The organism is Mycobacterium sp. BK086 (genome assembly GCA_004362315.1).
In the GTDB taxonomy this organism is placed as follows: Bacteria; Actinomycetota; Actinomycetes; order Mycobacteriales; family Mycobacteriaceae; genus Mycobacterium.
Window position 1 is genome coordinate 173,015 of record SNWL01000006.1, and the last position, 115,343, is coordinate 288,357.

Below are 115,343 nucleotides of genomic sequence, written 5' to 3' on the forward strand. Positions count from 1 at the left end.
TCAGTCGCTAGTACTCAATCAATGCTAATTCTCTTCGACGGCGCGCGCCTGCTGACGCTTCTCCTTCTCGACATCGGCGAGTTCAGCCACCCGGTCGGCATCTTTACGAATCGACGCTGCCTCGGTGCGCTTCTCGTGCGCATCCTTGAGTTGTGCGTCGGCCCTCTTGGCCGCCGTCTTCGCCATCGCATCGATCTGCGCATTCTCGGTCCGCTTGGCGTTCTCCACTGCCGCAGTGCGTTGCGTTGCCGTCTTGTCGGCACGCTTCCCAAGGGAAGCCGCCCTTTCCTCAGCGTTCTGCGCAGCCTCACGCTTACGCGCCTCCGCTTGTTGGCGCGACTCCTTGACGGTCTTTTCCTTTGCGGCTTGGGCGTTTTGCCGCTGCTGGCTTGCGGATTGACGCCGGGCTTTGAAGTTCTGACCCGCTTCCCGCACCTCTGCATCAGCTTGTGCGTCGAGTTCGGCAGCCAGAAGTCGCGCTTCACTGCGGTCGGCGATTGCCGCCCCGCGTTCGGCAATCTTCTGGTCGCCCAGTACGTTGCCGACTGTGATGTCGAGAGCGCCCAGCGACCGCTCATAGATCAGCCGCGGCGACGACTCGGCGTCCAGGCGGGCCACCAGCTGTTCTTCGATGATTTGCAGCGGCAACCGGGCGGCGCGATACTGCAAGCGCAGAATGGCGAAGGGCACGTCGGAGATTTTCACTGTATTCCTTATCCGATAGTCGTTGCCACTCAGGGCAATTCAGCGTCTTTTGACAGATCTTCGGCTTCCTCACGCAGACGCTCGGCCTCCGCTCTCGCATGGGCAGCCTCACGGATGGCGTCCTGGTGCTCGTCGGCAGCGGCCTCAGCTTGCTCGTGAGCCTGTTCAGACTCCATCTTCGCTCGGGCCTCGGCACCGGCGGCCTGGCGTTGGGCGTCTCGCTCGGCCGCCGCCGCCGCGGCCGCTGCCAGCTGGCCCGCATCTTGTTCGGCCGCATGCCTCTGGGCGGCCGCCTCGTTACTGATCGCCTGTTCAGCCGTTGCGGCACTGGCATTGACTTCGGCTCGCGCCCGCGCGGCTTCCACGGTGGCCTCGAACTTCTCGTCGCGGGCGTCGGCAGCCTCGGCATCAGCTAGCGCCTGTTCGGCGGCAGCCTCCTTGCGGTGCTTCGCCGCGACCTGATCCAGCTGCCCTTCCGCGGCCAACGAATCGTTGCCGGTGACAGCGCCGAAGACCTCCTTGGCCTTGCCTTTGATCGAGTCGATCAAACCCTCACGGGCTTGCTCAGCTTTGTTGTCCATCTGATCCCCTCGTTGTCATGCGTGCGCACACTGCATTCCACGAGAGAGCCGGATGAAACCCGAATCAAGCGACCTATGGCTCGACGGTGACCTTGATGGCTTCGCCGCTCTTGACGATGCCGAACGCGTCCATCACATTGTCGAGCGAAATGTGGCTGGTGATCAGGTCTTTGACGGGAACCTGCCCGGTCGAGATGTACTCCAGCGCGCGCTTGTTGTGCTCGGGCGCTGAGCCATTGGCCCCGTGGATGTGCAGCTGCCGGTAATGCACGACGTTCGAATCGCAAGTGATCGTCGGGTTGGTCTTGGGCAGCCCGCCAAAGAACGAGATCCGCCCGTTGCGGGCGGCCATTGCGATCGCCTGCTCCTGGGTGATGTTGGCCGCCGTCGCGGTGATGATGACGTCGGCACCACGCCCGCCGGTCAGCTCCATCACCTTGGCGACGACGTCGACATCGGCGGCGTTGATGACCTCATCAGGGCTCACGGCGTCCGCTGACATCTTGAGCCGGCTGTCGTTGACGTCGACGAGATAGACCGGACCGCAGTTGTGAACGCCGCGAGCGATCCGGATGTGCATACAACCGATCGGGCCGGCGCCGAACACGACGACGGTGTCCCCCTCTTCGATGCCGAGCAGTTCCTGGGCGTTGATGGCACAGGCGAACGGCTCGGCGGCCGACGCCTCGTCGAAGCCGACGTTGTCGGGGATGCGGTTCAGACCGTCGACGGCCAGCACCTGCTTGGGCACGATCATGTACTCGGCGAATCCGCCGTCGTACTGATAGCCCACCGAGGTCTGGTTCTGGCAGACCGCCATCCAGCCCTTGCGGCACTCATGGCATTTCCCACACGGCACCGCGGCGATGACCTGAACCCGGTCGCCGACCTTCCATTGGCTGCCGTAGGTCTGGTTGACGTCCGCGCCGACCTCGACGATCTCGCCGGCGATCTCGTGCCCGATCGTCCGCGGCGGGGTGAGGTTCTGGTGACCGTTGTAGAAGATCTTGACGTCGGTGCCGCACGTCGAGCAGTTGCGCACCCGGAGTTTCACCTCGTCAGGGCCACACGTGGGCTCGGGAACATCCTCCAGCCGGACATCCTCGGGGGCGTAGAAGCGCAGGGCTTTCATGGCGATCGTCCTTCCGACGGGCTCCGGCAAAGCCGGCGATGTAGCGAGCGGCTGGTCAACACTCTAACGGCCAACCGGGCAGAAAACCACAATTATCTTTGCCCGTTTATGACCGATTGCTTGCATTAGTGCCCGATTGTGGGGTTTACTGGGAATTCGATGTGATCGGCATCACCCCTAGAGCTCACTTGATCGGAGGCCTCAAGTTGTCCACCACCGAGACGAAACCGCGGACCGGCGCACGGGTTCACGTTCAGAAGCTGGGCACGTCGCTGTCGAACATGGTTATGCCCAATATCGGCGCGTTCATCGCCTGGGGCTTGATCACCGCACTGTTCATCAAGGCCGGCTGGCTCACCGGCATCTTCCCGGGGCTGCGCGACCCGAGCGGCTGGGTGGCCAAGATCGGCGGCTGGGGCGACTTCGCCGACGGCGGCGTCGTCGCGCCGATGATCACCTACCTGCTGCCGATCCTGATCGGGGCCACCGGCGGCCGGATGGTCTACGGGATCCGCGGCGGTGTCGTCGGCGCGATCGCAACCATGGGCGTCATCGCGGGCACCGACATCCCGATGTTCCTCGGCGCGATGATCATGGGCCCGCTCGGCGGCTGGGTGATGAAGAAGGTCGACGCCATCTGGGACGGCAAGGTCCGCCCGGGCTTCGAGATGCTCATCGACAACTTCTCGGCAGGCATCGTCGGGCTCATCCTGGCCACGTTCGGCTTCTTCGGAATCGGCCCGATCGTGTCGAGCTTCAGTCACGGCGCAGGCAAGGTCGTGGATTTCCTGGTCGCGCACGATCTGCTGCCACTCACCTCGATCTTCATCGAACCGGCCAAGGTGCTGTTCCTCAACAACGCGATCAACCACGGGGTGCTGACGCCACTGGGAACCACGCAGGCGCTGGAGACCGGCAAATCCGTGCTGTTCCTGCTGGAGGCCAATCCCGGGCCCGGGCTGGGAATCCTGCTGGCGTTCATGGCATTCGGTCGGGGGGCGGCAAAGGCATCGGCTCCCGGCGCGGCGATCATCCAGTTCTTCGGCGGCATCCACGAGATCTACTTCCCGTACGTGCTGATGAAGCCGAAGCTGATCCTGGCCACGATCCTGGGCGGTATGACCGGCATCTTCATCAACGTGCTGTTCGGCTCCGGCTTGCGTGCACCCGCCGCGCCCGGCTCGATCATCGCCGTCTACGCACAGACCGCGACCGGCAGCTTCCTCGGTGTCACCCTGTCCGTATTCGGCGCGGCCGCAGTCTCATTCGTGGTCGCCGCTCTGCTGCTCAAGACCGACAAGTCCGACGACGAGGGCGACTTGGCCGCCGCGACCGCGGACATGGAAGCCCTCAAGGGCAAGAAGTCGAGTGTGTCGGCCGCACTGGTCGGGACCTCCGCCAGCGGTCCGATCACCAACATCGTCTTCGCCTGCGACGCCGGGATGGGATCTTCGGCGATGGGCGCATCGGTGCTGCGAAAGAAGGTGCAGGGAGCCGGATTCAGTGACGTCAAAGTCACCAATCAGTCGATCGCGAACCTCACCGACACCTACGGCCTGGTGGTGACGCACCAGGACCTCACCGCTCGCGCGAAGCAGCGGACACCGTCGGCCGTTCACGTCTCGGTCGAGAACTTCATGAACGCCCCGCAGTATGACGAGATCGTCGAACTACTCGGCCATGCCAACGGCACCGCCAGCGCACCCGCCGTCGAGGAGCCGGCCGAAGAGGCGCCGGCCACCGACGTGCTCACCGTCGATTCCATCGTGCTGGCCGGCACGGCCACCACGCGGGACGGGGCGATCAGCGAAGCGGGCCGACTCCTTGTGTCCGCCGGTGCCGTCGAAGCGTCGTATGTGCACGCCATGCACGAACGGGAGAGCTCGGTGTCCACCTACATGGGCAATGGCCTGGCCATCCCCCACGGCACGAACGAAGCCAAAGACTCGATCCGGCACACCGGGATCTCGTTCGTCCGGTACGCCGAACCGATCGACTGGAACGGCAAGCCTGCCGAGTTCGTGGTCGGCATCGCCGGAGCCGGGAAAGACCACATGGCGCTGCTGACGAAGATCGCCGGGGTATTTCTCAACAAGGACGAGGTGGCCCGGCTCCGGCAGGCCACAACCCGCGAGGAGATCCAGTCGGTGCTCGGCGGCGCCGGCGGGTGAGAATAGCGACGTGGATTCGGACACCCGTCAAGGCCGCATCGTCGAGTTCGCCCGCACCAGGGGGCGGGTCGAGGTAGCCGCGCTCGCCGAGGAGCTGGACGTCGCGGCCGAGACCATCCGCCGCGACTTGAAGGTCCTCGCCGGTCGCAGGATGCTCAAGCGGGTCCACGGCGGCGCCGTCCCGCTGGAGACCGCGGCATTCGAATCGACGGTCGAGTACCGCAGTCAGGTCGACCTCGCCGAGAAGCACCGGATCGCGGGCGGAGCCACCGAGCTACTACACGGGGCCGAAACGGTCTATCTGGACGAGGGTTTCACCCCGCGGCTGATCGCCGAACGGCTCGCCGACGAGGAATTGACGGTGGTCACCTCATCGCTGTTGGCGGCCGAAGCGCTGGCCCACAGCGATTCGGTAACGGTCTTGTTGCTCGGCGGGCGGATGCGGGGCCGCACCCTTGCCACGGTTGATCATTGGGCGACCGACATGCTGGGCAGCCTGGTGATCGACATCGCTTACCTTGGCACGAACGGGATTTCGCCCGAGCATGGCCTCACCACCCCCGACCCGGCAGTGGCCGCGGTGAAACAGACCGCGGTCAAGACCGCACGGCGCCGAGTTCTGGTGGCTGCGCACACCAAGTTCGGCGTCAGTAGCTTCTGCCGGTTCGCCGAAGTATCGGACTTCGACTCGATCGTGACCGGCACGGAATTGTCTCTCGCCGAAGCCCGGCGCTATGAGGCGATGGGGCCGACAGTGGTGCGGACCTAAGGTCCCCGGCGGGTCAGCCGGTGATAGAGCGCCGCGGCCTCAGTTCGGTTGGCAGCGCCCAGCTTCCGCAGGATGCGCTTGACATGCACCTTCACCGTGTTCTCGGTGAGGAACAGGCCGGTGGCGATCTGGGCATTGGTCTTTCCCAATGCGATGCTGCGCAACACATCCCACTCGCGCGGCGACAACCGCTCCGTGGCGTGTTCGGCGCTGGGCAACGGCGACACCGCCGCAAGCCGCACCGGCGCAACCTGGTTCGCGTCGTTGTCGGCCACCCGCTCACCCGGGGCCACCGACGCCTGATTGATCACCTTCAACCGGTCGGCCAGCTGAGCCCGCTCGATAGCCAGACCCAGACCACCCGCGTACAGGCCGAGTAGCCGGCGGTCGATCTCCTCGACACTGCGATCGGGATACCGATCGGCATGCACCATGGCTACCGGAAGGCCCCACGCCTGGACGGGTGCGGCCACGTAATCGGTTGTCCGAGCGAATCTCACGAGCTTGCGGAAGACCCTGGGGTGTGACTGCGCATCGGACACCAGGATCGGAGTTCCGCCGAGCAACATCTCAGACTCCAGGAGCTGTCCGGCCAACCGCCGGGAATGGGCGCTTCCGAAAGCAACGAGCTGCTCGGCGAAATCGGGATCGTCTACGGTGAAGGCACTTTGGGTCAGCCAGATCCCATGGTCGACGCGGGAGAACAACACCCGGGTGAAGCCGATCTGGGCGGCCGCCTCGGCCGCCAGCGCCAGGAGTTCGTCCATCGACGATGCCGCGACGAGCCGGTCGACCGCCTTCTGCACCCCGGCGATCAGGTGGCCGGTATCCGGCTCGCGCACGTCCTCTTGCGCCCGGGCGGGACCGCCCACCACAGCGGGCAGACGACTCAGCGAAGTCCCGCCAGATGTCTTCGCCGTCGCATCCAGACGACCGATCACCCCCGCGAGAGTACGCGGACTAGACAATTATGTCTATATCTGTTAACCGTGAATATCTAGCAGTGTCAGTCCAATTTCCCATGCAGACATGCCTTTTATACGCACGATGTATTTTTTTAGTACGTTCTCAATCCGGAGGCAATGCGATCTGCGAAGATGTTGCGAATCGGCGATCCCGGAAGGAGCACTCCAGCGATGCAGCCAACCGTGCCGGCCGTGCGGCGCAGGCCCAAGGACCGCAAGAAGCAGATCCTCGACCAGGCCGCCCGGCTGTTCATCGACCGCGGATTTCATTCGGTCAAGCTGGAGGAGATCGCCGAAGCGGCCGGCGTCACTGCCCGCGCGCTGTATCGCCATTACGACAACAAGCAGGCCCTACTCACCGCGGCAATCCTGAACGCTCAGGACGAGTATCAGAGCGTGCGCAATCCGCAGGGCCGCGCACCGGAAACGGCAGCGCGTCCCCTGCATGCCGAATTGCCCGAGCTGATCGCAGCGGCGGTCGAGACGCGCGCGCTGACCGTGCTCTGGCAGCGGGAAGCCCGCTACATCACCGACGACGATCGTGCCGAGGTCCGCGGTCGTATCAACGCGATCGTCGCGGGCATGCAGGCCGGGGTGCACCTGGAGATGCCGGAGCTGGACCCCCCACATGTCGAGCTACGGGCATGGGCGGTATCGAGCACACTGACCAGCCTTGGGCGGCACAGCCTGAGCCTGCCGGGCGGCGAGCTCAAGGACCTTCTGTACAGGGCCTGCATGGCGGCCGCTCGCACCCCGCCGACCGGAGCTCTCGAGCCGATGGAGACGGCCGCAGACCGGGAGCCGGCATCGTTCTCGCGCTACGAAACCCTGCTGGCGGCAGGCGCACAACTGTTCCGCGCCCATGGATTTCCCGCCGTCAGCACAGCCGACATCGGTAAACGGGTTGGTATCGCGGGCCCGGGTCTGTACCGCTCGTTTTCGTCCAAGCAGGCCATCCTCGACACACTGGTCCGGCGCCTCGACGAGTGGTCCGCACTGGAGTGCATCCGCGCACTTCGCGCGAATACCACTGCGGCACAACGCCTCAGCCAACTCGTCGCTGGACGCGTACGGATCAGCCTGGACGATCCCGACCTGGTGTCGGTGTCGATCACCGAGCTGTCCTCGACGTCCGACGAAGTTCGTGACAGCTTCGCCAAGAACCAGGCCGACCGCGATGGCGTGTGGATCGACCTGATTCGCACCCTTGTCCCGCAGACTTCCGTCGCGCAGGCCCGGCTACTGGTCGCCGCTGCCGTCAGCTTCATCGAAGACGTTTCGCGCACCTGGCATCTCACCCGTCGGACCGATGTCGCGCTGGAGATGACCACCATCGCGTTGTCGATCCTTACCAGCCAGGACAAATCTGAGTAGACCGCCGAAAACGCCGAACATCACCACAATGCTGCGAGCGTTCCGCCATCGGCGACCTGTGCCGTCCCGTTGACCATCGACGCGTCGTCGGACAGCAGAAATGCGACCACGCTGGCCATCTCGTCGGGACCGGCCATCCGGCCCTGCAGGCGCCCGATCATCGTGTCAGCGCCGCCCTCCCCCAAGGCTTCATCGAACATCGTCATCGCGGTCTGCTGCATCGGGGTATCGACGAAGGCGGGCAGCAACGCATTCGAGCGCACATTCGCCGAACGCAGTTCCGCCGCGGTGATCCGGCTGAGGTGGATGATGCCGGCCTTGGACATGCCGTAGGCCGAGGTGCCTGCGGCGGCGACCTGCCCGCCCAGCGAGGACATGTTGACGATGGCGCCCCCGCCGCGCTCGATCATCCGGGGCGCAACGTGTTTGGTGCACAGCCACGCACCACGCAGGTTGATACGCATGATCCGGTCGAAATCGTCGACGCTGGTCTCCAACAGCGGCGCGAAGTGGACCACACCGGCGTTGGCGACGAGCTTGTCGACGCCACCGAATGCCGCGACACAGGCGTCGACCATGGCGATCACCTGTGCCTCATCGCTGACGTCCACGCGGTGGCCGACCGCGCCGCCGCCGATCTCGGCCGCCGCGACATCGGCGGACTCGGGGTTGATGTCGGCGCACAGCACCCGGCACCCTTCGGCGGCCAGCCGTCGTGCGATCGCCAGGCCGATACCGGCGCCCGCGCCTGTCACGATCGCGGCTTTGCCGGCCAGGTCCGGATGCGTCATCGCACCATCACTCCCATCATGTTGTGTCCCAACACTTCTCAGCCGACTGCCGACAGTGTCGACGCAGCCGACTCGACGTGCAGCCCGTGCTCGCGGATTGCCCCGAACATCAGCAGACCCAGTTCGGGTGCGTCATCGGACAGTCTGACGGTATATACCCCGAGGTCGCGCAGAATCCAGGCGACTGTCTCCGACAACAGATCCGGCGCCGTTGCGCTGGTGAGCACACCGCAGGCACGTGCGGTCGGCGGACGCAGGTAGATGACCATGCCGGTGCCCTGCTCGCGCATCGCGGCAACCGCACCATCGAGCTCGGCCCCGCAGCGGCAGGCCAGGGATCCGAAGACATCGCCGCTGAGACACTCGATATGCACGTACACCGGCATCGGGGTATCCGCATCGGCGTTGCCCGCGATCATCGCCAGGTGTTCGCAACCGTCAGCGGCGTCGCGGAATCCGACCACTCGGAACGTGCCCGCAGCGGTGGGTAACGTCGTCTCCGCCGAGCGGACGACCTGCGGCTCGGTACGACGCCGGTACGTGGCGATCTCGGCGATCGAGACGAACGGCAGCCGGTGCTGCTCGGCGAACGAAGCCAGTTCGTCCCGGCCCGCCATCTCGGCCGGATTCCGCTGGGAAACAAGCTCACACAGCACGCCAGCCGGTCTACGCGTACCCAGCACGGCCAAATCCACCGCAGCCTCTGCCGCACCGGGCAGCGGTCCCAACACGCCACGCCGTCCCGACCGAACCGGGATCACGTGTCCGGGCCTGCGGAAGTCGGCTGGTGTCGATTCGGCCGCAGCCAGGGCAGCGATGGTCCGGGCACGGTCGATCGCCGAGATCCCCGTGCCCGTCTCGCGGAAGTCGACCGCGACCCGGTGGCCGGCCGTGCCGGTGAGTTCGCCATCCTTGTGACACACCGGAGGCAGATTCAGCCGTTCGCATTCCGCACCCGGCAGCGCGACCCGGACGTATCCCGATCCGTGCCGGACGGTGAACGTGAGCAGCTCCGGTGTCGCGGCATCCGCGGCGAACACCAGATAGCCTTGCGCTTCACCGTCATCCATCACCACCACCGGACGGCCGGTGGCGACAGCCGAGACGGCGCGCCGAACGCGTCCGTGTGAGGTTCTCATCGCCGACGCACCTACGACAGCCCGGTGAGGAAGTCGAGGAGCAGCCGATTGGTCTCCTTGGGCTCCTCCTGCTGGATCCAGTGCCCCACGCCATCCACCATGTGAGTGCCGCGGTAGTTCGGCATCACCTCGTGTGCGCGTTCGGCGGCCTCGGCGCCCCAGGTGGTGCCCACGTCGTACTGGCCACCGATGAACAGCGCAGGCGGGGTCAGCGGGGTGCCATCGTACTCGGCGAGGTCGTGCCAGTCGTTGTCGATGTTGTGGTAGAAGCTCAGCGGACCACCCAGCCCGGATCGCTCGAATTCCCCTGTGTAGAAATCGAGATCGTCCTCGGTGAACCAGTCGGGCATGGTCTCCGGGTAGACGAAAGCGTCCTTGAGCCGGGCGCCGTGCGGCATGCACAGCGGGCCCGAACGGATCACCTCGATCGGGTCCATCGCGGCGAGATCGACACCGGCTGCCACCGCAGCCTCGGTGGCGACCCGCATGGCGTCCCCGGACACCGTGTAGGTGAGACCGAGCAACCAGCCGCGCAGATCCTCTTCGATCTCGGTGATGATGGCGTCCTGTTCGGAGAAGTAGTCCTGGTACCAGACCTTCCCGGGACCGGCCAGTTCGAGGTGATAGTCATTGGGCCGCTGCTCACCGAAGGGACTGCCCGGCAGGCCGATCACCCCGCGGCCGGCGAACGGCACGCTGATCCCGACCACGCCGCGGCAGCGTTCGGGATGCAGCCAGGCGAAGGTCCATGCCACCGGGGCACCCCAGTCGTGGCCAACCACCACCGCCTGCTTCTCGCCGTAGGCGTCGATGACTCCCACGATGTCGCCCGCCAATTCCTTGATGCGGTAGGCGGTTTGCACCCGGTACTTCGAGGATTGGCCGTAACCGCGCTGATCGATCGCCACCACCCGGTAGCCCGCGGCAGCCAGCGCCGGGATCTGATGACGCCAGGAATACCACGACTCGGGGAAGCCGTGCACCAACACAACCAGCGGCCCCTCACCGTCTTCGACGGCGTGGATCCGGGTGCCGCGGCAGTTCAGCATCCGATGAATCATCTGGGCCTCTTCTCTAATGGGAGGGGGTTGTCGCCAAATCGGCCGGGACAGGCTCGATGTGGCCGAAGCGGTCAGGCGACGGGATGGTGCGATTCTCGTAGTTGCGGGCGATGAGAGTCTTCTGCCCGGACAGCCGGGTGCGCGCCCACTTACCCACCACGCGGGCTGCCACCTTCGGCGTCATCAGCGCCGCAGCGGGTTTCACCAGATGCACCACAGCGAGGAACTCGTTGTAGACGTCCGGGTCGTCGTGCACCAACTCCATGACCCGGTCCATGTACCAGGTGAGCACGCCGAAGTAGAAGGGACGCTTCTTCTCGACATCCTTGAGCCAGTTGAACCGCAGGTTCTGCTCGCGGATGACGAACCAGGCGGTGTCGGCCAGCTTGGAGATGATGCGGAAATAGCGGCGGGGCAGATCCGGATGCGTGGGCTCGTACTTCGCGAGCAGCAGCTGCATTTCGCGAACTTCCTTGAGTGCCAGCGTCATCCCCAGGCCCGATATCGGATCGGCACTGGTGAACGCATCACCGACCACCAGCAGTGCGCGCGGCAGGTTGCGCTTCTTCTCGTAATGCAGCCGCAGCATGTTGGGATAGCGGAAGTTATAGATCGGTGAGGCAGGTTCCAGTCCGTCGATGTGTTCTCCGACGACGGGAGATGGCATGAAGTTCGCGAACTCCCGGAACTCCTGTGCCGTACGCGGAGGCGAATAACAGTTGTACGCGGCAAGTGTGGTGGAAAGGATGGTGCGCGAACTGTCGGTGTAGTACTGCGCGGAGTAGGTGTCCTCATACGGGCGGTACGCGTAGCCGATGACCATCACCTTGTCGTCCCATTGCCGCTCCGGAGGCACTTTGTGGAACATGGTGGAGTAGAAGCAGTTGATGAGGTCCTGCTCGACCTCGGGTGCCCCGACGCCGATGCGGTCCAGAAATTCCGGGATGCGGGTGTTCTTCCCCGACGCATCCACCACGAATTCGGCTGGCACCACCTCGAGTTCGTCACCATCGCCATCGACCGCAACGCCTATGACGGCATCGTTGGCGCGGTCGTAGACCAGGTCGGCCACCTCGGCCTCGTAGCGGAAGCTGATCCTCGGTTCGGAGTCCAGTCGGCGTCGCACACACCACTCCAGCAGTGGCCGACCGGCGCACACGATCTGAATGGGACCGGTTCCGGGCTTCTTCCACGTGCCCCCGAGGCGAATGCGGTACTGGGCCGCCATATCGACGTCGAAGGCGCCCTCGCGGACCATGTCGTCGATGATCCCGGGGAAGAAGCGCTCCAGTTCGATACGGCCAGCGGTGAGCAGATGGTGCAGGTGCCAGCCCTGTGCGGCTCCGGGCCTGCCCTCGCGGCGGGCGTGCGGCGCGTCCTTCTCCAGGACGATGACCTTGTCGAACGTCTCGCTGAGCACCTTGGCCGCGGCGATACCCGCGATGCTGCCGCCGACGACGACCGCGGTGCCGCGGCCGCGGCGGCGGATGTCGGCCAGGTCGATCGTGGCATTGTCCAGTCGCGCCGGTGTGCGCCGTCGCGCAGCACCGCTGGCCACGAACTTCTCGTAATACAAGCCGGTGCCATGGATGCCGTTGTCGTCGAGCCACTTCCGGGTGGATTCGACCATTCCGGCCGGTCCGCATACATAGACGTCCGCGTTACCGCCGTCGAACATCGTCGGATCGAGCACATCGGTGATTCGGCCAACCGCCCCGTCCCACTCCGCATTCGGACGAGAGACGACGGTGTGGACGTCCAGTCCCGGAAGTCGCCGCTTCAGCGCGTCGAGTTCGTCGAGCTTGCACAGGTCTTCGACTTCGGACACGGCGTACAACAGGTGGACGGGGCCGCGGTGACCATCGTCCAGGCTCTGCGCCATGGCGAGGATCGGCGACAGTCCGGTGCCGCCGGCCACCAGAACCACCGGCCGCACGGCCGGCCGGAGGAAGAAGCCGCCCTTGCTGCACCGCATGGCGATTCGATCGCCTACCTTGGCGTCATTACGCAGGTAGTCCGACATCACGCCCTGCGGCAGAAGTCGCACGATGAATTCCACTTCGGTGCGGCCGTCGGCGGGATGCGCATACGAATAGTTGCGCCAGATGTTCGTCCCCGGTACCTGCAGCTGAGCGAACTGCCCGGGTAGATAGACCAGCGGGTCCATCCCCGAGACGTCGACACGGAGCAGCGCCGTGGTCGGCGACACCTGCTCCACCGCGCTCACCACACCGAACCCGGTAACCAGCCGCGCGGCATTGTCGTCTGCCGGGTACTGCAGGTCGATCACGCAGTCGGACTTGGCGAAGGTCTGACACGTCAGCACCTTGCGGGCAACCCGTTCGTCGCCGGAAAGCCCCTCGGTACGGCCCATCTCGTAATCACCTGCGGTGCAGGTCGCTACGCAGGTCCCGCAGATCCCGCTCTGGCATTCGTTGACGATCGCGATGCCGTGTTCCTCGGCAGCCTCCAGGATCGACTGGTCCGGCTGGGCCGGCATCGTCTTCTGTGTCCCATCCGAATACCGCACGGTGATCGTTGGAACGTCCGTAGCCACCTGCATGTCTCCCGTCCTCTCGCGTCGGTCTCGATCAGACGATCAACGACGCCGGTTTCTTGGCGATGCGCGCATTCAGCCGCGGCATGACCTCTTCGGCCAGCAGCCGCATGGACTCTTTCCACGGACCCGGATTGTCGAGATAGTCGAAACCGAGGATGAGCAGGTGCCCGAATCCGCCGACCTGGTCGTAGGTGGCTTCGAGCTTGTCGACCACGGTTTCGACCGAGCCGACCACAAATGTGTTCTCGGCCAAGTACTCCGGTGTCACATCCTCGTCGGGCACCGACGGGTTGTGTTTGTAGAACTTGGTCATGCCGAACATCCGGAACGTCGGAAGGACGTATTCGCGCATGTTGCGGCCCATCATGCCGTCGACGGCATAGCGGAATGCCTGTTCGTCGGTTTCGGCGACGACGACCTCGCGCACCAGCCGCCAGTCCCGCCGATCCGGTGTCCGCCCGGACCGCTCGGCCCCTTCCAGCACCGCATCCCAGTGAGTGGCAACGTATTCGGCGTTGAGGTCGAGGCTCATCGGCAGGTACCCACGCTCGCCGGCCAATTTCAGAGTCTCGGAGCCCGCACTGAATCCGGTGACGCCGATCGGCGGGTGGGGCGCCTGGAACGGCTTGATATGCCGCTTCATCAAACCCTCGAACATCGGCGCAATTCCGTTGGCATTCCAGTACTTTCCGCGGAACTCCCACGGCTGATCCTCGGTCCAGACCTTCAGCATGATCTCGAGCGCCTCACGAGTCATCTCGCGGTGCTCACCGTTCTGGCCGTCGACGTCGAACAGCGCCCAGTCCCCGGGAATGCCGCTGGCGCCGACACCAAGCATGAACCGACCCTGCGCGAGGTGATCGAGGTACGCCACCCGATGGGCCAGCTCGACCGGATGGTGATAGGGCAGCAGATGCGCGCCGGGAGCGAGCTTGATGTTCTTGGTCCGCAGCAGCGCCTGAGCCAGTAACAGGTCCGGCGCACAGATCGGCTCCCACGGCACCGTGAAGTGCTCGCCGACCCACGCCTCCACGTAGCCCAGCTCGTCGGCCAGCGTGATGAGGTCAAGGTCCCACTGGGTCGCGTCGTACAGGCTGCGCTCCGGTGGATGCGCCGGCATCAGGAAAAGTCCGATCTCCATCTTGAACCCTCTCGGTAGTGGTCGAGCAAGCGCATGCGATCCGTCGGCTGCGACTTACAACACAGTACTAGCAAGATACTTGATTCGGCGCAAGATCCATTTTTCTTGCTTGTTTACTGAGCTGGTAGTTTCCCCATGAGCGTATTGGCTATGGACATTTTCGTCGTTGTCCGCGTAGCGTGCTGCATCAGCGGCAGCCATACGCAGCAACGGAAAGGAGCATTCGTGCAGCATTTCGACTACATCGGGTACGAGGTCATCGATGACGGCCGGATCGCCGTGATCACGCTCGATCGCCCGAAACAGCGCAACGCGCAGAACCGGGGAATGCTCGTCGAGCTCGGGACGGCGTTCGAAATGGCCGAAGAGGACGACGACGTACGGGTCGTCATCCTGCGCGGCGCGGGCCCCTGCTTCTCCGCGGGCCACGACCTCGGATCCTCCGATGACGTCCGGGAACGCTCCGCAGGCCCCGGCCAGCACCCGACTTACCAATGCAACGGCGGAACGCTGACCGGCGCCGAAGCCCGGCACCGGCAGGAGTGGCACTACTTCTTCCAGAACACCAAGCGGTGGCGCAACCTGCGAAAGATCACCATCGCTGAGGTACACGGACTCGTTGTGTCGGCCGGCCTGATGCTGACCTGGTGCTGCGATCTCATCGTCGCCGCACAGGACACGACCTTCGCCGACGTCGTCGGGACCCGGCTGGGTATGTGCGGGGTCGAGTATTTCGGTCACCCGTGGGAGTTCGGGCCGCGCAAGGCCAAAGAACTGCTGCTCACCGGCGACTCACTGAGCGCCGATGACGCGCACGCACTCGGAATGGTCAGCAAGGTCTTCCCGGCCGATGAGCTCTCGGCGCGCACCATCGAGTTCGCCCGCCGGATCGCCAAGGTGCCGACCGTCGCTTCGCTGCTGATCAAGGAATCGGTGAACCAGACCGTGGACGCCATGGGATTCTCCACCGCCCTGGATGCCTGCTTCTCCCTGCATCAGCTCAATCACTCGCACTGGGCCGAGATCAACGGCAACCCGCTGGGCATCGGAACCGTCGAGGACGGACTCGAGGATTGGCGGCTGGCTCCGGAAATCCTGCCCGCCGCCAAGAACCGGCCCTGAGTCGGGAGCGAAGCACAGGTGGACATCGACTATCCCGCCGAAGCAGAGGCATTTCGCGGCGAGATCCGGGCGTTCCTGGCTGACCATCTGCCCTCTGACTGGGCCGGACCCGGTGCGCAGCCGGCCGAGGAACGTGAAGAGCTCCGGCACCGCTGGCGCAAAGTCCTTGCCGACCGTGGCCTGGTGGCGGTCTCCTGGCCCAAGGAGTACGGCGGCGGCGGGCTGTCCGTGATCGAACAGGCGGTACTGGCCGAGGAGTTCTCCTGCGGTGGCGCCCCTGAACGCGACGAGAACGACATGTTCGGCATCGATCTGCTGGGCAATACGCTGATTGCGCTGGGCACCGAGGAGCAGAAGAAGCAGTTCCTGCCGCGGATCTTGTCCGGCGAGGACCGCTGGTGCCAGGGATTCTCCGAACCCGAGGCGGGTTCGGATCTCGCGTCCGTCCGTACAAAAGCCGTCCTCGACAATGACGAGTGGGTGGTCAACGGGCAGAAGATCTGGACGTCGGCTGGCCCGACGGCCAACTGGATCTTCGTTCTGGCCCGAACCGACCCCGACGTGCCGAAGCACAAAGGCCTGTCGATGTTGTTGGTGCCGGTGGATCAACCCGGGGTCGAGGTGCGGCCGATCGTCAACGCGGCCGGCCACGCGTCGTTTTCTGAGGTCTTCTTCACCGACGCCCGCGCCAGGGCCTGCGACGTGCTGGGCGGCGTCGGCGGTGGCTGGGCAACCGCGATGACGGTCCTCGGCTTCGAGCGTGGCTCTCAGATCACCACGGCGGCAATCGAGTTCGGCCGCGGGCTGGACTGGCTGCGGCAGCTCGCCAGGGAGCGGGGCCGCAACACCGATCCCCTGATCCGCGACGAGCTGGCATGGTGCTACTCGCGCGTGCAGATCCTGCGCTACCAGGGCTACCGGGGCCTGACCACCCTGCTGAACGGACAGCGACCGGGCGCCGAGGCTGCGATCAACAAGGTGGTCTGGAGTGAATATTTCCAGCGCTACACCGAGCTGGCCGTCGAGATCCTCGGTGTCGATGCTCTGGTTGCCGACGGCCCGGGAAACGGTGAGGCACTGATCATTCCGGTCACCGGCACACCGAATTCGGCGGCCTGCTGGCTCGACGAGTTCCTCTACGCACGTGCTTCCACCATCTACGCAGGCAGCTCGCAGATCCAGCGCAATGTGATCGGCGAGCAGCTGCTCGGACTTCCCAAGGAGCCACGCTGACATGGATTTTCGGTACAACACCGAACAATTGGACTTCCGCGATTCGATGCGCGCCTTCCTGCAGGAGGCCACCCCGCTGTCGTGGGTACGCGATATCGCCGGCGCACACGGCCACGACGAGCGGCTGTGGCAGCGACTGTGCCGCGAGCTGGAATTGCCGGGGCTGGCGGTCCCGACGGAGTACGGCGGAGTCGGCGGCACCCTGGTGGAATCGGCGATCGTCTTCGAGGAGTTCGGCCGCGCCCTGACCCCGGTTCCACTGGCATCGCATGCTTTTGCCGTCCACGCCGTGCTGAGCATGGGCAGCGAGGAACAGCGTCAGCGCCTTCTTCCCGGTCTGCTCAGCGGGCAGCGCATCGCGGCCTTTGCGCCCACCGGTCCCGACGCCGCGAACCCCACCTGCGCGACCGTGTCGGCCTCCGATGACGGTGGACGCACCGTGCTGGACGGTGCGTGCGCGCCGGTTCTGCACGGCCACGTCGCTGGGCTGCTCGTCATCGCCGCACGCGCCGAGGAGTCGGTCGGACTGTACCTGGTCAACACCGATACTCCGGGAGTCCACGTCGAACGGCTGCCGTCGTTCGACATCACCCGGCCGGTCGCTCGCGTGACGCTGCGCCAGGCCGTTGCGGAGCCCCTCGACGCGGCGCCCGATCAGTTCGAGCAGGTGCTGGACACCGCCCGAGTGCTGCTGGCCGCCGAGATGCTGGGCGGGGCAGAGGCGTGTCTGACACTGAGCGTCGACTATTCTTGCAGCAGAAGGCAATTCGACCGAGCAATCGGCATGTTCCAAGCGGTCAAGCACATGTGTGCCGAGATGGCGATCGAGATCGACGCGACGAGGGTGGCGGTGATGTTCGCAGCGATGAGCGCCGAAGATCCCGCTGAGCTGTCCATCGCAGCGCCGTTGGTCAAGGCGCAGGCCGCCGACACGTTCACCCAGTGCGCGGGTACCGCCACCCAGGTACACGGCGGGATCGCGTTCACCTGGGAACACGACTTGCACCTGTACCTGCGCCGCGCCAAGACCACCGCAGCCTTGTTCGGCAGTAGCGCCCAGCACCGGGCGCTACTGGCCGACCGGGTCGGCTTATGACCACATCCGCCTCGACGGGCATCACCCTCAGCGACGTCCTCGCCCGGCACGCCCGGGTGCGCCCCAACGCCGTCGCATTCACCGACCCCCGTCGCCGTGCGACCTTCGGTGAGACCGACATCCGAGTGACCCGCCTGGCCAACGCACTGGCTGCGCGCGGCATCGGGCGTGGCGATCGGGTGGCGGTGCTGGGCCTGAACAGTCTCGAAGTCGTCGAAACCTGGTTTGCCGCATCGCGTCTGGGCGCCATCGTGGTTCCGCTGAACTTCCGCTTGGTTGCCGACGAGATCGCCTACCTGCTGACTGACAGTGGTGCGTGCGCGGTCGTCGTCGATCACGCACTGGCACCGGTTCTCGAGTCGGCTCAGCCGAGATCGGTTCGCACAGTGCTGACCATCGGGGACGACCTGGAGACGGCCATCGCGGATGCCGGCGACCAACCACTCGACGTCGTGGTCGGTGACGAGGAGCCCGCGTTCATCATGTATACCTCCGGAACCACCGGATTCCCCAAAGGTGCTGTGCTGACTCAACGCAACCTGTACCTGCACGCGTTCAGCTCGATCGGGACTCTGGGTCACCGCGCCGACGACGACTGTTGGCTTGGAGTCGCGCCGCTGTTCCACACCGCCGGTGTGTCCGGACTGCTGCCGGCATTCCTCACCGGCGGCAAGGTCGTCATTCCCTCCTCGGGCGGATTCGACGCCGAGGCGACAGTGCGAACGATCGTCGCGGAACGGGTGACCTCGTGCTGGATGACCCCGGCGCAGTGGCAGATCGTCTGTGCGCTGGACGGACTCTGCGAGTGGGATCTGTCCGGTCTGCGGCGCATCTGGTGGGGCGCTGCGCCCGCCTCTACCACCTTGCTGCAGAACATGATCGAGTCTTTCCCCGGCGCGGAGATCGTCGCCGCCTTCGGGCAAACCGAGTGCAGCCCCATCACCTGCCTGTTGAGCGGTGATGACGCGATCGCGAAAATCGGTTCGGTGGGCACGCCGATGCTCAACGTCGAGGCCCGCATCGTCGACGACGACATGAACGAGGTCGAGCAGGGCATGGTCGGCGAGATCGTCTATCAAGGCCCACTGGTGATGACCGGATATTGGAACAAGCCGGCCGAGACCGCGGAGGCTTTTCGCGGCGGATGGTTCCATTCCGGTGACCTGGTCAGGCAGGATGAGGACGGCTACATCTACGTGGTCGATCGGAAGAAAGACATGATCATTTCCGGCGGAGAGAACATCTACAGCGCCGAGGTGGAGAACGTCTTGGCGGCGCACCCCAAAGTCGCCGAGGTGGCCGTCATCGGTGTGCCCGATCCGAAATGGGGCGAGACTCCCCTGGCGGTGATCGTGCCCCGAGATCCCGCTGATCCGCCCACCGATGACGAGATCGAATCGCACTGCCGCGAACATCTGGCGGCCTACAAGCGCCCGCGTCGCGTCGCCATCGTCGACACGTTGCCGCGCAATGCGAGTGGGAAGGTACTCAAGACCGTCCTGCGCGAGCGTCACGGCACACCGATGTCGTATTCGGCAGGACCGGATAACGTTGCGCTGCTGGACGAGACCATCGGCGGGAACTTCGAACGCACCGCTGCGGCCTATCCCGACATCGACGCATTGGTGGACGTCGCGACCGGTCGGCGCTGGACCTACGCCGAGTTGAATCGTGAAATCGATTCACTGGCAAGAGCATTGATGTCATCGGGCATCGACAAGGGCGATCGGGTGGGCATTTGGGCACCCAACTGCGCGGAATGGACGATGCTCCAGTACGCCACCGCCAAGATCGGCGCGATCCTGGTCACCATCAATCCCGCCTACCGCACCCACGAACTGGCCTACGTCCTGCGGCATGCCGGCGTCCGGATGCTGGTGTCGGCGACCGACTTCAAGACTTCCGACTACCGCAGCATGGTCGCCGAGGTGCGCCCCGAGGTGCCGGGAGTGTCCGAGGTGGTGTTCCTCAACTCCCCGGACTGGGAGGCGCTGCGGCAGCGCGCCGGCCAGACCTCGGTCGACGAGCTGCGCTCCCGGATTGACTCCCTGACGCCAGAGGATCCCATCAACATCCAATACACGTCCGGCACAACGGGATCCCCCAAGGGCGCGGTGCTCTCCCACCGCAACATTCTCAACAACGGATACTTCGTCACCGACCTGATCAACTTCGGCCCGGGTGACCGGTTGTGCATCCCGGTGCCGTTCTATCACTGCTTCGGCATGGTGATGGGCAATCTCGGGTGCACCACCCACGGCGCCACGATGGTCATCCCGGCCGCCGGCTTCGATCCCGGCGCGACCCTGGCCGCGGTCGAACAGGAACGGTGCACAGCGCTGTACGGAGTGCCGACCATGTTCATCGCGATGCTCGGTCACCCCGACCTGGCTCACCGTGATGTGTCGTCGCTGCGGACCGGCATCATGGCCGGTGCCCCGTGCCCGGTCGAGATCATGAAGCGCTGTCTCGAACAGTTGCACATGTCAGAAGTGTCGATCGCCTACGGCATGACCGAAACCTCGCCGGTGTCATGCCAGACATTGATCGACGACGACCTCGAACGCCGGACCGCGACTGTCGGACGCGCGCATCCCCACGTCGAGATCAAGATCATCGACCCTGACAGCGGTGCGCTCGTCGAGCGGGGTGCGACCGGCGAATTCTGCACCCGCGGTTACTCGGTGATGCTCGGCTACTGGAACGACGCCGAGAAGACCGCCGACGCCATCGACGGTGAGGGCTGGATGCACACCGGCGATCTGGCGGTGATGCGCGAGGACGGCTACTGCCAGATCGTCGGACGGATCAAGGACATGGTGATTCGCGGCGGTGAGAACGTCTACCCCAGGGAGGTCGAGGAATTCCTCTACACCCACCCCGATATCGACGATGTCCAGGTGATCGGCGTTCCCGACCCGCGCTATGGGGAAGAGATCTGCGCATGGATCAAGATGCGCGCAGGCGCTGCGCCGTTGGACGCCGCCGCTGTGCAGTCGTTTGCAGCGGGAAAGCTGGCGCACTTCAAGGTTCCGCGGTACGTGCGGGTTGTCGATGACTTCCCGATGACCGTCACCGGAAAGGTGCGCAAGGTCGAGATGCGAGCCGAGATGATCCGGCTGCTCGACTCGACCGTCAGTGCACCCCCTCCATCAGCCGGCTGACCCGGGGCGCGAACGCCCACACGACCACGCCGACGGCGATGGCGACAGCACCCAGAATGCCGAAGTACGCGAACTCGTCGTCCGGACTGTAGTAGCCGGACAGCACGCCAGACATCGCCGTGCCAAGACCGACGGAGAAGAAGTACAGCGCCATCATCTGAGCACGAAAAGCATTGGGCGCCAATTGAGTCGTGACGGACAGCCCGATCGGCGACAGCATGAGTTCGGATATCGCGAAGACGCCCATGACCGCCACGATGAATAGGGCGGGCACGCTTCGGCCTGTCGTCCCGGCCATCGGCAGGAACAACAGGAACGCCGCTCCCATACCGATCACGCCGTAGGCGAACTTGCGCGGAGTGGTGGGCGCGCGCCGGCCTAGCTTGGTCCACATCGCGGCAAAAAGCGGTGACAGCAAGATGATCCACACCGGTTCGATGGAACCGATCCAGTTCGACGGTGCTCGCCAGCCGAAGATCGACCAGTTCATTCGCTCATCCGAGTAGACCGCGAGCACCGTGAAGATCTGCTGAAACAGCGACCAGAACACGGCATTGGCGATGAACAACGGGATGAATGCGCGCACCCGGGTGCGCTCCAGCGGCTCGACGCTGGGGCTGCCCAGCATCACCGCGAAGTACCCGACCGACGCGACGATGAGGATCCCGGTGGTCACCTGGGACAAGTTGGCCAGCGTGATCAGACCGAACACGAATGCCAGCACGGCAGCGGCAATCACCACCAGTGCGATCCCGGCGGTGCGCCAGAACTCCTTGTGCGACAAGGGGTGCGGAACGGTGCGACCATGGCTGCCGAGGTTGCGGCGGAACACCACGTACTGGGTCAGTCCCAGCGCCATGCCGATTGCTGCCGCACCGAACCCGTAGTGGAATCCGACCTTGGTCTGCAGAAGACCGGTGATCAGGGGGCCGACGAACGACCCGAGATTTATGCCGAGGTAGAACAGCGTGAATCCGCCGTCGCGACGTGGGTCGCCCTCCTCATAGAGTGTGCCCAACAGGGAGGACGCATTGGCTTTCAGCGCACCCGATCCCAGCGCGATGAGCACCAGACCGACCGCGACACCGGTCAGCCCGGGCAGCACCGCCAGCGCGATGTGGCCGCACATGACCACCACTCCGCCGTACAACACGGTGCGTTCCATGCCCAGTAACCGGTCGGCCACCCAGCCGCCGAGGACCGTGGACAGATAGACCAGACCGCCGTATGCGCCGACGATGCCGGTCGCGGTGGCCTTCGGTAATGCCAGACCACCGTCGGTGAGCGAGTAGTACAGGTAGTAGCCGAGGATCGTGAGCATCCCGTAATACGAGAACCGCTCCCACAGCTCCACACCGAAAAGGTTGGCCAGGCCGACCGGATGCCCGAAAAAGGTTCTTTGCGTGGGCAAGATCTCGGCATCGGACATGGGTGTCACGATGCCACATCGTCAACCGCAGTTCAGCGGTTCACCGCCGAGACCATTTCCCGGGTCGCTGCGCTCCTGCCCGCCGAAACCGTCAAGCCCACTGCTCCCACGGCACGCTCCAGTCACCGTTCTGCCACAGCTGCAGGGGTTTGCCACCGGTGTTGCGCACCTCGACGACGTCCCCGGGAACCGAGAAGTTGTAGAACCAGATGGCGTTGTCGCGGTTGAGATTCAGACAGCCATGGCTGGTGTCGGTGTTGCCCTGGGCCCACACCGTCGCGTCCAGCTCGTGCAAATAGACACCGTCACTACTGATCCGCACCGCATAGTTGATCGACTCCTTGTAGCCGAGATGGGAGTTGATCGGCAGACCGTACGTGGAGGAGTCCATGATCACCGGATTGCTCTTGTCCAGAACGGTGTAGATGCCCGGCTGAGTCCAGAAGCTCAGGGTCGTGTTGCCGACCTTCTCGGTACCGCCACGCCCCATCGACGTTGGCATGGTGCGCACCAGCTTTCCGCCGTCGAAGACGGTCACCTGTTTGGTGGCGTCATCGGCAATCGACACGTGCGAGGCGCCGATGGTGAACGACAGTGGCGGCCCCGGCCCCGGGGTGACGGTCACGACCGTGCCCGGGTCGTAGTACTGCGGAGGGCGCCAATGGGCAGTCCGATCATCGACCCAGTGCCAGGCGCCTGCGACTTCCGGCGCTGTGTCGACAGCCAAAGCCTGATCGGCCAGACCCTTGTCGGCGACCGGACCGTCGAAATGCGCGACGATCACCGTGCCGATGCCGTAGGTCGCGCCGTTTTGCAACGGGGCGCCAGATGTCGTGGTGAAGCGAACATTGGGCAGCACGTCGTCGGCGTGCGCAAGCGTGGCCGGGCCTGCCTGGAGTCCGATCAGCGCTACCAACAACGCCAACGCAACCCGGGCCGTGCGCCTGACATCACCCATTCACCACTCCGATCGACGGATCAACGGCGTCGATCGTAGACGGCGAACCTGTTTATCCCGGCGTTGCCGACGTCGGCGTAGTGGTGATCTGCGGTGTCGCGACCGACGGAGTCACCGAGCCTTGGCCGGGTGAGGTACTCGTGGTCACCCCGGTTGTCATCGTGACCGTCGACGGTGCGGTGACCGAACCGGGATCGGATAGCACTGTCCCCGAACCACGCTCGACGTGTATCGCGGCAAACAGTGCGCCACCAGCCAGTACTGCACCCGCGCCGATGGTCGCAGCCGCCAACGTCATACGGGCAGGACGGTTTTCTTTCATCTCATACACCCCAGTCGTCGATAGCTCGTCTGGGACCGGTTAACCGAATCGACGATGCGGAAACCTTGTGGTGTGGCTGTGACTTTCCTGTGTGCGGACTAACGCCGGGTTCTCAGCGCCGCTGCCGCGGCCAGAACCGTGCCGGTCACGGTGTCCATCAGCGGACTGTCGAGTTTCCAGCACTGCCAGAACAACGGAACATCCAGGTGGACATCGCAGACCTGGACGAAAGACCCGTCGGCGATCGCCGTCGCCGCCGACTGTTCGGGATACATCCCCCACCCCAATCCGGCGCGTACGGCGGCGCCGAACCCCTCCGCAGTCGGCACATAGTGGACGGGCCGATCGATGTCGCGTCGAAAGGTTTTGCGCACCAACATGTCCTGCAACGCATCGTCGCGGTTCCACGCCAGCGACGGCGACTGCGCCACCGCATCTGCGGTGAAACCGCTTGGCAGATAGCGCTTTACGTAGCCGCTGCTGGCCACCGGCAGATATCGCATCACGCCGAGCGGCCGCACCCGGCAGCCTGGCACCGGGGTGCGTTCGGTGGTGACGGCACCCATCACCACGCCTTCGCGTAGCAGCCGCGCGGAATGATCCTGATCCTCGATCCGGATGTCGAACAACACATCAGGCAGATCCGAGAGCACGCCGGCGAACCACGTCACCATCGAATCCGCGTTGACCGCCATCGCAATACGCGGCCGTGGCGACGACTCGCCGCCACCGGCCATCTCGGCGATGGCCTCTGCTTCCAGAATCGCGGTCTGAGCGGCCAGCCTCAGCAACGGCTTACCGGCCGCCGTTGGTACACAGGGCTTTCCGCGGACCAGAAGTACCTGGCCCACGTATTTTTCGAGCGCCTTGATGCGCTGGCTCACCGCCGACGGCGTGACGTGCAATCGATCAGCCGCCGCCTCGAAACTGCCGAGTTCGACAATCGCCGCGAAGGCCGCTAACTGGCCCGCGTCGAGCCGGGCCTCACCGGAGCCGCTCAGTAGCAGGGATCCGAGCCGGGCGTGTAATACGGCACCCCTTGCGGCGTGTAGCACGGTGGCTGACCGGACGCCGCCTGTGCGGCGGCATCGTCATCGGTCGCCACCGCACCGGCCACCGCGACATCACCGGCGACGTTGGTGCAGCCACCCACATTGACGTGCCGCCCGCCGGCGTCACCACACACATCGGCTTGCGCGGCCGGTGCGATCATCACCGGTGCCGCGGCCATTGCCATGGCGCTCAACAGCGCCGCTGCCAGCTTCTTCATGGTCCCTACTTCCGCTGTCAGAAACCGACTCAACGGCATTATCGCCGTTGCCGGTCGTTGTCGCGGTGTATTCGCCCGAGAGTGTTCGTCGGCGCTACTTCAGTGAGTAGCGGATCGGCAGGTGCTTGACCCCGCCGACGAATGTGGTGGCCGAGAGTTCCGGCTCGCCAGCCAGTTCGATGGTCTTGATGCGCGGGACGAGTTCGGAGAAGAAGCTGTTCATCTCCATGCGGGCCAGTGCCGCGCCCAGGCAGAAATGCACTCCGTAGCCGAAGGACAGGTGCTTGTTGGGATCGCGGCCGACGTCGAAGCGCATCGGGTCGTCGAAGACCTCTTCGTCGCGGTTGGCCGAAACATAGGACAGCAGAACCGATTCGCCCTTGGCGATGCGGACACCGCGGACTTCGGTGTCCGCCTGCGCAGTGCGCATGAATTCCTTGACCGGGGTGACGCAACGGATCATCTCTTCGACCGCGGTGCCCATCAGGCCCGGATCATTTTGCAGGCGTTGCAGTTCGGCGGGATTGCGTACCAGTTCCAGCAGCCCGCCGGCGATGCCTGCGCTGGTGGTGTCGTGGCCGGCGCTCGCGACGATCACGTAGTAGGACGCGGTATCCATGTCGGACAACGGCTCGCCGTTGATCGTCGCGTTCGCGATCGCCGACGTTAGATCCTCGGTCGGGTGCTCACGACGGGATGCGGTCAACGCCGAGAAGTACGTGAAGAAGTCGAGCAGCACCGCGAGCATCGCGTCGCTGGATCCGTCGCGCTGAAACTCGGTGTCATCGCCACCGAACAGTTCCTGGGTCAGCTTGAGCATGCGAGGAAAGTCGGATTCGGGCAGGCCCAGCAAGGTCAGGATGACGTAGAGCGGGTAGTTGACCGCGATCTCCTGGGAGAAGTCGAGTTCCGGGCCACGCTCGGCCATCTGGTCGACGTACATCTTGGCCAGCTCGTCGCAGCGAGCCTTCAAGTCCCGCATGGCTTTCGGGCGAAACCAGTCCGCACCGATCTTGCGCATGTCGCGGTGGTGCGGGTCGTCCATGTGGATCAGCGTGCTCAGCCCGATCCCGGCTTCCCGGTCGGCCATCAGCTTGTCGTCGAGTTCGCTGGCCACCAGGATCGGCCGCGGGTCGTTGGTGAAGAGGTCGTTCTGCCGCTCGATGTCCATGACGTCGGCATGTTTGGTGATCGCCCAGAACGGCCGGTAGCCCTCGACGTCGACCCAGGACACCGGCGCGTGCTTGCGCAGATGCGCCAGCGCCGCGTGCAGTTGGGCTTCGTCGGTGTAGGACTGCGGGACAGCCAGAGCGCGGCCCGCGTCGTCCATGATCCGTGCGGTCATCGACAACTCCTTGGAATCTGGAACGAATTCGTTCTAGATTATGACGCACACCACAGATGGGTCAAGATGTCGTCATGACTGTCGAGGGACGCACCTACGGCGGGCTGAGCTCCGAACAACGCTCACAGGAGCGCCGCGAGCGCCTGCTCGACGCGGCACGCGACCTGATTGCCGAGGTCGGCGTCGCGCCACTGACCGTCGACCTGGTGTGTCAGCGAGCCAAACTGAGCAAGCGCTACTTCTACGCCGAATTCACCACCAAGGACGATCTTCTGGACGCGTGCGCCGAGGCGCTCTACGACCGGCTCAAGGCGGCGATGGAATTGGTGCTCGTCACCGCTCCCCTACCCGAGCGCGCCCACGGGGTGCTGAACACGGTGGTGCGCACGTTGGTCGCCAGTGCGGCCGATGCGCGCCTGTACATGGAGTCACCGGGATTTCCGCGGCTGCGCCAGCTCCAGCAGCGGGAGATCGCCGAGTTCACCGAACGTATCGCCGCCGAGGCAATGCCGTTCGAAGGACAACCCAAGCCGTCGGTGGACCGTCTGCTCGCGACCAGGGCGATGGTCACCGCCGCGACGGAGCTCATCAGCGCATGGCTACACGGCGATATCGATACCGACGAGGACACTCTCGTCGCCACGTTGACCGCCATCACCCTCGGCGCGGCCCGGGCTTCCTGATGAGCTTCTCGCCCGCGACCGTCCTCGAGACGCTCCAGCTGAGCCCGCGGCTGCGCCGGATCGGCCTGCGTGTCGAAGACCCCGGTTCGCTGGCCATCCCGGCGGGCGGCGACTGCGCCGTCGGCGTCTACTTCGACCCCACGACTCCCGAGGAAGGCCGCACCTACTCCGTGCACAGGCACGACGGCGACCGCATCGACCTCGACATCGTTCTGCACACCGGTGGCCGCGGCAGCACGTGGGCACAAACGGCGGCGGCCGGGGATCGCGTCGGGCTCGATCACGCCCGCGCCTGGTATCACCCGCCGCCGGGCACCGCACGGCAGCTGCTCGTCACCGACCTCTCCGGCCTGCCGGCCGCCGCCCGCATCATCGAAGAAGCACCGCCCGCGGTTGCGATCACGGTCCTCGTCGAGGCCGCCGACCATCACGACCTGGACTACCTGCCTGTCCGGCCCGGTGTCGCGATCGTTCCGAGCCTCGGCACCGGCAACGGGTTGGCGCCGAGCCGGCTGGCGGACCTCGTTCGCCAGGTCGACCTCGCGGCCCACGGCTACTGCTGGTCAGGCTGCGAAGCAGCGGTGTCGCGCGAGGTCCGCAAATACCTGCGCGGTCACGGCTGGGCCATCGACGAGTACGACGTCACCGGGTACTGGCGATTGGACTCCGAGGCCTGGGATGCCAGGTTCGCCCTCACCAGTGAGGAGGCCGTGAGGGTGTACCGGCGGGCAATCGCCGACGGCAAGGGCGACAAGCTGGCGTCCGAAGAGTTCGACGACGCACTGGAACGGCTCGGTCTCTAAAGCAGCCTGGTCGCGCCCGTTTTGTGATCTCCGTCACCTATACTCCGAATGATGAGCCACGTCACACGCGGAGGTGTTCGATGAACGGCATGCACCCTTCTAGAAGGCCCCTGCCGTCCAGTGCGATCAATCCGCACCGGGGCGTGATGGCTTTCCTGATGATCGTCGTCTTCATCGCCGGCGTGGTCGGCGTTGTGGTGGCGCTGTCGATGGGCCACTCAGCCGCCGTGCTGAGCATCGTGCTCATCGCCTTCGGACTGATCGCAGCAGCCGCGATCTGCTAACGGCGGCTGCCGTCACCGGCAGTCATCGCACCCGATTGAACCGGTCGGGTATGTCGCGGTACTCATCGCGCACAGTCGGCTTATCCAACTTGCCGTTCGGCAGTCGCGGCAGTGGGTCCGAGCGGAGCACGATGTACCGCGGCACCTTGTAGTCCGACAGCACCGCTTCGCAATGCGCGACCACCGCGGATTCGTCGAGACTCGCGCCCGCGGCGACCGTGATGATGGCCGCCGGCGTCTCCCCGAAGCGCGGATCGGGCGCCGCGATGACGGCAACCTCGTCGACCCCGTCGATCGCTGCGATGGCGGACTCGAGCTCCACCGGTGAGATGTTGATCCCACCCGAGATGATGAGCTCCTTGATGCGATCAAGGAACGTGATCCGGCCCTGTTCATCGCGCATGCCGACGTCGCCGCTGTGCAACCAGCCGTCGCGAATCGCGGCTGCGGTGGTCTGGGGGTCGTTCCAATAACCCGGCGTGACACCAGGACCCCGGACCACCAGTTCGCCCGGTTCTCCGGGGCCCGCCAGCGACCCGTCGTCGAGCATCACGTCGACTTCGGTGAAGATCGATCCGCTACCGCAGGAGTCCGGGTGCTCGAGCGCCTCGGCTTTCAGGGTTGCTGTCGCCACCCCGCCGGCTTCCGTCATCCCGTAGATCTGGCGCAGCAGTACACCCTTGTCGGCCCAGCGCCGCAACAGGTCGGCAGGCACGGCCGCACCACCGACGATCGCGGTCTGTAGCGAACTCAGATCGGCATCGGCGAACTCGTCGACCCGAGAGAGCGCCTCGAAGACCAACGGGACACCGAAAAGGGCACGGACCGAATGCTTCTCGATCAGAGTCACTGCCCGCGCCGGGTTGAGCTCCGGTTCGACGACCAGGGTGCCGCCGAGCACCGAGGTGATCAAAAGGCCGTAGACCAGTCCGGGGGTGAAGGCCAGCGGCAGGACCAACAGAGTGACGGTGCCGGGCCGGAAGCCCTCCTCGGTGAGGGTGTTCTCCAGCACCATCCCCATCAATGTTCGACTGGTCAGGATCACGCCCTTGGACAACCCGGTCGACCCGCTGGTGAAGATCACCGCGATCGGATCCTCGGGTCCGGGCTCGATGACGAAGTCGTCCGGATCACCGTTCCGTTGTGCCTCAACGATATCGAGCGCCCAGATGATGAAATCCCGTCCCGCACCGCGGGCCTCGTCCAGGCCGTCGATGTGGGCAGGGGCCGCGATCACGGCGCTGATCTCGGCATCGTCGGCGATCTTGCGGATCTCGGCGGGCTTCAAGCGCGAGTTCAGTGGGACCAACGTCGCCCCGCACTTCATCACCGCCAGCGCGGCGATCGGCCACTGCGGAACATTCGGCGCCAACAGCCCCACCCGGACTCCGGGTTTGACTCCGTCGTCGGCCAGCTTCCTGGCCAGCCGGCTCGTCCACTCGTGCAATTGGCGATAGCTGATCTGGTCGTCGCCGACGATCACGGCGCGCTCGTCACCTTTGGTCCTGGCCCACCAGCGCAATGCCGATGCCACGGTCGCGGCCATCGTCCTCCTCGATCCTCTGAACTCGGTCAGATCGTTGCTGCTGAGCCGAATACGGTGGAACTCACCAATGGTGCCATGGGGCCGCCGATCAGAAGTGAGATGTCGGCGTTGTCCACCGGATTTGGTGAGCCACCGCGGATCTGACGCACCGCCTCGGCCACCAGCCCGATACCGTGCACGAATCCTTCGGCGATGTTGCCGCCTGCGGTGTTGATCGGCAGACCGTCGCCGCCGACGGTCAGGTTGCCGACAGTCAGGTAGTCACCTGCCGCCGGACCATTGGGGCACAACCCGTGGTCGATCATTGCGGCGACCGCCGGGCCCGTGAAGTTCTCGTAGACCTGCGCCACGTCGACCTCCCCGGGGCTGATCTGCGCGTCGGTCCACAGCCGCTGCACCATCGCGGGATGGAAACCTGCGCTGGTGTAGTCGTGTTCGTTCTCGACGGACTCGTTCCACCCTGCCGCCGCACCCTGCACTCCGGACAGGATGTAGGCAGGCCGGCCGGCATAGTCATCGACGCGGTCGGACCGGACCACAAGAACGGCTGTGGCCCCATCATTTTCGCGTGAGCAGTCGAACAGCCTCAGCGGTTCGGAGATCAGCCGGCTGCCGTGGTAGCCGTCGTGATCCAGCGGCCGGCCGTACGCCACCGCCCTCGGATTGGTTTGGGCGTGGTGGTACCCGGCCAGTGCGACCGCCTCGAGCGCCGCAACGGGAACCCGGTCGACCTCCAGGAGCCGCTGAGTCCGCAGCGCACACACCTGGGCGGGCGCCAGCATGCCGTGCGCCGTGTAGAGGTGGCCCATATGTCCCTTGTTGTAGGCGCCACGCCCGTCGGTGCCCTCACTGAGACCGCGATAGACCACGACGCAGTCCGCCTGGCCGCTATAGACCGCTGCGGCAGCGCAATTCACGGCCGCGGCAACGCCGCCTCCCCCGCCACCCCAGACCTGGGTCGACCACCGGACTTCGCGAACGCCCAGTGCGGCGCCCAGCACGAGCCCTTCGCTCGAATCACTGGCGTACGAGACGAATCCGTCGATCGACCGCGGGTCGGCACCGGCGTCCTCGCATGCTCGCAAGATCGCCTGCAGCACCAGCTGTGCAGACGAGAGCGGGCTCGTTCCGCGCTTGTAGTACTCGGTCGCCCCGACCCCGACGACGGCGGTGGCACCGCGGAATCGACTCATCGAGGCGTCCCGTCCAGCTGCCAGCGGATCAGCGGCCAGTGCACGTCGTCGGGCGGTGGATCGATATGGCCGCGCACCGTCGCCCCGATCGTCGGGGTCACACCGTCCGCGTGCGCCAGAACCCCGATCACGCGGCGATCGCCCGCACCGGGCAGCTCGACGAGCACCACCACGTACGGCAGATGTCCGGTCGCTTCCCTGCCGAACGGCTGCCAGGTTCTGGTCCACGAATAAATGGTGCCCACCGGTTCGACCTGCTGCCAACGCAATTCAAATGAGTGGCACTGCGGGCAGATCGGTCGGGGTGCCCAGATCCAGCTCGCACAACCGGCGCACTGCTGCAGCAGGAGTCTGCCGTCGCGCAGTCCGTCCCAGTGCGGTGCGTCGAGCCCGTCCTCGGACGGCCCGGCCATGTCCATCCACGGGGGTGTGTCGGGGATATTGCGGACACTGAACACCCGCCACGTACCGTCCTCGAAAGGCACCCAACGACTGCGCAGTTCGAACCAGTCGTCGTCGGGCTTGGTGTACCGGATCACCGCGTCGTAGCGGCCCTCGTCGACAGCGGTGATGCTGCGCACCTCGCTTCCCGCCAACCGGGTCGGCACATCGGCCGATGCGATGAGCTGGCCGATGCGGTCCGGGAGGAAGTCGGACAGCACGGTGTTGTTGTCGGCAGCCGCGACAGCCTTGCCGTGCGCTTCAACAGTCGCGGCAAGTTGTTCTGGCACAACGGTGTTCACCTGTTGCCTCCGAGTTGGTAGCGCACGTCGGTGCGGTCGTGATGGAAACCGGCCAGTCGGGCGGCGTTGACCAGCCTGGTGTCGCCGGAATCGACATGGATGACCGCGCCGAACAGACCCGCCTCGGCGGCGACCGCCACGGCACCGTCGAGCAGACGCCGCAGTGCGCCCGGCGGAGCCGCCGGTGCGGCGTCGACGACGTCCACGACCGCGCAGTCGCCGAATTCCTCGGACCACACCGGCTGGCGATTGAGCGCCACCGAACCCATGATCCGGCTTCCCTCCCGCAGCGCGTAGCGGGCTCCGCTCGCAGTGGACCCGCAGGGTTCGAGCACGGGCGCGGCGGTGAGGTCCGATTCGGATTCGGCACCGCGGATCAATTGCCACACCCGCCGGGTGCGCGGAATCAGGAATCGGTCGCTGAGCCGGCCGCTGGCCGGATGATTGCCGCGGGCCCAGGAGGTGATGGTGTGCGCCCCGGTCCCCAACCAGCCGTCCGGACCTGACGTGGCCAGCCCGACCTGCTCGAGCAGGAGGGTCATGATGCCGATCGAGCGCAGTCCCGGATCGATCACCGCCGTGGCCTCGGCGCACCCGTCCGGCCCGCCGGTGAGGCGGAGCAGACCGGCGATGCATTCTTCAGCGTTGGGCTCGTCCATCGCGGTGGCGTGCGGCAGCATCCAGATCAACAGGTGCCGATCGGGCGAATCGTCGATGGCCATCGACTGCGCCACATCGGCGAAGTCGATGGTGTTGTAGCCGGGCTCGGCATCGTAGGCCGCCGCTCTGGTCAGCAGACCCGACAGTTCGTCGGCCTCGGGCCTGCTCAGCTCGGTGCGCCATTCGTATTTGATCATCGCGAATCTACGACGGCGGAGCGCCCTCGGCGAGCAGCCTCTTGGTCTCCCGCCGGAACACCTGATTGGCCGTCTCGTTGCGGCCCAGCAACATCTCTCCGGCGTCGGCACTCCCCATGCCCTGCTGGGAGTTTCGCAGCAACGGGAAGTCCTCGCTGTGCAACACGGTCAGCAGGATCTCCCAGTTCTTCTCCCAACGATGATTCCAGTGGTCCTCGGCCATACCGGAGACCTCCAATCTGGGAACCATCAGCCGCTGTTCCATCCGCGATCTCGTCGGATCGGTCGGATGGGGACGGAATGTCAGCAGCTGGAAGTGATCCGGCTGCCGGAGCAGCGTGCTGTTGGGCAGCAGGAAATGCGTTTCGGTGACATACGGATCCAGCGAGCGATCGCCCGGATCTTCCTCCAGCCACCGGTCGATCGATTTCCGCGGAGCGATGAAGCGGCAATGCTTGCCGAAGTCCTCGAACGCCATCACATTGGTGTGAATGATCTTTCCGGCGGAGTTCGGGTGCGCGTACTGAATGTGGTAGCCGTCCAGGAACGCATCCTGCATGATCTTCCAGTTGGTGGGCTCGTCGAAGCCAGCCGCCCGGAAGCACACCAGATCCGCGAGGTCGTAGCCACCCAGAATGGCATCCATTTCCGGACCGAGCCATGCCGCGACGTCGATTGTGGCCGAGGCATTGTCGACGATCCAGATGAATCCGTGGCGTTCCTCGCACGGCAGCTCCACCAGGCCCTGCTTGCTGCGGTCGATATCGCCGAACGTGTTGTCCCGGGTGATCATTCGTAACGAACCATCCGGGTCATAGGACCACCGGTGATACGCGCACGAGAAGACTCGGCAGCGGCCCTTCTCGTTGTCCTCGAGCAGCGCCCCGCGATGACGGCAGAGATTGACGAATGCCTTGACCCCACCATCCTTCTGGCGCACCAGCAGCACGTTGTTCCGCGGCATCTGCACCGTCATGAAGTCGTAGGCCTTGGCGATCTCCGACGAGTGGGCGACGATCGACGGAACCCTCCCGAAGATCAGGTCACGCTCGCGCTGGGCGAGTTCGGGATCGGTGAACTCGTGTGCGGAGAACGCCACCACATCGTCGAACTTGTCGGTGGTCTCGTTGCGCAGGAGCTCGATCGCTCGTCGGATTCGATCAGGGCGTGGCAGTGATGTGGTCATGACGGCCTCACTTCTCTGGTGTGAAAGTGATCGGCATACGGTGGCAACCCCGGACCTGTGTGGAGTGGAAGATCGGCGGATCGGACTCGACGAGTTGGTAGTCGGGAATGCGCCGATGAAGCTCCTCCAGCGCGATCGTCAGCTCGAGGCGGCCCAGGTGCGAACCCAGGCACCGATGCGGCCCGGACCCGAAGGTCAGGTGTCGGTTGGGATGACGGGTCACGTCAAAGGTCGTTGGTGAGTCGAAGTAGTCGGCGTCGCGGTTGGCGGTGCACAACAGGACGATGAGCTGATCATCCTTGGCCAGGTTCACCCCGCCCAGCGTGGTGTCGCAGGTGGCGCGGCGCCCGGCGGCCACCTGAGCCTCGATGCGCAGCACCTCTTCGACGGCCCTGGGGATGAGAGCCGGATCGGCGATGATCGCCGCGCGCTGGTCGGGGTTGTTGACGAGGTGCACCACCGACCACGCCAGCGAGCCCTGCACGGTGTGCAGTCCGCCCATCAAGAGCAGGAAGAACATCCGGAACAGTTCTTCGTCGGCGAGCAGCCTTGTGCCGTCCGGTAATTCCACTTCGGTGTTGATCAGTGCCGAGGTGGCGTCCGCACCGGACTTACCCCTGCGCTCGGTGATGACGTCATTGAAGTAGCCGGCGATCGTCATCGCGGCCATCATCATCACCTGGTCGGATTCCTCTTTGGTTCCGCCGGGCTTGCCGAACAACACGGCGTCGGTGGCCTCGACGAACATCGGCGCATCTTCCAACGGCCAATCCATCAGTGCCAGAAAGACCTTCGCCGGCATCTCCCTGGCGAATTCGGAGATGAACTCCGCCTGGCCCCTGGCGGCGAAACGATCGATGAGGTCGTTGACCACACCACGGATATCGTCGGAGAGCCGCTTCATCCGCTGCGGGCTGAAGAGGGGCTGCAGCGCATGGCGGTAGGCGGTGTGCTCCGGCGGATCGAGTTCCAGCGGGATGAATTTGCCGAAGTCGGCAGGGGTGACCAGATTGTTGGGATAGCTGGAGAACGTGGTGGTGTCGGTGAGGACCTGGTGAATCTCCTTGTACCGCGTCACGATCCAGTGCCCACCGTGCGCGGTCGAGTACACCACAGGCCCCAGCGCGGCCAGCTCGGCCATCTTGTCCTGCATGACGTCCACCGGCTCTGCCAGGCTCGGGTCATAGACGTCGAAGTCCGTCACCAGATGGGCGGGAACTTTCTCAATGGTGGTCATCGCAAGGTCTCCTCGGCGGTCGTCGGGTCCGTGGTGTGCGGTCAGGCGACCGGTTGGGGGTTGAGGTCGTCGGGGAACCACATCCCGACGCGGGCCAGCGTCCCGCCGTCGGTCGAACCGAGCACCGCCCCGGAGATGTATCCCGAGTCGTCGGAAACCAGGAACAGCGCCACCTTCGCGTTGTCCGACAGTGACGGGGGTCGGGGCAGTTTCAGCGGAATGGGCGACACGGTCGGGTTCCACGGACCTGCCGACTCCTCGTAGGACATCCCCACCACCGGTGATCCGGGGGGCATGAGGAAGTTGGGTGACATGCCGTGGGTCGGCGCGATGGCGTTGACGCGGATGCCGTACCGGCCGAGATCCAGGCTGAGTGCCTGCACCAGGCCGTTGACGCCGGCCTTGGTGGCGCAATAGAACGGGATGCTCGGGTAGGCAACGAGGGATGCCGCCGACGAGGTCGCCAGGATGGTGCCTCCGCCGTTGGCCTTCAGGTGCGGAACGGCGGCCTGAGCGGTATAGATGACGCCGGTGAGGTTGACATCGAGGACGTTCTGCCAGTCGGCCTCGGTCATGTCCTCGAAGGCAACCGGATCCTCGAGCCCGAGTGCGGCCGCGCCGCCACGGGAAACGATCCCGGCGTTGGCCCAGGCGATGTCGAGCTTGCCGTAGTGCTCGACGGTCTGATCGATCGCGGCCGTGATCTGGGCCTTGTCGGAGACGTCGGCCGTGATCGCGATCGCGTCGCCGCCGTCTTCGGTCACCAGCTTGAGGGTCTGCTCCGCGCGATCGGAGTCGATGTCGACGATCGCGACCTTCGCCCCTTCGGCGGTGAACAGTTGTGAACAGTGCCGGCCCAGGCCCGAACCAGCCCCGGTGATGACGGCGACTTTGCCCTCGAGCCTCATGCCTTCTCCTCTGTCGTCGGTGCGTCGTGTGACGCAGCACACCTGGGTCAAAACCTTACGCGTGTAGGTTTATCGCGTCAATCAGAGCCTTCGTCGATGACCAGAGCGAGCTCCGGACAGGACGCCACCCCGGCTCGTGCGGCTTCCACTTCGTCGGCCTCGACGACGCGTTCGTCGAGAATGCAGAAACCTTCGTCGTCGATCGGAAAGATCTCGGGCGCAACGGCATAGCACTGCGCGTGGCCCGCGCATTTCGAACGAATCAACCGGACCTTCATCGGTCGCCAACCCCTTCTGTCACCATCAGCTGTAAAACTATAGTCTTTAGATATTAGCGACGTAAAAGGAGTGTCCCGTGCCGATGCCCGATGCACCGCTGACAGGCCTGCGGATTGTCGACCTCACCGCGGGCCCGGCGGCACAGACAGCACGCATCCTGGCCGATCTCGGCGCGGACGTGCTCCTGGTCGAACCGCCGGCCGGCTCCCCGTCACGGCGAGAAGCGCCGCGCGTCGGCACCGAGAGCCTGGCCTTCGCGTTACGCAACGCCAACAAGCGCAGCGTCGTTCTCGACGGCGACGACGAACGCGACCGACTGCGATTCCTCGATCTGGTCGCGGGCGCCGACATCGTGATCGACAGTGGAAATCCCGGGCAGTCAGCGCTTTTCGGAACCTCGTGCGAGGAGCTCGCCGACACTCACGATCGGTTGGTCGTCATGTCGATCACGGATTTCGGTACCACCGGCCCCCGGTCGTCGTGGACGGCGTCCGACCCGGTGCTGTACGCGCTGTCGTCGGTCCTGTCACGGTCAGGCCCGCCCGGGGGCACGCCGGTGCTTCCGCCGGACGGCATCGCATCCGCCACCGCCGCCGCACAAGCCGCGTGGGCCGTGCTGGTCGCCCACTACCAACGCTTACGCACCGGACGCGGCGACTATGTCGACTTCTCCCGCTACGAGGGCGTCTTGCAGGCATTGGACCCGCCGTTCGGCTCGCACGGTCAGGCCGCGGCGGCGCGGGGTATCAACAACGCCCGCCGCGACCGGCCGAGGGCGCAGGATTCCTATCCGATTTTCGCCTGCCGAGACGGCTGGGTACGGATCTGCATCCTCGCTCCCCGGCAGTGGCGCGCCATGCGGGCCTGGCTGGGTGAGCCCGAGCAGTTCCAGGATGAGCGCTACGACAGCATCGCCGCGCGGGCAGCCGAATTCGACCAGATCGGTGCCGCGATCACCGCACTGTTCGCTCAACACAGCATGGCGGAGTTGGTGGCGTCCGGCGCCGAACGCGGCGTGCCGATCGCGGCGGTCCTCACGCCACGGGACGTACTGTCCCAAGCCCACTTTCAGGTGGCAGACGCGTGGACGGCCCTCGAACTCACGGACGCGGGCACCCTGACCGTTCCCGACGGCTGCGTTGTGCTGGACGGTGCTCGCGCAGGCATTCGATGGACGGCCCCCGCAGCCGGCAGCAGTGCCCCCGCCTGGCTCGCCGACCGTGTGGCGGTCGCCGCCGAACCGGGCGGCGACAGGCCGTTGAGCGGGATCACGATTCTCGACCTGGGGGTCATCGTCGCAGGCGGCGAGCTCGGTCGATTGTTCGGCGATCTGGGCGCTGAGGTGATCAAGGTCGAGAGTCCCAGCTACCCCGACGGTCTGCGCCAGACCAAGCCCGGTCAGTCGATCAGCGAATCGTTCGCCTGGACCCATCGCAATCAGAGCGCCCTGGGCATCGATCTCCGAAATAGCCGAGGCACTGCACTTTTCGGAGAACTCGTCGCCAAGGCCGATGCCGTGTTCGCCAACTTCAAGCCGGGGACATTGACCTCCCTTGGCCTGTCCTACGATGCGCTGGCCGGGTTCAACCCCGAGATCGTGCTGACCGAGAGCAGTGCCTACGGCGACACCGGCCCGTGGAGCGCACGGTTGGGTTACGGACCCCTGGTGCGATCGTCCACCGGAATCACCCAGCTGTGGCAAGCGGACGGCGCGCATCACCAGTTTTACGACGCAGTCACGGTGTTTCCCGATCATCTGGTGGCCAGACTGGCGGCGGTCGCCACCCTCGGCGCGCTGATCCGGCGGGACCGCACCGGTCAGGGTGCACATATCCACCTGTCCCAGGCCGAGAGCGCGACGAGCCAACTCGACGTCACCTACGCCTCGACGTGGGCGCGCGAGTCGGGCACACCGGTCGTCGACGATCCCGCCGTGCACGGCGTGTACCCATGCCAAGGCGACGACGAGTGGTGTGCGATCACCATCGGCGCGGAGGCTGACTGGGCCGTGATCGCATCGGCGTTCGGGCGCGAAGACCTGGCGGACGATCCACGGTTCGTCACCGCGCCCGGTCGCTGGGAATCCCGTCAGGCGCTTCGCGACATCGTCGCCGAATACACCAGTGGCCGTTCACCTCTGGAGATCGCGACAGCTCTGCAGCAACTCGGCGTACCAGCGGGACCCATGAACCGGGGAGCGGATGTGCTCGGCGACCCACAGGTGCGCCACCGCCAGCTGTACACCGAGATGGTCCACCCATTGTTGGATTGGGCGCTGCCGAGCGAGACACGCCCGGCGCTCTACCGCCACATCGCGGCGGCGGACCTGCGACCGGCACCGCGCCTGGGCGAGCATACCCGCGAGGTGTGTCTGCGCATGCTCGGACTGAGCGACGACGAGATCGACCAACTGATCACCGACAGGGTGCTGCACGCCGCACCGGCCACGACCGCCACGCTCGAAGGGCAACTCCCATGACCGCCAACCACACTGACGGCCTGCTGTTCATCGGCGGCGAATTCCGCGCCGCAACCACGACCGTCCCGGTGATCGAGGCCGCGACCGAAGAGGTGCTCGGATACGCCGGGTGCGCGAGCGAGTCAGACATCGACGACGCCGTCGCCGCTGCCCATGGCCCAGACGCGAGAGCCTGGGCGGCCGCCGAACCTGCCGAGCGCGCTCAGGTGCTCAAGCGGTATGCCGCTGCGCTGCACTCCCGCGCGTCGGACACCGCGACGTTGGTCAGTCGTGAGAACGGAATGCCGATCGCCCTGTCCCGTGGTGTCAACGGAGTTTTTCCCGCCGCACTGATCGGCTACTACGCCAAGCTGGTCACGAACTCCGACGTGGAACAGACCCGCCCCGCGTTGATCGGGCACACCATCGTGCGACGGGAGCCGGTCGGGGTGGTCGGTGCGATCACCCCGTGGAATTACCCGCAGGCCCTTGCGGTGATGAAACTGGCCCCGGCACTGGCCGCCGGATGTCCGGTGGTGCTCAAGCCCGCCCTCGAAACCGCTTTGGATTCACTCGTTTTCGCCGAGGCCGCCATCGAGGCGGGGCTGCCTGCCGGGGTGCTCAGCATTGCGCCGGGCGATGCCGCGGCCGGCGCGCACCTGGTGAGCCACGGAGGCGTCGACAAGGTGGCGTTCACCGGGTCCACCGCCGCCGGACGCATCATCGGGGCGGCCTGCGGACAGCTCATCCGCCCGGTCACCCTGGAATTGGGCGGCAAGTCAGCGGCGATCGTTCTCGACGACGCGGACACCGAAGCCACCATCTCCGGCCTGCGTTCGGCGTCCTTCGCCAACAACGGGCAGACCTGCCATCTCAGCTCGCGGATCCTCGTCCCCCGCTCTCGCTACGACGAATTCGTCGACGCCATCGCGGCGCTGGCACGCGGCCTGGTCGTCGGCGACCCGCTCGATGAGCGGACCGAGATCGGACCACTGGTCAGCGCACGACAGCGTGAGCAGGTGCTCGGACATATCGCGGCAGGAAAGGCCAGCGGAGCGCGACTCGTGGCGGGCGGATCGGCTCCCGCTGATCAAGATCGCGGATGGTTCGTCGCTCCAACGGTATTCGCCGATGTGGACAATGCCAGCCCGCTGGCACAGGAGGAGATCTTCGGCCCGGTCCTGGTCGTCATCGCCTACCGCGACGACGCCGAGGCGATCCGAATCGCCAACGACTCACAATTCGGCCTGGCCGGCACGGTGTGGTCTCCGGACGTCGAACGCGCCACCGACGTCGCCCGCGCGATCCGTACCGGCTCGATCGGCGTCAACGACTATCAGCTGGACATCCGATCGCCCTTCGGCGGCGTCAAAGCCAGTGGACTCGGCCGCGAGCTGGGACCCGAAGGGCTTGAGGCATACCAGGTGAGCAAGTCCATCTACCGGGTGGGCGAACCCATTGCGCCGATTCAGCATTAAACCTTACGATTTTAGATAAATCAGCTGTTGACGAGAGCGACGGAGCAACGATGCCTGGCCCGATGATCACTGTCCGGCGACCCCATGACGGCGAAAGGGTCGGAGAGGTCGCCGATCTCGACGCCGCTCAGGTCGCCGCCCTGTGCGCCGATCTGCGCAAGGCACAGCCGGCATGGGAAGCGCTGGGACCACGGGGCCGCAGCGCCCACCTCCTGCGCTGGCTCGACTGGTTGCTGGACAACGAACAGCGCCTTCTGAAACTTGTGCAGCAGGAGACCGGCAAGTCGTGGGCCGATGCCGCCATGGAGATGTCGGTCGTCGTCGACGTCATCAACTACTTCGCCAAGAATGCCGCAGCGTTCCTCGCGGATCGCGAAGTCAAGCCTGCCGGCCCGGCTAATGCGTTGCGGCGGTTGCGTGTCCAGGTTCGGCCATACCAGCTGGTCGGTCTCATCACTCCGTGGAACGGTCCGCTGGCCGGCCCGATGATGGACGTGGTGGGGGCGTTGGTCGCGGGCGCGGCGGTGGTGTCGAAACCCTCGGAAGTCACGCCGTTGACGTGGGCCGAGGCCGTCCGTGGCTGGCGCGAGGAGATCGGGGCTCCCCCGGTCCTGGCGGCAGCCACCGGATCGGGCGCCACCGGCACGGCGGTCGTCGACCAGGCCGACATGGTGATGTTCACCGGATCGGTGCGGACCGGACGCGCCATCGCGGTGCGCTGTGCCGAACGACTGATCCCGTGCAGCCTCGAACTCGGCGGCAAGGACGCGTTCATCGTTCTCGCCGATGCCGACCTGGACCGCGCCGCCGGCGGCGCCGTGTGGGGCGGGATGACCAACTCCGGTCAGGCGTGTATCGGTGTCGAACGCGTCTACGTCGAGGCTCCCGTGTACGACGAATTCGTCGCCCTGGTCACCCAGAAGGTGAGCGCACTTCGCCAGGGGGTCGACGCTCCCGGCAGTTTCTCGTGTGACATCGGTGCGATGGTGACCGCGTCCCAGGTCGACATCGTCGCCGCGCACGTCGACGATGCCGTCGCCAAAGGCGCCCGGGTCCTGGTGGGAGGCAAACGGGGGCAGGGCAATTGCTTCGAGCCGACGGTCCTGGTCGACGTCGACCACAGCATGCGATGCATGCGCGAAGAGACGTTCGGCCCGACCCTGGCGATCATGCGGGTTGCCGATGCCGACGAGGCGATCGACCTGGCCAACGACTCGGACTACGGATTGAGTTCCAGCCTGTGGACCAGCGACCGGGACAAGGCCGATCGCTTGTCCCGCCGGATCGAAGCCGGCTCGGTGTCGATCAACAACGCACTCGTCGCCACCTTTCAGCTGCCGATCCCGATGGGCGGCTGGAAGAACTCCGGACTCGGAACTCGGTTCGGCGGAGCGCAGGGAGTGCTCAAGTACTGCCGCCAGCAGTCGATCGTCGAAGAGCGCGTCACACTGAAATCCGAACCGCTGTGGTATCCGATCGTTCCCGCGCGGTCGCGCCTGATCGCCCGCGCGGTCCGCCTGCTCGGTGCCCACGATTGGCGGCGGCGCCTGGGACTGGCCGGGAGAGCACCCCGTTGAACCCCCTGCTCCTCGGTATAGTGACGCCCATGCGACGAGCGGCTGGGCGGTCTCCCCGCAGGCTCAGGGCCACCTGAAATGGCCCGGCCTTCCAAACCGTTGATCAGCCGGACCGCCGCCGTCGAGGCGTCGATCGACATCATCGATTCCGAGGGGCTGGCCGCCTTCAGCCTCCCGCGTCTGGCGGCGCATCTCGGGGTGCGCGCGCCCTCGCTCTACCACCATTTCGCGGACAAGAACGAGATCTTGACTGCCGTCGCCCGCCACATCGGCGGCAAGTCAGTGATCAAGCCGCGGCGCCCGCCCGGCCCCGACTGGCCGGAGTACTTCGTCAGTCTGGCCTTGAACTTTCGGCAGTCGGTCCTTCGTCACCGCAACGCGGCGTCGGTCCTGATCGAACATCTGCCGCGCGAGACGCTGATCGGCAGCTTCGAGGACGCGGCCGCGTTCCTCAGCGACTCCGGGGTTCCGGTACACCTGCACGCGCAGATCCTGGACGGCATGGAAACCCTGTGTGTGGGAGCGGTTCTCACCGAGGCGGTTCGAATGCCCCGTGGCCGTACCGCGCTGTTCCCGCCCTTCGACCCCGAGAAATACCCCAATCTGGCCGACGCGATTCAGGCCAATGATCTCACGGTGAAAGAGCTTTTCGCCGACCGGATCCGGAGCTTTCTCTACGGTGTGACCTTGAGCGATTCCTACCGGACCGGCGCCGAGGAAACATCAGCCTGACCGCAGCTATACAGCGGCAAGACGGCGCGGTAGGCGCAGCAGACCCGCCAAATCGGCAGCGGCCTTCTCGCCGGACACCGTCGCGGTGCACATGTTCGACGACGAGCGGAAAACCCCCGCCAGCCGGATGCGCGACTTGACCGCGGCCTGCCTGGCCTGGAACTGGCCGAGGTCCTTGTACAGGCCCGGCCTGCTGTAGACGATCACCTCGTTCCAGCGCGCGATGCGGGTGTAGTCCACGGTGTCGGTCAGCCCGGGGATCACCTTCTCCATCCGGCTCAGGATCTTGTGGCGGACGGTGTCGTCGTCATCGTCGATGATCTTCTCGGCGAACTCCGTCATGGTCAGGATGTCAAGCAGCCCATGACCTTCCGGTGCACGCCCCGGCGCCTTGTTGTGCTCGCAGGTGAACCCCATGATGTCGGGATCGACCGGCTCGGGGATGTTGATCACAGACGCGACGATGCCCTTGGGCTTGCGTGTGACTCCGGTGTTCATGACCACACACTTCGTGTAGCGCAGGCCGCGCAGGAACTGTTCGGAGTACGCGTCGAACCGTCCGGGTGCCATGGCGGGAATCGTGTCACCGCGCGCGGTCAGAACCGCACCCGAACCGCTGTCGGTGTGGGACACACCGTCGGCGTCGGTCCATATCACCGTGACACCGTCGCGACTCTCCGTGATCTCATGCACGGTTGCGGACAGCCGAATGTCCAATCCTGTTGACAGGCGGTCGATATACGTCGAGTAGCCATCCCGGAAGGCGTACAGCTTGCTACCCAGGATGTTGTAGAGCATGAAGAACAGCTCGAGATTGGAGATGGCATCGCCGCGCACACCGAGAACACCGCGGACCGTCGAGTTGATCACATAGTCGTACACCTCGCCGGACAATCCGAGATGCAGCGAGCAGTACTCCCGCGGGGTCATGGTGTCGAATGCCGAAGCGCGCGAAAGGTCTTCGTAGTTCAGCAGCTTGCTCGCCCGGGTCGCGTCGACGCCGAACCGGGCCATCAGCGCCTTCGACTTCAGCGATACCAGCGGGGTCCTGAGGATGTCGGAGAACAGGTGATCCGACCGCAGGTTGTGAATCACGTTGTCACGGGCGAATCCGATGATCGAGCCCGCCGGGATCAGGTCGGGTCCACTGCCGATTTCATGGGCGAGCTTCACCACCGGCTCGTAGGCGCTCGGCAGGATCGTCGCGCCTTCCTCCATGAGGTAGCCCTGCTCGCGGTGGGTGTGGATCATGCCGCCGGTCCGATCGCGCTTCTCCAGGACGACACTCGGAATGCCTTGTTCGCGAAGGCGATACGCCGCCGTCAGTCCCGATGGGCCGGCTCCGACGATGAAGACCGGCCCGGCATCGACCTGGGCATCGGTGGTGGTCATCCTGAGGTTCCCTTCTTGTGGACGACGAGAGATGAGAGAACGAAGTCGGCCACCATGGCGCGTTCGGCCTCGGCGTCGAGGTCTTCCCGCAACATCAGCATCAGGTAGACACCGCGCAGCCATTCGACGACCCGCTCGTCGCTGACGTCCGGCCGGAGCTCACCCTGCTCACGGCCGCGGCGCAGCATCGGCCCGAGGACGTCGGCGACGATGGCCTGCATCGCCGAGTCGTGCCCGGTGATCAACCGGTGCAGGGACACCGTCGTCGTGGTGTCGAGCAGGTGATGCAGTTCGGGATCCGAACGCGCGGCATCGACGGTGGCGATCGATGTTTCGACGAGCAGCTCTGCGAACGACGCGTCCTGCGCGGCGATGGGTCGGATGCCCTCACCCAGCTCCTGCAGCCGCCCGACGATTGCGGCCTCGGTGATCTCGGGGCGGGTGAGGCCGAGCCGGTAGACACCGGTGCGGCCGATACCAGCCTCCTTGGCGATGTCGTGCATGGTGGTCCGGTCGACCCCGAAGCGAGCGAAGCAGCGACGGGCCGCGGCCACGACGCGACTGAGCAGAACGGGGTCGTGGTTCTCGGCAAGCATGGCAGCCATTTAACCGGCGCCCCCGTACGTGTGTTGCAGTTGATCGAGGTACTGGTTGGGGCAGAGCGGTTTTCCGGGCTGGCCGCAATAGATGCTGCCCTGTTGGTAGGACGGCAATACCGGGATGCTGTCCACGTCGCCAGTCATCGACATCCAGTCGTTGGGAATCTGGTAGGCGGCCACAGTGGTGAAGCCGGCCCATCCGATGACCGCGAGGGTCGACAAACCTGTCTTGGCCTTCGACCCGAGCGCGAGTGCGTCGACATCGCGATCGACCGCACACCGGCCGTTCGCATCCCGGGAGTCGCGCAGCCAGGTGAACATCAGGCAGTAGGCGGAGATGAAGAGCAGCTCCGTGACGGGCAGCCGGTGCGTCGTATCTGCCCACAGGGTCAACGCATTCGGCGACGAGATGTAGGTGTAGACGCCGGTGCGATTCCACGTGGTGGCCAGGCACCCGAACACCGCCATGAACGTCACGAGCACGATCGCGTACAGGGCGACGGTGCTGACCCGCGGCAGCCGTCTGCGTAGGAGATCGAGATAGGCGCAGCCGACGATGGCGGCGCCGACACCGAGCCAGATGTAGGCGGGCATACACCACCCAAGACTCCAGGCCCAGCGTTCCCCTTGGGGCGCCGCGAATCCGGGAAATTGGGCGGCCCAGGTGCCCAGGTTGAGCGAGTGCGCATTCATCGCCCAGGTGGGGTTGAACATTTGACACATCACGTCCAGTACCGACGCGAAAAGCCCACCGAGGAAGAGCTTTCCGTCCAATGTCACCGTGCGTGACCGGTATGCGGGCCGCAGCAACGAGCACCAGAGCAGGAGCACGAACACCGAGAGGCTGAGCCCCTCGGTCAGCCGGATCACCCATTCGAAGGCGTACGGATCGGGGCCCGGATCGACGGGCCGAGCCTGTGGCGATGTCAGCCAGCCGGCCCAGCACGTGATGGCCAGGCCCACCAGCGCCGCGCCACCGCACGCCCAGACGAACACGGTGCCTGCCGGCCGCGCACGTCGGGCACCGGTGGCGTCCTGCTCGGCCACCGCGTCCGTCGCATCCGTCACCGCCACCCGGGCAAGGTAGCACGTGGAACAAATATCGTTCCGCGTTCCAACGAAACTGACGAGGCTGTATATATGGGGCCGTCACACTCGCCTGACGAGCGATTTCGGCGCGCTAACCGCCGCTGAGCGAACGAAAGCGCGCCGAATCCGCCAGTCGGCCGCCGCGGAACGGCCAACGCTGCGGGTTTGCGGGGCGCCGGCAGCGCCCATATCGCGAGGCCCGGCCGTTATGCATCGGTTGCCCGCCCGAGCAGCTCGGTCTGCTATTTTAGTCAAAAATAGATTAAAATTTATCCGGCACGACCCGCCTTCCGGCCGACGGACGGGCGGGATTAGAAGCTGCTTTGCACCGGATGCAAGTTGAGGTATCTTTATGAGACGCTACAGCTCTAAATAGCTACGTGCCTGCTCGAGGCCATTTTGAGTGTTGAGTGTGTGCCGCAGCCGAGGACCATTGCGTAATGGACAAAATATAATGTACGTTCTTTGTTGCATGTAATAGAGACCTGCGTCACACTGTTCCGAAGCCGCAGACCACACCACGATCGGAGGTCAAGATGGGGCAAGTTGCTCCGGCAACGCCTCAGCGAAGCCTGGCCCGTGGCGCTGTGTCGGCGGTGTCAAAACCAGCAATCGCGGTGGGGGGCTTCGTCGCGATGTGTCTGGACACCTTCGTGCTGATGTTCAAGCCGCCGTTCGCCTGGCGTGAGTTCCTATTGCAGAGCTGGTTCGTGGCACGCGTGTCGATCGTGCCGACCATCATGCTGTCGATACCGTTCACCGTTCTCACGGTGTTCGTGCTGAACATCCTGCTCATCGAGTTCGGTGCCGCCGACTACTCCGGCACCGGCACCGCGCTCGGGGCCATCACGCAGATCGGTCCCGTCGTCACCGTGCTCGTGGTGGCCGGCGCCGGCGCCACCGCCATGTGCGCGGATCTCGGCGCGCGGACCATCCGCGAGGAGCTCGACGCGCTGCGGGTTCTCGGTATCAACCCGATCCAGTCGCTCGTCGTGCCGCGGGTCCTGGCCGCCACCGGCGTCGCCCTCCTGCTGAATTCGATCGTGTCGGTCATCGGACTGGGCGGCGGTTTCCTGTTCTCCGTCTTCGTTCAGCACGTGACGCCCGGTGCGTTCGCCGCCGGGATGACGATCCTCGTCGGTCCGGTCGAAGTGATCGTCGCCCTGTGCAAGGCCGCGGTCTTCGGCCTGGCGGCCAGCCTGATCGCCTGCTACAAGGGCATCTCGGTGGGCGGTGGTCCGGCGGGTGTCGGTAATGCGGTCAACGAGACGGTCGTGCTCTCCTTCATGGCCCTGTTCTTCATCAACGTCATCGCGACCGCCATCGGCGTCGAGGCGGCGAAATGACGACGGCTCGGCCCAGCAAGCGATTGGGCAGGCTCAGCGGCGCGGCCAGAGGATTCGGCAAGGGGTGGGAAGCCGTCGGATTCCAGATGGCGTTCTACACCCGAACCATCGCGGAGATCCGAAACGCGTTCGTACACTACAAACTCGAGATCATCCGGCTCATCGCGCAGATGAGCTTGGGCACCGGCGCCCTGGCCGTCATCGGCGGAACCGTCGTGATCATCGGATTCCTCACGCTCTCCGCGGGCGCGATCATCGCCGTCCAGGGCTACAACTCACTGGCCGGTATCGGTGTGGAAGCACTCACCGGCTTCATCTCGGCCTACGCCAACGTCCGGATCATCGCCCCCGTCGTGGCCGGCATCGGCCTGGCCGCGACGATCGGCGCGGGCGCTACCGCCCAACTCGGCGCAATGCGCATCAGCGAGGAGATCGACGCCCTCGAAGTGATGGGCATCCGGTCGATCGCCTACCTGGCCTCCACCCGCGTCGTGGCCGGTGTCATGGTCGTCATCCCGCTCTACTGCATCGCGGTGATTGCCTCGTTTTTCGCCGCGCGGATGGGCACCACCTTTGGCTACGGGCAGTCCACTGGCGTCTACGACCACTACTTCAATACGTTCCTGCATTCGACCGACCTGATCTGGTCGTTCTTTCAAGCGGTCGTGATCGGCATCGTCGTGATGCTGGTGCACACCTACTACGGGTACACGGCCACCGGCGGACCGGCCGGCGTCGGTGAGGCGGTCGGTCGCGCGGTGCGCACCTCGCTCATCGCCGCCGCATTCGTCTCGGTCATCATCACGCTGTCGGTGTACGGGCAGTCCGGCAACTTCGACCTTTCCGGGTAGCGATGTTCGACGACCGAAGGAACATGCGTATCAAGCCGGCCTGGTGGACGGCCATCCTGCTCGCGCTGATCGTCTTTCTGGTGCTGATGACGATCACCTTGTTCACCGGCACATTCCGCAGCTTCGTAGCGGTGACGCTGACGTCGGACCGATCGGGACTGATCCTGGAATCCGGCGGGAAGGTCAAGCTGCGCGGGGTGCAGGTCGGCCGTATCGCCTCGGTCACGGGGACCGGCCGCAATGTCTCCGTGCGGCTGAACCTCTTTCCCGAGGCCGTCGCCGACATCCCGCAGAATGTCGGCGCACAGATCAAGGCGACCACGGCATTCGGCGCCAAATACGTCGACCTGATCTACCCGGATCACCCTAGTCCACAACGGATTACGGCCGGAACGGTCTTGACGTCTCGCAATGTCAGCACCGAGGTCAACACCGTCTTCGAGAACCTGAGCAAGTTCATCACGAAGCTCGACCCGATGAAGCTCAACGCCACACTGACCGCCATCGCCGATGGCGTACGCGGACAGGGTGAGCGGATCGGCCAGGCGACGGTCGATGCCAACCAGGTCCTGCTCGCGATCAATCCGCGAATGGACACCGTCGCCGAAGACTGGCGCTCCTTCAAGGGATTTTCCGATGCGTACGCCGGCGCCGCATCGGACATCATGAAGATACTGGACTCGGCCAGCGTCACCAGCACGACGATCACCGATCACTCCGCGCAGCTCAACACCGCACTTCTCAACAGCATCGGCTTCTCTCAGAGTGGCGCAAATGTGCTCGGCCGCAACGGCAACGATCTGGTGCACCTGATGGACACGCTGGTCCCGACAACCGATCTGCTGCACAAGTACGACCCGACCTTCACCTGTACCTTGCAGGGCTCCGTGTGGTTCCTCAACAACGGCGGCCTGGAAGCGATGGGCGGCAACAAGAAATCGGTCATCCTCGACGCCGCCCTGATGCCGGCCGAGGATCCGTACAAGTACCCGGACAACCTGCCGATCGTCGCCGCCAAGGGCGGACCGGGCGGCAAGCCGTCCTGCGGGTCCCTTCCCGACCCGAGCAAGAACTTCCCGGTGCGCCAATTGGTGACCAACACCGGCTGGGGTACCGGCCTGGACTTGCGCCCGAACCCAGGCACCGGCAACCCGTGGCTGTACAACTGGTTCCCGGTCACCAAGGGTGTGCCGGAACCGCCACGGCCGCATGGGGACGGCGTTCCGGCGATCGGCCCGGTCCCGTATCCGGGCGCACCGCCCTACGGCGCTCCCCTCTACGGACCAGATGGCGCCCCGCTGTATCCGCCAGGCCCCGCGTATCCCCCCGGATCCTGAACCACCCAGCCACGAAGCGCATACCAAGGAGAAGTAGGTGCGAGACAACCTGGCAGGCGCCGTCTGGCGACTCGCCATCTTCGTGATGGTCTGCGTGCTGGGCATTTTCGCGATCTTCGCGATCTTCGCGCAGTTGCGATTCCAGGACGAGGACACCTACCGGGCCGAATTCAGCGATATCACCGGGCTGAAGTCCGGTGCCTTTGTCCGGATCGCCGGCGTGGAAGTCGGCAAGGTCAGCGATATCTCGATCCGTCCCGACACGATCGTCACGGTTTCCTTCACCACCGATCAATCCGTGGTCCTGACGCACGGCTCGCGCGCGGTCATCCGCTGGGACAACCCGCTGGGCGACCGCTACCTCGAACTCCAGGAAGGTGCCGGCGACACCAAGCGGCTGCTCCCGGGCCAGACCATCCCGGTCAGCCAGACCGCCCCCTCGGTCGACCTCGACGCGCTGATCGGTGGTTTCAAGCCGTTGTTCCGCGCTCTGGATCCCGAGCAGGTCAATGCCCTTACCGGACAACTGATCCAGGCCTTGCAGGGGCAGGGCGGCACCATCAATTCGTTCCTGAGCCAAACGGCGCAGTTCACCAGCACACTGGCCGACCGCGACGATCTGATCGGACAGGTCATCCACAACCTGAACGTCATGCTCGGGTCACTCGCCGAGCAGAACGGCCAATTCGACAAAGCCATCAAGACCACATCCGAACTCGTGAAGGGGCTGTCCGCCCGGCGCGACGACATCACCAACGCGGTCGCCTACACCAACGCGGCGACGGGGTCGATCGCCGATCTGATGTCGGCGGCCCGTCCCCCACTGCGCGACACCGTCGAACAGACCGACCGGGTGGCAGGTCTGGCGATGGGCGACTACGACTTCCTGGACCACCTGCTCGCCACCCTGCCCGACGCCTACCGCGCGTTGGCCAGGCAAGGCGTGTACGGCGACTTCTTCAGCTTCTACCTGTGCGATCTCTTCCTGAAGATGAACGGTAAAGGCGGACAACCGGTTTACATTAAAATGGCCGGTCAGGACACTGGGAGGTGTGCGCCCAAGTGAAATCGTTTTCCGAGCGCAATCCCCTGATCGTCGGAGCCATCGGCGTCACCGTCCTCGGCGTCGTCATGGTCGGGGCACTGCAGTACAAGCAGTTGCCGTTCTTCAACAACGGGCAGTCCTACTCGGCGTACTTCAGCGAAACCGGCGGTCTGGCAGTCGATTCCCCGGTGCAGGTCTCCGGATTCAAGATCGGTCAGGTCACCGATCTGGAACTGGAGGGCAACCGCGTCCTCGTCACCTTCGACGTCGACAAGGACATGCCACTGGGCGACCGGACCGAGGCCGCCATCAAGACCCGAACACTGCTGGGCTCCAAGATCCTCGAAATCACCCCGCGCGGTGAAGGCAGGCTGGACGGCCCCATTCCGGTGGATCGCACCACACCGCCCTACCAGCTTCCCGATGCGTTGGGCGACGTGGCGACCGCGATCAGCGGACTGGACACCAATCAGCTCTCCGACTCCCTGACCACCCTTGCGGAAACGTTCAAGGACACCCCGCCTGATCTGCAGGTCGCCGTGGCGGGAGTGGCGCGGTTCTCCGACACCCTCGGCAAGCGCGACCAGGAGCTCCGCAGCCTGCTGACCAACGCCAACAAGGCGACGACGGTTCTGGCACAACGCAGTTCCGATGTCGCCAGCCTCATCAACGACACCAATGCACTGCTGGCGACGCTGCGGACCCAGAGCGGATCACTCGATGCGATCGCGGGGCATCTGTCGGCGGTCTCCACACAGCTGTCCGGATTCGTCGCCGACAACCGGGGCAAGCTGAAGCCGGCGCTCGAGAAGCTCAACGGCGTGCTGGCGTTGGTTAACAAGTACAAGGCCAACATCCAGGAATCATTGAAGAATTTGAACGCCTACGCGATGTCGTTCGGCGAGACGCTGTCCTCCGGTCCGTTCTTCAAGGCCTATCTCGCCAATCTGCTTCCCGGACAGTTTGTTCAACCGTTCATCGATGCCGCATTCTCCGATCTGGGCGTCGACCCCAACGTACTGCTGCCGTCGCAGCTCGCCGATCCCCAGATCGGCCAGCCGGGGACACCACCTCTGCCGATGCCTTTCCCACGCACCGGCCAGGGCGGCGAACCGAATCAATCACTCCCCGAGGCCATCACCGGCAACCCCGGTGACCCGCGCTACCCGTATCGTCCGCCGCTGCCTGCTCCGCCGCCGGGTGGACCGCCGCCAGGGCCGCCCGCCGTCGTGGGCCCGCCGCCGACTCCGCAGCCGTTCCTCGTCGAACCGGGGCAGTCATGAGTAAACGCGGACTGAAGATACTCGTGTCCGTCGCACTGGTGCTGACTCTCGTCGCCGGTGCCGGATTCCTGCTGCGCACGGTGTTCACCTCGAATCGTGTTCACCTGACTGCCTATTTCGACAACAGCAACGGTGTCTTCCCCGGCGATGAGATCCGTATCCTCGGTGTTCCGGTCGGTGCGATCGAGGCCATCGAGCCCCAGCCGGAGTCGGTCAAGGTGACGTTCTGGGTCGACAAGAAGTACAAGGTTCCCGCCGAAGTTCAGGCGGCGATCTTGTCGCCGTCACTGGTGACCGCGCGGGCAATTCAGCTCACGCCCGCCTACACGAGCGGCCCCGTCATCAAGCCTGGTGCGGTGATCCCGCTGAACCGGACCCTCGTGCCGGTCGAATGGGACGACCTGCGCGAGCAGCTCGAAAAGCTCACGCAGACATTGCAGCCCAACGAGCCTGGCGGAGTGAGCCCGTTGGGGGCGTTCCTCAACACCACCGCGGACAACCTGCGTGGCCAGGGCGCCGACATTCGGCAGGCCATCATCAAAATGTCCGAGGCGTTCTCAGCCCTTGGCGACCACAGCAAGGACATCTTCGGAACAATCAAGAGTTTGTCGACTCTGGTCACCGCCCTGAAAGCCAGCACCGACGTCATGCGCCAGCTCAACGGAAACCTTTCGGCGGTGAGCGGTCTTGTCGCCAACTCCCCCAACGAAATCGGCCAAGCCGTCGGCGACCTCAACACCGCCGTCACCGACGTCAAGGCGTTTCTCACCGAGAACACCGAGACGGTCGGGACGACGTCTGATGAGCTGGCGAAGCTGGCCGCCGCGTTGGGCGAAAGCAGGGACGAGATCCAGCAGTTCCTGCACATCGGACCGACGACGGTCCAGAATCTCTCCAACATCTACCAGCCCGCGCAAAACGCGCTCACCGGCATTCTCGCCCTGAACAACTTCGCCAACCCGGTGTCGTTCCTGTGCGGTGCTGTACAGGCGGCGTCCCGGCTGGGCGCCGAACAATCGGCAAAGCTGTGTGTGCAGTACCTCGCCCCGATCATGAAGAACCGGCAGTTCAACTTCCTTCCGTTCGGTCTCAACCCGTTCGTCGGCGCCACTGCCCGCCCCAACGAAGTGACGTACAGCGAGGATTGGCTGCGTCCCGACTACCGGCCGACGCCGCCACCGGACAATCCAGCACCCGCGAATGTCCCGCCGCCCGCGGGCAATCCGGCTCCGCTTCCCGCAGAAGCGGTTCCGACCAATCCGGACGCCGGGTTGAGCGGCATGATGACCCCGCCGGGAGGTGGCTCATGAGGCGCGCCGGCACGACGATTGCCGCGACCGTCGCACTCTCCCTCGCGGCCGCGACGCTCTCGGGTTGTTCCGAGTGGGAGGGGGCGAACTCCCTGCCGTTGCCGGGCACCGAGGGCAACGGCCCCGGCTCGTTCGAGGTTCGCGCCCAGATGCCGGACGTGACGAATATCCAACGCAACCAACGTGTCCGCGTCGGTGACGTCACCGTCGGGCACATCACCGACATCGAACGCCAGGGGTGGCACGCACTGGTGACGATGCGTATCAACGGCGACGTCGATCTGCCGGAGAACGCCACCGCCAAGGTCGGTATGACGAGCCTGCTCGGTACCCTGCACGTCGAGTTGGCCTCTCCGACAACCGAACCGCCACGCGGCCACCTTCATCAGGGATCTCTGATTCCACTGTCGTCGGCGGGCAGCTACCCCACCACCGAACAGACCCTCGGCTCACTGTCGTTACTCCTCAACGGCGGTGGAATCGGGCAGCTGCAAGACATCACCAAAGCCTTTGCGACGGCGTTCACCGGTCGGGCCGAGGAGCTTCGCAGTTTCATCACCCAACTCGACATCTTCGTCGGCAAACTGCGCGACCAAACCACCGACATCATCGACGCCAACACCAGTCTCAACAAGCTGGTCGGACAAATCGCCGAACAGAAGCCGGTACTGGACAACGCCTTACGCACCATCCCCAACGCGCTCGCCGAGCTCGACAAGCAGCGCGACACCCTCATCGAGGCGATCGACAAGTTCGGCAAGTTCAGCGCTGTGGCCGCCGACGTCACACACCAGACTCGGGACAGCCTGGTGGCCAACCTGCGCAATGTCGCCCCCGTGCTCAAGTCCCTCGCCGACGCCGGTCCCGATATGACCCGGTCGCTGGGCCAGCTCGCGACGTTCCCGTGGCCGAAGGACAATCTGCTCAATTGGTTCCGGGGCGACTACGCCAACCTGACCGCCATCGTCGACCTGACGCTCAGCCGAATCGACTCGTCGATCTTCACGGGCACCCGGTGGGAGGGCGACCTCACCGAGCTCGAAATGCAGTGGGGCCGCACGATCGGGCAGATGCCCAGCCCCTATACCGCCGGCAATCCGCTGGTGGCGCCCTACCACCTCGACCAGGGACCGTAGATGCACCTGAACAGAGGCATCAAGATCCAGTTGGCCATCTTCAGCGTCGTGAGCCTGATCGCCGCGCTGATCATGGTGTTCGGATACATCAAGCTGCCCGTGCTGCTCTTCGGTGTCGGTCGCTACACCGTCACAGTGGATCTGCCGCGCTCGGGTGGCCTGTACGCCACGGGCAATGTCACCTACCGCGGCGTCGAGGTCGGCCGTATCGACAGTGTGAAGGTCACCCCTGACGGTGTCGCGGCCACGTTGTCACTCAAGTCGGGGATCGACATCCCGTCCGACGTCAAGGCCGAGGTGCACAGCGTCTCCGCGGTCGGCGAGCAGTACGTCGCCCTGATACCACGCAGCGCGGATTCCGCCCCGCTCAAGGACGGCGACGTGATCCCGATGGCCGACACATCGGTGCCACCGGACGTCAACAGCCTGCTCGACTCGGCGAATTCCGGCCTGGAGGCCATCCCGGGCGACTCGCTGACCACCGTGATCAACGAAAGCTACACCGCTGTCGGGGGTTTGGGCCCCGAGCTGTCCCGAATCGTCAAGGGCTCGACGGCGCTGGCGACCGACGCGCGGCAGAACCTCGATTCCCTGACGACTCTCATCGACGAGGCCAAACCGGTTCTGGACTCCCAAGGCGATACCTCCGGCTCGATCGACGCGTGGGCAGCCCAGGTCGCCGACATCACCACCCAGCTCAAGACCCAGGACCACGCCGTCGCCGATCTCATCGACAACGCCGGACCGGCTGCGGCACAGGGACAACAGCTGTTCGACCGGCTCGACCCCACACTGCCGACGATCCTTGCCAACCTGTCGGGTATCGCCGATGTCGCCCTGACCTACAACGCCAGCGTCGAGCAACTCCTGGTGCTCGTGCCACAGACCGTCGCGGAGGTGGCCACTCTCGCGGTGCCCAACCACGACACCAAGCAGGCGATGCGCGGCCTCTATCTGAGCTTCAACCTGAACATCAACATTCCACCGGCGTGCACCACCGGGTACCTCCCGACCCAGCAACAGCGCACCCCGGATCAACTCGATTTCCCCGATCGCATGCCCGGCGAGATGTACTGCCGCACCGCGCAGGACGCGACGTTCGGTGTTCGCGGCGTGAAGAACACCCCGTGCCCGACTAAGCCCGGGAAGCGCGCCCCGACCGCGAAGATATGCGAGAGCGACGAGCAGTACGTTCCGCTCAACGAGGGCGAAAACTGGAAGGGCGACCCGAACGCGACACTGTCCGGTCAGGCCATTCCCCAGCCGCGCGACGGCAGCTCCGCGCCGCCGGCTCCTCAGTCGATCAACGCGGTGCCCTATGATCCGGCGACCGGCACCTATATCGGCCCGGATGGAAAGCCGTACACCCAAAGCAATCTCGCACAGAACGCGCCGCAGCATCAGACCTGGCAGTCGATGCTGACCCCGCCGGCGGGTTAGCCCGAGCGGCGAGCCGAGAACAGGCCGGTGGCCAGCAGCCGGTCGGCGGCGCGCAGCCCGGTCGTGGTGGCGTACTCGATGTTCTGCATGCACTGCGAGTCACCGGCGAGCTGGACCCGATGGTCGGACCGGCACGATTCTCGGAAGCGGCCGAGGTCGCGGTAGCAGCCCACTGTGTTGAACTCCTGCCGCCAGCGGGTGACGCGGGTGAATTCGGTCTGGGCGACGAGGCCGGGAACCACGTCGTCGATCGCCGCCAGAACGGTGGCGCTGATGTCGTCGTCGTGATCGTCGCGGTGCTCTTCGCTCCACGAATCCAACAGGGCCACCGTCAAGAGGCCCTTGTCAGCGGGCGCCCGGCCGGGCGCCTTGTGGTGATCGAACAGGATGCCGGTGAGAAAGGGGTGCGAACTGCGCGGCACCTGGATGTAGGTCGTCTCCTGGGGCGGCCGGGCCCCCAGGGCGATGTTGGCCACGATCACGTGACCGTTGCGGACTCGCGTGAGGTAGTCACGGCGCCAATCGTTCATGGCGATAACGATCTTGGCCGTCATCTCCCCCGGCGTCGCGACGACACAGGCCGCGGCCGAGTCGATGTGGTCACGCCCGTCGGCATCGGTCCACGACACCGTCACTCCGTCGGGCCCTTCCTCGACCTCGTGGACATCGGCCTGGAGAACGCAGTCGAACCCCTGCGACAAGCGTTCGGGAAACGAGGCCATCCCATTGCGGAAACCCAACAGGCTCGCACCCGCGAACAACGTGATGATCGCGAGGAAGTCGACGCGGGAGGCGTTGTCGCCACTGGTCGCGAAGATTCCCCGCATCGTGGTGTCGGTCAGGTACTCCTGTAGTTCGGCGCTGAGATGGGCACGCGCCCACTCGTCGAGCGTCTGGGTGTCGTAGCGTCCGGCCTTGGGCATCTTGTCGTAGTTGGCCAGCCGCGCTCGCACGAGTTCTGGTGCCAGCTTGACCAGTTCGGCCTTCGCGCGCGACGACAGCAGACCCGTGGCGATGATCGACCGGACCAGCTGCTCGCCATCGAGGTCGTGAACGACCCCCTCGCGCACCGTGGACAGGACAAACCGTCCGGGCACCAGATCCTCGGCCATCCCGATTTCGGCCGCCAGCGCGCGCAACGTGCGGTATGTGCTCGGAATGAAGAAGGCGCCGTCATCGATGACGTAGCCGGACTGACGGACGGTCGACATCTTTCCGCCCGTCCGCCCGCTCGCCTCGAGCAGCCGTACCGATAGCCCGGCCCGTGTCAGTCGGTGCGCGGCAGCCAGTCCCGACGGTCCGCCTCCGACGACGATGACATCGCTCACCGCTTGAACGCGTCGATGATCTGGAGGTAGCAGTCCTCGGACTCTTCGGCGGTGAACGGCGGAACGTAGGACGTGTGCAACGCCAGGTGCGGAAGATCGCGGTAGCGGTCCAGCTTCTGCCGGCACTCCTCCGGCGTGCCCGAGATGGAGAACAGCTCCACCAGTTCTTCGGGGGTGTCCTCGAACGCGGCCGGGCCCTTCTGCATCATCGATACCCGCAGCTCGTTGACCAGATCGAGCACCCCTTCGATTTCGGCGACGACATCCGAAACCGGGTGCGCGATATAGAAGCCGACGTGCTTTTTCGCCCGGGCCATCGCGATATCGCGGTCCGGGTGGACACAGCAGATGATCTCGCAGGACAGATCCAGCGTGTCCACGTCACGTCCGGCCGAGCGGGCGCCTTCGGTGACATTTGGCAGCACTATCTGCTCGAAGAACTTCGGTGTGTAGAGGTAGCCCACCCAGCCGTCCGCCTTGGCACCGACCAGCCTCAATAGGTTGGGCCGCATACCGGCCACCAGGATCGGGATCTGGCGGGTCGCCGGTTCGCGCAGACCCCACGGGTTGATCGGCGGCGCAGCGAACTGGTAGTGCTTGCCTTCGAAGTTGGCGACCTGCTCGCCCGCCAGATAATCCCAGGACCGGCGGAGCACCTCGACGTATTCGCTCAGACGGCCGATCGGCGTCTTGAAGTCAGTCGAGTGGAACGCACCGAGGAACTCCGGAACACCGGTGCCCAGGCCGAGTCTCATTCGGCCGCCGGATAATTCATCGACATCGGCGGCGGCGTTGGCCGCCTCGAACGGCGAGCGGGTGAAGGCGGTCGCCAGGCCTGTGCACAGCTCGGCACGCGAGGTGGCCATGGCCGAGGTCGCCAACATGACAAAGGGGTTGCGATAGAGCTCGTAGGTCCAGATGGATTCGAAACCGGCGTCATCGGCCAGCTTGGCGTACTCCGGGATCCGCTCCAGCGGAGCCGTCCGGCTCGGCATGGTGATTCCAAGTTTCATCTCGACACCTCTCGGGTTGTGGTCAGGGCGGGTAAGACGGTTTGCGCGAAACGCTTTTGGTTGGCCAGAGCGGTCTCGGACGAGAGGTTGCCGAACGCCGAGACCACGATCAGTCCACCGGCATTCGTCCGCCGGACGGTCTCGCGAATCTGGTCGATCACCTCGTCCGGCGTTCCCCAGGGCTGCAGATCGGCAAGGAATCGCGCGAAGGTCTCCCGGCCGTTCTTCTCGATGTTGCGCGCGATGTTGCCGTAGTACTCGTATCCGGGGATGGTCGCCATCGCGGGATCGGCGAACCCGTAGTGGTCGATCGTCGAGCGGTAGTACGCGACGATCTGCTCGTAGAGATCGGCTGCGGCCGAACGGTCTTCGTGACATGCGTTGAAGACGACGACCATCGGCTTGGGCGGATCGATGCCCTGATGCAGGCGGTATTGCTCGGTGTACCGCTCGACATCGCCGATCGTCTGTTCCCAGGGCTTCTGCAGGAAGATCATCATCCCGGCGCCGACTCGTGCCAGCGTCTCGGCCGACGCCGGTGAGATCGAGGACGCGTAGACCCGGCCACGCAGCGGCGCCAGTGGTCGTGGGCGTAGCTCGACGTCACCGATCCGACCGGATTCGAACGCGTCGAGGATGTCGGCGGCGTAGCGATCGAACAGCTCGCGCGACTGATCCATCGGCACGCCGAAACCGTCGAACTCCATGCGTGCCAGTCCGCGGCCCATACCCAGGATCAGCCGACCGCCGGAGAGGTGGTCGAGCACGCAGATGTGTTCGGCGAGGCGGACGGGGTCGTGCCAGGGCAGTACCGACACCATGGTGCCGAGTTGCACGGTGGTGGTGCGGCCTGCGACCCACGTCAGGAACTGCAAGGGGTCGGTCGACATCGAATACCCGGCGAAATGGTGTTCCACCGCCCACACCGAGTCGAACCCGAAGCTCTCAGCAGTATCGGCCAGCGCCATCTCGGTACGCCACACCTCATGGTCTGAGCGGCCATCCAGGTTCTGGAAGAAGTGCCCGTGCCCGATACGCATTCCGTCGACGCTTTCGTTGTTAACGTACGTGCACAAATCTTCAGATCGTGCCTTTTGCACGACCATAGCAGTCAGGTTCCATTTTGTGACCGATCGTTATCATTCTTGCTAGGGTCGCAACATGGACCAGCTAGTGAGCCACCTCGGTGTGGACCCGTCGAGCAACCTGAGCGTGTTCGTCTTCTGCACGATCTTCACCTTCGCCGTCGTGACGGCACTCTGGGTGATCGGTCTGCTGCAGGGCAATCACTCGATGATGGACGGCTGGTACGGGTTCTCCTTCGCGGTGCCCGCTCTGCTCGCCTACGTGATCGTCGGAGCCCAGTCGGTCACCGCGGCACTGCTGCTGTTCATGGTGATGCTGCACGGCGGGCGTCTCGGCTGGTATCTGGCCGCCCGCTGGCGCCGATATGTGCCCAAGTACGGTGGCGATCCGCGCTATCTGGGCTTCGTCGAGCAGATGAGCCCCGGTTACTGGTGGAAGAGCTTCTTCCGGGTCATGGAACCGCAGGCGGTCGTCATTGTGCTGATCGGCATGCCCGCGGTCGTCGGCATCCTGGCCAACCGCGAGCCCAGTGGCGGCATCGGCCTGCTCGCCTTCGCCGGCCTGGTGGTGTTCGGCATCGGGTTCTACTTCGAGACCGTGGCCGATGCGCAGCTTCAGTCGTTCCTCGCGCTGAGCGAGCGCCCCCGCTATCTCAACACCGGCGTGTGGACGCACAGCCGGCATCCGAATTACTTTGGCACCACCACGGTCTGGTGGGGAATGTGGCTGGTCGCGGTCGCCGGAAATCCCGACTACTGGTGGACCGTGGTGGGCCCGATCCTCAACACCATCATGCTGACGTCGGTACTGGGGTCGGCGTTCCAGGACAACTACATGGGGTCGCGGCCGGAATACCAGGAACTGATGGTGCGCACCCGCAAGTTCCTGCCGCTCCCGCTGTCCCGGGAGGCCATGGCGCGCAACCACGATCGGCTGATTGCAGTGCGCGCGAACAGCAAACTCTCCGACAGCAATTCGGCGTGATGTACGACGCGATCATCGTCGGTGGCGGCCATCACGGTCTGACCTGCGCGGCGTACCTGGCCAAGGCCGGTAAACGCGTGGTCGTGCTGGAGAGCAAGCCATGGCTCGGTGGCATGACCTACTCGCAGGAGACGGTCACGGCGGCACCGGGCTTCGTGATGAATCCGTGTGCCGTGGACCTGCTGTTCACCAACCTGGAGCCGTCGATCATCACCGAGCTCAGGCTGGAGTCGTTCGGCCTGCGCCAGGCAACCCCGGAACCCTGGGGCTCGTACCTGGGACCCGAGGGCGAGTCGATCGGCCTGTGGCGCTCGCTGGACCGCACGGTCGACGAGATCCGCCGGTACTCCAAGCGTGACGCCGCCAAATTCGCTGAGCTGTGCGGGATGTGGTGCGACTTCTGGTACGTCGCGGCGCCCTATCTCATGGATCACCCCACCCGCCCCCGCGCCCGGACGGTGGCGGAGCTGGGCTGGCGGGTGCTGCGCAAACGTAAATCGCTCGCGCCGGTGGTCCGCATGCTGATGGCATCTCCGCACCAACTCATCGAGACCCTCTTCGAATCCGACGCCGTCAAATCACTGCTGGCCGTGTATGCGTCGGGCTCGGAAGCGCCACTACGCGAACCGGGTTCGGGTGCCGTACTGGGCGTCATCATGATGCACATCGGCTGGGGCATCAAACGCCCCATCGGCGGGATGGCGGAGTTCACCAAGGCGTTGACCGCATGCGTACACCACCACGGCGGTGAAACCCGAACGGGCGCTGCGGTCGAGGAGATCATCGTTCGCGGCGGGATCGCGACGGGGGTGCGTCTCAAAGACGGTCAGACCCTGATGGCGCACCAGGTCGTCGGGGCGATCGACCCTGTCACGCTGATGTGTGGTCTGGTCGATTCCGCCCACGTCGCCGACACCGTCCTGGACGAGGTGCGCAATATCCGCATCAACGGCTGGGGTATCAACAACACCAAAATCGATGTGGCGCTGAAGAATCGACCCTCGCTGTTGTGCAATAGGCCCGAACTGTGGGGCAGCTACATGCTGATCGCCGACGACCGGGCGTACGTCGATCGCGCGTTGGACGGCGCGATGCGCGGTGTTCTTCCCGCCGAGACGCCGATGTGGGCGTTGATGCCCTCGGCGGCGGACCGCTCACAGGTTCCTGCGGGCAGCGTCGGCGACACCATGTATCTGTTCTGCACCGCGGTGCCGGACAGCTTCGCCGACGGCAGCGACTGGGCGGTGCACCGTGAACCCTTTGCCGATCAGGCGATCCGCACGTTCGACGCGGTGGCACCCGGGTTCGCCGACGCCGTCATCGGGAGCTGGGTCAAGAGCCCCAACGAGCTTCGGCAGATGACGCACGACGGCAGCTATGTGGTCGTGGACATGTCGCTGAATCAGATGGGGCCGAACCGGCCGACGCCTGCATTGTCGGGATACCGCACGCCGATACCTGGACTGTGGCATACCGGGGCGGGTGCGCACCCGATGGGTGGCGTGCACGGCTGGGCCGGCCGGACCACCGCACGGCAGGTGCTGAAGGTTCTATAGCGCCGAGCGTGACTCTGGTGTCACGCTCGGCGCCAACCGGCACGGGTCAGCGGAAGTCCATCCAATGCCCGTGCGGCGTCCACCCCATGTGGAACGGCAGTTCGATCTTGCAGATGGGTCCGGCGGTGATGTCGTCGGTGTCGAAGATCTGGAACTCACCCTTGCGGTCGGCCCACCAGGCCACCGGCACGATGATGTACCCGTCACCTTCGGCGGAATCCTTGGTGCGCGGCGCGAACGAGCCCTCCAGGACCGCGGCCAGCGCCTTGTCATCGCGGATTTGATAGACCTCTTCGGTGCACTTCTCGACGTCGTTGCGGATCAGGCTGTCCATCCGCATACCGCGGCGCTTGGGCTGCCCACCGATCTGGAATCCGTAGCGGTGTCCCTTGCCGTAGAAGCGCTGATCCACCTTCCCGATCTCCGACGGCAGATCGGACAGCTGTTCTGACGTGGTCGCACCGGTCGTGAGGTCGACGGTCCAGCGGCCCAGATAGCTTGCCGCGTTGGAGAAGAACAGCGCCGCCTGATCGCCCTCGTTGAAATTATTCTCCATCGGGAACGGCGGTTCCTGGAAGATCGGCGCGTCGAGCACGAGCTTGTCACCGCGCACGTTGGCGGTCATCGTGTGCATGACGTACTGGGGCGGCAGCCCGGTGTTGATCCAGCGCACCTCGCCGTTGATGTCGTGCCGCGGGATCAGTGCGAGTGTGATGGGCAGGTCGACTTCCCAGCCGAAGACCGGCAGGCCCTTCGCGGTGCGGTTGGCATCGATGATGAACGGCTGGAACGGCATCACCACCCACTCGGGCGTCAGCCAGATGTCATGGGCCACAGTGTTGTACGGGGCATCATTCAGGGCCCGTGACTGCACCGTGCCGTCGGGATGGATGTAGTGCATGGTGACGTAGGGTGCCTGGTCGCTGTAGGTCCAGCCGTACATGATCCCGCTGTCCTCGTCCCACTTCGGGTGGGCACAGAACGCGCCGTCGCCGTACGCGACCTTGTCGTGGATGCCTCGCGACAGTGCGGGCGCCCAGTCGACAATGCCCTTGGTCTCCAAGGTGATCGGATCGATCACGTTGGGCGGACCGCCGAGTTCACCGGAGGCGATGAGCTCCCCGCGATGCGGAAAGATGTTGATGAAGTTGGTGCCCTGCGGGGTATGCGCGTTTTCCGGCGTCCGCTTGACCGTGCCGTAGCCGTAGTCGCGGTAGTCACCGAACCCGCCATCGGAGTACTCGAACATGCTCCGGCCGTACTTCTCCTCGAGCAGGTACTTCGGCGTGCGGATCCAACGGTTGCGGAAGTCGGCACGGCCGTTCTCGAAGACGAGGCCCTGCACCATTCCGTCCATCGCGAGAAGCGGGGTGCCGCCCTGTGCGAACGGACGCTTCCAGCACGGCCCGGTCCGGTAGAGACCGCCGGCCAGATCCTTGGGGATCTCGCCATGGGTGACGATGCACTCTTCCACGGTCGCTTCGAAACGCATCGGCGCGAAGGGCCCCTTGGTGGTCACCGAGTCCGGTAGCGCGTAGCTCATTGGGCTGTCCTGTTCGTCGAGGTGATCGGAACGTCCGGCACCGGACGTCGCTGGTGTCGATGCTAGTCAGCAGTCGACAAAATGTAAACGATCGCTCACACAGTCCTCGGCGGACGGGCCGGAGGCGCGCTCGTCGGGCAAATTCAAGTCCTGGACGAATACGCAGGTTGGGATAGATATTTATGAGCGCCTGGAGGCATCGGCCGGATATCTGAGCACGCGCGGCGTAGCCGACATCACATTCCGTAAACGATCACTCTCGCGATGAGCTCGTGACCCCGCACGGGCGCTACCCGACCGCCGCCGCGTGCCGCCCGTCGGCGACTATCTCCGCCCGGTCGCGCAGGATCGCCCGCCGAAGCATGAGGAAGCAGACAATGAAGAACCCGCCGAACGCGACGACTGGGATCCACAGCCCGAACACACCGTTCCACGCAAACGGTCCGCCATGGAAGAAGAACAGCAACTGGTCGGGAATCACCGCGAGGATGATCCAGATATTGGCGTAGCCGAACCACCTCGGAAAGGTCGGCTCATTGCTCTTGTCGCAGAGCGAGGCAATCGCCAGCGCGAGTGGCATCGCCAGAAAAATGGTTGCCCCGCCGATGAATTGCAGCCACGCCATATCGTTCACGAGGTAGATCTGTTCGGCCCCGCGGTCGGGCCGGTACGCCGCGGTCAGCCACCAGATCGCGGGATAGAAGGTCAGTGCCATATTGCCCGCAGCGCCCAAAAGGAGTGTGTAGGTGAGGATTCCCGCGCCACCTTCAATGCGCGCGACATAGTGTGCGGCAGCGGCGGCGTACGGGATGAAGACGAGCGCTGCCAACATCACCAGGACCATGCCGATCCTGATCCGCGTGTGATCGCTCTGGATGAGGGCCGCGACATGCTCCGCCCCAGCTGACGGTGGGGTCGGAGGCAAGAACCCGGCCACCGCACCCCAGCCGAGGAACAGCAGGACGAGATAGCCGATCGCACCCCACGCACCGGCCATCTGCACACGAGACTTCGTCAATGCGTCCATCGGTTGCTCCTTCAGTTCACCCGGGTAGCGGTGGCCAGCGGACCGGCCAGGAGGTTCTGCGCCGCACGGCGTCCGAACTCGACGGCGGTGTTCTGCCCGGCGGCCGACATGAAGTCGGCGGCGTACTGGACCGGCGAGCGCGGATCGAGGGCGGCGTTGAGCCGGCCGATCTCGCGATAGGCGCCGATGCGCGTGAACGGCAGGGCACGTCGCCACCGCGTGACATGCGTGTAGTCGACGGTCCCCCGGAGTTCGGGAAACGATGCGTACACGCTCTTCAGCGTGTGTTCGATCAGTAACTCGTCGGGAAGATCGATCATCCTCTCGGATGCGCCGGCCTCCCACAGGCAGCTCAGCAAGCCCCGCCCGGCAGGCGCGCGATCCGGTGCCTTGTTGTGGTCCAGGAACATCAGGGCAATGTCGGGGCTCTCCGTCGACGGGAACATCAGCAGAAACGCGGGGCAATCCGGGGCTCGCGTCGTGCCTACCGCGACACTGACGCACATTGTGTAATCGAGACTGCGCGAGAGAGATTCGAGCACGGCGCGGTCATCAGGGCAGAGTGCAACCGCCTCGGGGAGCACACAATTCACCACGGCGGCGTCGTAGTCGGAGACCTCCCCCTTCCGCGTGACTCGCACACCACCAGGCAGCCGTCGGACCTCCGTAACGGGTGTTCGCAATTGAACATCGAGACGTTCGCACAGCGCGTCCACCATCCGGCCCTGCCCGCCGGCCACGGTCTGGATCTTCGCCGTGAAGATATTGGCGATACCCGAGAACAGTTCCACCTTGGACACTTTGTCGGTATCCGCGATGAGCATGGTCCGCACGATCGGCTCACACAGGTAGCTGTCGAGCTCCCGGCTCAGTGCTCTCACGGCGTAGCCTCGGGCACTCTCGGTGTCCAGCGGCGCGGCCTTCGCCATATCGGCATAGTCCAGCCGACCACGCAGCTTCGCCATCGCGACGTCCACCGCCAGCCGGGCGACCCGCGCCTTACCGCCCAGCGAGAGCAGCCGCGTCTGTAAGCCGGTGCGCGCCATATGATTCATGTCCAGAAGGTGGATCGCGCCATCGCGTTGGATGCCGACATGCGGTGCGGTATCGATGATCTCGACGCCCAGCTCCGCGGCCAGCGCGAGATAGCCGTGATACGTGGAACCCAGGGCGGACGCTCCGGTATCCATCGAGAACCCCCGGTCCCGCACGGTCTGCACCCGTCCGCCCGCAACATCGCTCGCCTCGAAGACGTCGACGTCGCAGCCGGCCTGCTGCAGTCGGTATGCAGCGGTCAGCCCGCCCAGCCCGGCTCCGACAACCGCGACACGTGTCACGCTGGAATCCTTTCGCGGGTATCAGCCAGGCGCGGCAGTGCCTTGCGAATCGTGTACGTCATCACGAAGAACCACACCCAGAACGTCACAAACGGCAGGTAGAACCCGAACAGCCCGTTCCACGCGAACGGGCCTGTCTTGAAAAAGAAGATGATGCTCAACGGGATGAGGTCGAGCATGAAGAACACGTTGAACCAGCCGACCCACCTCGGGATCAGCGGGTCGGGATCCGAGTCGGCGAAGGACGCGTAGATCAGCGACAGGACGACGAAGTAGAACGGCGCGATCACGCCGAGGAATTGCAGCCAGGCAATATCGTTGAGCAGCAGTACCAAATCCGGCGATCGGTCACCGCGGAACGCTGCCGTCAGCCACCAGCCCGCCGGATAGGCGGTGAGCAAAACATTGGTGGTTCCTGCGATCAGTTGACACATCGTCAGCAGCCCTACCCGACCCTCCACGCCGGCGATGAGCTTGGCCAGGATCGCCGTCCACGGCACGTAGAACATCGACCCGACGAGCACCAGCACCATGCCCATCTTGATCAGCAGCGAATTGTCTTGGTAAATCTCAGCGATCTGCGCTGCACCCCAGCTCGGCGGTTGCGACGGAAAGAACCGGGCCAACGGGAGGATGCCCACCATCAGGAAGGCGATGTAGACGAATCCGCTCCACGAAGCCCGGCGCAGTAATCGAAGGTTTGCCTCTGGCGACATCATGACCGCACCCTCCAGGTTTCGGAGTGTTAACGATCGTTGACGCTACTGCATTTATAGCGTTACTGTCTCAAAAAACAAACTGCTCGCAGAACCACAACGGGGTGAACGCTGGAGTGGACACCGCCACGGCCGCACCGCACGCAGTGATCGCCGGCGCAGGAATCGCCGGTCTCACGGCGGCATACCGCCTGCACCAAGCCGGGTGGCACGTCGACGTGTTCGAGGCTGCCGAACAGGCCGGCGGCCGGGTCGAAACGGTCCACGAACACGGCTACGTCATCGACACCGGAGCTACCGCGCTGGCCGCCCGATATCCGATGGCTGCGCAGCTGGCCGAGGAATTGGGAATCGAGAGGGTCTGGACAGCACCGTATCTCGGCATCTACCGGAACAGCCGAGTCCGGATTCTCCGCCTGGACAGGCTCATCCGATCAGGTCTGAGAACCGATCTCCTCGGGTGGTCGACGAAATTGCGGATGAGCCGCGTCCTTGCCGACGTCCTGCGCGCAAGCGCCAAAGGAATGCTGTCCTACGAAGACCTCCGCGCAGCGGCACCCCTGGATACGGAGACCGCTCGCGACTACCTCACCAGGACCGTCGGCACCGAGGCGGACGCGTTCTTCGGTGAGCCCCTGACCCGTGCCCTGCTGTTGGCGAACTCCGACCAGGTCAGCCGAGTGGAACTGATGTCCGGTCTGGTGAACGCCGTGGCGGGCAGGTTGTCGACACTGGCCGGCGGACAGGGACAGCTCATCACCGAACTGGTCTCCCGACTCCCCGGCGTTCGGCTGCGCGCGCCGGTTCGATCAGTGGAGCGAACGCGCCGGGGTGTGCGGGTGAGCTATGACGACCCCGACGGCTCCACGGCGACGATCGACGCCGACGCGTGCGTGGTGGCCACCCCTCTGCCCGCTGCCGCTGCCATCTGTGGCCCTGAGTCACCGGGTTTGACCCGGCTTGCCGAGAGATTGCGGTTCACCCAGGCCATCAACGTTGCCGTCGGAACCACCCGTCAGCCCGACACCCCCGCATTCCTGGTGCAGTTGCCGTCGATCGAGGACCCCGAGATCGCGATGATCATCGTGGAGAACAACAAGGCACCCGATCGAGCGCCTCACGGGCATGGCCTTCTCTCGGTTTCCTGGGAGATGTCGGCCGCAGCGACGTGGCTCGATCGCGGCGACGATGCGCTCGTTGAACGGTCTCTGCACACCGTGTTTCGGGTCTTCCCCGAACTGCGCGGCACCGTCGACTTCACCTACGTTCGCCGCTGGCCGTTGGCACTCCCGCACACGCGCGTCGGCGCCTATCGCGAGATCGCGGCGTTCGCCTCGACGATCGATCCACAGTGCCCCATCCAGTTCGCCGGCGACTACCTGTCACAGACCGGCCAGAACACCGCGGTCTCCTGGGCCAACCGCGCAGCGGCGAACCTAATTGTAAACCAGGCCATTCAGCTTTCCCGGCAACAGAATTCACGAGGAGTACCGACATGACAGAAGCTTCTGCCAGCGACCTGGTATCACCGACCGATGACATTCAATCGGTGCTCGACTCCGTCATCGGAGCCGGCAAGTCCGCCGTACACCGGATCGGTGCTGACGAGGTTCGACGACTCGCCGAGCATCAAGTCGATGTCCGCGGCGAGGTGCGCATCACCGTGACCGGTGACGGCGGCGAGGTCGGCGCGTCCAACGGCATCGTCGTCTTCGACGCCGAATGGGACTCAGCGGACGGCCCGGTTTCGCGCGAACTGGTTCTGCGCCACGCCCCGGGAAGCGACCGGCGACTGTTCTTCGAATACGACCTCGCCCGCCAATTCACCGTCCAGCAGGCGCTCTTCGGCACAGGTATTCCAGTCCCGCAACCACTTTGGCTCGACACCGACGGCCGATGGCTGGGGGTTCCCGGCTACGTGATGTCGCGCACCGAAGGTATTGCGCCCTCACCCGCGGCATTCGTCCGGGGGCCGCTGGCCGATGCATCCGAAGCCGACCGCGAGGAGATGATCGGCCAGATCATGCGGACACTGGTCAGGATCCACAGGACCGACGTCGCCGCCAGCGGTCTTTCCGACTTCGTGATGAATGCGCCTGGCTCCACGCCGTTGGAACGCTGCATCAACTGGTACTGGCGGACCTGGGATTGGATCGCGCTACCGCACCGCGAACGACTGGTTTCGGTTCGCGAAGCCCTGCTGAAGCACGCCCCATCTGGGGAACCCGAACTCCTGCACGGGGATACGACTCTGCAGAACTATCTGTTCAACGGGACGCAATTGGTGGCAGTACTCGACTGGGAGATGTCGACACTGGGCCGCGCCGAAGCCGATCTCGCACTTCAATGTCTGAGCAATGAATTGTTCGCCCCGCCTGTCGGCAGCCCCTTCGCCCAGCCACCCAGCGAGGCGGAGTGGCTGGACCGCTACCGCGACGCCGGCGGGCGCTCGCTTCGCGATTTCGGCTACTACAAGAAGTTGGCCGCCTACATGGTGATCGTGGCAGTCAGTGCCCTGCAACGAAATATGTCCGAGGAGGAACGCAGCGCGCATGAACCGCTGCTGCGTCCGTGCTGGAAGTTGGTGGCAGAATGACCGCCGAACTCGGAAGCAAGGCCTTCTGGGACGAGAAGAACACCTCGTTCATCCCCGGCACACCCGAGTGCGATCTCCTGCATCCAGAACATCGGGCCACGAACTCGTCGCCCGCGCTGAGTGAGACTCAGTACTTCGGCTTTTCGATCCCTGAACACGATGTCCATGCGATGACCTACCTCTGGCATCATCCGAACCTCGGCGTCGCCACCGGTGGCGCGTGGGCGTGGCGTGGCTGCAAGACTGACGTGCTGCAATCGGAGTTGTTCGCGTGGAACGCATTTGCCGATGACGGCATGCTCGCCGGCGACCTGTGGGACTACCAGTTCGAGAACGGCTATCACGTGCAGACGATCGAGCCGTTGCGCCGGCACCGGTTGCGTTATGCCGATCCCGCACGCGGCAATGCGTTCGACATCGAGACCGAAGCCCTGATGGAACCCATGGTGCTCGAGACCGGCCTGCACTTCGAACAGGCGGTGCGGGTGCGCGGCTCACTCACGCTGCGCGGCGACACCTACGAGGTGGATTGCACCAACGTGCGGGACCGCTCGTGGGGTCAGTCGCGCAGCGAAGCACACGCGCCGACTCCCCCGATGGACTGGATGACCGGGGTGTTCGGCGACGATTTCATGTTCGGCGCAACCGCATTCGACGACCCCGATCTCGATCCGGACTGGACGGGCCATTTCGCGGTGCCCGGCGGCGAGGCGACGAAGGGCGGCTGGGTGCTACGGGATGGTCAGCTGATCCCCCTCATACGCGTCCAGAAGGTCACCCGCCGAGACCCGTCAACGCTGATGCCGAGATCGGCCGAAGCGGTGATCACCGATGCCACCGGCGGCGAGTACCGGATCCAGGGTCAGGTGGTGGCGGCCAATCGCATCTCGGCGTGGCCGACGATGAACACCTGGGTCTGCCTGGTCCGTTGGGAATGCGAGGGCCGGTCCTGTTACGGGGACCTCCAGGAGGTCCAGTGGCATGACTTCACCCGGGCGCTGCTGAGTTCACGATGACCGCCGCCTCCGCACCGGAGTTGGCCGCGATCCGATCAGCGGTGCGGCAACTCGTCGAGTCATTCGGCGCCGCCGACTACTACCAAGCACAGGTCGACCAGGGCGGGCACTGCGCGGAGCTGTGGAATGCCCTGGGCGCCAGCGAATATCTCGGGGTCCACCTGCCGACGGAGTACGGTGGCGGCGGCCTGGGGCTCGGCGAGCTGGCGACCGTCGTCGAAGAGACGGCGTTCGCGGGCTGCCCCCTGCTGGCACTGTTGTTTTCCGCGGGCGTCACCGGCACCATCCTGGACCGCAGCGCCAGCCCCGGGCAGAAAGAGCGGTGGCTACCCGGTATCGCCACCGGCAGCACCCGGTTGTCTTTCGCGATCACCGAGCCGGGCGCCGGTTCCAATGCTCACCGGATCTCGACCAGCGCAGTCCGTTCCGGCGATCGGTACATCCTCAACGGTCAGAAAGTGTTCATCACCGGTATGGAGTCCGCGGACTGGGTGATGGTGGTGGCCGCGACCGCGGAGTCAGGGCCGGGCCGGCTGTCGGTGTTCATGGTGGCGACGTCGACACCGGGACTGACCTGGACCCCGATCCGCACCGTGATGAACCAACCCGACCGCAGTCATCAGGTGTTCTTCGATGACGTCGAAGTGCCCATCGACCACCTCATCGGTGACGAGGGCGCGGGCTTGAAGGTCGCGTTCACGGGGCTCAATACCGAACGCATCCTGACGAGTTCGATCTGCACGGGTGTGGGCCGATACGCGCTGCGCCGCGCGGTGGACTACGCAAAGCAGCGCCAGGTGTGGGACCGGCCGATCGGTGCGCATCAAGCCGTGGCGCACCCGCTGGCCGCCGCCCACATGCGCATCGAAGCCGCCCGCGCCGTCACCGACCGCGCATGTGCGGGATACGACGATGACCGGGAAGTCGGTGAATTGGCCAACATGTCAAAGTATCTCGGTGCGGCCGCCGGATTGGAGGCTCTCGATGCGGCGGTCAACACGCTCGGCGGCAACGGCGTGACCTACGAATACCGGCTGGCGCCCTACTACTGGCTGGTCCGCATGCTCAACATGGGCCCGGTCTCGAAAGAGATGATCCTGAACTTCGTCGCGGAGCGATCTCTCGGACTACCTAGGAGCTACTAGCCAATGGAATACAGAGTTCAACGCGTTCTCATCTGGACCGGGCCCGCGATGCTGGTGCTCTGGCTGGGGGCATTCGTGTTCATCGCGGGGTTCATGCCGCCCTCGGCCCCGAGTGACTCTGCCGCACAGGTGGTTGCGCGCTACGCCCGCGACCACACCGGCATCAAGATCGGCATGGTGATCTCCATGCTCGGTTCGGCGTTGCTGGTGCCCTGGGCGGTGGCGATCAGTGGCCAGCTCAAGCGGATCCCCGGCGCCAAGGCACTCGCCGACGTCCAGATGGTCTCGTGTGCACTGCTGTCATTGGAGTTCATCACCCCGATCGGGGTTTGGATGGCCGCCACATTCCGGTACGACGATCGCGGACCGGAGATCACGCAGGCCCTGCACGATCTCGGCTGGATCCTGTTCGTCACCGTCATCTGGTCGCTGTGGGTTCAGCTGATCGCGATCGGAGCCGCCATCCTCATCGATCGATCCGCGGAACCGGTGCTACCTCGATGGCTCGGATACCTGCAGATCTGGGTCGCGATGCTGATCCTCCCCGCAGGGGTGGTGCTGTTCTTCAAGACCGGGCCATTCGCCTGGAACGGCCTCGTCGGCATCTACATACCACTGGTCGGCTACGCGACCTGGATGATCGTGACGACGGTCGTGATCGACCGCGCGCTGGTCAAACAGATCCGCCAGGCCGCAGCAGCGGCGAGCTGACGGTTCAGCGGGCGAAGGTCGCGACCATATTCCTAAACGCCGCATCGCTTTCCGCGCCGGTGATCGGCGGCACGTAGGGAGTGTGCAGCACGATGTGCTCGAGTAGACCGTCGAAGCGCGCGAACTGCTCCCGCGCCTCGTCAGGCGTGCCGCTGATCGCGAAGGTCTCCAAGAGTGCGTCCGATGTCGCCTTCTCCAAGGCGGCCGGGCCCTCGGTGAACAACGCTTGGACCGCAGCGTCTCGGTCGTCCTGCAGTCCCATGAACTCGATCACGGTGGAACTGACCGGGAACGCCACGTAGTTGCCGACGTTGATGCGGGCGATGCGACGCGCCTGCTCACGGTCTTCGGAAACACTGCACAGGATCAGCGACGCGATATCGATGTCGGCGGGATCCCGCCCTGCCTTTTGAGCTCCCGCAGCGATATTGGGCCGCACATGTTCGCTGACGAAGCTCGGTGTGTTGAGGTAGCCGAGCACCCCGTCCGCCACCTCGCCCGCCATCTGCAGCATGGCCGGCTTGAGCGAGCCCAGGTAGATCGGTATCCGCGGGCGGACCAATGCTCGCCCTCCCCATGGATTGAAGGGGGGTTGGGCCAGCTGCAGGAAGCGGCCTTCGTGCTCGATCGGTTCACCGGTTTCGAAGTGCCGCCATACCTTGCGAACCGCGTCGATGTACTCCCGCATTCGCGGCAGTGGATGGCTGATATCGGCGCCGTTGTATACGTCTGTCCATCCGGCCCCGCCCGTACTGATCCCAAGAATCGTTCGCCCACCGGATATTTCGTCGACGTCGGCGGCGGCGTTCGCCATCTCGAACGGAGTGCGACTGGCGGCCGTCGCGATTCCGGTCGCCAGCTTGATCCGCGAGGTTGCCCTGGCGTTGAGCGCGTGGGTGATGAACGGGTTGCGGAAGAATTCGTAGTCCCACAACGAATCGAACCCGGCATCGTCGGCGAGGGCGGCGAGTTCTGGGTAGCGGTCGTATGGCTGGTTGAGCATCGGCAGCGAGACACCGATACGACTCATGAGCACCTCCGAATTGGTCGGTGGAGGTGACTATAGCGACTCGTGAACGATCGTTGTCAGGCTATCGGCCTCGCCGATGTCACGTGCTCGCGTACTGCGCAGCGATGCGGTCCCGGAATGCCCGGATCTCGCCGGTGAAGTCATAGTCGTCGCGGCGCAGCGCCGATCGGAAGCACAGCCCGATCGCATACGACACGAAGACCTCCGCCTCGCGCGCCGGGTCGAGATCCGGCCGGACCGAACCGTCGCGCTGCCCGGTCGCCAGGTGGGCCGCCAGCTCGGATTCATACTCGGCGATCAACCGATCGAACCAGCCCGCGAACGTCTGCAACGGGCCCGGGGTCTCGAAGGTCAGCACGATCATCGCGCGCATGGTCTCCGGTTCCCGCTCGACGGCACCGAGCAGATCGTCGAGTTGCCCGAGAACATGGTCCAGACCAGTTCCCGTCCGTTCGCCACGCACCGCAGGCAGCAGCTGGCGGGCGAACTGCTCGAAGACCGTCTGCAGCAGGGCGTCTTTCGAGCCATACCGATCACGCACCATATTGCGGCTGAAGCCGGCGTTGGTCCCGATCTCGGCGGCGGTGGTCCGCTCATAACCCTGCTTCGCGAACAACTCGATGGCGGACGCGACCAGCGCGAGGGTGGATTCCTCGACGCGTTCCCGGTTCGACTTGGGCTGGCGCTTCACCATGGCGACCACGCACAGAGCCTACCGCACGATCTGTCATGCAACAGATATCTGTTCAGAAACAGAAAACGTCTGTTCACGAACAGACGATGATGTTATCGTCGTCACATGCCCAATGAACGGCCGTTAACAGCGGGCGTATCCACCCCGGTCGCGGCCGGCCCGAATCCCGATGATGCTGCCCGCAATTGGGCCAAGGTATGGGTCGTCCACGGCTTCCTGTGGCTGGCGTTGATCGCCTACTGCTGGTCGATGTGGGTGCTGTCCGGCGATTTCACGCCCAACACCCTGGGCCGGGGCCAGGAGCCCACGTGGTACGTCATCCTGGTTCGCTGCGTCGAGGTGGTCTTCGGGATCCTCATCACCGGCTGGATCCTGTGGCACTTCGTGATCGGGCCCAAACTCCGCACCGGCCGATTCAGTTTCGACGGCCTGTTCTTCCTCGCCGGCTGGCTCATGTTCTTCCAGGAGCCCTGGATCAACATGATCACCTACCAGTTCCAGTACGCGACGACGTTCGTCAACTTCGGCAGCTGGCTTCCCCACATCCCCTGGTGGAGCGCGGGCAACGGCCAGCTGATCCCGGTTCCCATGGTGTACTTCACCGCCTATCTCTGGATGTGCGCCATGTCCGGGTACGCGGGCTCGCGCTACATGACATACCAGCGCCGCAAAGATCCGTCGCGCAGCGCGCTGCGCCTGATATTGCAGACCTACGGCGTGATGATCATCGGCGACATCATCGTCGAGTTGATCATGACCAGAACCCAGCTGATCAGTTACTCGTCGACGATTCCGGCGCTGACGATCTTCGCGGGCACCGACCATCAGTGGCCCCTCTACGAGATGTTCAGCTGGCCAGGAACTTTCATCATTTTGTCCTGCCTGCACTTCTTCCGCGACGACACCGGCCGGTCGTGGCCCGAGCGCGGTATCGACAAGCTCAACTTCAAACGTGAAGGCGTCAAGACGTTCGCGAGGTTCTGCGCCATCGCCGGCTACTGCCAGCTCGCCATCCTCATCGCCTTCAACATCCCCTACTCGCTCTATGCACTTCATTCGGGACCGATGCCCAAGCCGTTCATCGAACGGGAATGGCGCAACGGCGGCGTATGCGGACCCACGACCGCATACGACTGCCCCGACCCGGCCAAGCCCATCTCGCGGGAGTCCGCTCCCGAACGTCCCGAGCTCTTACCCGAGAGGAATCCATGACAGTGCACAGCACGGCGGCGGTGATCGGTGGCGGCGCTGCCGGTATGGCGGCCGCCTACGAACTCAAGAAGGCCGGCTTCGCGGTCACCGTGTTCGAAACCCGCGACCGGGTCGGTGGCCGCATCTGGACCGTCCGCAAGGGTGACTTCGTCATGGACCTGGGCACCGCGGTGTATCTGGGCACCTACCGCGAAGCGGTCGCGATGATCCACGAGGTGGGCCTGACAGGCGAATTCGTCGAGACGCCGGTGATGTTCGGAATGCCACGGCAGGGCAAACAGCACTATCTCGACCTCGCCAAGCCGATCCGCTCGAGTGTCTCGACTCAGGTGATCTCCTGGCCCGCGAAGATCAAGGCGCTCCGGCTCTTCGCCGACGTCTTCAAGCATCGGGCGTCGCTGGGCTACGACACGTACGACGGACTGGCAGAAATCGACACCGAGACGGTGCTCGACTACAGCCAGCGGGTGCTGAACACCGAACTCGCACGCTATATTTCGGCGCCTTTGGTCAGCGGTACCTGGGTGCACGACGACCACGACACCTCGGTAGCCCTGTTGCACTGGACCGTCCGCAACATGCTGGTGAAATCGGTGTTCAACCTGACATCCGGTGTCGCCGGCCTGCCGGTGAAGCTCGCGACCCTGGTCGACACGCGACTCGAGCACACCGTCACCAATGTCACCGACTCCGGTAGTGCGGTGGAGGTGACCTACACGTCGCCGGCGGCGAGCGGCGAGCGCACCGAGACGTTCGACACGGTCGTCATCGCGACGACGGCAGCTCCGGCTCTGTCGATGTACCCACAGATGGACTCCAACCACCGCGGACTCTACGAGACCGCCCGCTATCACCGCCTCGGCAATGTCTCGCTTGGCTTTTCGGCCAGACCTGATGACCCGGGCACGTTTTCGATGATCTCGCCGTACGACGATCCCGACACCATTGCGGTGATCGCCGATCACAACAAGGCGCCCGGACGCGCGCCGGCGGGCAAGGGCCTCATCTCCGTCTTGCTGTCACCGTCCTATCTCGACCGCACCGATGACAAGGACGACCAGCACCTCCTCGACCATGCCCTGGAACGCGTGGCCTACTACTACGGGAGCCTGCCCGGCACACTCGAGGAGTACGCGCTCATGCGCTGGCCCGAATCGGTTCCGGTACTGGGCAAGGGCCGCTTCAAAGTCATCGCCGACTTCCGCAAGAAGATCGATCACGGGGCGCGCGTGCAGTTCGCCAGCGACCTCGACCGCATCCCGGGCCTCAACGGCGCATTGGTCAGTGGGCAGGAAGCGGCAGCCAGGGTCAACCGGCTGTTCGCCAGTCGCAGGGCGGTACCGGTCAAATGACAACCACCAATCTGGCCATCGCCGAACCACCGTGGACGATGACCACACCGGCCACACCGCAGCTCGTCATCACCGTGATCCTCGGGATCGTCGTGGCCGCGTTCGTCATCGCGGCACTGATCGAATGGCGGCGCTCCGGTCGTCCGATCTTCCTGCTGATGCTCGTCGGCGGCTACGTCTGTTCGTTCAACGAGGCCACTGTCGACGTGCTCGGGCACTGTTACTTTCCCGGTGATGGCGCGATCGCCTACCGGTTCCTGGATCGCAGTGTGCCGGTGTGGGTGGTGCTGGCCTACGTCGTGTTCTTCGGCGGGCTGTCCTACGTGATGGCCAAGGCATTCCAGAAGGGCGCCAGCCGGTCTCAAATGTGGTCGGGCATCGCGGTATTCGGTGTGCTGAACGTGCTGCTCGAGATCCCGATGCTGTCCTCGGGGCTGTACGTCTATTACGGCGACCAGCCCTTCACCGTGGCCGGCTTCCCGATCAGCTGGTTGGTGATCAACAGCCTGGGGTCGCTGTTCGGCGCAGTGGTGGTGACGAGGCTGGACTGGCTGTTCACCGGGGTGCGCCAGCTGTTCGTGGCGTTCATACCGTTCACCACATACATGGCGTCGTGGGCGCTGGCGATACCGTACTTCGCCATCACGAACACCGACGCCCCCGGCAGCGTACGGATGATCGCCGCCGCGGTCAGCATCGTGCTCGGCCTGCTCGCCACCGACGTCCTGATCCGGTTCGGCACCGGCGAGATGCGTCTGATTCCCCCGCCCCAGAACGCCACGACCAACCCTGAGATGGTGCAATCACGATGACCAACAACACTTTCGACTACATCGTCATCGGGGCCGGCCACAATGGTCTCTCCGCCGCGTGCACGCTCGGTGAAGCCGGGCAATCGGTTGTCGTCGTCGATCAGTTGCCGTTCATCGGCGGCCTCTCCGCGAGCCGGGCTTGGGTACCTGAGGCACCCAACCACCTGTTGTCCGTCGGAGCGATGGACGACATGCTGATGGCCCAGACATCGTTGACTCAGGAACTCGGCCTGAAGAAGCATGGCTACGAGCCGATTCCGTTGGACGCGCCATACGGCTGGATCAACGAAGACGGCGACACGCTCCTGCTGTTCCGCGACTTTGACCGGACGCTCAAGGAGATCAGGCGCTTCTCGAACAAGGATGCGGCGACCTACGCCGAGATCCGGCCGACCCTGGATCTCATCATGGACCTGGTCGAAAAGCTGGTGGTGCAATTCCCCTCACTCGGCAAGGCCGAGCTGGCCAGGCTTGCGCTCAAGCTGATGCGGGACAAGAAGTCCCGGGCACTACTGCAGAAGATGTTGAAGCTCAGCGTCTTCGAGATGATCTCGGAAACCTTCGAAAGCGATGCCATGCGAGGGCTGTGGGCGTACTGGACGTCCATGCTCGGGCCTGCCGATTTGGAGGGCACCGGGGTCTACCTGATGGGGTATCACGCCACCCACCGCAAACAGGGCATCCTGCGCCCGCGGGGTGGCATGACCGGACTGATGAACGCCTTCGCCGGGAAGATTGCCGCCCACGGTGGTGAGATCCGACTCGGCGCGGGTGTCCACGAGATCCTGCTGTCCACCGGTCGTGCCGACGGTGTCCGGCTGACCGACGGCACCGAATTGCGCGCCCGGCGAGGCGTTCTGGCGAGCTGCGCCCCCCAGGTCACGCTCTCCAAGCTGCTACCCCAGGGCACCCTTGACCGCAGGCTCACCAACAAGGTCGCGATGATCCCGGCCAACGGCGTGAATGTCGCGGCTTTCAAGATCGACGTCGCCGTGGGTGGCCGGCTCGACTACCCCAGGGCCGCCGCCAAACGCCACGACGGTTTCGACGTCCGGCGCACCACGCTGATGACGGGCACCCTGGAAGAGCACTACCGCCATCTGTTGGCCACCAAGCTGGGCCAGATCGTCGACACCCCACCGGTGTACATGGCGGTGCTCTCCGCCAGCGATCCCACAATCGCACCCGCCGGCCAGGACGTGCTGTACCTGCACTCCAATGTCCCCGCCGAGCCGATCGGCGGCTGGGAAGCGAACAAGGATCTCTATACCCAGACGATCGTGAAATCGGCCGAGCGGTTCTTGTCGGGCCTGGACGCCGAGATCGGGCGGGTCGTGCACACGCCCAAGGACTTCGAGGATCGCTTCGCCACACCCAAGGGCTGCTACTTCCACGTCGACATGACACCGCTGCGGTTGGGCACCAATCGACCGGCGCCGGAACTCGGCGGCTACGCCACCCCGGTGCCGGGTTTGTATCTGGCCGGCGCAGGCTCCCACCCCGGCGGAACCATCAGCGGCTGGTGCGGGCGGTTGGCCGCGCAGACCGCGATCGCCGACGAATCCTAGAGAGGACACCGTCATGCGCAACATGAACATCACCGCCCAGAAGATCTGCGTCTGGTGCGGACCGGTGATGATCTTCACCTGGGCGGCCGCATTCGCGTTCCTCTGCAAGTTCATCCCGCCCCCGGCCCCGTCGCTCACCCGTGAGCAGTTGGTGGCTCAATTCAGCGAGAACACCAATCTGATTCGCCTCGGTCTGGTGATCAGTGTTTTCATGTGCGCGCTGCTGGTGCCGTTCTGCGCGGTGATCGCCGCGCAGGTGCGCCGTATGGAAGGTGTCCGTTCGGTGCTGGCCGAAACTCAGCTGATCTCCGGCGGTCTGCTGTGCGTCGAGTTCCTGCTGCCGTTCGCCGTCTGGCAGACCGCCCTCTATCGGCTCCACGAGTGGAGCCCGGAGATCGTGCAGATGCTCAACGACATGGCGTGGCTGACGTTCCTCGGCATCATCTCCTCGGCCTGCGTCCAGGTCGCGGCCCTGGGTCTGGCGGTCCTCCTCGACAAGGGGGCGAAGCCGGTGTTCCCGCGCTGGTTCGGCTATTTCAACATCTGGGTGTCGATCATCTGGATCCCCGCCGCGATCATCCCGTTCTTCAAATCCGGCCCGTTCGCGTGGAACGGCGTCGGCTCCTGGTGGATTCCGTTGTGCGTGTACTTCAGCTGGTTCGTCATCACGGTTGCGTTGCTGCTGCGGGCGATCGGCGATGACGAACGCCAGCAGACCGAGACCGCCCGCACAGCCGGCTCGGCCGCGGTCGCATCCCAGGCGCAGCTGGAATCAGACGTAGCCGCCCTGCGCGCCCGTGTCGATCAGCTAGCGCCGCTCCCCTAACAAGGGGCTACCGGAGCCTAGTCACGAGCGATATAGTTATTTTTGAGATGACCAATCACGTAATTCCAGAGCTGCTCAGCGCACGTGCGGCAGCCACTCCCGACAACGTCTGCTGCGCCATGGACGAGCAGTCCTACACCTACGCCGAGATGGACCGCCTCTCGGATCGGATCGCGGCCGGCATTGCCAGCCTGGGCGCCGGTCCGGGTGAGCGGGTCGCGACGCTGGCGCCCAACCGCCCCGAGCTACTCGAGCTCTTCTACGGGCTGGCCAAGAGCGGGGCCGCGCAGGTCCCGCTCAACGCGTATCTCAAGGGTGAATTCCTGCTGCATCAACTCCGCCAGTCCCGCTCCCGGGTACTGGTCACCGATGCCGCCGGCCGCGCAGCCCTGGCACCGATCCGCGCGCAGCTACCCGAGTTGCAGACCGTCATCATGCTCGATGACACCGAGGGCGATGAGGTGGCGTACACCGCCATCCGCGACCACGACGGCCCTGTGCCTGCGCTGTCATTCTCGGCCGCCGACACCATGTCGATTCTGTATACGTCGGGCACGACGGGGCTGCCCAAGGGGTGCGTCGCGAGTCACGGGTACTACATCCGCAGTGCACAGTTGATCGGGGACGCACTGGAGATCAACGACTCCGATGTGCTGCTCGCCGGGCTGCCACTCTTCCACGCCGGCGCCCGCCTGGTGACCGTGACACTTCCCCTACTCTTCGGCATCCCTGCCTACCTCGAGGGAACCTTCAGCGCCCGAGGCTATTTCCCACACGCCAGAGAAGTCGGCGCGACGGTGATGATCGCCGTCGGCGCGATGGGTGCAGCGATCCTGGCGACCGAACCCAGCGACAGCGATCGGGACCACAGTGTCCGCCGGATCATGTGCGCTCCGCTTTCCCTGGAGTCGCAGGCCGTGTTCCGCGAGCGGTTCGGCGTGGATCCCTGGGTCGATATCTTCGGTCAGACCGAATGTATGCCAATGACGTTGACCGCCCTGTCGTCCGACCGCCGGGATCCCAACGGTTGCGGGATTGCCGCCCGCGACCTCGAGGTCGAGCTACTCGATCCTGACGGGAACGTGCTGGAGGGCGAGGCGTCCGGCGAGATCTGCATTCGGCCGTTGGCCCCGCATGCCATGTTCGAGGGTTATTTCGAGCAGCCTGCGGCGACCGTGGAGGCGTTCCGCGGATTGTGGTACCACACCGGCGATTTCGGGCGACGCCTCCCCAGCGGGGCTTTCGCCTTCGTCGACCGGTTGAAGGACTGTTTGCGCCGCCGCGGCGAAAACATCTCCAGCTTCGAGGTCGAGCAGGCCATCGACCATCACCCTGCCATCGTCGAATCTGCCGTGCACGCAGTGCCTTCCGAACTCGGCGAGGACGATCTCAAAGCGGTCATCGTGGTGAACAACCCGATCGAACCAGCCGAACTGTTCGACTTCTTCAAGAACTCACTGCCCTATTTCGCGATCCCCCGTTACGTCGAGGTCATCGACGCCCTGCCCAGAAACGGAGTCGGCCGGGTGCTCAAACACAAGTTGCGCGACGTCGGAACCGGCGGCAACACAATCGATTTCGAACATCTCAACCTCACGGTCGCACGAGAGGACCGGCGCTAGCCATGGATTTCACCCTCACGCCCCAGCAGCAGGACCTACAGGCCCGCGCGGAGAAACTGGGGCGCTCGTTCGCCGATGAAGCCCCGTCCTGGGACGAGTCCGATCAGGCGCCCTACCGCGAGATCTTCGACAGGGTCGGCGCCGAAGGCTTCTTCGGGATCGCGATGCCGACGGAATACGGGGGCCAGGGCGGCGGCGCGCTCGAATATCTGATCGTCGTCGAGGCGCTGTTCCGCCACGCCCAGTCGTGGTTACCGCCCGAACCGGTGTTCTGCACCAGCGGCCCCGGCCCCTCGATGCTGCTGCTCGGCGACGACGCGGTCAAGGACAAGTTCCTCCACGACATCGTGGCAGGTCGCCGTGCCTGCAATATCGCGCTCACCGAACCCGATGCCGGATCGGCGCTGACCCACCTGACCACCACGGCCGTGCGCGATGGCGACGATTTCATCGTCAACGGCCACAAGAGTTTTCTCACCGGGTCGAATGTCAACGACCTCAACGCCACGTTCGTCCGATTCGATGACATCCCCGGCGCCAAGGGAATTGGCGCCGTTGTCGTCGACACCGCGATGCCCGGCGTCGAGATCCGCCGCGGCCCGGTGTTCATCGGCGACCGTGGTATCCACCACGGCGAGATGATTCTCACCGACGTCCGGGTGCCCGGCGAGAACATCATCGTCGGGCCTGGACAGTTCGCGCGACTGATGACGGCGTTCAACCTGGAGCGGTTGCACAACTGCGGGTTCTGGCTCGGATTCAGCCAAGCCGCCTACGACGAAGCCGCCGCTTACACGCAGCGCCGCGAGGCGTTCGGCAAGCCTGTCATCGAGTTCCAGTCCGTCTACCACAACCTCGCCGACATGTGGGTACAGATCGAAGCCCTGCGCCTGCTGGCTTACCGCGCAGCGGCATCGGCGATCGACGGCCGGTTCCCCCGGCTCGCCGAGGTCACCCAGGCCAAACTCTTCGGCGCCACGGTCGGCCCACAGATCACGCTCAAAGCGATGGAACTGCACGGCGGATACGGTCCGACAACAGATTTCGCCATTCAACGGATTCACCGAGACTGCGTGACCAACGTCGTGGCCGGCGGTGCCCCCGCTGTCCTGCGCAACGGCGTCGCGGCTGGGCTGTTCCCCGACCGGAGGTTCCCGCAGGGATGAGCCTGACCGTCGAACAACTCGATTTCCAAACGGCGGTCCGGGACTTCTGTGCACGCGAGTGCGCGACCCGCGAACAGCGCGAAGCGCTGCTGGATCCCGACGAAGAAGACCAGTCGACGCCGCTGTACCGCAAGCTCGCCGACCTGGGCTGGCTCGGTGTTGCCATCCCCGAGGAGTACGGCGGATCCGGCGGCACCTACGTCGAGCAGACGATCCTGTTCGAGGAGTTGTGGCGCGGCCTCGCACCGGTGAAAGCACTTGGGCCGACGACGACGGTCGCCGGCTGCTACAAACGGTTCGGATCCGAAGAGCAAAAGGGTGAGGCGCTGGCAGCTATCGCCGACGGCGAGATCATGTCGATCTCGATCTCCGAACCCGGCGCTGGTTCCGACGTCGCCGCGATCACCTGCACGGCCACCCCGGTCAGCGGCGGCTACGTACTCAACGGCCAGAAGACCTGGTGCTCGTATGCGCACCGGGCGACCCGGATCCTACTGGTGGCCCGCACCAGCCGCGAGGCCAAACCCCATGCCGGACTGACGATTCTGCAGGTCCCGGCCGATGCCGAGGGCGTGGAGACTCGCCGTATCGCGACGCTGGGCGGCCGCGAGGTCAACGACGTCTTCTTCACCGATTGCTTCGTCTCCGACGACAACGTTGTGGGGGACGTGGGCCGCGGTTTCCCGCAGATCATGGCGGGGCTGGACGGGGAACGCCTTCTCGGTGCGGCGGTCGGCCTCGGCCTGGGCCAGCGCGCGCTCGACGACACGATCGCCTACGTCAAGGAACGCAAACAGTTCGGCACCACGATCGGGACGTTCCAGGCGCTGCGGCACCGGTTGGCCGATCTCGCCACCGACCTGGAGTGTGCACGCCTGCTCACTTACGAGGTCGCCGCTCGGTTGGAACGAGGGCCCGATCCTGTCACCACCAAGATGACGTCCATGGCGAAGGTCAAGACGTCCGAGGTGGCCAAACAGATCGCGCTCGAAGGCATGCAGATGATGGGCGGCTACGGATACGCCTGCGAGTACGACATGGAAAGCCATGTCCGGCACTCCCTGGTCCTCCCGATCTATGCCGGCACCAACGAGATTCAACGAGAGATCATCAGCGGCTCACTCGGCCTGCGGTGAGACTGCGAGGAGAGATCGATGACGTCCCTGACCGATGAACTGACCGACACCGACGTACTGGTCACCCGTGACGGCGCCGTCGGCATCGTCACCATCAACCGGCCGCACCGGCTCAATGCCGTGACTCCGGCCGCCGGCGACCGGCTGTCGGAGGCGTTCCAGTCGCTCGAGGCCGATCCTGACGTTCGCGCCGTCGTCTTGACCGGCGCCGGACGCGGCTTCTGCGCGGGCGCCGATATTTCCGGCGACGTCGGCAACGCGCGCGATGTCCTACTGCACACCTGGAACCCACTGGTACAGACCATGGTTGGCTTGGAGATTCCGATCATCGCGGCCCTCAACGGGGTCGCCGCCGGTGCCGGGGTGTCACTCGCCCTGGCATGCGATCTGCGGGTCGCCGCGGTGTCCGCACGAATTCAGCTGTCTTTCACCAAAATCGGGCTGCTGCCCGACGCGGGTTTGACCTGGTTTCTGCCCCGCGTCGTCGGACTCGGCCGGGCGAACGAGCTCGCTCTGCTGGCGCGGGATATCCATGCACCCGAGGCGCTGGAGTGGGGGCTGGTGAACCGGGTGTGTGACGACGGCACCGCGTTGGACACCGCGATCGCGCTGGGCCAAGACATCGCCGCGTTGGCGGGCAGCGTGAGCGCGGTCAAACGCGCACATCGACGTTCCTTCGATGCGGAGCTGCCCGATCAGCTCCATTTCGAGGCAGACACCCAGGGCTGGCTGCAGCAACAGCCGGATTTCAACGAGGCGACAACGGCTTTCGCTGAGAAGCGGCCCCCGGTGCGAGCCAGCCGGACACCCGGACGTCAACCATGACCGAGGCACATCAGCGGCTGTGCGTCTGGGTCGGGCTGATCTTCCTGCCGCTGTTCTGGCTCGGCCTGATGGTCGCCGGCTGGTTCCCGCCGCCGACGCCGAACATGACAGCGACCGAGGTCGCACGGATGTTCAGCGAGGACCGTGCGCGGATCCGGATCGGAGTGCTGATCCTCACCAGCGCCGCTCCCCTGCTGGCCGGTTACGGCGCGGCACTGACACACCAGATCCGACGCAGTGTCGGCGAGACGTCGCCACTGGCGACCGCTCAGAGCCTGGTCGCGGCGTGTCTGATCCTCGAATTCATCTTTCCCCAGATGATCTGGCAGGCCGCGGCGTTCCGTAGCGACCGCGATCCCGCCTTGGTTCAGCTCTGCTACGACATCGGCTGGCTGCTCTATATCGGCGTGGTCGGCACGGCGATCGTGCAGATGGTGCTCTGCGGTCTGGCGATCCTGCTGGACCGCAGGCCACAACCCCTCATTCCTCGGTGGGCGGCCTACGTCTGCTTCTGGGCAGCCCTGGGCGTGGCTGGCGGGTCGTTCTGTGTGTTCACCCAGACCGGACCGATCGCCTGGAACGGCCTCATCGCGTTCTGGCTCCTTGCGATCGCCTTCTTCGTCTGGATGTTGACGATGAGTGCAACCATGCTGCGCGCCAGCCGGATTCCGACGGAATCCGGCCACCCATTGGTAACTCCCGCATAGGAGGTCCCGTGTCCGGACCCATCGCCACGAAACTCAGAACCGCGAGCCAGGTGGGCCGGATCGGCGCCCACGTGCTGTATGAACAGCTCCGCCGCCCGAAACCGACCTCGCTGGCCGAGATACCACCATCGGTCGATGCCCTCACCCCGGAATGGCTCACCGCCGCCCTGTGCAAGGGACACCCCGGCGCCTGGGTTACCGGCGTATCGACCACATCGGGAAGCGACGGATCAACCACCCGCCGGGTACTCCGCGTCGATTACAACGATGTGGGCCAGGCCGCCGGACTGCCGACATCGGTGTTCTGCAAGTCGACTCCGAAGTTCACCTCGCGTGCGGTGACCGTCCCCGCCGCCGCGCTGGAATGCGAGGCGTTGTTCTACGACCGGATCCGGCCAGGCCTGGACCTCGACGCCCCGCACGGGTACTACCTGGCCGTCGACAACCGATCGGGCCGTTCCATGTTCCTGATGGAGGACGTCGCCACCACCCGCGGTGTCGTGTTCGGCGATCCCACCAAGCATTACATCGACCGTCAGCGCGCCGAATCGATCGTGACCACGCTGGCCACACTGCACGGAACACTCTGGGAAAGCCCGCGCTTTGCTGGTGATCTGGCCGCCGTGAAGGACACCCTGCGCTGGCAAACCGATGTCAATGACACCATCGCATTCCCCAAGCGCACCGTGATCGGCTTCGATCGTGCGGTGTCGGTGTTTCCCGCCGCGTTCCGTACCCGGCGCGATGAGATCTTCGATGCGCTGATGGCATCGCTGGCCCTGCACAGGTCTGCCCCGACGACGCTCCTGCACTCCGACGTCCACTCGCGCAATTGGTATCTCACGCCCGATGGCGGGATGGGGCTGTACGACTGGCAGCTCATCAGCCGCGGTTCGTGGGCGATGGACGTCGCGTACGCACTGAGTTCCGCGCTGACCGTAGAGGACCGGCGCGCCTGGGAACGGGACCTGATCGCCCTATACACCGATCGGCTGGCCGCTGCGGGCGGTCCGCAGCTCCCCGCCGAAGACGCCTGGCTGACCTACCGTCAACAGCCGTTCCACGGCCTGGTGTTCTGGCTCTACACCATTGGGGCCGGCCGGATGCAGCCCGCGATGCAACCCGATGAGGTGTCACTGGCCAACCTCGAGCGGATGACCAACATGATCGTCGACCTGGACAGCTTCGAGGCGCTAGGGCGATAGACGCCTGGCGTAGCCGGCTGCGGCCACCGGATCCATTCCGGCCATGCGGAGCAGAGCCGCGGCGCACGTCACGTCGGCGCCGTCACCGAGTCGGCCGTCGACGATGCCACGAATCACCTCGAACGCCGCCGCGATCGACATCGTGAGCACCGTCGGGAGGTCGTCGATCACGAATACGCCTGTAGCCCTTCCTCGCTCGAGTGTCGCACCCGCTTGCGGTCGGATGATCCGCTCGAACCGAGCTTCAGCCTGCTCGAGGTTGACAAGCAAACGAGCAAGCGTGGGGTTGTCGTAGGCGATCCGCACGATCGCCCTGGTGGTCACCGCGACTGCCTCCGCGGGATCGTCGTTGGCGGGTGAATCCTCGATCGACCGGGCCAGGCCGACGAGCGCGTCGGCGACGACGGCCTCGATGACATCGTCCTTGGCCTTGAACTGGTTGTAGAACGTTCCGAACGCGACGTCCGCCCGCTCGGTGATGTCGCTGATCCGCAGTCCGTCGAGGCCACGCTCTGCGATGAGTTCCCCAGCGGCCCTGATCAAGTCGGCACGCGTCTGCGCTTGACGGCGGATCGCGCGAGACGGCACGCGGGCAGCGGGTTCAACCACGAGGTTCAGCATATAAGTGAAATCATCAATCAGTATTGATTCAGGAATCATTTAAGGGTTACGCTGGGCCCATGATGAGAACGGCCGTTATCGGTGCGGGTATCGCCGGACTCGGTGCGGCACGCCGGATCACGCAGGCGGGTGGCGCACCGACCGTGTTCGAGTCCGACGACAGGGTCGGCGGCCGGATCAAGACCACTCGCCGCAACGGCCTCACCTTCGACGTCGGCGCGTTCATCTACCTCGGAAGCTATGACGAGGCGACCAGGGAGATGGAGCAGGTCGGCCTGGGTGCGCAGATGCACAGGTTCGACGCATACGGAGCCATGCCACGCTCAGGCGAGCTCAACTTCCTCGACCTCAAGCGCCCCGTCAAAACGCTGGGAACCAAGTATCTTTCGGCATCGAGCAAGGTAAAACTGGCACGGCTTCTACTGTTCCTGGCGCGACACTGGAAGGACCTGAACTACGTCGACGCCAGCGGTATCGCCGCCATTGACACCGAAACCGTGACGGAGTACTGCCGGCGTGAACTGGACCAGGAACTTCTCGACTACCTCGCCGCCGTCGTCATTCGCGGGCCCTGGCTCAGCGACCCGTCGTATGCGTCAGTGGGACAACTTCTCTGGACGTTGAAGAACTTTTTCAAGCCGTACTTCTACGGCCTGGACGACGGCATGGACGCGCTGCCCCGGGCCATGGCGGCGACGCTGAGCGATGTCCGTCTCTCCACACCGGTACTCAATGTCACCGACACCGGACGCCAGGTCGAGGTGACCTTCATGCAGGGCGGCGAGCAGCAGACCGAGGAGTTCGACAACGCGGTCGTCACCACCACGACCGGGGTGGCGCTGGAGCTCTACCCGCAGCTCGCGGGATTCGCCAGGGAGTTCTACGAGAACACCGAATACATCTGCAGCGTCAACACCCACTTGGCGCTGTCCGAGCGGCCGGCCAACCCGGCGACGTACATCATGTGCTCTCCGCGCGAACAACCCGACCTGTGCGGTGTGATCGTCGACCACCTCAAGGCCAACAACCGCTGCGGACCAAGCCAGGGCATGATCACCGCATTCTGTCGCCACGAATGGTGCCTAGACCATCTGGACGCACCCGACGAGAAGGTTCTCGACGCGGTGCTGGGCTTCGTGAAGCCCTACTACGGCGATCTGAGTTCGACACTCGTCGACTACGAGATCGGACGGTGGCGCGACGTGGTTCCCATCATGCCGAAGGGGCGTTTCGAGGCCGTCGATCGCTTCATGCGGGAAACCGATTCCACGGCGCGCGTTCAGCTGGCCGGCGATATCGGGCCGATTCCCGGAATCAACGGCGCCCTGGTCTCGGGCCAGGCAGCCGGCGATCGCATCGCCACCCAATCCCGTTACGCCAGAAGGGCGTCCGCATGAGCGACACCCTCTCTGCGTCAACGTCAGCCCGGCCCACCGCGGCTCCCGACCGTCCGGTGACCGCCGTCAAGTGGTGGGCAACGTTGGGCGCCACGGTGATCGCGCTCCAGGTGGCCGTCACGGTCCGATGGATGACCGGCCCGTTCTTCCACCGCGTCGATCCGGGACCGACACCGCTTCCCGGTTGGATGAAGGTCGCCCTGATCACCCTTCAGGTGGTTCTGCCCATCGCGGCGGCACTGGTCTTGTACCGGGTGGTGGTCCGGCCGTGGCGGCGTGAGCGCCGCATCAGCCTCGAAGGCCTGATGGCGGTGTCGTTTCTCCTTCTGGCCTTTCAGGATCCGCTGAGCGCCTACTTCAACCACTGGTACGCCTACAACGCGTGGCAGGTGAACATGGGCTCCTGGGTGAACAGCCTGCCCGGCGCGCTGGCGCCCGGGACGCCTTCGCACCAGGTGGCCTACCCCCTGCTGATCGTCCCCCCCGCGTATGTCGTGATCTTCATGCTGGTGACCACGATGGGTGCGGCGATCATGCGACGCGCCAAGACCCGGTGGCCGGGTACCAGCCGGCTGGGCCTCGTCACGATCTGCCTGGCGGTGATGGTGCCGTTCGACATCGTGTTCGAGGGCATCGTCTTCATGCCACTGGGCTCGTGGGAGTATCCCGGTGGCCATGTGAAGATCTTCGCCGACACCTATCACGCGTATCCGCTCAACGAGGCGCTGACCACCGGTGCGATCTTCACGATGTTCGCCTGCATCAAGTACTTTGCCAATGACCGTGGGCAGTGTCTGGCCGAGCGCGGCACAGAACATCTCCGCGGAGGCCCCCAGCGGATCGCGTCGATCCGACTGCTCGCGGTGTTCGGTCTCATCACCGCCGCGATGACGCTTGGCTATTCACTGCCGAATCTCTGGTTCGGCGCGCAGTCGACCCAATGGAACGAAGACATCCAGAAGCGCTCCTACCTGACCTACACGTGCGGCGAGGGGCCAGGGATCGCGTGCCCAGCACCGGATGTTCCCCTGCTGCGCAACGACAATCGCGGCGCGGGAGCCAACGGTCGGGACTTCGGCCTCAACTACCCGCCGCAATACCGCTACGACCGCGGCTGACGGTCGCGGTCAGAACAGGATTCGCCGTGTCCACAGAGATCCCCCACCGTCGGGCCCGATCCGTACCGGTTGCGCCCGAGCCGCGCCGGCTGCGGCCGGTGTTGTGGTGGGCGTCCTTTGGCGCCCTCTGGCTGACATTCATGGGCTTCGTGTTGATCCGGTGGATCACCGGCCCGTATTTCGTGCAGGTTCCGGTCGGGCCGAGCGATCCTCCGATGTACATGAAGGTGTTCCTGACCGTCCTGCAGTTCACCATGATCCCGGCGATGCTGGCGCTGCTGTGGTGGTTCGTCGTGCGGCCGTGGTTGCGTGAACGGAAGGTCACCGTCGACGGCGCATTGACGCTGGCGTTCTGCACCCTGTTCTTCCAGGACCCGCTGTCGAATTACTTCGGCCCGTGGATCACCTACAACTCGTGGTCGGTCAACCGGGGATCCTGGGTCAACAGCATCCCGGGGTGGCTGTCGTACGGCGCACCCGGCGCCACCGTCGTCGAACCACCGCTGACGATCATCGGCCTCTACGTCGTCATCATGACCGTCGCGGTCCGGTTCGGGGTGGCCACCATCAGGTGGTCCGCGAGCCGGTGGCCGCGGCTGGGCAGGCTCGGCCTGTTCGGCGTCTGTTGGGTCGCCATGTTCGTCTTCGACGTCATCTTCGAAGGCGTGATCTTCATGCCACTGGGCGTATGGACCTATGCCGGTGGACATTTCAGCATCTTCCCCAACACCTACCACGCCTTTCCGCTGCACGAGGCGTTCCTCGTCGGGATCCTGCTGACCTCCTACTCGTTCCTGCGCCACTTCTTGGACGACCGAGGCCGCACCGTCGTCGAGCGCGGGTCCGAGAACGTCACAGCCTCACCGGCGGGGCATGGGGTCATCCGGGCCTTGGCGATCGTCGGCGCGGTCAACGCCATCTTCCTGGGGATCTACACGCTGCCCCATCTGGTTGTCGGGGCGCACTCCCGTCAGTGGAACGACGACATCCAGCAACGGTCGTACTTTCTCGACGGACTCTGCGGCGGCAGCACCGGGCGGTCCTGCCCCGGACCGGCGATTCCGCTGGTACGCAACGACAACTCCGGCGGGACCGGAGGCTCGGCCTATGTCGGCACCGACGGTCAACTCCACGTTCCGGCGGGCACCCATCTCCCGCCGCCCGTCCCGATCGCCGAGGGAGAGTAGCGATGAGTGACAAGCGAATTCAGCTCTGGTGCGTGTACTCCGTATTCGGGTTCATCGCGATCTTCCTCGTCGGCTGGGTAGGGCTGGCCGGCTTCGTCCCGCCTCCCTCCCCTGCCGACAGCGCCCAGCACATCACGGCGATTTATGAGCACCGACTGATCGGCATCCGAGTGGGACTGGTGCTGTGTGTCTTCGCCTCCGCTTTCCTGTTGCCCTGGGGTGGCGCGATCTGCGCGCAGATGCTCCGTATCGAGGGATCTCGCGCGCCCCTGGTGTGGGCGTGGGTGGCCGCGCAAGGTTGTGTGGTCATCGAATTCGTCTATCCGTGCACGTTCTGGCTCGTTGCCGCGTTCCGGACGGACGATCCGTCGCGAGTCCAGACGTTCAACGACTTGGGCTGGCTCCCGTTTCTCGGGATCGTCTGCACCGGCATGTTCCAGATGGTTGCGCTCGCTGTGCTGACCCTGCGTGATCGACGCCCGGAGCCGGTCTTTCCGCGCTGGTTCGCCTACTTCCAGCTGTGGTGCGCGGTGGGCGTCGGATTCACCTTCGGTGTCTACATCTTCAAGACCGGACCACTCGCGTGGAACGGTGTCCTCGGATTCTGGATGCCCGTGACGTTCTACTTCATCTGGGTCGTGGTGACGACAATCGTGACCGCCGGCGCGATCAAGAATGACGACGGCTCAAACCGCGAATCCACAGTTCTCGAGCGCGTCACGCACCTGGAGAAGCTTGTGGCTGAACACCTCGACCCAGCGCGTACTGTTGCTCCTCGTCTGTGATCGCCCGGAACAGCATGAGCGACAGGGTGATCATCCACGCGGTGAACACGGCTACCGGTATCCAGAACGCCAGCAGGCCATTCCACGCGAGCACCCCGTCTTTGAAGAACGGGATCAACGTACCCGGCAAGAAGATCAGCTGCGCCCACAGGTTGAACCAACCCAGCCAGCGAGGAAAGACCGGCTGTTCCGATCGGTCACCGAAGATCGCCAGCGTGATCGCCAAGCCCTGGACCGTGATGACGGGCACCGGAATGAGGAAGCACAACCACGCCAGATCGTTGAGCCGCTGGGTGATCTCGATATTGTCCTCGGGCCGGAAGGCCGCCGCCTGCCAGAACACCGACGGGATGACGAAGATGATGATGAACGCCGCCCCCAACGCCAGTTGGGTGTAGGCCATCACCGACGAGCTACCTTCGATTCGCTTGAGCTGCACCGTGATCACCGCGGTCCACGCCCCATACAGTGCGCCGCCTGCGAGGACGCAGACCATGCCGGCCCGGATACCGACGGTGTTGTTGGCGTAGCGCGCGGCGACCTCGGCCGGTCCCAGGCTCGGGGCGATGGGCGGGATGAACCGCGCCAAAACGAGCAATCCGACCAGCCACACGATGGCCGCCACCGGGCCGGCCCACGCACAGATCCGCTGATTGCGTGCGTTCACCGGTGATTACCGATTGCGCCGCAACAGTTCTGCGGCGGCACGGTCGCCCCAGCGAGTCGCCGATTCCATCGAACCCGCACCGAACAGATCGCCGGCCACCTTGACCGGGCCGTCCTGCGGCAGCGCATGAAGCAGCCCACTGGAGCGCTGCCAGAAGCCCGGCTCAGCCAGGTAACCGGCTACCGGCCACCGTGTCACCACGCTCATATCGCGATGCCCCGCCAGTTCCGGGCAGAGCCCCTCGATGATGCCGGCCGCCCACAGTTCCAGTTCACCATCGGTGCGGTCGAGGAAGGCATCGGTGACGGTGGTGTCGGTGTAGATTGTCACCAGGCTGTGGCCGGCCGGGGCCCGGTCGGCACACTTGTTGTGCTGCATGAAGATCAGCAACGCCTCCCGGTTCTCCACAGTGGGAACCAGGACCGGATACGCCGCCGTTCGTGCGCGCACCGAGTAGCCCAGCGACACACTGATCAGCTTGACGTTGCGCAGTTTGTCACCGAAGGCCGGCGAGGCGGCCGACAGTGTCGGCCAGATCTCCGTCGCCCGGTTGTACATCGCGCCGATCACGCAACCCTCGGCGCTGATCTCGTGCTCACCTGACTCGTCACGGTATCCGACACTGACCCCCGCCGCGGTCTCGTCGACTCTGGTCACGGTCGCCCCGTACCGCACGTCGAGACGCTTGGCGAGTTCGTCGGTGACGAATCCGAGTCCACCGCGCACCGTTTGCAGCGAACTCGACCACGCGCCAAGGGCTCCGAGCACGTTCACCGTCGACGCGTTGGCCGCGCCGCTACCCACCGTCAGCCGCATCAACGGGTCGATGAGGTAGTCGGCGACCTCGTCGCCGAATTGCTCGGCCGCGAACTCCGCCGCGGTGCGATCCGGGTTGTCGAGCGCGGCCGAGCTGACCATGTCGTAGGAGTCGACACCCGCAATAGCCGAGCGCTGCCGGACAATTCCCCTGATCATCCTGAGCTTGGCACCGAGACTCAGCGCGGGCGTGAACGGAAGTCGCCACGGCTTGCCGGGATCGATATCGACGATCCGGCCGCCCCGCACCAGCCCGATCACCGCGGCGGTGTCGGCGACTCGCCCCTGCAGGCCCAAGTCACCGATGAGCTTCAGGTAGCTCGAATAGCCGGCGGTCAGTGCATCCGGCCCGGTGTCGACGACGTAGCCACCGTGCACTTCGGTACCCACCCGGCCGCCAGGGCGAGCACCCGCCTCGAGCACGACAACCGTCGCCCCGCTCTCCGCCAGCCGGTAACCGGCCGCCAGTCCGGACAGCCCGGCACCCACCACAACGACTGAACTCATCATCACTCCGATGCCCAATTTGTGAACGGTCGTTAGCGTAGCGCAACCGCGGCTCACCCGGAAGATCCGCGGTGGAGCACGTCGGAACGATGGCCCTGCGCTAACGTGGATGCGTGGCGACCACACGAAACGAGCGTTCAGAGCGGATCCTTCGCGCCGCGATGCACCTGTTCCACGAGCGCGGATACGACGGCGTCGGGGTCGATCTGATCGGTGAGCGGGCCGGTATGTCAGGCCCCGCGATCTATCGCTATTTCAGCGGCAAGGACGAAATCCTGATCACCCTGGTCGACGAGGCGATCGACCGCGTCCTGATGTCGACCGGCGGCGAGTTCGACAATCCACGCGAGGAGCTCGAACATCTGATCCGTGGCCACGTGCAGCGAGCACTGGAAGAACGTGAGCTGATGAGCGTGTGGACCAGGAGCCGGAATTCGATCCCCCAGCAGTACCGCCCCCGGCTGCGCTCCCGCATCAACCGGTACATCGACCGCTGGGTCGACTGCCTCGACGCGTGCTACCCGGGCAACAGCCGCGAGCTGCTGACCAGCGCTGTGCACGCCACACACGGGCTGATCGATTCCACCGCATTCTGGCCGGCCCAGTCGTTGAAGCTGGCCGCGCTGGACGATGTCCTCACCGGCATGTCGCTGTCCAGCCTGGAGTGGCTGGCCCGGGACCGCCAGCCGGACACCGGCCGCAAGCCGGCGCGCAAAGCGAACGCCGGCCGCTCGGCCTGAGCAGGGGCGTGTCCGAATCCAACGATCGTTAACGGTCGAACGCCATACACCCGGCCAGCGGCGACAGCGGGTATCACTGCGCCAGTGCATGAGTGGCGGATCGCGGCGTCCACGACGCGAACGGCACGCCCGCACGGCGCGCATCGGCGATGACGACGAAACTCCACACGCACGCCGCGAGACAGATCCCGACATAGGGCCACGAGTGGAAGAACCCGCCGCCGAAGAAGGCGATCGACACGATCGAATAGCACACGGCCATCACGCTGTAGCAGATCCACTCCAGCATCGACTGCCCGCGACCGTCGGGCCGGCGACCCAGTAGCGCGCTGGCCGACGGCGCGCCCCACAACAACGTCGCCATGAACGACAACAGATACAGATCGTCATTGAGCGCGCCCTTGACCAGGGCCCAGCTGATCACACCTGCCGCCAACGCACCCAGAATCCGCAGACGATGCTGTGCGTCGGTGCGCCCGGGCGACAGTTCGTCGCGCCCGTATTTCATGGTCTGCCAGGCATACACCGATTCGGCGAGGAACGTGACGACGATCGCGAACCAGAACATCTGCATGAACCAGTGGTCGTAACGCCCACCGAACCAGTCATTGAAGTGCAGCAGGTACGAACCGTCGTGCGGCCACCACAGCGCGGTCATCCACAGCGCCATCGGGTACACGCGATCGCGTCTGCCCATCCGCGCGCCCTCGATGAAGAAGACGAACATCGCCAGGATCGACAGGCCACCGATGGACACCACCGCGACGGCGTTGGCCGTTATCGCGGCAAGGACGGTGGCGGGATCGTAGGTGCCCATATTTTTGAAGCATAGCAACTCAAAAATCGGCCTCGCCGGAGATTCAGGGAGCAAGCAGTAGTGTGTCACCCGTGGTCGCGCCCCCTTCCGACAGCGGCGGGGATCTTCGCGCCCGCATTCTGAAGGCCGCCCACGACCTCTTCACCAAACAGGGCTTCCAGTCGACCACCACGAAAGAGATCAGCGCGCGGGCCAAGGTCGCCGAGCCGACGGTCTTTCGCCACTTCGGCTCCAAGGTCGAGCTGTTCGAGGCCAGCATTCTCGAACCGTTCAACCGAGTCGTGGACGAATGGACGCGATCGTGGGACGCGACGCCCACCGAAATCACCCTCGAGCAGCTCGCCGAAGATCTTGTGGACGGCCTCTACACCTTGATCTGGGAGGATCGCCGGATCTTCCGGGAGCTGATGGCCGCGCGTTCCGATCCGCAGTCGGCGCTGCACCAATCGGCTGTCGCGATCAGTGCGCAGTTCCGGGAGGGTTTCAGCGCCGTTCTCGACGTCGGTGTCGATATCGCGCGCGCCAGGGAGCTCGTCTACGTCGACCCGCCGGCCACGATCGGCGCCGTCGCGAGCATGATCATCGGCTCGGTTCTGCTCGGCGATTGGGCTTACCCGGCGAACCGGCGCACGCCGGGCCGGACCCGCATGGTCCGCGAGATGGCGCGACTGATCGTCGACGGCATCGCCCACCGCCATTCCTGACGCCGCTCCGCACATCTGTTGAGATTTGACGTCTCATATACGTATCCGCGCATGTGAGCTGTGCAAATAGCTCGATCGCGATGTAAGCATGACTATTGATGTCAGCAAGTGCTGACGCTATATTGGCGGTAACGCACGTCACACCGACGGCTTCTGTGCCGACGAGAGGAAGACCATGACCCGGCACCTGGACCGCACCATCACGGCAACCTCGGCCCCGGTCGACTCCGCGTCGCAACCCAAGCGGAATCTGCCGGTCAACATCTTCGCGGCCCTCGGCGTGCTGCTGGTGTTGTTCGAGTGCTACGTCCTGATCAAGTGGGTCACCGGACCGTTCTTCGTCCGCGTGCCCAGCGGTCCTTCCGAGCCTCCCGCGCTGATGAAAGGGATCCTCATCGCGTGGCAGGTCGGATCGATCCCGGCCACGCTGGGCCTGACCTACTGGTTCGTCATCCGGCCCTGGCTGCGTGACCGCAAGCTCGGCATCGACGGCATCCTCGTCATCTCGTTCTTGACGGTGTGGTTCCAGGACCCGCTATCGTCCTACGGCGGACACTGGTTCACCTACAACACCTGGATGCTCAACTTCGGCTCCTGGGTGAACTCCGTACCGGGCTGGAACTCGTTCGGCAGGCCGGGGGCGATGCTGAGCGAGCCGATTCTGTTCACCCCGTTCGCGTACTGCTACATCTTCGTCATCGTCATGCTGATCGGCTCGTGGTTCATGCGCACTGTGCGCCAACGCTTTCCGAAGCTGAGCAACCTGGGACTGATCGCGAGCTGCTACGCGTTCATGATGGTCTTCGACTTCATCCTCGAAGGTCTGCTGTGGCTGCCGATGGGCATCTTCGCCTACCAGGGCGGGCACTGGGGCATCTTCCCCGATACCTATCACAAGTTCCCCATTCACGAAGCGCTGACCATCGGCGCGGTCTTCTGTGCCGTCGCATGCTTCCGCTACTTCCTGAATGACAAGGGACAGATGGTCTTTGAGCGCGGCATCGAAGATGTCCGCGGTGGCGAGACCCGAAAGACCGTCGTAAGGGCCCTCGCAGCGATCTTCGTGATCCAGGGGACCATGTTCATCGGGTACAACGTGCCCAACTTCTGGGTCGGTATGCACTCCACCGAATGGAACGAAGACATCCAGAAGCGCTCGTACTTCACCTCGGGCATCTGTGGCGAGAACACCGACCGGCCATGCCCCGGCCCCGCCGTACCGCTGGACCGCAACAACAACAGCAACCCGGTCGATGGCAGTTCGGGCTACATTGACCAGGACGGAAAGGCGGTGATTCCCCCCGATGCGCCGTGGCAGCGGAAGGTCATCCCGTTCGATCGACCGGGTCAGTGACCACCGAGACTCCCCCAAGCCTCAGGCTGCAGGAAACCTCGCGCTGTCGTTGTTCGCAAGTGCCCTAGCCGGCAAGCCCGTGCCATTGGAGTTCACCCAGAGCACGGTCGGCAGCAGTGACGGGTCGACGATCTTCATCCCAGTGGGCCTGGACCAAGACTGCGTCGAAGCGCGATACCTGGTGATCTGTCAGGCATCGCTGCAGCGGTCTGGGGCATACCGCAAAGATGTTCTGCGCAAACTCAATCGGGGCGGATCGGATATCGCGCAGCGCTACCTGATGCTGGAAGTGCTGCGGTCGTGCGCCGCAGTCGAGCAGATGCTGCCGCGATCCTTCCTCGCCGCGCTGCACGACGCAGGCGCCGAGGTCCGGCCATCGGCTGCGCCTGCCGAATCACTGTCGCGGGCGCGATCGACCGAGAGACTGCCGGCCCCGCCTTCGTGGTTCGGTGAGTTGACACCGTCGCGGATCCTCTCAGCCGGAAATGCCTCCGCGGCAGATGATTCGAGCGGCAAGGATCTCGCGGAGTCGGCCTCGCTGCCCGAACCGGACGAGGAGGAGGACGACGACACCGCCTCCGGCGAGCGCAGCCGCATCATGGAGCTGTTCTCCGCACCGCTGCGAAGCCCCTTCGGCGAGGCCCTGCAGAAATTGCTCGGCATGGGCCGCTCCCCCGGCGACGGAACCGCCGGTGACGAGGTACCCGTCGTGGGCGCACGACGTGGGCGCGGAAACTCCACCAAGGGACGTCTGGTGCCCGGCAGCGATGCGCGAATCGAGATGGCCGGTGAACTCGTGGTCGGTGCCGCCTATCCCGAGTGGGACACCCACCGTCGCACCTATCACGAAGAATGGACGCTGGTCGGCGAGTTCGATCCCGCCCCCGCAGACGACGTCGAACCGACTGGCGCGCAACCGAACCGCGCCCTCATGCGCGCACTCGCGCGGCTGGGCTTGGCGTGGGAGACCCATCGCGCCGAGCCCATGGGCGACAACCTCGACCTCTCCGCCCTCGTCGACCTGCACACCAGCGTTGCGGCGGGCCACGGCGGCGAAGCGCTGGTGTACACCGCGGCCCGACGGACGTCTCAGCGCCTCGGGGTGCTGATCCTGCTCGACGCCACGGGCTCGACCGCCGAGACCGCGGACGGTGAGATGGTGTTCGCCGCGCAGCGCAATCTCGCCTTCGACGTGACCTCCGCCCTCGATCAGCTCGGAGTGCGCACCGCGACCTACGGTTTCTACTCCCAGGGCCGCCGCAATGTGCGCTTCTTGCATGCGAAGTCGTTCGACGAGCCCTGGTCCGCCGCCGCGCAGCGACGCCTGCTGAGCATCGGACCGTCCGGATTCACCCGGCTGGGGGCCGCCATCCGGCACGCGACGAACGTCGTCGCGACGCGGGCCGGTACCGATCATCAGCTGGTTGTGGTGATCGGTGACGGCGTGGTGTTCGATCACGGGTACGAAGGTCGTTATGCCACAGAGGATTCCCGGTTCGCCATCGAAGAGGCGGCCCTGCGTGGCGTCGCCATTGCTGGCTTGTCGGTGAGTCCGACACCCGACGATTCGATATGGCCGCTGGCCCAGCATCGCGTGGTACGCGACGCGGCTGAACTGGCTCCGCAGGTGCGGGACTTGTTCGGCGGAGCGCTGAGCCGGGTTCGCGGAACACAGCGCACAGGTCACCCACAAAGGAGTGTGCATGTCAGTGCAGGAATTTGAGCGCGTGAGCGCTGATCGCCAGTCGGCGGACGTCCCCTACTACCTGCCGATCGGCAACGAGGTCGAGGTGTTCCGCGCGGCGTGGGACATGGGTCTGCCGGTGATGCTCAAGGGCCCGACCGGCTGCGGTAAAACCCGTCTGGTCGAGCACATGGCGGCGACATTGCAGATTCCGCTGCACACGGTGTCGTGCCACGAGGATATGACGGCCTCGGATCTACTCGGCCGATTCCTGTTGATCGGTGGCGAAACCCGTTGGGTTGACGGCCCACTGACGACGGCCGCCCGTGAGGGCGGCATCTGCTACCTCGATGAAATCGTCGAGGCTCGGCAGGACGCCGTCGTGGCGATCCACTCGCTGGCCGATCATCGGCGCGAGCTGAGCCTGGAGCGGCTCGGCGGGCAGACGATCAAGGCCGCGAACGGCTTTCAACTTGTGGTGTCCTACAACCCCGGTTACCAGAGCATCCTCAAAGACATGAAGCCGTCGACGCGCCAGCGGATGATCGCGATCGAACTCGAATACCCCGACCCTGCCCTCGAGGCCGAGATCGTGCGGCGCGAATCGGGTCATGACGGCGCCCGCGTCGAGGACCTGCTGCGATTTGCTCAAGCGGTCCGGAAGGTGGCGCACCCTGGCATGCGCGAGGTGTGTTCGACCCGAACCCTTGTCGCGGCCAGCCAGCTGATGCGCGCCGGGCTCGCCTTCCGCGACGCCACCATCGCCGCCATCGCAGGCCCGCTGTCCGATGACCAGGAACTGCGGCGCGGACTCATCGCGATGATCGATTCCTACGCTGACTGACACGACGGACGGCCGCCGGGCGGTAGCGGCGAAGAACCGCGAGCGCCTGCTCGCGGCCGCGATCGACATGTTCGCGCAGCGCGGGTATCGAGGAACGACCACGCGGGACATTGCCGCGGCCGCGGGCATCACCGAGCGCACGCTGTTTCGGCAGTTTCCGTCGAAGGCGGCCCTGTTCCAGGAAGCGGTGGCCGGTCCCGTCGAGCGCTTCTTCACCGATTTCCGGGAGTCCTGGGCGGCACGTCCGCGTGGCTCGCGCGATTCGGAGACCGAGATCCGGGAGTTCTTCGGAAGCCTTCGGGCCGTGTTGGAAGGTGAGCGCGCCCTCCTGCAAGCTTTCCTGGCCGCGATGTCCGTGGGCGAAAGCGAAGGCCTCGGCGATCTGCGGACCACGTTCACCCCGGTGATCGACTCGCTTGTCGAGATCTTCGCGGTCGAAGCCGAGTTGCGGGGCTGGACGGCCGACCACGCCATTGCGGTGCGACTGATCATCGGCATGGCGTTCTCGGCGACCGTGCACCGCGACTGGTTGTTCACCGATCAGCAGCTGGGCGACTTCGAATACCTCATCGACCAACTCACCCAGATGACGCTGTGGGGGCTGCAGGGCCCCAGGCCAGAACTGCCTTAGCGCACGACACTACGACAACTATTGTCGTAGTGTCGTAGCACGTGCTAGCTTTCGGATCGGGTACCGGATGAGTCGGCGTCACCTCGGCGCTGAAAACTCGCCTACCTGAGAGGAATTGCGCATGGAAGCACGGGTTCAGCGCGTCCTGATCTGGGCGGGCCCGACCATGGTGGTCATCTGGTTCGCCACCTTCATCTTCGTCATGGGGTTTTTCCCGCCCTCGCGGCCGAGCGCCACCGCTGAGGAAATCAAACAGCTCTATGCGGACAACACGATCTTGATCAAGCTCGGCCTCGTGGTCGTGATGGCAGCTTCGGCATTGCTCGTTCCCTGGGCGGCGGCGATTTCGGGACAGCTCAAGCGCATTGACGGCGCCCGCGCCTTGGCGGCCACCCAGCTCGTCTCGTGCGGCCTGCTGTCGCTGGAGTTCATCACCCCTATCGGGGTCTGGATGGCGGCCGCGTTTCGCTTCGACGGACGTGCCGCCGAGGTCACCGAGGCGCTGCACGACGTCGGCTGGATCCTGTTCGTCACCGTCATCTGGTCGCTGTGGGTTCAGATGTGGTGCATCGTGGCGGCGATCTTCATCGACAAGAACGACCCGCCGATCCTGCCACGCTGGTTGGGATACCTGACGGCCTGGGCGGCGCTGTTGATCACGCCGGCGGGCATGGTCTTGTTCTTCAAGACAGGCCCGTTCGCCTGGAACGGCATCGTGGGGATCTACATCCCGCTGGCGGCCTTCGCCATCTGGATGGGAGCCATCAGTTACGAAGTGCACAAGGCACTCACGGTGCAGATCAAGGAGGGCACCGATCCGCTGTGAGGTCCGCCGCCTAGTCTTGCAGCATGGATGAACCCACGGCCAGTGTGGTGCGTGCGGCCCGGCAGGCCTTTATCAAGTACGGCCCGGATCGGACCACGATGTCCGATGTGGCGCGGTCCGCGGGCGTGGTTCGGCAGACCCTGTACTACACCGTGTCCAGCCGCGACCAGCTGGTGGAACTGGCGATGGTGCAGTGCTGCGAAGAACTCCAGGAACAGATCGACTCATGGAACCTCGGCGAGGCCGAGGACCTCGACGAGGCATTGGTCGAATTTCTCGCCAGGGCAGTCGAAGTCACGCATGGAGACGCAGAACTGGCAGCACTGGCCGCCGCCCTGCCGCCCGATCGCGCCAAAGCCGTGTTCGGCGAATCCCACCCCATCGAGGCACTCATCCACTCCAGCCTGCGCCCGCTGCTGGCGCGAGCCGAATCCGACGGCCGACTCCGGCCGGGCGTCACCCCGGAGGAAGCGAGCCGGTGGTTGCAGGGCGTGTTGACATTCGCACTGCTCCGCGACGACCCGAGACCGGAAGCCTTACGCGAGGAGTTGCGCAAATTCGCGGTGCCGTCGGTGTTGTCCGCTGACGGTAAGCCGTCGCGTCGGAAACGCCAGAAGTCGTAGTTTTCAGCGACCGGTGTTCGAGACGAATGTGTTGTTGACCGGCATCCGGAATCCGGGACTGCCCGGGCAGGGTCCGTAGGCGGTCGGCGTCGTCGAATTCGGATTGCCCGGAATATCGCACAGCCCGTTGACCAGATGGGCTGGGTAGTCGTCGGGATACGGCGACGCATGCAGCCCGGCCGGAATCTGCACCAGCAGAAGGGCCCACATCGACATCGCGAAGATGGCGACTGTGGCGAAGACGGTCACACTCGTTCGCACGGCCGGCCGGAACGTATGCAGACCTCGTTCGACAATCGTCTCGCCTTTGTCGTTCTTGAAATAGCGAACCGCGGCAAACGTGGTGAAAACGATTCCGGTGGTGAGGTATTCGGCCCACGCGTAGCGCTGGCCGTTGGCAAACAGCGAGAAATCGGCTGGGGCGCCCGGTAGGCCCCACAGGTTGGACAGGAACGTCGGCGCCTCCAGGCAGGCACCCAGGATCAGCCCGTAGGAATAGGCGAATACCATCAGTGCCAACGTGTTGATCTGGGGGAAGCGCCTCTGCACGACTCCCATGCCGTGATTGATGATGATCGCGAAGCCCAACAGCCCGAACGGGTAGATGAACATGATGAACACCGGTTGGGGCATCAGTCCGGCAGTCGGGTTCACCACCCCCGGCGCCTGCGCAACCCAGGTGTTGAGGTTCAACCACTGCGAGCTGTACATGAAGTTCGGCTGCATCCAGTTGACCATCGGGTCCCAGAACAGGGTGAAGAACCCCGCGATGACGATCACTGCATCGAACGCGAGGCGACGCTGGCGAAGGCATTGGCGCACAACGTGAGTGCCGATCAGCACCACCGCCACGGCCATGATGGACTCGTAGATTCGAGCGACCCACCACGAGGTGTCGCCGGGTTCACGGGTCGCTGTCACCTGCGCGGGCCCCGAGGCGAGCCAGGCTCCCCATGTCCACAGCGCGTAACCGGCGATCAGCACACCGATGACCGCCAAGATGACCGGCGCCGGCACCTGCCGGACCGGCGTAGCCGTCGCGAAGGGCGCGGGTCGATCCGCCGAGACCGTGGCCATCACGCCACCGTACAACACCGGGCGACACCACGACAAGTAGTGTCGCCTTGTCGGATGATCAGCGATCGGTGAAAACCGACGGCACCGCGTAGGTGCGAAACTCCTTGCGCAGTGCGGCGTCATCGTGGTTTTCGCGCAACAGGGCAAAACTGATCACGCCGAGCAACCACTGGCTTGCCTCGTCGGTTTTCACACCCGCCCGCAGCTGGCCGGCCGCAGCAGCTTCTTCGAGCACTGGTCGCAGACTCTTGGCCAACAGTGCTTGCACAGCAGTGGCGCCGCCGATGATCCGATCGACGGTCTCGGACGGAAGGGCAGCGGCCAAGGCGCCGAATTCCTCGTCCGTGCTTGCGATTTCCACGGCGCGGGCCAGCGCCTCGACGAAACGATCGCGCAGGTCAGTCGGCCCATCGGCCAATGCGGCGTCCAAGCGTTGCTGCAGCTCACCACAGCAGGCCACCAACGCGAGCTCGATGAGCTGATCACGGCCGGAGACGAAGTCGTACAGCGTTTGACGGGCCAAGTCGGCTTCCTTGGCGACGTCGGCCATCCGGGTCCGCGCCACGCCGTAGCGGATGAATACCGCCCGCGCGGCTGTGACGATTCCCGCTGTCGTGTCGTCCGTCGGCATGCGGAGATTCTATGTGGGCAGTGCGGGAGAGCCACGGTGCCGCGAAAAACTGGTCATTGACAGCGCCGCAATGCCGTGCCTATTTTGAGACAGCTCTAGCAATAAATCTGCTCTTCATCTGCCACACAGGGCTTTCCGGCGTCATGCCGAGTATTCGCATACGTGCACAAATCAAAAGGAGTCACCATGGCAAATGGTCGAAGCCTGTTCTCCGAGCGCAGCCAACGCGCGATCCTCTGGTGGGGCATCGTCCTTGCGCTCGTCTACATCGCCGCGTTTGCGCTTCTCCTGCAACAGGTTCCCCTGAAGAATCCGGCATGGTCGGCCGAGCAGGTCGCGGACTGGTACGCCCACAACAGCACCCGCATCAAGTGGGGCGCGGTGATCTGTAGTTGGACCGGCGCTTTCATGATGCCGATCCTGGCCGTGGTCGCGGTGCAGATGGCGAGAGTGGAGACCGGCGGGCTGAAGATCTGGAGCGTCCTGTCCTTGGTCAGCGGCGCGTTGATGTCGCTGTTTTTGATGCTCCCGCCGATGTTTTGGGGTGTCGCCGCCTACACCGCCCCTCGCAAGAATCCAGAAGTCACCACCCTCATGCACGAACTGGCGTCGCTGACCATGACAACCACCGACCAGTTCTACATCTTCATGTGGATCGGGGTCACCGTCATCTGCCTGCGCCCGGCCACCCAGCTGATCAAGAACAATCCGTTCCCGCGGTGGTGGGGTTGGCTGTCGCTGTGGATCACGATCATGTTCGAGGCCGGCGCGATCGCCTTCATCCCGCGCAGTGGGCCGTTCGCGTGGAACGGTCTGCTGGTGTTCTGGTCCCCGCTGATCCTGTTCACCACCTGGATCGTGATCCAGAGTTGGCTGGTCTTCCGGGCGCTGCGCGGTCAGGTCGCGGATCCCGATCCTGAGCTCACGCCGAATCAAGCTGCCGCCAGCGTCTTCTGAACGACGGGATGACATGGACACACGCGAGCTCAGCGACACCTATGACTACATCGTGGTGGGCGGTGGCCACAACGGATTGAGTGCCGCGTGCACGCTGTCGGCTTCCGGGGCCTCCGTGCTGGTTCTGGAGCAGCGCCCGCACCTGGGCGGTCTGGCCAACAGTGGGCCGTTCTGTCCGGAGGCGCCACACCACATCCTGAGCCTCGGCGCGATGGACGACATGTTCATGTCGTGTACGAGTTTCATCTCCGACCTCGACCTGCACCGGTACGGCTACCGCGGCACACCAGTGGAGGCGCCCTACGGCTGGATCGGCGAGGACGGCTCAACCCTGCTCCTGTTCCATGATCTGAACCGAACACTGGCCGAGGTGCGCCGGTACTCCGCGGCGGACGCCCGCCGTTACGCCGATCTGCAGCCTGCGCTGTCGTGGATCTTCGCGGCACTGAGCACGGTCATGCCGCATCATCCCGCACAACTACCGAAAGCCGAGTTGGGCAAGCTGATGCTCAAACTCGCACCCAGCCGGGCGATTCGGCGTCAGTTGGGCCGCATCATGTCGCACAACCTGGTCGATCTGATGGCCGACACGTTCGAATCCGACCAGATGCGTTCCCTGGCTACCTATTGGGGCAGCATGATCGGCCCGATCGACCACGACGGCGGCGGCTTCTACTGTGTCGGGCTGGCTGCGGTACACCGCAAGCCGGGCGTGATCCGGCCGCGCGGCGGAATGGGTGCGGTGATGTCCGCGATGGCCGCGTATGCGACCGAACGCGGCGCGCACATCCGCACCGGTACCGCCGTCGACCTCGTGAACGTCGTCGGCAACCGGGCCACGGGCGTCGCACTGGCCGACGGCACCGAGATCGGCGCCAGCCGCGGGGTGTTGGCCGCAGTGCCGCCCCAGCTGGCCTACGGGGGTCTGCTCGAGGACGGCGTGCTGGATACGGCGACCCGGGCCAAAGTCGCGATTCTGCCTGCCAGCGGGAACAATTCGGCGACCTTCAAAATCGATGTCGCCCTGTCCGGGCGAGCCACCTACCCCAGGGGCGCGGCACAGCGCGCGAAGATCGACGGATTCGACATCCGCAAGACCGCCCTGATGACGGGCACGTTCGACGAGAACATCCGACAGCTGCAAGCCATTCGTGCGGGCGAGTCCTTGGCCAAGCCGCCCGTCTACATGGCGGTGTTGTCCGCCAACGATTCTGGGCTGGCGCCCGAGGGCCAGGACGTCGTCTATCTGGCATCGAACGTCCCTGCCCAACCCCGTGACGGCTGGGAGAAGACCAAGGCGGCGATGTCGGCGTCAATCATGGATTCGGTGACCACTCACCTCGCCGGGTTCGACGCCGAGATCGGCCGGATCGAAACCAGCCCAGCCGATTTCGGTGACCAGTTCGCCACTCCGAACGGCTCTTACTTCCACGTCGACATGACTCCGCTGCGGTTGGCGATGAACCGGCCGGCACCAGGTCTCGGCGGGTACCGCTCACCGGTGCAGAACTACTTCCACGCCGGAGCCGGTTCGCATCCCGGGGGTGGGGTGAGCGGCTGGCCGGGGCGGTTGGCCGCGCAGACCGCTCTTGGACACTTCGATGCATAGCGCCGAAGCAGACCGTGCCGGTTGCGAGGGAAGCGGTGGCGATGTATGACGTGACAGAGGTCATGCGCACGATCGACGAACACACCGCCATCGTTGTCGTACTGGTACTTTTCGGTTGGCTTGGTGGCTTCGCACAGATCGGCGAAGCGCTGCGACTGGGCTTCACCCAACGGGTCGCCGGTCAGCCGTTGGGGACAACGATCGTCATGCTTGCCCACGACCTGACGTACTCCCTGCACTACCAGCATTTCGTGCATGACATCGGTCATCCCATGTTCGTGTTGTTCTGGTACGGCATGGTCGTCTCGAATCTGATCGAGTTCATCATGTTGTTTCACTGGATCCGCTACCAGCGTTCAGGGCTGCCGACTGTCGCAGTTTGCCTGCTGGTGGCAGCGTTTCAGTCGCTGGCTTTCGCCTTGTGGTGGTGGGTGCAGTCACTCCTCGACGATCCACTGGACCTGATTGGCCTGACCATGGTGCAAGTCGGCGCCGTGGCATTTGGCGTTCCAATGTTGCTGGGACGCAACACCGCACGAGGATCATCGAGGATCTTCGTGTGGGCAACACTGCTGGGACCTGGATCACTGGGGTTCTTGTTCATCCCCTACCTGGCGCCCGAGTTCGCCTCCAGTTGGCAATTCTGGACAGTGGTCACGACCACCATGATGTGCGCGGTGTCCTTCGTGCTGCTGTACGAATGGCTGCGCCGGAGGGATGAGCGGCAACCGTTGAACACCGAGTCGTTCCGTTGTCCATCGTCGGTGTGAAGGTGCTCATGGCGGGCAACCTCGGCGTACCAGAATGCCTGGCCGGTGTTCCTTTTCGGTGCGGCGACACCGACTAGCGAGCGGCAGCACTCACCACATCATCGGGTCGAATCGACACATGTTCGCCCGCTGCTACCTCGGCGTTGATGGCGCGGATCGTCAGCACCGAGAAGATCACGATCCACGCGAAGAAGACGATCATCGGTACGTAGAACACCAACACTCCGTTCTGCGAGAACGGGCCGGTCTTGAAGAACAGCAGCAGGCTGGCTTCACACATGAAGAAGCTCGCGAAGAGATTGAAGTACGCCGACCACCGCGGGAACGCCGGCCGGGCGCTCTTGTCCATCAAGATGCTCACCGCCAGCGCGATCTGAAAGAGCGCGAACGGAGCCCCGGTGAAAAGCACGCCCAGCCAGCCGAGGTCGTTGAAAGCCTGCGTCACTTCAGGACTCGTCTCACCGGGACGCCATGCGGCAGCTCCGAAGAAGAAGCCGATGAACATCACCACCACAACTTCGCAGGCGACCGCAATCAGCATGATGTTGAACAGGATCGGCCACTGCCGCTCCCGTCGCCGCATCATCTGAATGATGCTGGCGCTCCACGTCGTGTACAGGATGCTGGAGAAGATGAAGATCACCGTCGCAATCCTGATTCCCGTCGTATGGGCGAGATAGTCGGATACGACCTTGGCGGGCGAGTCGGCCGCGGACGGCGGCAGGATGTATTGACAACTCGCGACGACGATCGCGGCAAACGGCCAGAAGAAGGCAAACGCGAATCCCGTGTAGGCACAGAACTTGAGAACCTTTGGATGGAAGCCGTCAGTGCGCATATCAGTCTCCTGTTTGGTAGGGCGGTCTTGGCATGGGTACACCGGGCCCCGGGCAGGTTGTGCCGTCGGCGCCCGATGCGCACATGTCATTCACCAGGTAGGACGGATAGCCCTCGGGGAACGGGCCGGAGTGCAAGGAAAAGAATTGCTGCGGAATCATGTACAGCAGAACGAAACTCAGGTGGATGGCGCCGTAGATCGCGAAAAACTTCACCAACTGTCGTCCCTTGACACCCAGCTTCAGGGTGTTGATCCCGCGCTCGACGAAGGTCTGTCCGCGATCATCGCGGAAGTGGCTGAGACATGCGATGGCGCCAAGCCCGAACCCGCCGAAGAGGAGAGTCTCTGACAGCGGTATCTGATGGGTCTCGCCGGCGAACAGGGTGATGGCACGTATCCCGCCGGGATAGGCGTAGACCCCCGTGCGCAGGACCAAGCCTTCAACGAGGGTGTCGCTGATTGTCAGGCCGACGATGATGGCGCCGACAACTCCCGGCACACCCAGCCTGGGCCACCGAGCCCGGACCTTCCGGATGAGCCAGAGAACGATCATGACTTGGGAGTACACCAGCGCGGTGTAGGCCGGCGGCACGATCAGCAGCGGCTCGGGAAGACGATGCGCGCTCGGGCTGATCCACGTGGGCCAGGCTCCGTTGGCCCACGCTCCGCGATTGATCAGATGCGAGTTATAGAACAGGGTCACCGACGTGTAGTTCATGACCATGTCCCAGAAGAACACCGTCGATGCGGCAAGAGCGATCATCGCGTCGGTCGTCAGGTAGCCGTGCTTACGCCACGGCCGGATCACCCAGAGGTACAGCAGGACCACCGCCACAACCGGAATCACGATCTGCAGCCCGGTCAACGTCGCCGATTGCCAGGCCGGAATCGGATCGGATCCGGGATCTGTCGAGACGAAGTTCGGACCGAAGATCCAGCTGCCCAGCACGTAGATCTGAAATACCAGCAGCAGTCCACCCATGCCGGCCCACCAGAGCACGGGACGCGGGTTGGTTGCCTTCGGGTCGGCGACGACGCCGTCGACAGGCATCTGCCCACGCTGGATCGTCGCCACAGTCAGTCCAATCGGTCGCCCGCCAATGCAAGTGCCGCTTGCATTATGAGTCGCAGTGGCTCACAAATGCAAGTGTCACTTGCACTGACGCTGGATCGGGCGAGGTCAGCCCAGAGCGCTGCCGTAGGATCGGCGCATGCAACAAGGCGCGGGGCACAGCACTTCTCGTAACGGCGCCCGGGCCCGGACACTCGCGGCGGCACGAACGCTCTTCGCGGCCAACGGGTACAAGTCCACGACGACCAAAGAGATCGCGGCAAAGGCCGGGATCGCCGAGCCCACGTTGTTTCGCCAGTTCGGCTCGAAGTCCGATCTTTTCGAGGCAGCCATCATCGAGCCGTTCTCCGAGTTCATCGACGGCTGGATTCAGTCGTGGCACGAGTTCAGTACCGACTCCTCGGTCGAGCAGCTGGCGGAAAGCCTGGTCGACGGACTGTTCAAACTCGTGCAGCAGGATCGCCGGCTCTTCCAGGAGTTGATGGAGGCCCGGGCCGATCCCGCCAACACCCTGCACCAGTCCGCGCTCTCCATCAGTGTGCGTCTTCGCGAAGGCCTCCGAGGTGTGCACGACGCGGGTCTCGAGATCGCCAGCGATCACCACCTCGACCGCCTCGACCCGCCGGCGACGATCGCATCGGTGGCCGCGATGATCATCGGTGCCGTCGTTCTGGAGGACTGGATCGTGCCGGTCGGCTTTCGCTCCCCGAGTCGGGCAAGGATGGTCAAGGAGATCACGATGATGGTCGCCTATGGCATCACCGGTAGACCCAACTGACTCGCCATCAGAGAACGAAGTACACCGTCACCATCGCGGTGCACACTATCGCGCAGTGCATTTCGAAGAGGGCGCGCAGTCGCCGCGGCGCATCGCGCAGCTCCATGAAATACAAGCCGACGAACCGGACCTTGACGAAGGCCACGATCAGGATCAAGGTCGTCGCGACGTGACGGTCGTGGACACCGTGATCGGCGCCGAGGTACCAGGAGAGAAGCGTCGCACCGATGAGGCCCAGCCAGACGAGAGAGAACGGTCCGCGCAGGAGGTCGCGGAAAGTCACTGCGGTGGCGTCGATCACGGCGTTCTCACCTCACGAAGTACAGCAGCGGGAAGAGCACGATCCACAGCAGATCCACCATGTGCCAGAAGCACGCACCGCCTTCGACGTAGGCGAACTCCTTGACACTCAGCGAAGGCTTGCTCGACTTGACCATCATGTAGACGAGCAGGCACATGCCGATCAGCAGGTGAAAGAAATGCAGGCCGGTCAGGATGTAGAAGTACATCCAGAACTCGTTGGTGCCGGGCGTGATTCCGTGACTGATCTTGGTCGAGTATTCGCTGATCTTCAGCACTGAGAAGCCGAGCCCGCATAGGAATGCACCGGCGAAGCATCGCGGGGCGATGCGCAGGGCGCGGCGGCGAATGGCGCGCAGCCCCACGACCACCAAGAGCGAACTGGTCAGGAGCAGGCCGGTATTGATAACCCCGTAGAGCTGGGTCAGGTGCGCCGAGGATGCATTGAACAGCTCGACATTGCGCGATCGGTAGACGAGGAACGTGATGAAGAACCCCGAGAACACGCTCATGTCGCCGAGGATGAAGATCCACGTGCCGTCCTCGCCCGGCGTATGCGGCTCGAAAGTCCTTCTGGCCCTGACGCGATTGATCGTTACCACGCCGCGAGCGCGCCTAGTTGTTCGAGAATGCCGGGCGGTCGCGCGTGTTGTCGACCTCGACCCAGGCGACTCCCGGCACTCCCGCTTCGGCGTCGGCCTGCAGCTTGGCCGCCTGCTGGTTGATGACCTTCAACGACATCACGATCATCACCATGATCTCGCCGAAGAAGATGAAGACAGGGAACCAGAAGGCGAGCACTCCGTTGTAGGCGAACGGTCCGTCGTGCCAGAACACGATCAGCGCCGCCGGGAAGATCAGGAAACCGCACCAGAGGTTGAAGTAGCCCACCCAGCGGGGATAGATCGTGGGGACGTTGTGGTCCTTGAAGATCGCCGCAGCGACGACGAAAAACCAGATGGCGAAGGGCGGCCAGGTGAAAAGCCAGTCGAACCACACCCAGTCGTTGGCGAACTGAATGATCTGCGGATCCATCGTGTCGGCACGGTACGCGCACACCGCCCAGGTCATGGGAATGAACAGGAAGAACACGTATCCGCCGCCGACCAAGGCAATCGAGGCGTAGGTCAGGAACGGGTAACCGCGCTCCATCCTCCGCATGAACGTGGTGACGACGATGCCCCACGTCGCCCAGAAGCTCCACGCGATGATCTGGATCACCGAGCCGATCTGGATTTCAAAGCGACGATCGATGAAAACCTGGCGCAACTCGTCGGCAGTGAGGGTAGGTCTCGGCGCGGGCAGGAAGTGCATCAGAAAGCCCTGGGCCACAAGAAGTCCAAGGATGACCACCACTGCCGACCAGGTGAACGCCTTGGCGACACCCTTGTCCATCTCGACCTGTCTGATCACCGGATTCCCTCCATCCGCGTCCGGTGCGGCCTCTTTGTGAGACGCATCACTTCATAATTACTGTAGGTGCGCGCCGTCGCGTTAGCAAGTGTCACTTTCGATAATCGATAGTGCTGCTTACTTAACGACTCGCGATACGATCTCCCCATGGGCATGCGACGCGGTCCGCGCGAGGTGCAAGATCTGGTGCTCAAGGCGGCGGACCGGCTCTTCACCGCTCAGGGCTACCACGGCACCACCACCCGGCAGATAGCCGAGGAAGCCGGCGTGGGAGAACCCGTGCTGTTTCGCAACTTCGGCAGCAAGGCAGGGCTTTTCGAGCAGGCGACCATCAAACCGTTCACCGAGTTCCTGACCGAATGGGTGGCCTCATGGGAGCGTGAGCAGCCGGCGACCACCGACGCCGAGAAGATCGTGCGATCGTTCGTGACGGGCTTCTACGGCGTGGTCGACGAGCATCGTGAACTCATCAAGACGCTGATCTCGGCACGAGCACAGGGCGGCGATCAGGAGCTCGACAGAGTTTCGGCCACCGTGAGCGACAAGGTCGCCGAGGCGCTGCGCATCATGCGAAGGGCCCTGCTCGACCATGGCCAGCCGAGGCACTACGACGACCTCGATCCGCCGTTGACCGTCGCGGTCAGTGCCGGCGCCGTGATGTCCGTTCTGCTGCTCGATGATTGGCTCTTTCCGGCTCGGGAGCGGCGCCCCAGCAGGAAGAGGCAGATCGACGAGCTCACCCAGATGCTCTTGCACGGCATCGCACACCGCGGCTCGGCCTGACCTACCCGACGAGCCGTCGCTCGTCGGCGGTGATGGCTTTGAACGTCATCACCGACATCACCACCATCCAGGTGAAGAAGTCGACCGCGACGAGCCAGAACGCCAGCATGCCGTTGTAGGCCAACGGGCCGGTCTTGAACAGACCCATGAAGCTGGCCGGTGCCATCGCGATGGCCGCGTAGATGTTGTAGTAGGCAACCCATCTCGGATACGCCGCATGAGGATTGCAATCTCGGAAGATCGCGACCGCGATGATGACCATCAGAATGCCGAACGGCGGCCAGGTGTAGAGGAACAGGAAAAACCCAAGATCGAGGAACGCCTGGACGATCGCAGGGTCCTCGGCCCGGAACGCCATCACGGTCCACGACACCGCGATGGTGGTGATCACAGCGGCACCGCCACCCACGTTGGCCAGCGCAGCGACGGTCAGCACGGGAACCCGCTCCATCCGCCGGACGTAGAGCAGAATGGGCGCCATCCACGTAACCCAGAACGACCAGAAGAAGGTGCACAGAGCCGCGCCGATGAGGATGGAGCGTTGGTTTTCCGAAACCCACGCCAGTGCAGCCTCTTTGGTCATCGTCGGCGACGGCGGGGGAACCATCTGCATGAGCCACGCGAAGCCGATCACCGTCATGGCGACCAGCGTCAGCCCGCTCCACACGAACAGCCGCATGACCATCGGATCGATTCGGAACTCCGCCAACCACCCGTGATGGACGGGATCCAGTCCGTCAGCCTGCCTGGTCTTTGCCGTTGTCATCGAAGCTCCCTCATTCGCCGCCATTCCGGTGCAGGAGGGTGGCGAACATCGAGGAATCCGCGCAAGGCCCACTAACAAGTCGTGCTGATGACGCATCTATCGTTGGTGATAGAGCCCCATTTCATTACTATTTCAGAATGCCGAGACCGACGGCGTCAAACGCATCCGCCAGAGACCGCATCCTCTCCGCGGCCCGGGCAGCGTTCGGGCAATACGGCTACAACGCCACCACCACGAAGGGCATCGCGCTGCGCGCCGGCGTATCGGAGCCGCTGATCTATCGGCACTTCGGCACCAAGGAGGCGTTGTTCGACGCAGCCGTGCTGACACCCTGCACCGACTTCCTGACCCGACACCTGACCGAATGGCAACAGCGCGAGCCGGGTTCGCGCGCCCGTCACTCGAAGAGGCTGAGGGGCTCTTCAACGACCTCATCGGGCTGTTCCTCGACGAGCGGGACATCGCCCTACCACTGCTGGCGGTCTATCACTTCGGTGATCCCGGCGGCACGCTGAAGCGAAGGCTCGAGCAGGCGATGCGCGGCGTGGTCACTCTCGTCGAGCAGCGTTCGGCCAGCGAAGCGGCCAGCCGGGAGTACGGTGGCGTTGACATCCCCGTGCTGGCCAGAATCATGGTCGGCGTGTGCTTTTCGCTCGTCACATTTCCACGCCTGTTCGACATGGACCAGCTGCCACGGACCCGCTTCGTCCGAGAGATGGCGCGTCTGACGATGCACGGCATCGAGTTTCGAAACCAGCCCTTGCGTGAGGACCTCGCCCGTCGACCGGTTGCGGCCACCACCCCTGCTGGTCGACTACCGCGCGTCGTCTCCGACGACATCTGGTCGCGCGTCCAGCCCATCTTGCAAGCCCAGCCGTCGTCGCATCGGGGACGACAACGAATCGACGACCGGCTGGCGCTCGAGGGCGTGATCGATGTGCTGACCTGCGGGACACCGTGGCAACAACTCCCCCGGACGCGGTATGGAATCTCCGGCGTGAGCTGCTGGCGCAGATTCACGGCATGGCAGGAGCGGGGCGTCTGGCCCGAGATCGCTGACATCCTCACATCTGAAGGTCTCGATCTGCCTCCGCGCGTTCAGCATTGACAGCGGACGCACCACCGAAGATAGTAATCAGTAGCGGAACAGAACGATCGTTATCAATGCTTGTCACCTGCGGAGGAAACACATGAGTCGGTTGATTCACCGAGCGGCAGGCTGGAGCGGTGCGGGTGTCCTGGTGCTGATGGCCATCGGCTTCGTGGGCCTGGCCCGGTTCTTTCCGCCTCCGTCACCGGCCTTGAGCGCGGAACAGACGGCCGCCATCATCATCGGCCACGCATCGTTCATCCGCTGGGGCATGATCCTCACGATGGTCGCCGCGGTACTGCTGGGCATCTTCGCGGTCTCGATCGCCGTGCAGATGCGCCGCATCGAAGGCCGGTTTCCCATTCTGTCGATGACCGAGTTCGGCCTGGGGATGCTGTTTGTGCTCGAATTCCTTTACCTGCTGTTCTTTTGGCAGACTGCGACTTTCCGGGCTGACCGGGATCCGAAACTCATCGAGCTACTCAACGATATGGCGTGGATTCCGTTCGTCGGACTGACCGGGACTGCCGCCGTGCAGGTCGCGTGCTTCGGTGTCGCCATCCTCATCGACCGTCGGCCGGTTCCGGTATTCCCCCGCTGGCTCGGCTACTGCAACCTGTGGGTGGCGCTGATCTTTTGCGCCGGTACGTTCAACGTGTTCTTCAAGACGGGGCCGTTGGCGTGGAATGGCATCTTGGCGTGGTGGCTGCCCGTCCTGGTGTTCGCGGTGTGGCTGATCGTCGTCACGATCTACCTGCGCAAGGCGATTGACTCACACATCGACGAGGTTGACACAGCACCGTCGAACAAAGAACTGGCCGTGCAGCTCGATGATCTCCAAGGCCAAGTCAGGCAACTACTTTCGCAGGCTTCGCCGAAGCTGTAGTTATCGACACAAACCGCGAGTGGGGATGTCGATAACAACAGGCTCGGCGAACGGAGTGCCGAGCTGATCTGCTATCGGGTCACAGTGACTTCCGCGGCGAGCAACCGGTCGAGATCTGCTCGCATTCGGTCGATTTCGGACGGTGCGTCATCGGCCATCGTGTCGACGGCCTTGGACAGATAGAACGGATTGATGATCAGCCAGGTCGCGAACACCCCCAGCGGGATGTACCAGGCGATGATGCCGTTCCAGGCCAGCGGACCATCCTTGAAGAAGACGTTGAACGTGCCGGGCGTGAACATCAACGCCACCCACAGGTTGTAGTAGCCCAGCCAGCGCGGGAAGATCGGCCGCTCGCGCCGGTCCATCAGCACCGCGATGCCGAAGCAGGCGACCTGGACCACCGCCGTCGACGTCAGCCCGACGAACGGGATCCAGGCCATATCGTTGAGCAGCTGGATGAGCTCGGGCGCCCGATCCACCCGGAAAGTCGCTGTTTGCCAGAAGAACAGCAGATAGATGAACTCCAACACGAAGATCGCGCCCAACCCGAACTGGATCATCGCCAGCGCCGGAAAACGACCCTCGATACGGCGCATGTGCACGGCCATCGACACCGCGTACGTCATCAGCAACGACGACGCGAACATCCCGAGGATCATCCCCCACCGGATCCGCGTCCGGTTTTCGATGATGAATTGAGCTGTCTCTACGGCACTTTGACCGGGTGACGGGGTCGGCACGAACCGGGCGATCGCGACCAGGCCGATCACCATGAGGATCAGGCAGAGCGTGCCGCTCCACGCGCAGAACTTGTGGACCGTGCGATTCACCATGTCCTCCTAGCCGAGCAGATACATTCCGACCAGCAGTCCTAACAAGACGACGCAGTACCCCTCGAAGATTCCGCGTAGCGCGATAGGCGCTTCCCGCAGCTCCATGAAGTACAGGCCCACGAGCCGGATCTTGAAGACTGCGACGACGAAGATGACCAGGCTCGCCGGAACGTGTCCACCGCCGCCCAGACCATGCTGGGTGCCGAGCGCCCAGGAGATGACCGTCAGCGTCGTCAGGGCCAGCCACGCGGCCGACGCATTGCTCCGTACCAGAGTCTTCATGATCACCGCACCAGGAACAGCAGAGGGAAGATGACGATCCACAGCAGATCGACCATGTGCCAGAAACACCCACCGCCCTCGAAGAACGCGACGTGGGTGCGAGACGGCGCCGGATTGCGCGCCAGTCGCGACAACGCCAGCAGGACCGCAAGCCCGATGACCACGTGCGCCAGGTGCAAGCCGGTCAGCACGAAGTAGTACATGAAGAACTCGTTGGTGCTCGGCGTGATACCCGCGCTGATCTTCTCGTGGTACTCGAAGACTTTGACGATCACGAAGCAACATCCGACGGCGAACCCGGCCAGCGTCAGCCGCGGCGCCAGCGGCCGCAGTCGCTCGGACCGCAACGCTGCGACCGCGAACACCACCAGCACCGAACTCGTCAGCAACACGAGGGTGTTGATGGCACCGAAGTTCCGATTGAGGGCGTTCTGCGACTCAGCGAACAGCTCGCGGTTGGCCCCGCGCCGGTGCAGGTACACCACGAACAGCACCGTGAAGACGAGCATGTCGCCGAAGAGCAGCACCCAGATACCGGCTTCACCGGGGATGTGCTTGCCAGGTGGGGCGGACTCGGTGGCGGCGTGCTCCGACTGTCCGA

At 64.6% G+C, this 115,343-nt stretch carries 107 protein-coding genes and 4 pseudogenes (1 of these 111 cut by a window edge); 61 read left to right on the forward strand and 50 right to left on the reverse strand.

The window, feature by feature from the left end; translation table 11 throughout:
* Positions 1 to 24: 24 nt before the first annotated feature.
* The 3 genes from EV580_RS21630 to EV580_RS21640 all read right to left on the reverse strand — a co-directional run bounded on the left by EV580_RS21630 (position 25) and on the right by EV580_RS21640 (position 2,418).
* Positions 25 to 705 carry an IF2 family translation initiation factor gene (locus EV580_RS21630; protein WP_133693442.1) on the reverse strand — a complete coding sequence of 227 codons (681 nt, stop codon included), beginning with the start codon at positions 703 to 705 and terminating at the stop codon, positions 25 to 27.
* A gap of 29 nt (positions 706 to 734) precedes the next feature.
* A complete protein-coding gene (locus tag EV580_RS21635; RefSeq protein WP_133693444.1) occupies positions 735 to 1,286 on the reverse strand; it encodes a CsbD family protein in 552 nt (183 codons plus the stop codon).
* A 73-nt stretch (positions 1,287 to 1,359) separates the two neighbouring features.
* A complete protein-coding gene (locus EV580_RS21640) occupies positions 1,360 to 2,418 on the reverse strand; it encodes a zinc-dependent dehydrogenase (RefSeq protein WP_133693446.1) in 1,059 nt (352 codons plus the stop codon).
* Between the two features lie 206 nt (positions 2,419 to 2,624).
* On the opposite strand from EV580_RS21640, the gene EV580_RS21645 reads away from it, so the two are divergent.
* On the forward strand, positions 2,625 to 4,589 hold the full coding sequence (locus EV580_RS21645) for a PTS mannitol transporter subunit IICBA (protein WP_183504506.1): 1,965 nt from the start codon (positions 2,625 to 2,627) through the stop codon (positions 4,587 to 4,589).
* 10 nt (positions 4,590 to 4,599) lie between these two features.
* Complete coding sequence (locus EV580_RS21650; protein WP_133693448.1) at positions 4,600 to 5,358, forward strand: DeoR/GlpR family DNA-binding transcription regulator; 759 nt, start codon at positions 4,600 to 4,602, stop codon at positions 5,356 to 5,358.
* Here EV580_RS21650 and EV580_RS21655 read toward each other — a convergent pair.
* The gene (locus tag EV580_RS21655; protein ID WP_133693450.1) at positions 5,355 to 6,299 is read right to left on the reverse strand and encodes a helix-turn-helix transcriptional regulator; all 945 of its coding nucleotides are present in this window, start codon (positions 6,297 to 6,299) and stop codon (positions 5,355 to 5,357) included. The two genes, EV580_RS21650 and EV580_RS21655, sit on opposite strands and share 4 nt — an antisense overlap.
* Positions 6,300 to 6,494: 195 nt before the next feature.
* On the opposite strand from EV580_RS21655, the gene EV580_RS21660 reads away from it, so the two are divergent.
* The gene (locus EV580_RS21660) at positions 6,495 to 7,697 is read left to right on the forward strand and encodes a TetR/AcrR family transcriptional regulator (protein ID WP_133693453.1); all 1,203 of its coding nucleotides are present in this window, start codon (positions 6,495 to 6,497) and stop codon (positions 7,695 to 7,697) included.
* A gap of 20 nt (positions 7,698 to 7,717) precedes the next feature.
* Here the strand turns inward: EV580_RS21660 and EV580_RS21665 are convergent, their stop codons facing one another.
* The 5 genes from EV580_RS21665 to EV580_RS21685 are packed head-to-tail and all read right to left on the reverse strand — an operon-like array spanning position 7,718 to position 14,389.
* Entirely contained in the window at positions 7,718 to 8,488 is a 771-nt protein-coding gene (locus EV580_RS21665) for an SDR family oxidoreductase (protein ID WP_133693455.1), read from the reverse strand.
* Positions 8,489 to 8,526: 38 nt separating this feature from the next.
* Positions 8,527 to 9,627, reverse strand: coding sequence for a 3,4-dihydroxy-2-butanone-4-phosphate synthase (locus EV580_RS21670; protein ID WP_133693457.1), 1,101 nt, complete (start codon positions 9,625 to 9,627; stop codon positions 8,527 to 8,529).
* Between the two features lie 11 nt (positions 9,628 to 9,638).
* Positions 9,639 to 10,688, reverse strand: a complete 1,050-nt coding sequence (locus EV580_RS21675) for an alpha/beta fold hydrolase (RefSeq protein WP_133693459.1) — start codon at positions 10,686 to 10,688, stop codon at positions 9,639 to 9,641.
* Positions 10,689 to 10,701: 13 nt separating this feature from the next.
* Complete coding sequence (locus EV580_RS21680; protein WP_133693461.1) at positions 10,702 to 13,251, reverse strand: 2Fe-2S iron-sulfur cluster-binding protein; 2,550 nt, start codon at positions 13,249 to 13,251, stop codon at positions 10,702 to 10,704.
* Between the two features lie 28 nt (positions 13,252 to 13,279).
* Complete coding sequence (locus EV580_RS21685) at positions 13,280 to 14,389, reverse strand: LLM class flavin-dependent oxidoreductase (RefSeq protein ID WP_133693463.1); 1,110 nt, start codon at positions 14,387 to 14,389, stop codon at positions 13,280 to 13,282.
* 186 nt (positions 14,390 to 14,575) lie between these two features.
* Between EV580_RS21685 and EV580_RS21690 the strand changes: the two genes are divergently transcribed.
* From EV580_RS21690 to EV580_RS34300, 5 genes and pseudogenes are all read left to right on the forward strand, one after another.
* Positions 14,576 to 15,511, forward strand: a complete 936-nt coding sequence (locus EV580_RS21690) for an enoyl-CoA hydratase (RefSeq protein ID WP_286171790.1) — start codon at positions 14,576 to 14,578, stop codon at positions 15,509 to 15,511.
* Positions 15,512 to 15,529: 18 nt separating this feature from the next.
* Complete coding sequence (locus EV580_RS21695) at positions 15,530 to 16,744, forward strand: acyl-CoA dehydrogenase (protein WP_133693467.1); 1,215 nt, start codon at positions 15,530 to 15,532, stop codon at positions 16,742 to 16,744.
* Position 16,745: 1 nt separating this feature from the next.
* A complete protein-coding gene (locus tag EV580_RS21700; protein WP_133693470.1) occupies positions 16,746 to 17,840 on the forward strand; it encodes an acyl-CoA dehydrogenase family protein in 1,095 nt (364 codons plus the stop codon).
* Positions 17,837 to 19,342, forward strand: a pseudogene (locus tag EV580_RS34295) (long-chain-fatty-acid--CoA ligase); the annotation flags it as partial. The gene EV580_RS21700 and the pseudogene EV580_RS34295, both read left to right, overlap by 4 nt.
* Before the next feature lie 21 nt (positions 19,343 to 19,363).
* The gene (locus tag EV580_RS34300) at positions 19,364 to 21,004 is read left to right on the forward strand and encodes an AMP-binding protein (RefSeq protein WP_255496798.1); all 1,641 of its coding nucleotides are present in this window, start codon (positions 19,364 to 19,366) and stop codon (positions 21,002 to 21,004) included.
* On the opposite strand, the gene EV580_RS21710 is transcribed toward EV580_RS34300, so the two are convergent.
* From EV580_RS21710 to EV580_RS21735, 6 genes and pseudogenes are all read right to left on the reverse strand, one after another.
* Positions 20,976 to 22,433, reverse strand: coding sequence for a peptide MFS transporter (locus EV580_RS21710; RefSeq protein WP_133693474.1), 1,458 nt, complete (start codon positions 22,431 to 22,433; stop codon positions 20,976 to 20,978). The two genes, EV580_RS34300 and EV580_RS21710, sit on opposite strands and share 29 nt — an antisense overlap.
* Positions 22,434 to 22,524: 91 nt before the next feature.
* A pseudogene (locus tag EV580_RS21715) lies at positions 22,525 to 23,280 on the reverse strand (L,D-transpeptidase); the annotation flags it as partial.
* A gap of 163 nt (positions 23,281 to 23,443) precedes the next feature.
* Positions 23,444 to 23,713, reverse strand: coding sequence for a hypothetical protein (locus EV580_RS21720; RefSeq protein WP_133693478.1), 270 nt, complete (start codon positions 23,711 to 23,713; stop codon positions 23,444 to 23,446).
* 98 nt (positions 23,714 to 23,811) lie between these two features.
* The gene (locus tag EV580_RS21725) at positions 23,812 to 24,714 is read right to left on the reverse strand and encodes a LysR family transcriptional regulator ArgP (RefSeq protein ID WP_133694128.1); all 903 of its coding nucleotides are present in this window, start codon (positions 24,712 to 24,714) and stop codon (positions 23,812 to 23,814) included.
* A complete protein-coding gene (locus EV580_RS21730) occupies positions 24,711 to 24,983 on the reverse strand; it encodes a hypothetical protein (protein WP_133693480.1) in 273 nt (90 codons plus the stop codon). Before EV580_RS21730 ends, EV580_RS21725 begins: the two co-directional genes overlap by 4 nt.
* Before the next feature lie 94 nt (positions 24,984 to 25,077).
* Positions 25,078 to 26,328, reverse strand: coding sequence for a cytochrome P450 (locus EV580_RS21735; RefSeq protein WP_133693482.1), 1,251 nt, complete (start codon positions 26,326 to 26,328; stop codon positions 25,078 to 25,080).
* A gap of 74 nt (positions 26,329 to 26,402) precedes the next feature.
* Here EV580_RS21735 and EV580_RS21740 point away from each other — a divergent pair, with 74 nt between their 5' ends.
* The 3 genes from EV580_RS21740 to EV580_RS21750 all read left to right on the forward strand — a co-directional run bounded on the left by EV580_RS21740 (position 26,403) and on the right by EV580_RS21750 (position 28,098).
* A complete protein-coding gene (locus tag EV580_RS21740; RefSeq protein ID WP_166654819.1) occupies positions 26,403 to 27,011 on the forward strand; it encodes a TetR/AcrR family transcriptional regulator in 609 nt (202 codons plus the stop codon).
* A complete protein-coding gene (locus EV580_RS21745; RefSeq protein WP_133693486.1) occupies positions 27,011 to 27,814 on the forward strand; it encodes a siderophore-interacting protein in 804 nt (267 codons plus the stop codon). The genes EV580_RS21740 and EV580_RS21745 overlap by 1 nt, the downstream gene beginning before the upstream one ends.
* 80 nt (positions 27,815 to 27,894) lie before the next feature.
* The gene (locus EV580_RS21750; RefSeq protein WP_005142852.1) at positions 27,895 to 28,098 is read left to right on the forward strand and encodes a hypothetical protein; all 204 of its coding nucleotides are present in this window, start codon (positions 27,895 to 27,897) and stop codon (positions 28,096 to 28,098) included.
* A 22-nt stretch (positions 28,099 to 28,120) separates the two neighbouring features.
* Here EV580_RS21750 and EV580_RS21755 read toward each other — a convergent pair whose 3' ends face one another.
* The 8 genes from EV580_RS21755 to EV580_RS21790 form a co-directional block, all read right to left on the reverse strand.
* Entirely contained in the window at positions 28,121 to 29,644 is a 1,524-nt protein-coding gene (locus EV580_RS21755; RefSeq protein WP_133693488.1) for a class I adenylate-forming enzyme family protein, read from the reverse strand.
* 26 nt (positions 29,645 to 29,670) lie between these two features.
* The gene (locus EV580_RS21760) at positions 29,671 to 30,837 is read right to left on the reverse strand and encodes a thiolase C-terminal domain-containing protein (protein ID WP_133693491.1); all 1,167 of its coding nucleotides are present in this window, start codon (positions 30,835 to 30,837) and stop codon (positions 29,671 to 29,673) included.
* Entirely contained in the window at positions 30,834 to 31,580 is a 747-nt protein-coding gene (locus tag EV580_RS21765) for a Zn-ribbon domain-containing OB-fold protein (RefSeq protein ID WP_133693493.1), read from the reverse strand. Before EV580_RS21765 ends, EV580_RS21760 begins: the two co-directional genes overlap by 4 nt.
* Positions 31,577 to 32,437 carry a hypothetical protein gene (locus tag EV580_RS21770; protein ID WP_133693495.1) on the reverse strand — a complete coding sequence of 287 codons (861 nt, stop codon included), beginning with the start codon at positions 32,435 to 32,437 and terminating at the stop codon, positions 31,577 to 31,579. The genes EV580_RS21765 and EV580_RS21770 overlap by 4 nt, the downstream gene beginning before the upstream one ends.
* Positions 32,438 to 32,444: 7 nt before the next feature.
* On the reverse strand, positions 32,445 to 33,623 hold the full coding sequence (locus EV580_RS21775; RefSeq protein WP_133693497.1) for an aromatic ring-hydroxylating oxygenase subunit alpha: 1,179 nt from the start codon (positions 33,621 to 33,623) through the stop codon (positions 32,445 to 32,447).
* A gap of 7 nt (positions 33,624 to 33,630) precedes the next feature.
* Positions 33,631 to 34,860 carry a cytochrome P450 gene (locus tag EV580_RS21780; RefSeq protein WP_133693499.1) on the reverse strand — a complete coding sequence of 410 codons (1,230 nt, stop codon included), beginning with the start codon at positions 34,858 to 34,860 and terminating at the stop codon, positions 33,631 to 33,633.
* Between the two features lie 41 nt (positions 34,861 to 34,901).
* Positions 34,902 to 35,768, reverse strand: a complete 867-nt coding sequence (locus EV580_RS21785) for an SDR family NAD(P)-dependent oxidoreductase (RefSeq protein ID WP_133693501.1) — start codon at positions 35,766 to 35,768, stop codon at positions 34,902 to 34,904.
* A gap of 77 nt (positions 35,769 to 35,845) precedes the next feature.
* A complete protein-coding gene (locus tag EV580_RS21790; RefSeq protein ID WP_133693503.1) occupies positions 35,846 to 36,046 on the reverse strand; it encodes a ferredoxin in 201 nt (66 codons plus the stop codon).
* 77 nt (positions 36,047 to 36,123) lie between these two features.
* On the opposite strand from EV580_RS21790, the gene EV580_RS21795 reads away from it, so the two are divergent.
* The 4 genes from EV580_RS21795 (at position 36,124) to EV580_RS21810 (ending at position 42,292) form a co-directional block, all read left to right on the forward strand.
* Positions 36,124 to 38,526: a CaiB/BaiF CoA transferase family protein gene (locus EV580_RS21795; RefSeq protein WP_502703941.1), complete on the forward strand. Its 2,403-nt coding sequence runs from the start codon at positions 36,124 to 36,126 to the stop codon at positions 38,524 to 38,526.
* Complete coding sequence (locus EV580_RS21800) at positions 38,523 to 39,983, forward strand: aldehyde dehydrogenase (RefSeq protein WP_133693504.1); 1,461 nt, start codon at positions 38,523 to 38,525, stop codon at positions 39,981 to 39,983. The genes EV580_RS21795 and EV580_RS21800 overlap by 4 nt, the downstream gene beginning before the upstream one ends.
* A 50-nt stretch (positions 39,984 to 40,033) precedes the next feature.
* Positions 40,034 to 41,560 carry an aldehyde dehydrogenase family protein gene (locus EV580_RS21805; RefSeq protein ID WP_133693506.1) on the forward strand — a complete coding sequence of 509 codons (1,527 nt, stop codon included), beginning with the start codon at positions 40,034 to 40,036 and terminating at the stop codon, positions 41,558 to 41,560.
* A 78-nt stretch (positions 41,561 to 41,638) separates the two neighbouring features.
* Complete coding sequence (locus EV580_RS21810) at positions 41,639 to 42,292, forward strand: TetR family transcriptional regulator (RefSeq protein ID WP_133693508.1); 654 nt, start codon at positions 41,639 to 41,641, stop codon at positions 42,290 to 42,292.
* A gap of 6 nt (positions 42,293 to 42,298) precedes the next feature.
* Here EV580_RS21810 and EV580_RS21815 read toward each other — a convergent pair whose 3' ends face one another.
* From EV580_RS21815 to EV580_RS21825, 3 genes are read right to left on the reverse strand one after another with little or no spacing between them, the layout of a single operon-like run.
* Complete coding sequence (locus tag EV580_RS21815; RefSeq protein WP_166654820.1) at positions 42,299 to 43,684, reverse strand: protoporphyrinogen/coproporphyrinogen oxidase; 1,386 nt, start codon at positions 43,682 to 43,684, stop codon at positions 42,299 to 42,301.
* Positions 43,681 to 44,289, reverse strand: coding sequence for a TetR/AcrR family transcriptional regulator (locus tag EV580_RS21820; protein WP_133693511.1), 609 nt, complete (start codon positions 44,287 to 44,289; stop codon positions 43,681 to 43,683). The genes EV580_RS21815 and EV580_RS21820 overlap by 4 nt, the downstream gene beginning before the upstream one ends.
* Positions 44,290 to 45,357, reverse strand: coding sequence for a spirocyclase AveC family protein (locus tag EV580_RS21825; protein WP_166654821.1), 1,068 nt, complete (start codon positions 45,355 to 45,357; stop codon positions 44,290 to 44,292).
* A gap of 650 nt (positions 45,358 to 46,007) precedes the next feature.
* Here EV580_RS21825 and EV580_RS21830 point away from each other — a divergent pair.
* Genes EV580_RS21830 through EV580_RS21865 form a run of 8 tightly spaced genes read left to right on the forward strand, consistent with a single transcriptional unit; the run spans position 46,008 to position 55,120 of the window.
* On the forward strand, positions 46,008 to 46,718 hold the full coding sequence (locus EV580_RS21830; RefSeq protein WP_255496801.1) for an MlaE family ABC transporter permease: 711 nt from the start codon (positions 46,008 to 46,010) through the stop codon (positions 46,716 to 46,718).
* The gene (locus EV580_RS21835) at positions 46,715 to 47,569 is read left to right on the forward strand and encodes an ABC transporter permease (RefSeq protein ID WP_133693517.1); all 855 of its coding nucleotides are present in this window, start codon (positions 46,715 to 46,717) and stop codon (positions 47,567 to 47,569) included. Before EV580_RS21830 ends, EV580_RS21835 begins: the two co-directional genes overlap by 4 nt.
* A gap of 23 nt (positions 47,570 to 47,592) precedes the next feature.
* Positions 47,593 to 48,906, forward strand: a complete 1,314-nt coding sequence (locus EV580_RS21840; protein WP_255496726.1) for an MCE family protein — start codon at positions 47,593 to 47,595, stop codon at positions 48,904 to 48,906.
* A 37-nt stretch (positions 48,907 to 48,943) separates the two neighbouring features.
* Positions 48,944 to 49,972, forward strand: coding sequence for an MCE family protein (locus EV580_RS21845; protein ID WP_133693521.1), 1,029 nt, complete (start codon positions 48,944 to 48,946; stop codon positions 49,970 to 49,972).
* Positions 49,969 to 51,234, forward strand: coding sequence for an MCE family protein (locus EV580_RS21850; RefSeq protein WP_286171745.1), 1,266 nt, complete (start codon positions 49,969 to 49,971; stop codon positions 51,232 to 51,234). The genes EV580_RS21845 and EV580_RS21850 overlap by 4 nt, the downstream gene beginning before the upstream one ends.
* Positions 51,231 to 52,544, forward strand: coding sequence for an MCE family protein (locus EV580_RS21855; protein WP_133693524.1), 1,314 nt, complete (start codon positions 51,231 to 51,233; stop codon positions 52,542 to 52,544). Before EV580_RS21850 ends, EV580_RS21855 begins: the two co-directional genes overlap by 4 nt.
* Positions 52,541 to 53,680, forward strand: a complete 1,140-nt coding sequence (locus EV580_RS21860; protein WP_133693526.1) for an MCE family protein — start codon at positions 52,541 to 52,543, stop codon at positions 53,678 to 53,680. Before EV580_RS21855 ends, EV580_RS21860 begins: the two co-directional genes overlap by 4 nt.
* Positions 53,681 to 55,120: an MCE family protein gene (locus tag EV580_RS21865; RefSeq protein ID WP_133693527.1), complete on the forward strand. Its 1,440-nt coding sequence runs from the start codon at positions 53,681 to 53,683 to the stop codon at positions 55,118 to 55,120.
* Here the strand turns inward: EV580_RS21865 and EV580_RS21870 are convergent.
* The 3 genes from EV580_RS21870 to EV580_RS21880 are packed head-to-tail and all read right to left on the reverse strand — an operon-like array spanning position 55,117 to position 58,501.
* Complete coding sequence (locus EV580_RS21870; protein ID WP_166654822.1) at positions 55,117 to 56,448, reverse strand: protoporphyrinogen/coproporphyrinogen oxidase; 1,332 nt, start codon at positions 56,446 to 56,448, stop codon at positions 55,117 to 55,119. The genes EV580_RS21865 and EV580_RS21870 overlap by 4 nt on opposite strands.
* A complete protein-coding gene (locus EV580_RS21875; protein WP_133693531.1) occupies positions 56,445 to 57,461 on the reverse strand; it encodes an LLM class flavin-dependent oxidoreductase in 1,017 nt (338 codons plus the stop codon). Before EV580_RS21875 ends, EV580_RS21870 begins: the two co-directional genes overlap by 4 nt.
* Positions 57,458 to 58,501, reverse strand: a complete 1,044-nt coding sequence (locus EV580_RS21880) for an LLM class flavin-dependent oxidoreductase (RefSeq protein ID WP_133693533.1) — start codon at positions 58,499 to 58,501, stop codon at positions 57,458 to 57,460. The genes EV580_RS21875 and EV580_RS21880 overlap by 4 nt, the downstream gene beginning before the upstream one ends.
* A gap of 121 nt (positions 58,502 to 58,622) precedes the next feature.
* Here EV580_RS21880 and EV580_RS34305 point away from each other — a divergent pair, with 121 nt between their 5' ends.
* Positions 58,623 to 59,531, forward strand: a complete 909-nt coding sequence (locus tag EV580_RS34305) for a DUF1295 domain-containing protein (protein WP_166654823.1) — start codon at positions 58,623 to 58,625, stop codon at positions 59,529 to 59,531.
* A pseudogene (locus EV580_RS33820) lies at positions 59,474 to 61,087 on the forward strand (phytoene desaturase family protein); the annotation flags it as partial. The gene EV580_RS34305 and the pseudogene EV580_RS33820, both read left to right, overlap by 58 nt.
* A gap of 46 nt (positions 61,088 to 61,133) precedes the next feature.
* On the opposite strand, the gene EV580_RS21890 reads toward EV580_RS33820, so the two are convergent.
* From EV580_RS21890 to EV580_RS21905, 4 genes are all read right to left on the reverse strand, one after another.
* Entirely contained in the window at positions 61,134 to 62,630 is a 1,497-nt protein-coding gene (locus EV580_RS21890; protein WP_133693537.1) for a carotenoid oxygenase family protein, read from the reverse strand.
* A gap of 289 nt (positions 62,631 to 62,919) precedes the next feature.
* Positions 62,920 to 63,657, reverse strand: a complete 738-nt coding sequence (locus EV580_RS21895) for a hypothetical protein (protein WP_133693539.1) — start codon at positions 63,655 to 63,657, stop codon at positions 62,920 to 62,922.
* 11 nt (positions 63,658 to 63,668) lie between these two features.
* Positions 63,669 to 64,994, reverse strand: a complete 1,326-nt coding sequence (locus EV580_RS21900) for a protoporphyrinogen/coproporphyrinogen oxidase (RefSeq protein ID WP_133693541.1) — start codon at positions 64,992 to 64,994, stop codon at positions 63,669 to 63,671.
* Entirely contained in the window at positions 64,991 to 65,713 is a 723-nt protein-coding gene (locus EV580_RS21905) for a hypothetical protein (RefSeq protein WP_133693544.1), read from the reverse strand. Before EV580_RS21905 ends, EV580_RS21900 begins: the two co-directional genes overlap by 4 nt.
* Positions 65,714 to 65,826: 113 nt before the next feature.
* Between EV580_RS21905 and EV580_RS21910 the strand changes: the two genes are divergently transcribed.
* The 5 genes from EV580_RS21910 to EV580_RS21930 are packed head-to-tail and all read left to right on the forward strand — an operon-like array spanning position 65,827 to position 71,178.
* On the forward strand, positions 65,827 to 67,209 hold the full coding sequence (locus EV580_RS21910) for a protoporphyrinogen/coproporphyrinogen oxidase (protein ID WP_166654825.1): 1,383 nt from the start codon (positions 65,827 to 65,829) through the stop codon (positions 67,207 to 67,209).
* Positions 67,206 to 68,306, forward strand: coding sequence for a phosphotransferase family protein (locus EV580_RS21915; protein WP_133693548.1), 1,101 nt, complete (start codon positions 67,206 to 67,208; stop codon positions 68,304 to 68,306). The genes EV580_RS21910 and EV580_RS21915 overlap by 4 nt, the downstream gene beginning before the upstream one ends.
* Entirely contained in the window at positions 68,303 to 69,322 is a 1,020-nt protein-coding gene (locus EV580_RS21920; protein WP_133693550.1) for a DUF7064 domain-containing protein, read from the forward strand. Before EV580_RS21915 ends, EV580_RS21920 begins: the two co-directional genes overlap by 4 nt.
* Complete coding sequence (locus EV580_RS21925; RefSeq protein WP_133693552.1) at positions 69,319 to 70,467, forward strand: acyl-CoA dehydrogenase family protein; 1,149 nt, start codon at positions 69,319 to 69,321, stop codon at positions 70,465 to 70,467. Before EV580_RS21920 ends, EV580_RS21925 begins: the two co-directional genes overlap by 4 nt.
* 3 nt (positions 70,468 to 70,470) lie before the next feature.
* Positions 70,471 to 71,178: a hypothetical protein gene (locus EV580_RS21930; RefSeq protein WP_133693554.1), complete on the forward strand. Its 708-nt coding sequence runs from the start codon at positions 70,471 to 70,473 to the stop codon at positions 71,176 to 71,178.
* A 4-nt stretch (positions 71,179 to 71,182) separates the two neighbouring features.
* Here the strand turns inward: EV580_RS21930 and EV580_RS21935 are convergent, their stop codons facing one another.
* Both EV580_RS21935 and EV580_RS21940 read right to left on the reverse strand, forming a co-directional pair.
* Positions 71,183 to 72,208: an LLM class flavin-dependent oxidoreductase gene (locus tag EV580_RS21935; RefSeq protein WP_133693556.1), complete on the reverse strand. Its 1,026-nt coding sequence runs from the start codon at positions 72,206 to 72,208 to the stop codon at positions 71,183 to 71,185.
* 79 nt (positions 72,209 to 72,287) lie between these two features.
* Entirely contained in the window at positions 72,288 to 72,902 is a 615-nt protein-coding gene (locus tag EV580_RS21940; protein WP_286171792.1) for a TetR/AcrR family transcriptional regulator, read from the reverse strand.
* A 105-nt stretch (positions 72,903 to 73,007) separates the two neighbouring features.
* Here EV580_RS21940 and EV580_RS21945 point away from each other — a divergent pair, with 105 nt between their 5' ends.
* Genes EV580_RS21945 through EV580_RS21990 form a run of 11 tightly spaced genes read left to right on the forward strand, consistent with a single transcriptional unit; the run spans position 73,008 to position 85,333 of the window.
* Entirely contained in the window at positions 73,008 to 74,114 is a 1,107-nt protein-coding gene (locus EV580_RS21945; protein ID WP_133693560.1) for a spirocyclase AveC family protein, read from the forward strand.
* Complete coding sequence (locus EV580_RS21950) at positions 74,111 to 75,466, forward strand: protoporphyrinogen/coproporphyrinogen oxidase (RefSeq protein ID WP_166654826.1); 1,356 nt, start codon at positions 74,111 to 74,113, stop codon at positions 75,464 to 75,466. Before EV580_RS21945 ends, EV580_RS21950 begins: the two co-directional genes overlap by 4 nt.
* Positions 75,463 to 76,278 carry a hypothetical protein gene (locus EV580_RS21955; RefSeq protein WP_133693565.1) on the forward strand — a complete coding sequence of 272 codons (816 nt, stop codon included), beginning with the start codon at positions 75,463 to 75,465 and terminating at the stop codon, positions 76,276 to 76,278. The genes EV580_RS21950 and EV580_RS21955 overlap by 4 nt, the downstream gene beginning before the upstream one ends.
* A complete protein-coding gene (locus EV580_RS21960; protein WP_133693567.1) occupies positions 76,275 to 77,846 on the forward strand; it encodes a phytoene desaturase family protein in 1,572 nt (523 codons plus the stop codon). The genes EV580_RS21955 and EV580_RS21960 overlap by 4 nt, the downstream gene beginning before the upstream one ends.
* A 13-nt stretch (positions 77,847 to 77,859) precedes the next feature.
* Entirely contained in the window at positions 77,860 to 78,672 is an 813-nt protein-coding gene (locus EV580_RS21965) for a hypothetical protein (RefSeq protein WP_133693569.1), read from the forward strand.
* A gap of 47 nt (positions 78,673 to 78,719) precedes the next feature.
* Positions 78,720 to 80,294, forward strand: coding sequence for an AMP-binding protein (locus tag EV580_RS21970; protein WP_133693571.1), 1,575 nt, complete (start codon positions 78,720 to 78,722; stop codon positions 80,292 to 80,294).
* Positions 80,295 to 80,296: 2 nt separating this feature from the next.
* Complete coding sequence (locus tag EV580_RS21975) at positions 80,297 to 81,460, forward strand: acyl-CoA dehydrogenase family protein (protein ID WP_133693573.1); 1,164 nt, start codon at positions 80,297 to 80,299, stop codon at positions 81,458 to 81,460.
* Entirely contained in the window at positions 81,457 to 82,596 is a 1,140-nt protein-coding gene (locus EV580_RS21980; RefSeq protein WP_133693574.1) for an acyl-CoA dehydrogenase family protein, read from the forward strand. The genes EV580_RS21975 and EV580_RS21980 overlap by 4 nt, the downstream gene beginning before the upstream one ends.
* Before the next feature lie 18 nt (positions 82,597 to 82,614).
* A complete protein-coding gene (locus EV580_RS21985) occupies positions 82,615 to 83,421 on the forward strand; it encodes an enoyl-CoA hydratase/isomerase family protein (protein WP_133693576.1) in 807 nt (268 codons plus the stop codon).
* Positions 83,418 to 84,128: a hypothetical protein gene (locus EV580_RS33825; RefSeq protein ID WP_166654827.1), complete on the forward strand. Its 711-nt coding sequence runs from the start codon at positions 83,418 to 83,420 to the stop codon at positions 84,126 to 84,128. The genes EV580_RS21985 and EV580_RS33825 overlap by 4 nt, the downstream gene beginning before the upstream one ends.
* An 8-nt stretch (positions 84,129 to 84,136) precedes the next feature.
* Positions 84,137 to 85,333 carry an aminoglycoside phosphotransferase family protein gene (locus tag EV580_RS21990; RefSeq protein ID WP_166654828.1) on the forward strand — a complete coding sequence of 399 codons (1,197 nt, stop codon included), beginning with the start codon at positions 84,137 to 84,139 and terminating at the stop codon, positions 85,331 to 85,333.
* Here EV580_RS21990 and EV580_RS21995 read toward each other — a convergent pair.
* A complete protein-coding gene (locus EV580_RS21995; RefSeq protein ID WP_166654829.1) occupies positions 85,322 to 85,942 on the reverse strand; it encodes a TetR/AcrR family transcriptional regulator in 621 nt (206 codons plus the stop codon). The two genes, EV580_RS21990 and EV580_RS21995, sit on opposite strands and share 12 nt — an antisense overlap.
* A gap of 71 nt (positions 85,943 to 86,013) precedes the next feature.
* Here EV580_RS21995 and EV580_RS22000 point away from each other — a divergent pair, with 71 nt between their 5' ends.
* Genes EV580_RS22000 through EV580_RS22015 form a run of 4 tightly spaced genes read left to right on the forward strand, consistent with a single transcriptional unit; the run spans position 86,014 to position 90,441 of the window.
* Positions 86,014 to 87,351: an FAD-dependent oxidoreductase gene (locus EV580_RS22000; protein WP_133693582.1), complete on the forward strand. Its 1,338-nt coding sequence runs from the start codon at positions 86,014 to 86,016 to the stop codon at positions 87,349 to 87,351.
* A complete protein-coding gene (locus EV580_RS22005) occupies positions 87,348 to 88,469 on the forward strand; it encodes a spirocyclase AveC family protein (RefSeq protein ID WP_133693584.1) in 1,122 nt (373 codons plus the stop codon). The genes EV580_RS22000 and EV580_RS22005 overlap by 4 nt, the downstream gene beginning before the upstream one ends.
* A gap of 26 nt (positions 88,470 to 88,495) precedes the next feature.
* Positions 88,496 to 89,656 (forward strand): spirocyclase AveC family protein, encoded by a 1,161-nt coding sequence (locus EV580_RS22010; protein WP_166654830.1) that lies wholly within the window; start codon positions 88,496 to 88,498, stop codon positions 89,654 to 89,656.
* 2 nt (positions 89,657 to 89,658) lie between these two features.
* Positions 89,659 to 90,441 (forward strand): hypothetical protein, encoded by a 783-nt coding sequence (locus tag EV580_RS22015; RefSeq protein ID WP_133693588.1) that lies wholly within the window; start codon positions 89,659 to 89,661, stop codon positions 90,439 to 90,441.
* Here EV580_RS22015 and EV580_RS22020 read toward each other — a convergent pair.
* Entirely contained in the window at positions 90,374 to 91,108 is a 735-nt protein-coding gene (locus EV580_RS22020; protein ID WP_133693590.1) for a hypothetical protein, read from the reverse strand. The two genes, EV580_RS22015 and EV580_RS22020, sit on opposite strands and share 68 nt — an antisense overlap.
* Before the next feature lie 6 nt (positions 91,109 to 91,114).
* A complete protein-coding gene (locus EV580_RS22025; RefSeq protein WP_166654831.1) occupies positions 91,115 to 92,431 on the reverse strand; it encodes a protoporphyrinogen/coproporphyrinogen oxidase in 1,317 nt (438 codons plus the stop codon).
* A 113-nt stretch (positions 92,432 to 92,544) separates the two neighbouring features.
* Here EV580_RS22025 and EV580_RS22030 point away from each other — a divergent pair, with 113 nt between their 5' ends.
* Positions 92,545 to 93,171 carry a TetR/AcrR family transcriptional regulator gene (locus tag EV580_RS22030; protein ID WP_133693594.1) on the forward strand — a complete coding sequence of 209 codons (627 nt, stop codon included), beginning with the start codon at positions 92,545 to 92,547 and terminating at the stop codon, positions 93,169 to 93,171.
* 73 nt (positions 93,172 to 93,244) lie between these two features.
* Here EV580_RS22030 and EV580_RS22035 read toward each other — a convergent pair whose 3' ends face one another.
* The gene (locus EV580_RS22035) at positions 93,245 to 93,988 is read right to left on the reverse strand and encodes a hypothetical protein (protein ID WP_133693596.1); all 744 of its coding nucleotides are present in this window, start codon (positions 93,986 to 93,988) and stop codon (positions 93,245 to 93,247) included.
* A 71-nt stretch (positions 93,989 to 94,059) separates the two neighbouring features.
* On the opposite strand from EV580_RS22035, the gene EV580_RS22040 reads away from it, so the two are divergent.
* The 7 genes from EV580_RS22040 (at position 94,060) to EV580_RS22070 (ending at position 100,654) form a co-directional block, all read left to right on the forward strand.
* Positions 94,060 to 94,692, forward strand: a complete 633-nt coding sequence (locus tag EV580_RS22040) for a TetR/AcrR family transcriptional regulator (protein ID WP_133693598.1) — start codon at positions 94,060 to 94,062, stop codon at positions 94,690 to 94,692.
* A gap of 175 nt (positions 94,693 to 94,867) precedes the next feature.
* Complete coding sequence (locus EV580_RS22045; RefSeq protein ID WP_133693600.1) at positions 94,868 to 96,046, forward strand: spirocyclase AveC family protein; 1,179 nt, start codon at positions 94,868 to 94,870, stop codon at positions 96,044 to 96,046.
* A gap of 79 nt (positions 96,047 to 96,125) precedes the next feature.
* Positions 96,126 to 97,769, forward strand: coding sequence for a nitric oxide reductase activation protein NorD (locus EV580_RS22050; protein ID WP_133693602.1), 1,644 nt, complete (start codon positions 96,126 to 96,128; stop codon positions 97,767 to 97,769).
* Entirely contained in the window at positions 97,750 to 98,574 is an 825-nt protein-coding gene (locus tag EV580_RS22055; RefSeq protein WP_133693604.1) for a CbbQ/NirQ/NorQ/GpvN family protein, read from the forward strand. The genes EV580_RS22050 and EV580_RS22055 overlap by 20 nt, the downstream gene beginning before the upstream one ends.
* 46 nt (positions 98,575 to 98,620) lie before the next feature.
* Positions 98,621 to 99,205: a TetR/AcrR family transcriptional regulator gene (locus EV580_RS34665; protein ID WP_255496809.1), complete on the forward strand. Its 585-nt coding sequence runs from the start codon at positions 98,621 to 98,623 to the stop codon at positions 99,203 to 99,205.
* A 121-nt stretch (positions 99,206 to 99,326) separates the two neighbouring features.
* The gene (locus EV580_RS22065) at positions 99,327 to 100,031 is read left to right on the forward strand and encodes a hypothetical protein (RefSeq protein WP_133693608.1); all 705 of its coding nucleotides are present in this window, start codon (positions 99,327 to 99,329) and stop codon (positions 100,029 to 100,031) included.
* Positions 100,032 to 100,054: 23 nt separating this feature from the next.
* Entirely contained in the window at positions 100,055 to 100,654 is a 600-nt protein-coding gene (locus tag EV580_RS22070) for a TetR/AcrR family transcriptional regulator (RefSeq protein ID WP_133693610.1), read from the forward strand.
* 3 nt (positions 100,655 to 100,657) lie between these two features.
* On the opposite strand, the gene EV580_RS22075 is transcribed toward EV580_RS22070, so the two are convergent.
* Together EV580_RS22075 and EV580_RS22080 are read right to left on the reverse strand one after the other, a co-directional pair.
* Positions 100,658 to 101,731 carry a spirocyclase AveC family protein gene (locus EV580_RS22075; RefSeq protein ID WP_166654832.1) on the reverse strand — a complete coding sequence of 358 codons (1,074 nt, stop codon included), beginning with the start codon at positions 101,729 to 101,731 and terminating at the stop codon, positions 100,658 to 100,660.
* A 58-nt stretch (positions 101,732 to 101,789) separates the two neighbouring features.
* On the reverse strand, positions 101,790 to 102,362 hold the full coding sequence (locus EV580_RS22080; RefSeq protein WP_133693614.1) for a TetR/AcrR family transcriptional regulator: 573 nt from the start codon (positions 102,360 to 102,362) through the stop codon (positions 101,790 to 101,792).
* 186 nt (positions 102,363 to 102,548) lie between these two features.
* On the opposite strand from EV580_RS22080, the gene EV580_RS22085 reads away from it, so the two are divergent.
* From EV580_RS22085 to EV580_RS22095, 3 genes are read left to right on the forward strand one after another with little or no spacing between them, the layout of a single operon-like run.
* Positions 102,549 to 103,319: a hypothetical protein gene (locus EV580_RS22085; protein WP_133693616.1), complete on the forward strand. Its 771-nt coding sequence runs from the start codon at positions 102,549 to 102,551 to the stop codon at positions 103,317 to 103,319.
* 13 nt (positions 103,320 to 103,332) lie between these two features.
* Entirely contained in the window at positions 103,333 to 104,928 is a 1,596-nt protein-coding gene (locus tag EV580_RS22090; protein ID WP_133693617.1) for a phytoene desaturase family protein, read from the forward strand.
* A gap of 41 nt (positions 104,929 to 104,969) precedes the next feature.
* Positions 104,970 to 105,698, forward strand: coding sequence for a hypothetical protein (locus EV580_RS22095; RefSeq protein ID WP_133693619.1), 729 nt, complete (start codon positions 104,970 to 104,972; stop codon positions 105,696 to 105,698).
* Between the two features lie 73 nt (positions 105,699 to 105,771).
* Here EV580_RS22095 and EV580_RS22100 read toward each other — a convergent pair whose 3' ends face one another.
* Together EV580_RS22100 and EV580_RS22105 are read right to left on the reverse strand one after the other, a co-directional pair.
* Positions 105,772 to 106,536 (reverse strand): hypothetical protein, encoded by a 765-nt coding sequence (locus EV580_RS22100; RefSeq protein WP_133693620.1) that lies wholly within the window; start codon positions 106,534 to 106,536, stop codon positions 105,772 to 105,774.
* Position 106,537: 1 nt separating this feature from the next.
* Positions 106,538 to 107,587, reverse strand: coding sequence for a spirocyclase AveC family protein (locus EV580_RS22105; protein ID WP_133693622.1), 1,050 nt, complete (start codon positions 107,585 to 107,587; stop codon positions 106,538 to 106,540).
* Positions 107,588 to 107,747: 160 nt separating this feature from the next.
* Between EV580_RS22105 and EV580_RS22110 the strand changes: the two genes are divergently transcribed.
* Entirely contained in the window at positions 107,748 to 108,386 is a 639-nt protein-coding gene (locus EV580_RS22110; protein ID WP_133693623.1) for a TetR/AcrR family transcriptional regulator, read from the forward strand.
* Between the two features lie 7 nt (positions 108,387 to 108,393).
* On the opposite strand, the gene EV580_RS22115 is transcribed toward EV580_RS22110, so the two are convergent.
* The 3 genes from EV580_RS22115 to EV580_RS22125 are packed head-to-tail and all read right to left on the reverse strand — an operon-like array spanning position 108,394 to position 110,099.
* Complete coding sequence (locus EV580_RS22115; protein ID WP_133693625.1) at positions 108,394 to 108,687, reverse strand: cytochrome C oxidase subunit IV family protein; 294 nt, start codon at positions 108,685 to 108,687, stop codon at positions 108,394 to 108,396.
* Between the two features lie 7 nt (positions 108,688 to 108,694).
* Positions 108,695 to 109,288: a cytochrome c oxidase subunit 3 gene (locus EV580_RS22120; protein ID WP_133693626.1), complete on the reverse strand. Its 594-nt coding sequence runs from the start codon at positions 109,286 to 109,288 to the stop codon at positions 108,695 to 108,697.
* A gap of 13 nt (positions 109,289 to 109,301) precedes the next feature.
* A complete protein-coding gene (locus EV580_RS22125; protein WP_133693628.1) occupies positions 109,302 to 110,099 on the reverse strand; it encodes a hypothetical protein in 798 nt (265 codons plus the stop codon).
* A gap of 147 nt (positions 110,100 to 110,246) precedes the next feature.
* Here EV580_RS22125 and EV580_RS22130 point away from each other — a divergent pair, with 147 nt between their 5' ends.
* Positions 110,247 to 110,882 carry a TetR/AcrR family transcriptional regulator gene (locus EV580_RS22130; RefSeq protein WP_133693629.1) on the forward strand — a complete coding sequence of 212 codons (636 nt, stop codon included), beginning with the start codon at positions 110,247 to 110,249 and terminating at the stop codon, positions 110,880 to 110,882.
* 1 nt (position 110,883) lies between these two features.
* Here the strand turns inward: EV580_RS22130 and EV580_RS22135 are convergent, their stop codons facing one another.
* On the reverse strand, positions 110,884 to 111,648 hold the full coding sequence (locus EV580_RS22135; protein WP_133693631.1) for a hypothetical protein: 765 nt from the start codon (positions 111,646 to 111,648) through the stop codon (positions 110,884 to 110,886).
* A 137-nt stretch (positions 111,649 to 111,785) separates the two neighbouring features.
* On the opposite strand from EV580_RS22135, the pseudogene EV580_RS34520 reads away from it, so the two are divergent.
* The 3 genes and pseudogenes from EV580_RS34520 to EV580_RS22150 all read left to right on the forward strand — a co-directional run.
* Positions 111,786 to 111,956, forward strand: a pseudogene (locus tag EV580_RS34520) (helix-turn-helix domain-containing protein); the annotation flags it as partial.
* A gap of 56 nt (positions 111,957 to 112,012) precedes the next feature.
* Positions 112,013 to 112,756, forward strand: coding sequence for a transposase (locus tag EV580_RS22145; protein ID WP_133693634.1), 744 nt, complete (start codon positions 112,013 to 112,015; stop codon positions 112,754 to 112,756).
* Between the two features lie 82 nt (positions 112,757 to 112,838).
* Complete coding sequence (locus EV580_RS22150; RefSeq protein WP_133693636.1) at positions 112,839 to 113,624, forward strand: hypothetical protein; 786 nt, start codon at positions 112,839 to 112,841, stop codon at positions 113,622 to 113,624.
* 71 nt (positions 113,625 to 113,695) lie between these two features.
* Here the strand turns inward: EV580_RS22150 and EV580_RS22155 are convergent, their stop codons facing one another.
* The 3 genes in view from EV580_RS22155 to EV580_RS22165 are tightly spaced (at most 9 nt apart) and all read right to left on the reverse strand, a layout consistent with a single transcriptional unit that may run on beyond the window.
* On the reverse strand, positions 113,696 to 114,457 hold the full coding sequence (locus EV580_RS22155; RefSeq protein WP_133693637.1) for a hypothetical protein: 762 nt from the start codon (positions 114,455 to 114,457) through the stop codon (positions 113,696 to 113,698).
* 9 nt (positions 114,458 to 114,466) lie between these two features.
* Positions 114,467 to 114,742: a cytochrome C oxidase subunit IV family protein gene (locus EV580_RS22160; protein ID WP_133693639.1), complete on the reverse strand. Its 276-nt coding sequence runs from the start codon at positions 114,740 to 114,742 to the stop codon at positions 114,467 to 114,469.
* Positions 114,743 to 114,744: 2 nt separating this feature from the next.
* A protein-coding gene (locus EV580_RS22165) for a cytochrome c oxidase subunit 3 (protein ID WP_133693641.1) crosses the window boundary here: on the reverse strand, positions 114,745 to 115,343 show its 3' portion. Its footprint extends 19 nt past the window's final position; only the last 599 of its 618 coding nucleotides appear in the window; its start codon lies off the right edge, out of view; the stop codon is at positions 114,745 to 114,747.

Coding starts and splice junctions, on each gene's coding strand:
- EV580_RS34300 (WP_255496798.1), top strand. CDS start 19,364: ATGTCGTATTCGGCAGGACCGGATAACGTTGCGCTGCTGGACGAGACC.
- EV580_RS21680 (WP_133693461.1), bottom strand. CDS start 13,251: ATGCAGGTGGCTACGGACGTTCCAACGATCACCGTGCGGTATTCGGAT.
- EV580_RS22130 (WP_133693629.1), top strand. CDS start 110,247: ATGGGCATGCGACGCGGTCCGCGCGAGGTGCAAGATCTGGTGCTCAAG.
- EV580_RS21955 (WP_133693565.1), top strand. CDS start 75,463: ATGACAACCACCAATCTGGCCATCGCCGAACCACCGTGGACGATGACC.
- EV580_RS21920 (WP_133693550.1), top strand. CDS start 68,303: ATGACCGCCGAACTCGGAAGCAAGGCCTTCTGGGACGAGAAGAACACC.
- EV580_RS21975 (WP_133693573.1), top strand. CDS start 80,297: ATGGATTTCACCCTCACGCCCCAGCAGCAGGACCTACAGGCCCGCGCG.
- EV580_RS22055 (WP_133693604.1), top strand. CDS start 97,750: ATGTCAGTGCAGGAATTTGAGCGCGTGAGCGCTGATCGCCAGTCGGCG.
- EV580_RS21710 (WP_133693474.1), bottom strand. CDS start 22,433: ATGTCCGATGCCGAGATCTTGCCCACGCAAAGAACCTTTTTCGGGCAT.
- EV580_RS22035 (WP_133693596.1), bottom strand. CDS start 93,988: ATGGGCACCTACGATCCCGCCACCGTCCTTGCCGCGATAACGGCCAAC.
- EV580_RS21930 (WP_133693554.1), top strand. CDS start 70,471: ATGGAATACAGAGTTCAACGCGTTCTCATCTGGACCGGGCCCGCGATG.
- EV580_RS21745 (WP_133693486.1), top strand. CDS start 27,011: ATGAGCTTCTCGCCCGCGACCGTCCTCGAGACGCTCCAGCTGAGCCCG.
- EV580_RS21675 (WP_133693459.1), bottom strand. CDS start 10,688: ATGATTCATCGGATGCTGAACTGCCGCGGCACCCGGATCCACGCCGTC.
- EV580_RS21810 (WP_133693508.1), top strand. CDS start 41,639: ATGGCCCGGCCTTCCAAACCGTTGATCAGCCGGACCGCCGCCGTCGAG.
- EV580_RS21770 (WP_133693495.1), bottom strand. CDS start 32,437: ATGATCAAATACGAATGGCGCACCGAGCTGAGCAGGCCCGAGGCCGAC.
- EV580_RS22015 (WP_133693588.1), top strand. CDS start 89,659: ATGAGTGACAAGCGAATTCAGCTCTGGTGCGTGTACTCCGTATTCGGG.
- EV580_RS21970 (WP_133693571.1), top strand. CDS start 78,720: ATGACCAATCACGTAATTCCAGAGCTGCTCAGCGCACGTGCGGCAGCC.
- EV580_RS21985 (WP_133693576.1), top strand. CDS start 82,615: ATGACGTCCCTGACCGATGAACTGACCGACACCGACGTACTGGTCACC.
- EV580_RS22095 (WP_133693619.1), top strand. CDS start 104,970: ATGTATGACGTGACAGAGGTCATGCGCACGATCGACGAACACACCGCC.
- EV580_RS22145 (WP_133693634.1), top strand. CDS start 112,013: ATGGCAACAGCGCGAGCCGGGTTCGCGCGCCCGTCACTCGAAGAGGCT.
- EV580_RS21730 (WP_133693480.1), bottom strand. CDS start 24,983: ATGAAGAAGCTGGCAGCGGCGCTGTTGAGCGCCATGGCAATGGCCGCG.
- EV580_RS21960 (WP_133693567.1), top strand. CDS start 76,275: ATGACCAACAACACTTTCGACTACATCGTCATCGGGGCCGGCCACAAT.
- EV580_RS22070 (WP_133693610.1), top strand. CDS start 100,055: ATGGATGAACCCACGGCCAGTGTGGTGCGTGCGGCCCGGCAGGCCTTT.
- EV580_RS21755 (WP_133693488.1), bottom strand. CDS start 29,644: ATGGCCGCGACCGTGGCATCGGCATTGCGCTGGTGGGCCAGGACCAAA.
- EV580_RS22045 (WP_133693600.1), top strand. CDS start 94,868: ATGACCCGGCACCTGGACCGCACCATCACGGCAACCTCGGCCCCGGTC.
- EV580_RS21980 (WP_133693574.1), top strand. CDS start 81,457: ATGAGCCTGACCGTCGAACAACTCGATTTCCAAACGGCGGTCCGGGAC.
- EV580_RS22025 (WP_166654831.1), bottom strand. CDS start 92,431: ATGAGTTCAGTCGTTGTGGTGGGTGCCGGGCTGTCCGGACTGGCGGCC.
- EV580_RS21935 (WP_133693556.1), bottom strand. CDS start 72,208: ATGAGTCGTATCGGTGTCTCGCTGCCGATGCTCAACCAGCCATACGAC.
- EV580_RS22065 (WP_133693608.1), top strand. CDS start 99,327: ATGGAAGCACGGGTTCAGCGCGTCCTGATCTGGGCGGGCCCGACCATG.
- EV580_RS21830 (WP_255496801.1), top strand. CDS start 46,008: ATGTGTCTGGACACCTTCGTGCTGATGTTCAAGCCGCCGTTCGCCTGG.
- EV580_RS22005 (WP_133693584.1), top strand. CDS start 87,348: ATGAGCGACACCCTCTCTGCGTCAACGTCAGCCCGGCCCACCGCGGCT.
- EV580_RS21820 (WP_133693511.1), bottom strand. CDS start 44,289: ATGGCTGCCATGCTTGCCGAGAACCACGACCCCGTTCTGCTCAGTCGC.
- EV580_RS21640 (WP_133693446.1), bottom strand. CDS start 2,418: ATGAAAGCCCTGCGCTTCTACGCCCCCGAGGATGTCCGGCTGGAGGAT.
- EV580_RS22100 (WP_133693620.1), bottom strand. CDS start 106,536: ATGCGCACTGACGGCTTCCATCCAAAGGTTCTCAAGTTCTGTGCCTAC.
- EV580_RS21685 (WP_133693463.1), bottom strand. CDS start 14,389: ATGGAGATCGGACTTTTCCTGATGCCGGCGCATCCACCGGAGCGCAGC.
- EV580_RS21720 (WP_133693478.1), bottom strand. CDS start 23,713: ATGAAAGAAAACCGTCCTGCCCGTATGACGTTGGCGGCTGCGACCATC.
- EV580_RS33825 (WP_166654827.1), top strand. CDS start 83,418: ATGACCGAGGCACATCAGCGGCTGTGCGTCTGGGTCGGGCTGATCTTC.
- EV580_RS22080 (WP_133693614.1), bottom strand. CDS start 102,362: ATGCCGACGGACGACACGACAGCGGGAATCGTCACAGCCGCGCGGGCG.
- EV580_RS22160 (WP_133693639.1), bottom strand. CDS start 114,742: ATGAAGACTCTGGTACGGAGCAATGCGTCGGCCGCGTGGCTGGCCCTG.
- EV580_RS21805 (WP_133693506.1), top strand. CDS start 40,034: ATGCCTGGCCCGATGATCACTGTCCGGCGACCCCATGACGGCGAAAGG.
- EV580_RS22085 (WP_133693616.1), top strand. CDS start 102,549: ATGGCAAATGGTCGAAGCCTGTTCTCCGAGCGCAGCCAACGCGCGATC.
- EV580_RS22150 (WP_133693636.1), top strand. CDS start 112,839: ATGAGTCGGTTGATTCACCGAGCGGCAGGCTGGAGCGGTGCGGGTGTC.
- EV580_RS21735 (WP_133693482.1), bottom strand. CDS start 26,328: ATGACCGCACGGATCATGGACGACGCGGGCCGCGCTCTGGCTGTCCCG.
- EV580_RS21905 (WP_133693544.1), bottom strand. CDS start 65,713: ATGATGTCGCCAGAGGCAAACCTTCGATTACTGCGCCGGGCTTCGTGG.
- EV580_RS22105 (WP_133693622.1), bottom strand. CDS start 107,587: ATGCCTGTCGACGGCGTCGTCGCCGACCCGAAGGCAACCAACCCGCGT.
- EV580_RS21865 (WP_133693527.1), top strand. CDS start 53,681: ATGCACCTGAACAGAGGCATCAAGATCCAGTTGGCCATCTTCAGCGTC.
- EV580_RS21780 (WP_133693499.1), bottom strand. CDS start 34,860: ATGACCACCATTGAGAAAGTTCCCGCCCATCTGGTGACGGACTTCGAC.
- EV580_RS21835 (WP_133693517.1), top strand. CDS start 46,715: ATGACGACGGCTCGGCCCAGCAAGCGATTGGGCAGGCTCAGCGGCGCG.
- EV580_RS21790 (WP_133693503.1), bottom strand. CDS start 36,046: ATGAAGGTCCGGTTGATTCGTTCGAAATGCGCGGGCCACGCGCAGTGC.
- EV580_RS22090 (WP_133693617.1), top strand. CDS start 103,333: ATGGACACACGCGAGCTCAGCGACACCTATGACTACATCGTGGTGGGC.
- EV580_RS21665 (WP_133693455.1), bottom strand. CDS start 8,488: ATGACGCATCCGGACCTGGCCGGCAAAGCCGCGATCGTGACAGGCGCG.
- EV580_RS21840 (WP_255496726.1), top strand. CDS start 47,593: ATGCGTATCAAGCCGGCCTGGTGGACGGCCATCCTGCTCGCGCTGATC.
- EV580_RS21760 (WP_133693491.1), bottom strand. CDS start 30,837: ATGAGTCGATTCCGCGGTGCCACCGCCGTCGTCGGGGTCGGGGCGACC.
- EV580_RS34305 (WP_166654823.1), top strand. CDS start 58,623: ATGGACCAGCTAGTGAGCCACCTCGGTGTGGACCCGTCGAGCAACCTG.
- EV580_RS21785 (WP_133693501.1), bottom strand. CDS start 35,768: ATGAGGCTCGAGGGCAAAGTCGCCGTCATCACCGGGGCTGGTTCGGGC.
- EV580_RS21670 (WP_133693457.1), bottom strand. CDS start 9,627: ATGAGAACCTCACACGGACGCGTTCGGCGCGCCGTCTCGGCTGTCGCC.
- EV580_RS21660 (WP_133693453.1), top strand. CDS start 6,495: ATGCAGCCAACCGTGCCGGCCGTGCGGCGCAGGCCCAAGGACCGCAAG.
- EV580_RS21800 (WP_133693504.1), top strand. CDS start 38,523: ATGACCGCCAACCACACTGACGGCCTGCTGTTCATCGGCGGCGAATTC.
- EV580_RS22135 (WP_133693631.1), bottom strand. CDS start 111,648: ATGACAACGGCAAAGACCAGGCAGGCTGACGGACTGGATCCCGTCCAT.
- EV580_RS21700 (WP_133693470.1), top strand. CDS start 16,746: ATGGATTTTCGGTACAACACCGAACAATTGGACTTCCGCGATTCGATG.
- EV580_RS21890 (WP_133693537.1), bottom strand. CDS start 62,630: ATGAGCTACGCGCTACCGGACTCGGTGACCACCAAGGGGCCCTTCGCG.
- EV580_RS21965 (WP_133693569.1), top strand. CDS start 77,860: ATGCGCAACATGAACATCACCGCCCAGAAGATCTGCGTCTGGTGCGGA.
- EV580_RS21925 (WP_133693552.1), top strand. CDS start 69,319: ATGACCGCCGCCTCCGCACCGGAGTTGGCCGCGATCCGATCAGCGGTG.
- EV580_RS21950 (WP_166654826.1), top strand. CDS start 74,111: ATGACAGTGCACAGCACGGCGGCGGTGATCGGTGGCGGCGCTGCCGGT.
- EV580_RS22075 (WP_166654832.1), bottom strand. CDS start 101,731: ATGGCCACGGTCTCGGCGGATCGACCCGCGCCCTTCGCGACGGCTACG.
- EV580_RS21775 (WP_133693497.1), bottom strand. CDS start 33,623: ATGACCACATCACTGCCACGCCCTGATCGAATCCGACGAGCGATCGAG.
- EV580_RS21915 (WP_133693548.1), top strand. CDS start 67,206: ATGACAGAAGCTTCTGCCAGCGACCTGGTATCACCGACCGATGACATT.
- EV580_RS21750 (WP_005142852.1), top strand. CDS start 27,895: ATGAACGGCATGCACCCTTCTAGAAGGCCCCTGCCGTCCAGTGCGATC.
- EV580_RS22000 (WP_133693582.1), top strand. CDS start 86,014: ATGATGAGAACGGCCGTTATCGGTGCGGGTATCGCCGGACTCGGTGCG.
- EV580_RS21740 (WP_166654819.1), top strand. CDS start 26,403: ATGACTGTCGAGGGACGCACCTACGGCGGGCTGAGCTCCGAACAACGC.
- EV580_RS21635 (WP_133693444.1), bottom strand. CDS start 1,286: ATGGACAACAAAGCTGAGCAAGCCCGTGAGGGTTTGATCGACTCGATC.
- EV580_RS22110 (WP_133693623.1), top strand. CDS start 107,748: ATGCAACAAGGCGCGGGGCACAGCACTTCTCGTAACGGCGCCCGGGCC.
- EV580_RS21940 (WP_286171792.1), bottom strand. CDS start 72,902: ATGGTGAAGCGCCAGCCCAAGTCGAACCGGGAACGCGTCGAGGAATCC.
- EV580_RS21875 (WP_133693531.1), bottom strand. CDS start 57,461: ATGAAACTTGGAATCACCATGCCGAGCCGGACGGCTCCGCTGGAGCGG.
- EV580_RS21815 (WP_166654820.1), bottom strand. CDS start 43,684: ATGACCACCACCGATGCCCAGGTCGATGCCGGGCCGGTCTTCATCGTC.
- EV580_RS21880 (WP_133693533.1), bottom strand. CDS start 58,501: ATGCGTATCGGGCACGGGCACTTCTTCCAGAACCTGGATGGCCGCTCA.
- EV580_RS21895 (WP_133693539.1), bottom strand. CDS start 63,657: ATGGACGCATTGACGAAGTCTCGTGTGCAGATGGCCGGTGCGTGGGGT.
- EV580_RS21860 (WP_133693526.1), top strand. CDS start 52,541: ATGAGGCGCGCCGGCACGACGATTGCCGCGACCGTCGCACTCTCCCTC.
- EV580_RS21855 (WP_133693524.1), top strand. CDS start 51,231: ATGAGTAAACGCGGACTGAAGATACTCGTGTCCGTCGCACTGGTGCTG.
- EV580_RS21945 (WP_133693560.1), top strand. CDS start 73,008: ATGCCCAATGAACGGCCGTTAACAGCGGGCGTATCCACCCCGGTCGCG.